Source organism: Acinetobacter sp. GRABPA_MV_2 (genome assembly GCF_056725885.1).
On the sequence record NZ_JBWZNA010000017.1, the window covers coordinates 1 to 89,418 of the forward strand.

Annotated in this window: 74 protein-coding genes and 2 pseudogenes; 38 read left to right on the forward strand and 38 right to left on the reverse strand. The window is 39.8% G+C overall.

What is annotated here, in order from left to right; translation table 11 throughout:
- From ACXM0J_RS14165 to ACXM0J_RS14175, 3 genes are all read left to right on the forward strand, one after another.
- The coding region (locus tag ACXM0J_RS14165; protein WP_304457300.1) for an aminotransferase class III-fold pyridoxal phosphate-dependent enzyme at positions 1-697 on the forward strand (697 nt) is incomplete at its 5' end.
- A complete protein-coding gene (gene astA, locus ACXM0J_RS14170; protein WP_086264368.1) occupies positions 694-1,788 on the forward strand; it encodes an arginine N-succinyltransferase in 1,095 nt (364 codons plus the stop codon). The genes ACXM0J_RS14165 and astA, both read left to right, overlap by 4 nt.
- Before the next feature lie 399 nt (positions 1,789-2,187).
- Positions 2,188-3,651 carry an amino acid permease gene (locus tag ACXM0J_RS14175; protein ID WP_213034366.1) on the forward strand — a complete coding sequence of 488 codons (1,464 nt, stop codon included), beginning with the start codon at positions 2,188-2,190 and terminating at the stop codon, positions 3,649-3,651.
- Positions 3,652-3,733: 82 nt separating this feature from the next.
- Here the strand turns inward: ACXM0J_RS14175 and ACXM0J_RS14180 are convergent, their stop codons facing one another.
- Positions 3,734-5,194, reverse strand: a complete 1,461-nt coding sequence (locus ACXM0J_RS14180; RefSeq protein WP_086264369.1) for a coniferyl aldehyde dehydrogenase — start codon at positions 5,192-5,194, stop codon at positions 3,734-3,736.
- Between the two features lie 129 nt (positions 5,195-5,323).
- On the opposite strand from ACXM0J_RS14180, the gene ACXM0J_RS14185 reads away from it, so the two are divergent.
- Positions 5,324-6,394 (forward strand): AraC family transcriptional regulator, encoded by a 1,071-nt coding sequence (locus ACXM0J_RS14185; RefSeq protein WP_086264370.1) that lies wholly within the window; start codon positions 5,324-5,326, stop codon positions 6,392-6,394.
- Between the two features lie 15 nt (positions 6,395-6,409).
- On the opposite strand, the gene ACXM0J_RS14190 is transcribed toward ACXM0J_RS14185, so the two are convergent.
- The 3 genes from ACXM0J_RS14190 to ACXM0J_RS14200 all read right to left on the reverse strand — a co-directional run bounded on the left by ACXM0J_RS14190 (position 6,410) and on the right by ACXM0J_RS14200 (position 10,408).
- Complete coding sequence (locus ACXM0J_RS14190; RefSeq protein ID WP_262470682.1) at positions 6,410-7,306, reverse strand: DMT family transporter; 897 nt, start codon at positions 7,304-7,306, stop codon at positions 6,410-6,412.
- A 125-nt stretch (positions 7,307-7,431) separates the two neighbouring features.
- Positions 7,432-8,979 (reverse strand): galactarate dehydratase, encoded by a 1,548-nt coding sequence (garD, locus tag ACXM0J_RS14195; protein WP_086264372.1) that lies wholly within the window; start codon positions 8,977-8,979, stop codon positions 7,432-7,434.
- A 70-nt stretch (positions 8,980-9,049) separates the two neighbouring features.
- Positions 9,050-10,408 (reverse strand): MFS transporter, encoded by a 1,359-nt coding sequence (locus ACXM0J_RS14200; RefSeq protein WP_047480210.1) that lies wholly within the window; start codon positions 10,406-10,408, stop codon positions 9,050-9,052.
- A 284-nt stretch (positions 10,409-10,692) separates the two neighbouring features.
- Here ACXM0J_RS14200 and gudD point away from each other — a divergent pair, with 284 nt between their 5' ends.
- The 4 genes from gudD to ACXM0J_RS14220 all read left to right on the forward strand — a co-directional run bounded on the left by gudD (position 10,693) and on the right by ACXM0J_RS14220 (position 15,672).
- Positions 10,693-12,027 (forward strand): glucarate dehydratase, encoded by a 1,335-nt coding sequence (gudD, locus tag ACXM0J_RS14205; RefSeq protein ID WP_086264373.1) that lies wholly within the window; start codon positions 10,693-10,695, stop codon positions 12,025-12,027.
- Positions 12,028-12,189: 162 nt separating this feature from the next.
- Positions 12,190-13,101, forward strand: a complete 912-nt coding sequence (kdgD, locus tag ACXM0J_RS14210) for a 5-dehydro-4-deoxyglucarate dehydratase (RefSeq protein WP_086264374.1) — start codon at positions 12,190-12,192, stop codon at positions 13,099-13,101.
- Positions 13,102-13,130: 29 nt separating this feature from the next.
- A complete protein-coding gene (locus tag ACXM0J_RS14215) occupies positions 13,131-14,717 on the forward strand; it encodes an aldehyde dehydrogenase (NADP(+)) (protein WP_086264375.1) in 1,587 nt (528 codons plus the stop codon).
- Positions 14,718-14,958: 241 nt separating this feature from the next.
- Entirely contained in the window at positions 14,959-15,672 is a 714-nt protein-coding gene (locus ACXM0J_RS14220) for a FadR/GntR family transcriptional regulator (protein ID WP_005042034.1), read from the forward strand.
- Between the two features lie 64 nt (positions 15,673-15,736).
- On the opposite strand, the gene ACXM0J_RS14225 is transcribed toward ACXM0J_RS14220, so the two are convergent.
- The 8 genes and pseudogenes from ACXM0J_RS14225 to ACXM0J_RS14260 all read right to left on the reverse strand — a co-directional run bounded on the left by ACXM0J_RS14225 (position 15,737) and on the right by ACXM0J_RS14260 (position 25,385).
- Positions 15,737-17,488 (reverse strand): tannase/feruloyl esterase family alpha/beta hydrolase, encoded by a 1,752-nt coding sequence (locus ACXM0J_RS14225; RefSeq protein WP_086264376.1) that lies wholly within the window; start codon positions 17,486-17,488, stop codon positions 15,737-15,739.
- Positions 17,489-17,521: 33 nt separating this feature from the next.
- Complete coding sequence (locus ACXM0J_RS14230) at positions 17,522-17,911, reverse strand: PaaI family thioesterase (RefSeq protein ID WP_086264377.1); 390 nt, start codon at positions 17,909-17,911, stop codon at positions 17,522-17,524.
- A 39-nt stretch (positions 17,912-17,950) separates the two neighbouring features.
- Positions 17,951-18,487 carry a DUF3237 domain-containing protein gene (locus ACXM0J_RS14235; protein WP_086264378.1) on the reverse strand — a complete coding sequence of 179 codons (537 nt, stop codon included), beginning with the start codon at positions 18,485-18,487 and terminating at the stop codon, positions 17,951-17,953.
- A gap of 57 nt (positions 18,488-18,544) precedes the next feature.
- Positions 18,545-19,795, reverse strand: coding sequence for an OprD family porin (locus tag ACXM0J_RS14240; RefSeq protein ID WP_213034367.1), 1,251 nt, complete (start codon positions 19,793-19,795; stop codon positions 18,545-18,547).
- 79 nt (positions 19,796-19,874) lie between these two features.
- Positions 19,875-21,014: an acyl-CoA dehydrogenase family protein gene (locus ACXM0J_RS14245; protein ID WP_086264379.1), complete on the reverse strand. Its 1,140-nt coding sequence runs from the start codon at positions 21,012-21,014 to the stop codon at positions 19,875-19,877.
- Positions 21,015-21,088: 74 nt separating this feature from the next.
- A pseudogene (locus ACXM0J_RS14250) lies at positions 21,089-22,975 on the reverse strand (feruloyl-CoA synthase).
- 81 nt (positions 22,976-23,056) lie between these two features.
- Positions 23,057-24,508 (reverse strand): aldehyde dehydrogenase, encoded by a 1,452-nt coding sequence (locus tag ACXM0J_RS14255; protein ID WP_086264380.1) that lies wholly within the window; start codon positions 24,506-24,508, stop codon positions 23,057-23,059.
- A 37-nt stretch (positions 24,509-24,545) separates the two neighbouring features.
- Positions 24,546-25,385 carry a p-hydroxycinnamoyl CoA hydratase/lyase gene (locus tag ACXM0J_RS14260; RefSeq protein WP_169538806.1) on the reverse strand — a complete coding sequence of 280 codons (840 nt, stop codon included), beginning with the start codon at positions 25,383-25,385 and terminating at the stop codon, positions 24,546-24,548.
- 248 nt (positions 25,386-25,633) lie between these two features.
- On the opposite strand from ACXM0J_RS14260, the gene mhpT reads away from it, so the two are divergent.
- From mhpT to ACXM0J_RS14275, 3 genes are all read left to right on the forward strand, one after another.
- Entirely contained in the window at positions 25,634-26,866 is a 1,233-nt protein-coding gene (gene mhpT / locus ACXM0J_RS14265) for a 3-(3-hydroxy-phenyl)propionate transporter MhpT (RefSeq protein WP_057068634.1), read from the forward strand.
- Between the two features lie 69 nt (positions 26,867-26,935).
- Complete coding sequence (locus tag ACXM0J_RS14270) at positions 26,936-27,391, forward strand: MarR family winged helix-turn-helix transcriptional regulator (protein ID WP_017386391.1); 456 nt, start codon at positions 26,936-26,938, stop codon at positions 27,389-27,391.
- 123 nt (positions 27,392-27,514) lie between these two features.
- Entirely contained in the window at positions 27,515-28,213 is a 699-nt protein-coding gene (locus ACXM0J_RS14275; protein ID WP_086264381.1) for a GntR family transcriptional regulator, read from the forward strand.
- A gap of 38 nt (positions 28,214-28,251) precedes the next feature.
- Here the strand turns inward: ACXM0J_RS14275 and ACXM0J_RS14280 are convergent, their stop codons facing one another.
- The 5 genes from ACXM0J_RS14280 to ACXM0J_RS14300 all read right to left on the reverse strand — a co-directional run bounded on the left by ACXM0J_RS14280 (position 28,252) and on the right by ACXM0J_RS14300 (position 34,382).
- The gene (locus ACXM0J_RS14280) at positions 28,252-29,196 is read right to left on the reverse strand and encodes a PDR/VanB family oxidoreductase (protein WP_086264382.1); all 945 of its coding nucleotides are present in this window, start codon (positions 29,194-29,196) and stop codon (positions 28,252-28,254) included.
- A gap of 12 nt (positions 29,197-29,208) precedes the next feature.
- Positions 29,209-30,285: an aromatic ring-hydroxylating dioxygenase subunit alpha gene (locus tag ACXM0J_RS14285; RefSeq protein ID WP_086264383.1), complete on the reverse strand. Its 1,077-nt coding sequence runs from the start codon at positions 30,283-30,285 to the stop codon at positions 29,209-29,211.
- A gap of 232 nt (positions 30,286-30,517) precedes the next feature.
- Positions 30,518-31,705 carry an OprD family outer membrane porin gene (locus tag ACXM0J_RS14290; protein ID WP_086264384.1) on the reverse strand — a complete coding sequence of 396 codons (1,188 nt, stop codon included), beginning with the start codon at positions 31,703-31,705 and terminating at the stop codon, positions 30,518-30,520.
- Between the two features lie 12 nt (positions 31,706-31,717).
- Entirely contained in the window at positions 31,718-32,671 is a 954-nt protein-coding gene (locus tag ACXM0J_RS14295; RefSeq protein ID WP_086264417.1) for a formylglycine-generating enzyme family protein, read from the reverse strand.
- A gap of 25 nt (positions 32,672-32,696) precedes the next feature.
- A complete protein-coding gene (locus ACXM0J_RS14300) occupies positions 32,697-34,382 on the reverse strand; it encodes an arylsulfatase (RefSeq protein WP_086264416.1) in 1,686 nt (561 codons plus the stop codon).
- 369 nt (positions 34,383-34,751) lie between these two features.
- Here ACXM0J_RS14300 and ACXM0J_RS14305 point away from each other — a divergent pair, with 369 nt between their 5' ends.
- The 3 genes from ACXM0J_RS14305 (at position 34,752) to ACXM0J_RS14315 (ending at position 39,860) form a co-directional block, all read left to right on the forward strand.
- A complete protein-coding gene (locus ACXM0J_RS14305; RefSeq protein WP_086264385.1) occupies positions 34,752-36,098 on the forward strand; it encodes an MFS transporter in 1,347 nt (448 codons plus the stop codon).
- Between the two features lie 31 nt (positions 36,099-36,129).
- Positions 36,130-37,410 (forward strand): OprD family outer membrane porin, encoded by a 1,281-nt coding sequence (locus ACXM0J_RS14310; protein WP_086264386.1) that lies wholly within the window; start codon positions 36,130-36,132, stop codon positions 37,408-37,410.
- Positions 37,411-37,661: 251 nt separating this feature from the next.
- Complete coding sequence (locus ACXM0J_RS14315) at positions 37,662-39,860, forward strand: OsmC domain/YcaO domain-containing protein (protein ID WP_086264387.1); 2,199 nt, start codon at positions 37,662-37,664, stop codon at positions 39,858-39,860.
- Positions 39,861-39,925: 65 nt separating this feature from the next.
- Here the strand turns inward: ACXM0J_RS14315 and ACXM0J_RS14320 are convergent, their stop codons facing one another.
- The 4 genes from ACXM0J_RS14320 to ACXM0J_RS14335 form a co-directional block, all read right to left on the reverse strand.
- Complete coding sequence (locus ACXM0J_RS14320; protein ID WP_086264388.1) at positions 39,926-41,596, reverse strand: GMC family oxidoreductase; 1,671 nt, start codon at positions 41,594-41,596, stop codon at positions 39,926-39,928.
- 27 nt (positions 41,597-41,623) lie between these two features.
- Entirely contained in the window at positions 41,624-42,517 is an 894-nt protein-coding gene (locus ACXM0J_RS14325; protein ID WP_086264389.1) for an alpha/beta hydrolase, read from the reverse strand.
- A 72-nt stretch (positions 42,518-42,589) separates the two neighbouring features.
- Positions 42,590-43,444 (reverse strand): SDR family NAD(P)-dependent oxidoreductase, encoded by an 855-nt coding sequence (locus ACXM0J_RS14330; protein ID WP_086264390.1) that lies wholly within the window; start codon positions 43,442-43,444, stop codon positions 42,590-42,592.
- Between the two features lie 44 nt (positions 43,445-43,488).
- On the reverse strand, positions 43,489-44,976 hold the full coding sequence (locus ACXM0J_RS14335) for a flavin-containing monooxygenase (protein WP_086264391.1): 1,488 nt from the start codon (positions 44,974-44,976) through the stop codon (positions 43,489-43,491).
- Between the two features lie 135 nt (positions 44,977-45,111).
- On the opposite strand from ACXM0J_RS14335, the gene ACXM0J_RS14340 reads away from it, so the two are divergent.
- A complete protein-coding gene (locus ACXM0J_RS14340; protein ID WP_086264392.1) occupies positions 45,112-46,125 on the forward strand; it encodes an AraC family transcriptional regulator in 1,014 nt (337 codons plus the stop codon).
- Between the two features lie 11 nt (positions 46,126-46,136).
- Here the strand turns inward: ACXM0J_RS14340 and ACXM0J_RS14345 are convergent, their stop codons facing one another.
- The 4 genes from ACXM0J_RS14345 to ACXM0J_RS14360 all read right to left on the reverse strand — a co-directional run bounded on the left by ACXM0J_RS14345 (position 46,137) and on the right by ACXM0J_RS14360 (position 50,530).
- Positions 46,137-47,012 (reverse strand): class I SAM-dependent methyltransferase, encoded by an 876-nt coding sequence (locus ACXM0J_RS14345; RefSeq protein ID WP_086264393.1) that lies wholly within the window; start codon positions 47,010-47,012, stop codon positions 46,137-46,139.
- A gap of 113 nt (positions 47,013-47,125) precedes the next feature.
- A complete protein-coding gene (locus tag ACXM0J_RS14350; RefSeq protein WP_086264394.1) occupies positions 47,126-48,649 on the reverse strand; it encodes a flavin-containing monooxygenase in 1,524 nt (507 codons plus the stop codon).
- Positions 48,650-48,671: 22 nt separating this feature from the next.
- Positions 48,672-49,505, reverse strand: coding sequence for an SDR family NAD(P)-dependent oxidoreductase (locus tag ACXM0J_RS14355; RefSeq protein WP_086264395.1), 834 nt, complete (start codon positions 49,503-49,505; stop codon positions 48,672-48,674).
- Positions 49,506-49,570: 65 nt separating this feature from the next.
- Complete coding sequence (locus ACXM0J_RS14360; protein WP_086264396.1) at positions 49,571-50,530, reverse strand: metal-dependent hydrolase; 960 nt, start codon at positions 50,528-50,530, stop codon at positions 49,571-49,573.
- 526 nt (positions 50,531-51,056) lie between these two features.
- On the opposite strand from ACXM0J_RS14360, the gene ACXM0J_RS14365 reads away from it, so the two are divergent.
- Positions 51,057-51,677, forward strand: a complete 621-nt coding sequence (locus ACXM0J_RS14365; RefSeq protein WP_002163161.1) for a TetR/AcrR family transcriptional regulator — start codon at positions 51,057-51,059, stop codon at positions 51,675-51,677.
- Between the two features lie 78 nt (positions 51,678-51,755).
- Here ACXM0J_RS14365 and ACXM0J_RS14370 read toward each other — a convergent pair whose 3' ends face one another.
- Entirely contained in the window at positions 51,756-52,478 is a 723-nt protein-coding gene (locus ACXM0J_RS14370; RefSeq protein WP_005070386.1) for a pirin family protein, read from the reverse strand.
- A 599-nt stretch (positions 52,479-53,077) separates the two neighbouring features.
- Here ACXM0J_RS14370 and ACXM0J_RS14375 point away from each other — a divergent pair.
- The 3 genes from ACXM0J_RS14375 to ACXM0J_RS14385 all read left to right on the forward strand — a co-directional run bounded on the left by ACXM0J_RS14375 (position 53,078) and on the right by ACXM0J_RS14385 (position 56,060).
- Positions 53,078-53,305, forward strand: coding sequence for a hypothetical protein (locus ACXM0J_RS14375; protein WP_171545296.1), 228 nt, complete (start codon positions 53,078-53,080; stop codon positions 53,303-53,305).
- 321 nt (positions 53,306-53,626) lie between these two features.
- Complete coding sequence (locus ACXM0J_RS14380; protein WP_005070381.1) at positions 53,627-54,946, forward strand: NCS2 family permease; 1,320 nt, start codon at positions 53,627-53,629, stop codon at positions 54,944-54,946.
- Between the two features lie 115 nt (positions 54,947-55,061).
- A complete protein-coding gene (locus tag ACXM0J_RS14385) occupies positions 55,062-56,060 on the forward strand; it encodes an adenosine deaminase (protein ID WP_086264397.1) in 999 nt (332 codons plus the stop codon).
- A 44-nt stretch (positions 56,061-56,104) separates the two neighbouring features.
- Here the strand turns inward: ACXM0J_RS14385 and ACXM0J_RS14390 are convergent, their stop codons facing one another.
- Entirely contained in the window at positions 56,105-56,662 is a 558-nt protein-coding gene (locus ACXM0J_RS14390; protein ID WP_078220412.1) for a cytochrome b, read from the reverse strand.
- Positions 56,663-56,901: 239 nt separating this feature from the next.
- Between ACXM0J_RS14390 and ACXM0J_RS14395 the strand changes: the two genes are divergently transcribed.
- Both ACXM0J_RS14395 and rnhB read left to right on the forward strand, forming a co-directional pair.
- Positions 56,902-57,288, forward strand: a complete 387-nt coding sequence (locus tag ACXM0J_RS14395; RefSeq protein WP_078220413.1) for a hypothetical protein — start codon at positions 56,902-56,904, stop codon at positions 57,286-57,288.
- A 68-nt stretch (positions 57,289-57,356) separates the two neighbouring features.
- Positions 57,357-57,923, forward strand: a complete 567-nt coding sequence (gene rnhB / locus ACXM0J_RS14400; protein ID WP_002163155.1) for a ribonuclease HII — start codon at positions 57,357-57,359, stop codon at positions 57,921-57,923.
- Positions 57,924-57,990: 67 nt separating this feature from the next.
- Here rnhB and csrA read toward each other — a convergent pair whose 3' ends face one another.
- The 3 genes from csrA to alaS form a co-directional block, all read right to left on the reverse strand.
- Complete coding sequence (gene csrA, locus ACXM0J_RS14405; protein ID WP_000906487.1) at positions 57,991-58,245, reverse strand: carbon storage regulator CsrA; 255 nt, start codon at positions 58,243-58,245, stop codon at positions 57,991-57,993.
- 246 nt (positions 58,246-58,491) lie between these two features.
- Entirely contained in the window at positions 58,492-59,772 is a 1,281-nt protein-coding gene (locus ACXM0J_RS14410) for an aspartate kinase (protein WP_002115333.1), read from the reverse strand.
- Positions 59,773-59,837: 65 nt separating this feature from the next.
- Positions 59,838-62,474, reverse strand: coding sequence for an alanine--tRNA ligase (alaS, locus tag ACXM0J_RS14415; protein ID WP_086264399.1), 2,637 nt, complete (start codon positions 62,472-62,474; stop codon positions 59,838-59,840).
- 269 nt (positions 62,475-62,743) lie between these two features.
- Between alaS and ACXM0J_RS14420 the strand changes: the two genes are divergently transcribed.
- The 5 genes from ACXM0J_RS14420 (at position 62,744) to ACXM0J_RS14440 (ending at position 67,928) form a co-directional block, all read left to right on the forward strand.
- Positions 62,744-63,769 (forward strand): type I glyceraldehyde-3-phosphate dehydrogenase, encoded by a 1,026-nt coding sequence (locus ACXM0J_RS14420; RefSeq protein WP_086264400.1) that lies wholly within the window; start codon positions 62,744-62,746, stop codon positions 63,767-63,769.
- Between the two features lie 275 nt (positions 63,770-64,044).
- The gene (locus ACXM0J_RS14425) at positions 64,045-65,211 is read left to right on the forward strand and encodes an ATP phosphoribosyltransferase regulatory subunit (RefSeq protein WP_086264401.1); all 1,167 of its coding nucleotides are present in this window, start codon (positions 64,045-64,047) and stop codon (positions 65,209-65,211) included.
- A gap of 63 nt (positions 65,212-65,274) precedes the next feature.
- Entirely contained in the window at positions 65,275-66,594 is a 1,320-nt protein-coding gene (locus ACXM0J_RS14430) for an adenylosuccinate synthase (protein WP_086264402.1), read from the forward strand.
- 121 nt (positions 66,595-66,715) lie between these two features.
- A complete protein-coding gene (locus ACXM0J_RS14435) occupies positions 66,716-67,033 on the forward strand; it encodes a hypothetical protein (protein ID WP_086264403.1) in 318 nt (105 codons plus the stop codon).
- A gap of 115 nt (positions 67,034-67,148) precedes the next feature.
- Positions 67,149-67,928 (forward strand): M48 family metallopeptidase, encoded by a 780-nt coding sequence (locus ACXM0J_RS14440; RefSeq protein ID WP_002121572.1) that lies wholly within the window; start codon positions 67,149-67,151, stop codon positions 67,926-67,928.
- Between the two features lie 54 nt (positions 67,929-67,982).
- Here ACXM0J_RS14440 and ACXM0J_RS14445 read toward each other — a convergent pair whose 3' ends face one another.
- Both ACXM0J_RS14445 and crp read right to left on the reverse strand, forming a co-directional pair.
- The gene (locus ACXM0J_RS14445) at positions 67,983-69,032 is read right to left on the reverse strand and encodes an NADP(H)-dependent aldo-keto reductase (protein ID WP_086264404.1); all 1,050 of its coding nucleotides are present in this window, start codon (positions 69,030-69,032) and stop codon (positions 67,983-67,985) included.
- A gap of 158 nt (positions 69,033-69,190) precedes the next feature.
- The gene (gene crp, locus ACXM0J_RS14450) at positions 69,191-69,898 is read right to left on the reverse strand and encodes a cAMP-activated global transcriptional regulator CRP (RefSeq protein WP_046812331.1); all 708 of its coding nucleotides are present in this window, start codon (positions 69,896-69,898) and stop codon (positions 69,191-69,193) included.
- Between the two features lie 249 nt (positions 69,899-70,147).
- Here crp and ACXM0J_RS14455 point away from each other — a divergent pair.
- The 3 genes and pseudogenes from ACXM0J_RS14455 to ACXM0J_RS14465 all read left to right on the forward strand — a co-directional run.
- A pseudogene (locus ACXM0J_RS14455) lies at positions 70,148-70,258 on the forward strand (hypothetical protein); the annotation flags it as partial.
- Between the two features lie 78 nt (positions 70,259-70,336).
- Positions 70,337-70,759: an OsmC family protein gene (locus ACXM0J_RS14460; protein WP_005041936.1), complete on the forward strand. Its 423-nt coding sequence runs from the start codon at positions 70,337-70,339 to the stop codon at positions 70,757-70,759.
- Positions 70,760-70,853: 94 nt separating this feature from the next.
- Complete coding sequence (locus tag ACXM0J_RS14465) at positions 70,854-71,279, forward strand: GNAT family N-acetyltransferase (protein WP_086264419.1); 426 nt, start codon at positions 70,854-70,856, stop codon at positions 71,277-71,279.
- On the opposite strand, the gene ACXM0J_RS14470 is transcribed toward ACXM0J_RS14465, so the two are convergent.
- A complete protein-coding gene (locus tag ACXM0J_RS14470; RefSeq protein WP_086264405.1) occupies positions 71,276-72,085 on the reverse strand; it encodes a M23 family metallopeptidase in 810 nt (269 codons plus the stop codon). The two genes, ACXM0J_RS14465 and ACXM0J_RS14470, sit on opposite strands and share 4 nt — an antisense overlap.
- 300 nt (positions 72,086-72,385) lie before the next feature.
- On the opposite strand from ACXM0J_RS14470, the gene clpB reads away from it, so the two are divergent.
- The gene (gene clpB / locus ACXM0J_RS14475; protein WP_086264406.1) at positions 72,386-74,965 is read left to right on the forward strand and encodes an ATP-dependent chaperone ClpB; all 2,580 of its coding nucleotides are present in this window, start codon (positions 72,386-72,388) and stop codon (positions 74,963-74,965) included.
- Between the two features lie 51 nt (positions 74,966-75,016).
- Here the strand turns inward: clpB and ACXM0J_RS14480 are convergent, their stop codons facing one another.
- The gene (locus tag ACXM0J_RS14480) at positions 75,017-75,511 is read right to left on the reverse strand and encodes a CinA family protein (RefSeq protein ID WP_086264407.1); all 495 of its coding nucleotides are present in this window, start codon (positions 75,509-75,511) and stop codon (positions 75,017-75,019) included.
- Between the two features lie 265 nt (positions 75,512-75,776).
- Here ACXM0J_RS14480 and ACXM0J_RS14485 point away from each other — a divergent pair, with 265 nt between their 5' ends.
- Positions 75,777-76,193, forward strand: a complete 417-nt coding sequence (locus ACXM0J_RS14485) for a hypothetical protein (RefSeq protein WP_086264408.1) — start codon at positions 75,777-75,779, stop codon at positions 76,191-76,193.
- A gap of 18 nt (positions 76,194-76,211) precedes the next feature.
- Here the strand turns inward: ACXM0J_RS14485 and rlmKL are convergent, their stop codons facing one another.
- On the reverse strand, positions 76,212-78,422 hold the full coding sequence (gene rlmKL, locus ACXM0J_RS14490) for a bifunctional 23S rRNA (guanine(2069)-N(7))-methyltransferase RlmK/23S rRNA (guanine(2445)-N(2))-methyltransferase RlmL (protein ID WP_199978422.1): 2,211 nt from the start codon (positions 78,420-78,422) through the stop codon (positions 76,212-76,214).
- A 240-nt stretch (positions 78,423-78,662) separates the two neighbouring features.
- Between rlmKL and ACXM0J_RS14495 the strand changes: the two genes are divergently transcribed.
- The 5 genes from ACXM0J_RS14495 (at position 78,663) to ACXM0J_RS14515 (ending at position 83,904) form a co-directional block, all read left to right on the forward strand.
- Positions 78,663-79,007, forward strand: a complete 345-nt coding sequence (locus ACXM0J_RS14495; RefSeq protein WP_014206195.1) for a hypothetical protein — start codon at positions 78,663-78,665, stop codon at positions 79,005-79,007.
- A 124-nt stretch (positions 79,008-79,131) separates the two neighbouring features.
- Complete coding sequence (locus ACXM0J_RS14500) at positions 79,132-80,148, forward strand: aspartate carbamoyltransferase catalytic subunit (protein ID WP_014206196.1); 1,017 nt, start codon at positions 79,132-79,134, stop codon at positions 80,146-80,148.
- A gap of 12 nt (positions 80,149-80,160) precedes the next feature.
- The gene (locus tag ACXM0J_RS14505; protein ID WP_005070303.1) at positions 80,161-81,396 is read left to right on the forward strand and encodes a dihydroorotase; all 1,236 of its coding nucleotides are present in this window, start codon (positions 80,161-80,163) and stop codon (positions 81,394-81,396) included.
- A gap of 213 nt (positions 81,397-81,609) precedes the next feature.
- Positions 81,610-83,031, forward strand: a complete 1,422-nt coding sequence (locus tag ACXM0J_RS14510) for an OmpA family protein (RefSeq protein WP_086264410.1) — start codon at positions 81,610-81,612, stop codon at positions 83,029-83,031.
- 93 nt (positions 83,032-83,124) lie between these two features.
- Positions 83,125-83,904: a Rossmann-like and DUF2520 domain-containing protein gene (locus ACXM0J_RS14515; protein WP_086264411.1), complete on the forward strand. Its 780-nt coding sequence runs from the start codon at positions 83,125-83,127 to the stop codon at positions 83,902-83,904.
- 13 nt (positions 83,905-83,917) lie between these two features.
- Here the strand turns inward: ACXM0J_RS14515 and ACXM0J_RS14520 are convergent, their stop codons facing one another.
- Positions 83,918-84,544 (reverse strand): glutathione S-transferase family protein, encoded by a 627-nt coding sequence (locus tag ACXM0J_RS14520; RefSeq protein WP_086264412.1) that lies wholly within the window; start codon positions 84,542-84,544, stop codon positions 83,918-83,920.
- 173 nt (positions 84,545-84,717) lie between these two features.
- Positions 84,718-85,434 (reverse strand): tRNA (guanosine(46)-N7)-methyltransferase TrmB, encoded by a 717-nt coding sequence (gene trmB / locus ACXM0J_RS14525; RefSeq protein WP_002121537.1) that lies wholly within the window; start codon positions 85,432-85,434, stop codon positions 84,718-84,720.
- A 145-nt stretch (positions 85,435-85,579) separates the two neighbouring features.
- On the opposite strand from trmB, the gene ACXM0J_RS14530 reads away from it, so the two are divergent.
- Positions 85,580-88,018, forward strand: coding sequence for an ExeM/NucH family extracellular endonuclease (locus ACXM0J_RS14530; RefSeq protein WP_086264413.1), 2,439 nt, complete (start codon positions 85,580-85,582; stop codon positions 88,016-88,018).
- A gap of 207 nt (positions 88,019-88,225) precedes the next feature.
- The gene (locus ACXM0J_RS14535; RefSeq protein WP_005303579.1) at positions 88,226-88,837 is read left to right on the forward strand and encodes a glutathione binding-like protein; all 612 of its coding nucleotides are present in this window, start codon (positions 88,226-88,228) and stop codon (positions 88,835-88,837) included.
- Between the two features lie 60 nt (positions 88,838-88,897).
- Here ACXM0J_RS14535 and ACXM0J_RS14540 read toward each other — a convergent pair whose 3' ends face one another.
- Positions 88,898-89,242 carry a hypothetical protein gene (locus ACXM0J_RS14540; RefSeq protein WP_060465558.1) on the reverse strand — a complete coding sequence of 115 codons (345 nt, stop codon included), beginning with the start codon at positions 89,240-89,242 and terminating at the stop codon, positions 88,898-88,900.
- Positions 89,243-89,418: the final 176 nt, after the last annotated feature.

Genomic DNA, 89,418 nt, shown 5'->3' on the forward strand with positions numbered 1-89,418 from the left:
TATTAATGAGCAAACTTGTGCCGTGATTGTTGAGCCAATCCAAGGTGAAGGCGGCGTTATTCCTGCTGATATTGAATTTTTAAAAGGTTTACGTGCACTGTGTGATGAGTTTGGTGCATTGCTGATTTTTGATGAAGTACAAACTGGTGTTGGCCGTACAGGTGCACTGTATGCCTACATGAACTCTGGTGTTATTCCAGATGTGTTAACGACTGCAAAAGCACTAGGTGGTGGTTTTCCAGTAGGTGCAATGCTAACAACTGATAAATTTGCACCGCATTTTTCTGTTGGTACACATGGTACGACTTATGGGGGTAACCCGTTAGCAAGTGCGGTTGCAGGGGCTGTATTTGAGTTTATTAATACACCTGAAGTGCTGAATGGCGTTAAAGAGCGTCATGACTACTATAAAAAAGCTTTAAATCAATTAAATGAAAAATATGAAGTCTTTAAAACGATTCGCGGTGAAGGCTTATTGATTGGTTGTGCCTTAAAAGATCAATTCGCTGGTAAAGCAAAAGACATTAATAACCTTGCGGGCGAAGAAGGTTTGTTGAGTCTTATTGCGGGTCCGAATGTTGTACGTTTTACGCCATCTTTAATTATTCCATTTGCTGATATTGATGAAGGTATAAAACGCTTTGAACGTGCGCTTGCTCGCTTTGTAGAAATGCAAAAGGATGAACAAGCAGCATGATGATTATTCGTTACATCGAACCTAAAGATGTTAATGACCTTTATCTCTTGGCTCAAAAAGCGGGTTTTGGTTTGACATCTTTGCAGCCAAATATGGAAAAGTTGGCTGCACGTATTGAACGGGCCTGTAAAACCGTAGCAGGTGAACTTCCAAAAGCAGATCAAGTTTACTTATTTGTTTTAGAAGATACTGAACTCAACAAAGTTGTCGGTGTTTGCGGAATTGAAGTTGCACTTGGTTTAAAAGAACCTTGGTATAACTTTCATGTAGGAACCCAAGTTCATGCATCTGAACCCTTAAGTGTTTATAACGCTTTACCTACTTTATATTTGAGTAATGACCATACCAACTGTAGTGAGCTTTGTACTTTATTTTTAGATCCTGACTATCGCTTAAATAAAAATGGCAAATTTTTATCTAAAGTCCGTTTCTTATTTCTCTCAGCATTCCGTCAATATTTTGAAGAAACGATTGTTGCTGAAATGCGTGGATACTCTGATGCAAATGGACAGTCACCATTTTGGAATGCGGTAGGTCATAAGTTTTTTAATATTGAATTTACCAAGGCCGATTATTTAAGTGGAGTTGGGCAAAAGGCTTTTATTGCTGAGCTGATGCCGAGACATCCACTCTATGTCGATATGTTGCCTGATGATGCGAAAGCTGCGATTGGCATTGTTCACCCAAATACTCGACCAGCCTACAACCTCTTGCTTGAAGAGGGACTACGCTATAAAGGCTATGTCGATATTTTTGATGGCGGTGCGACGCTGCAAGCAGATATAGAAAATTTACGGGCAATTAAAGAAAGTCAGTCTGTAGCGGTACAAATTGAACAACCTGAAAATATCGCTGTAGGTGATGAATCTTACATTGTAGCCAATGATGACTATGAAAATTATCGCGCCATTCTTGTGTATAGCAAACCGCACCAAAACATATTGCAGTTAACAAAAGAGCAGGCAAACCAATTGAATGTCGAAAATGGCTCTTTAGTTCGGGTGCTAAGTGTTCAAGTTAAACAAATTTCGAGTCCAGAAGTGGTCAATAAACTCAAAGCGACTGAACATTTTCGAATGGCTGTTAATTAAGCGGAAATTACTACACATTTCACCAAATTTAAGAAGGAATAATATATTATCGCTAGCGCAAGATGGGTATATGGATAAATACAATCTTGCTCGCTGAGCTGGAATTAATTAGCCTGTTTTTCTATATAAAAGGTAAATCAATAAAATATTTAATTAACTTATATATTTTAAATATTTATTGAAAATATATTGAGAAGAGCGGGCTAATATAATAACGAAGGAAAGGAATGATGAATAATTTTTATTGTTATAGGTGATAGCTTTTTAAAAGGAATTTATAAGGTCTTAAGTGATTTAATAATATCTTTAGAATGGTTTAATGGACTAAATTAATAATCATATAATTTATTTATTATTAAAGCATTTACGACGGTTGCTATAAATTGGAGTAAATATTACATGAGTAAGAATAACGGAAAGCAGTTCCTGGAAGGAGATCTTCTTGGTAGTCAACATATGACTGAGCAAGAAGAAGAGAAATTGCAGCGCTCATTAACCAATCGTCATATTCAAATGATCGCAATCGGTGGTGCAATTGGTACTGGATTATTTATGGGTTCTGGGAAAACATTAAGTGTTTCGGGTACTTCAATTGTTTTAACCTATTTAATTATTGGTTTCTTCTTTTTCTTCGTGATGCGGGCAATGGGTGAATTGTTGCTTGCGAATACCAATTTTAAAACCTTCGCCGATTTTGCAACAGCTTATCTCGGTCCATGGGCGGGGTTTTTCCTTGGTTGGTCGTATTGGTGTAACTGGATTATTACTGCGATTGCAGACGTGATTGTGATTGGAGGGTACATGCAGTTTTGGTATCCCGATTTACCCGTTTGGATTCCTGCATTTACATCCTTGGCCATCTTAACCATACTCAACTTTGTGGCCGTTCGGCTTTTTGGTGAACTTGAGTTTTGGTTCTCACTCATCAAAATTACTGCAATTATTCTATTTATTCTGGCTGGTATTTATTTAATTGGGACAGGGTTTACTTCTCCAAATGGGATTAAGGCCTCAATGAGCCATTTGTTTGAAACAGAGTCGATGTTTCCTTATGGTGTAACCGGTTTCTTGGCAGGCTTTCAAATTGCCATCTTTGCGTTTGTGGGTATTGAACTTGTTGGTACAACTGCTGCTGAAACTAAAGACCCGCACACTTCACTTCCGAAAGCAATTAACTCTATACCTTTACGCATTTTATTGTTCTATGTGGGCGCGTTGGTTTGTATTATTGCGGTCACATCTTGGGCAAAAGTTTCACCAGAAAAAAGTCCGTTTGTAGAAATGTTTACCTTGGTTGGATTACCAATTGCGGCAGGTTTAATCAACTTTGTTGTTGCGACTTCGGCTTTATCTTCTGCAAATAGTGGAATCTTTGCGACCAGTCGTATGTTATACGGTCTAGCATTAGATAATGATGCGCCTAAAAGCTTTAGTAAGCTGTCAAAAAGAAAAGTTCCAATTCGCGGACTCGTATTTTCAATGGCGTGCGTAACGGTTGGAACATCTATTTTATTTATTGTGCCTAATGTTATGACCGCATTTACGATTATTTCAGCGCTCACTTCAATTTTATGTATTTTTACGTTTATGTTGATTGTACTTTCATATATTTATTATCGTAAGAAAAGCCCTGAACTACACATCCAATCAAAATATAAAATGCCGGGTGGTTTATTTATGGCATGGATGACTATGTTATTTTTAGTGTTTACTATCGTAATTTTGGCTTTGGACCATGATACTTTAATTGCACTTGAGTGCTCACCAATCTGGTTTATTGGTTTATTTATTGCCTATAAATATAAAAAGAAAAAGATGTTGCAGCTTGATATCTTAAAAGCACAGAAGGTTGATTATATTTAAATAAATTTTAATGATTTTATTAGAAATCTTATTATTTAAAACCCAATAAAAAAGCCTCATTACGAGGCTTTTTTTATATTCTTTATTTAATATTCGGATCGCCTTTTTTCAAGAAAAAGCGAATCGCTAACTTTTGTAAAAATGTTCCATAAGGAGGGTGGAAAAGCTGAGTCGGGAAAAAGCGATGACGAATAAAAACAGTTTTTGCATGTGAAAGTTCACGGAAACCTTCTTCACCATGATATGACCCCATGCCCGAGTTGCCGATACCACCAAAAGGAGCATCATGGTTAACTACATGCCAACCCCAATCGTTGATGGTCACACCGCCCGAATGAGTTTCACGTAAAATACGATCACGTTCTACGGAACTATGCGTAAAGAAATAAAGCGCTAAAGGTCGTTCGTCCGATTTCACATAGGTAATCGCATCATCTAAAGAATCATAAGTCACCACAGGTAAAATAGGGCCAAAGAGTTCTTCTTTCATAATGCGCATATCTGGCGTGCAATTCAGCACAATCTGTACAGGCATCCTGCGACCTTGTTGGTCAAAGCTGTAAGTGTCACAAGGAACAATACGTGCACCTTTTTCTTGTGCATCGGTCAAAATATCTTGAATACGTTTTAAATGACGGTCATTTACAATCGATGTGTAATTTTCATTATTTTCAATGTTTTGACCAAACATTTTTATAAAGCTTGATTTTGCAGTTTCAACAAATTCATCAATACTTTCTTTTGGAACCAACGCATAGTCAGGCGCTACACAGATTTGACCACTATTAGTTGCTTTACCATGGGTAATACGTTTTGCAGCATCGGCAAGTGGATAATTGCGGCTCACAATGGCCGGTGATTTACCACCTAACTCAAGTGTAACAGGTGTTAGATTTTCAGCAGCAGCTCTCATGACGACTTTGCCAATGGTAGGAGAACCTGTAAATACAATATGGTTAAATGGCAAAGTGGTGAATCTAGCTGGATCTGTAATTTCTTCACCAAACACGGCCACTTCATCTTCATTAAAAACTTCGGCAAGCATGCGTCGAAGCATGGCATTAGTATTCGGTGTAATTTCAGGCAGCTTAATCATGACTCGATTGCCCGCAGCCAAAGCGGCAATGAGGGGGCCAAGTGCTAAATAAACGGGAAAGTTCCAAGGCACAATCACACCAACCACACCTTTAGGTTGGTATTGCACACTTAAACGGTTTGATAAAAATAAAAGCTCGGTACGGCGTTTACTTGGGCGCATCCAGCGGCGTAAATGATGAATGGCATGATCGGCTTCCAACACAGAGCCAAGCAAATCTAGTAGTTTAGATTCATCAAATGATCTAGAACTAAAATCGGAATTAATCGCAGCAGCTAAAGCATCTTGATAACGGATAATTTGTTTTTTGAGTTGATGCAGTTTGGTGCGGCGTGCTTCAAGGCTTGGGTAAGGATCTGCCTCAAAATTGGCACGTTGTTTGGAAAAAATAAGTTCCATATGTTCAGTGGCAGAGCCGCTATATTCTTTTAAGGTAGACTGTTCCATTATTATTCCTTCCATACTTTTGCTTATCATACTTTATGCTTGAAGCGTTGTATGGTCGATGTTAAATTGAGACAACAAGAGGTAGTTTAGTGCCATTATGCACGTCACTCTAGGGATGGTGTGAATTAAATGCCTAATAATGTTTATAAAAATACAAATGCGGTTATCGAAGGAAATTATGATAATACATCCTTAGGTGCCAATACATATTTGCTAGGTTTGACCAGTTTATTTGATGAAATGGGTTCGCAAGACCATTCAATATCAAATGTTCTATCTGGCACAAATATTTCACCAGATGCGATGAATCAATCCTCTTTATATATTTCCCAAGTCCAAAAAATTCAGCTATTTCAAAATATTCAAAAGCTATCTCATGATCCCTTGATCGGACTACGCGCAGGGCAAAAGCAGCGGTTGTCAGATTTTGGGGTGTATGGTTATGCGTTATATTCCTCACGTAATTTTAGACAAGCGGTAGAGCTTGGCATTCGACACATTAAGCTTGCAGGGCCTATTTTAAAGAAGTCTTTTTATATTCGAGATGATGTTGCCGTTTTTGAAGGGCAGGACATTATTGCACTTGGTAAGCTTTTGCCTTTAGTGTGTGAGTTTTGGTTTAGCTCAATGCAAACCTTAATTGAACGGGTGCTTGAAGGACCATTTCAAGCCAAGAAGCTTTTGTTGCCCTATCCAGCGCCTGATTATGCAGAAGAATATGAAAAAGTGTTTCGTTGCCCCGTTCAATTTAATGCTGGGGTGATGCAATGGCACTTTGATTTAAAGTGGCTCGATGTACCTTGCCCAAATGCCAACCCGATTACTGCGGACATGTGTAAGTCGTTTTGTGAGCGGATGCTAGGTGCTGCTGAACTTGAAGAACCTGAGCTTGTGAAAACGATTCGTTTAATACTATTGGATGGAACAGGGCTTTTTCCATCGGCTCAAGAAATGGCTGAACGTTTACATATCTCAAAGCGTACCTTACATCGGCGCTTGGCAGGTTTTAGTCTGACTTATCAAGAATTATTAGATGAAACTCGGCGCCGTCTTGCTGATGAATATTTGCGAGAGACGACTTTAACCGTAGATGAAATTGCTGAGAGAATTGGCTTTTCAGATACTTCTAATTTTAGAAAAGCCTATCGCCATTGGACAGGCATTTCACCAAATGAGTATCGAATACAGTACCTAAATTAGATTAAGGTTTGTTTGTTATTTAAATCGAGAGAGTAACTTTTTCTGCAAAAATGGATTACAGAGCAAAATCGCAAATAAAATAATAAATATGCCGATAATGCTGAATAGATCCGGTAATTCATGCCAAAAAACAAATCCCCAAACTCCTGCAAAAATAATAGCAATATAGTTCATTGGGCCAATTTGTCCTGCCGGTGCTAAGCTATAGGCATAAGACATAAATAGTTGGCTTATATTTGCTAAAAGTCCTGCGGCAATGAGTAGTGCTAGTTCATGCCAAGTGAAAATACGCCAATGCCAAAACATTGGAATAGAGGAAATTAAACTACCAAAAACACAGAAGTAAAAAACAATACGTTCAGGTGGTTCTGTACTGGTTAAAGCTCTTACAGTCACAAAGGCCATTGCTGATAAAAAGCATGCACCCAAGCCAATAAAAGATAATGCGTTAAATAGACCTTGGTCAGGTTTAGCGACAAATAAAACCCCAATGAGCCCAATCACAGCGGCAAAAATCATCGATTTGGTAATTTTTTCTTTTAAGAAAAGCCATGCAATCAGTGGAATAAAGATAGGAGATGAATAACTAAAAACCATGGCGTTCGATAGTTTTAAGTTCGCAATGGCATAGAAAAAACCATACATGGCGGCTAGCCCGACGATACTTCGCCAAGTATGCATCCAGAGTTTATCGGTTTTAATAAAGTCTAAACCCTGTTTAAAGAGCATCGGAATAAAAATAAATAAACCCACTGCATTTCTAAAAAAAACGACAGTCGCATTGTCCACCGTTTGTGAAGCAAAACGAATGCACACTCCCATAATGGAAAATAATAATGCCGATGTCATAAGACAAAGCAGTGCTTTTCCAAGTTGTGTAGAGGGGAGATTTGAAGCAGTCTGATTTTGCATAGAGAAATAGAGTTCTTAATTTTCGATGTTATTTTAGCAGCGCTGTTAAGTTTTAGTGAAATGTGTCGTAATTAATATGGGAAATAAGAAAGATGAGGTGATATAACCTCATCTTATAAACCTTATTAGGTCACGGGTGCTGGGTTAAATACAGCGAGTGAGTTATGAATACCCCAATGGTCTGACCACGTTTGCTGCTCACCACTAGCCACGCGTAAAATCATTTCAAAAAGCTCCCAGCCCACGTCTTCAATGGTTTTCTTCCCAATAGCTATATCGCCGGCACTGATATCAATCAGGTCATACCAACGGTTTGCAATATTATTTCGGCTTGCCATTTTAATGACAGGTACGGCTGCCAACCCATAGGGTGTACCGCGGCCTGTGGTAAAGACTTGGACCGTAATTCCAGATGCCATTTGCTGCGTACCACAGATAAAGTCACTTGATGGCGTTGCTGCAAAAATTAATCCTTTTTTAGTCGGTCTTTGACCCGGTGCGAGAACTTCTACAATCGGTGAGCGGCCCGATTTGGCGATCGATCCCATCGCTTTTTCTACAATGTTATTTAGTCCACCTTTTTTATTACCCGGTGTGGTATTGGCACTTCGGTCTACTTGGCCTGCTGCTAAGTAGTCATCGTACCATTTCATTTCTCGAATTAGATCTTTGGCAACTTGTTCATTTACTGCGCGTGGAGTAAGTAGGTGAATGCCATCGCGGACTTCTGTAACTTCCGAAAACATGACGGTGCCGCCACATTGCACAATTAGGTCAGCTGCGAAACCAACGGCAGGGTTAGAGGTGACTCCCGAAAATGCATCACTCCCACCACATTGCATGCCTACAACTAAATTAGAAGCTGGAACTTTTTCTCGAGTACGTTGATTAAGCTTTTCAAGGTGTTGTTCTGCCACGGTTAAAATATGGTTCACCATACTTTCAAAACCGTTGTGGCGTTCATCTTGCAACTGAATAATATCTTCGTTTGCTAGGGGAATATATTTGTTTTCTTTGGGAATATTTAAAAGTCGTTCGGGTTGCATTTTTTCGCAGCCCAGACTTATAACCATAATTTCTCCACCAAAATTAGGGTTGAGTGCAAGGTTATGTATGGTACGAATAGGAACAATTGCAGCGGGTGCATCAATTGCTACACCACAACCATATAAATGGTTTAATCCAACTACTCCATCTACATTTGGATATTTAGGAAGTAAATCGCGCTCAATAATTTTAACGACATAATCGACAATACCCTCTACACAGTTAACACTGGTCGTAATACCTAAAATATTCTTTGTGCCGACGCTACCATCCTTATTTTTATAACCTTTAAATGTATATCCGCTCAAGGCTGGAAGGTTTGGATCAGGACGAGTTGCTAACTCAAGATCATCTAGCTCAGGTGCCTCAGGCATTTGGGTAACGGCTTCATTTACCCATGAACCCGCGGGTAAATCTTTATTGGCATAGCCAATAATTTCCCCATAACGAACAATTGCTTCACCTTGCTTTAATGACTTTAATAAAACTTTATGTCCCTGTGGTACATGATCAACCAAGATGAGTTGGTATTCTTCAATATGTGTAGGAGGTGGTAAACCGCCGTCATTCACTACAATAGCTACATTATCGAGAGGACTAATTTTTATGAGGAGAGGCTTCAGCATGATCGTTCCTTGTATACATTTGAAGAGAGGTCATAACGCTTAAGTTAGTTAAGCGTTATGACTTAAAGTTCTAAGAGGTAGGTTTTAATTCGAAGCGCTGAATTTTGCCGACAATAACGGTATAGCAAATGACAGCTGCGATGGCATGTACACCGACATAAGTTAATGCAAGGTTGAAAGAGCCTGTACTTGCCAAGATATAGCCGATCACAATTGGGGTCACGATTCCTGCCGTATTACCAAATGCATTCATCATTCCACCTGATAAACCAACCATTTCTTTTGGTGCAACGTCAGACATCACTGCCCAGCCTAAAGAGCCGATTCCTTTACCGAAAAATGATAAGGACATAAAGAATACGATTGCTGCTTGAGAATCGACGTAATTACACATAATGATTGAGGTTGAAACCAAGAAGCCGACTACGATAGGGAGCTTTCTTGAAAAGCTTAAGCTGTAATTCATTCGAATTAACTTATCTGAAATTAAGCCACCTAAAATTCCGCCTACAAAGCCACAGAGTGCTGGTGCAACCGCCGCAAAACCCGCTTCTAAAATGCTGAGATGTCTTTCTTTGACAAGGTAAACAGGGAACCAAGTCAAGAAAAAATAGGTCAGTGTATTTACACAATATTGGCCAATAAAAATACCGAGCATCATACGTGAAGCAAGAAGTTGTTTAACTTTACTCCAAGTAATTTTCTCTTTTTTAGCGTTTTGGCTGTTTTCGCCCATATCGAGTAAAGCACCTTCTGAAGCAATGTATTTGACCTCTTCAGGATTTACTGTTGGATGATTCGTCGGGCTATAAATGACCTTGAGCCAGATAAAGGAAAGAATGATTCCTAAACCACCCATGACCCAGAAAATAGACTGCCAGTGGACGGTTGCAACAAGCCAGCCCATGAGGGGAGCGAAAAGTACGGTCGAGAAGTAAGAGGATGAGTTGAAAATGGCAGCTGCAGTACCACGTTCTTTGGTTGGAAACCATGCAGCAGCAATTTTACTGTTACCCGGAAAAGCAGGTGACTCAGACAAACCGACTAAAAATCTGAGTATAAAGAGTGAAGTAATAATGGTCGCAGTATCACCTAAAATGTCGGTAAAACCGATTAAAACAGTGAACAAAGACCACAAAAACAGACTCCAGAAATATACACGGCGAGCACCAAACTTATCGAGTAGCCAACCACCTGGAATTTGACCAATCACATAGGCCCATGCAAAGGCCGAGAAAATATAACCCATGGTGACTGAGTCGATTCCCAGCTCATGAGACATTGGCGTTGCAGCCATTGAAAGGGTTGCACGATCACCGTAATTAAAAGCCGTGACCAAAAAAATCATCGCAAGAATGTAGTAGCGAGTTTTTGTATGTTTGGCTCTTTGCTGAGTCACTACAGCAATATTTGTTTGCAGATTATCCATATACAAACTCTTTTAATAATCGACCTATTTGCATATCCGTGAAATAGGTGACGTCATGTCAAATTCATCGATAGAATAGATGAGAAAACGGAATTTTGTATCTACTCTATAGTCCTAGTTCTAAAACCGCGTCTTTAGATGTATGACATCATATGATTAAAAATATTATTTTGACAAGTAGGCTCAAAAAATAATTTTCATCTGGATTTATATTGACAAGTTGTCTGATGTCTTATAAGTTTTGGTAATGAAAAAATAGTATCAGAATGCCAAGGAGTATTTTAATGGCGACCTCTACACCTATCGTTAAATCAATTCGAGCAATTCCTGTTGCTGGACATGACAGCATGCTGCTCAATTTGAGTGGTGCTCATGGACCTTATTTCACTCGTAACATACTCATTATCGAAGATAACTCTGGAAATATTGGTGTAGGTGAAATTCCAGGCGGAGAGAAAATTTTAGCGACATTAAATGATGCTAAAGCCTTGGTAGAAGGGCAACCAATTGGCGAATATAAAAATCTACTTAAAAAAATTCAGCAAACTTTTGCTGATCGTGACAGTAGTGGCCGAGGTAATCAAACCTTTGATTTACGTACAACCATTCACGTTGTAACAGCCTATGAGTCAGCATTGCTTGATTTACTTGGTAAGCATTTAAATGTAAATGTTGCAAGTTTACTTGGTGAAGGGCAACAACGCAGTGAAGTTGAAGTATTAGGGTATTTATTCTTTATTGGTGACCGCAAACAGACTTCATTAGACTATGCGACTACACCTCAACATAACCATGATTGGTATAAAGTCCGTCATGAAAAAGCGTTAACACCTGAGGCTGTGCAGCGTTTAGCAGAAGCTTCTTATGACCGTTATGGTTTTAAAGACTTTAAATTAAAAGGTGGTGTATTACAGGGCGAACAAGAAGCCGAAGCTGTTACAGCTATCGCGCGCCGTTTTCCAGAAGCACGTGTGACGCTTGACCCAAACGGAGCATGGTTTTTAGATGAAGCAATTGCTTTGGGTAAACATCTTAAAGGCGTGTTGGCCTATGCAGAAGACCCGTGCGGTGCAGAACAAGGTTATTCAAGCCGTGAAATTATGGCTGAGTTTAAGCGAGCAACGGGGTTACCGACCGCCACGAATATGGTTGCTACTGACTGGCGGGAAATGTCGCATAGTATTCAATTGCAATCTGTTGATATTCCTTTAGCTGACCCGCATTTCTGGACGTTGGAAGGTTCGGTGCGTGTTTCTCAGTTATGTAAAATGTATAACTTAACGTGGGGATCGCATTCAAATAATCACTTTGATATTTCCCTTGCCATGTTTACTCATGTTGCAGCCGCTGCAGTAGGTAAGGTAACGGCAATTGATACGCACTGGATTTGGCAAGAAGGTACAGATCAACTGACTAAAGCACCGCTTGAAATTAAAGACGGTAAAATTCAGGTACCAACAGCACCGGGACTTGGTGTCGAACTTGATTGGGACCGAATTAATCAAGCCCATGAACTTTATAAATTAAAAGGTTTAGGAGCTCGTAATGATGCGGATGCGATGCAATTTCTAATTCCTAATTGGACTTTTAATAATAAAAAGCCATGTTTGGTTCGTTAATCTGACTCGATTTGTATTTAAATATTGAATTGATAGCTGTCCTTTGGGGCAGCTTTTTTATTGCTATAAAAAAATTAATTTTAAAAAGAAAAAAGATATTGATTAAAATAAAATTTATGATGTAAGATGTCTGACAACATAAACATGTATGGATATTTTCTAATGGATGCTCTTGAGTTAAAAAACATTGTTTCTGATGGCCTTCTTTCTTTTCCGGTTACTGACTTTGACCAAAATGGGGACTTTAATAAATCTTCTTATGCAAAACGTCTTGAATGGTTAGCACCTTATGGTGCAAGTGCATTATTTGCTGCGGGTGGTACAGGCGAGTTTTTTTCGTTAACTGGCAATGAATATTCTGAAGTAATTAAAACAGCGGTCGATACTTGTAAAGGTAGTGTACCGATTATTGCCGGGGCAGGTGGCCCGACACGTCAGGCGATTGCTCAAGCACAAGAAGCGGAACGTTTAGGGGCACACGGTATTTTGTTAATGCCGCATTACCTAACTGAAGCAAGCCAAGAAGGTTTAATTGAACACGTTAAGCAAGTATGTAACTCAGTAGACTTTGGCGTAATTTTTTATAACCGTAGCGTTTCAAGATTAAATCTCGATTCAATCCAAAAGTTAACTGAGATGTGCCCGAACTTAATCGGTTTTAAAGACAGCTCCGGTCAAATCGATATGATGACGGCCGTGACTCAGACTATGGGTGATCGGTTGTCGTATTTAGGTGGTTTACCAACAGCAGAAGTTTTTGCAGCGCCTTATAAAGCTTTAGGTTGCCCAGTTTACTCGTCAGCTGTGTTTAACTTTATTCCAAAGACTGCTATGGAGTTTTATAACGCACTTCGCAGTGATGACTTTGAAACAACCAATCGTTTGATTAAAGATTTCTTCTTGCCATTGATTAAAATTCGCGACCGTAAATCAGGTTATGCGGTAAGCATGATTAAAGCAGGTGTCAAAATTGTTGGCCACGATGCTGGTCCTGTGCGTCCACCATTAAGTGATTTAACTCAAGCAGACTATGAAGATTTGGCCGCGCTTATTGCGACACTCGGTCCGCAATAATTTAACTGTTTAGGTAGTGGAGCTTTAAAATGAGTAAAAATAACGGTCGGCAGTTTATTAATGGCCAACGCGTTGCTGCAAATGCACCAGCTTTAGAAAGTATAGGTGCAAAAGACTATCAGCCAACAGGTTATGTATTTAGTCAGGCAACACTTGAAGAAGTGGATCAAGCTGCTCAAGCTGCGCATAACGCTTTTTTAGTTTATAGCCAAACGACTCAAGAACAACGTGCATCTTTTCTTGAAGAGATTGCTTGCCAAATTGAAGCATTGGGTGCCAACTTGCAGGAGGTCGCTTCACTTGAAACAGGTTTGCCACTTGCTCGTCTTCAAGGTGAAACAGGTCGGGTTACTGGTCAGCTAAGACTATTTGCTGAACTTTTACGCCGTGGCGATTTTTATGGTGCCCGTATTGATGTGGCATTGCCAGAACGTAAGCCTTTACCGCGTGTCGATCTACGTCAGTATAAAGTTGGGGTAGGACCGATTGCTGTATTTGGCGCGAGTAATTTCCCACTTGCATTTTCAACTGCAGGCGGTGATACCGTAGCTGCTTTAGCAGCAGGATGTCCGGTTGTCTTTAAAGCACATTCTGGCCATATGGCGACTGCTGAGCTTGTTGCAGAAGCCATTGAAAAAGCAATCGAAGTTTGCGATATGCCTAAAGGCACATTCAATATGATTTTTGGTGGCCGTATTGGCGCAAACTTGGTAGAACATCCACTGATTCAGGCAGCTGGTTTTACGGGTTCTCTTGAAGGCGGAATGGCGCTTTATAACCTTGCGCAGAGCCGTCCTCAGCCAATTCCATTCTTTGCTGAAATGTCGAGTGTGAACCCAGTAGTGGTTTTATCTGAAGCGCTGAGTTCTCGTGGTGAACAAATTGCTCAGGATACGGTTGCTTCATTCAATATGGGATGTGGTCAGTTCTGTACAAAACCAGGGTTAATTTTAGGCGTACAAGGTCCTGAATTTGAGAGTTTCGTAGCAGCTTTAGCTGAAAGCACGCAAAAAGCTGTGCCTCAGGTTATGTTGAATGAAGGTACTTTAAAAAGTTACCGTCAAGGTATTGATGCTCTAAACAGCGAAGCTGGTTTTGAAGTTATTGCGACAGGTCAAGAGGCCGAGCTAGTTTCTCAAGCAAAAGCACATCTATTTAAAGCGGACCAATCTGTTTTACTGTCAGGCAACCCAAAACTACAACATGAAGTTTTCGGGCCAATGTCGATTGTGATTGGCGTAGAGGATGAAGCGACTTTATTAAAAGGAATAGAAGCTTTAGGTGGACAGCTCACGGCAACGATTATTGGTGATGAAAATGAGTTGTCCGAAGCAGGCGAACTTCTTCATTTGCTAACTGGTAAAGCTGGCCGTGTATTGTTTAACGGTTTCCCGACAGGAGTTGAAGTGTCTGATGCCATGGTGCATGGTGGCCCTTTCCCTGCAACCAGTGATGCACGCGGAACTTCGGTAGGTACGGGAGCAATTGAGCGCTTCTTGCGTCCGGTATGTTTCCAAAATACACCACAAGTTTTATTACCCGATGCATTAAAAGATAATAATCCACTACAGATTACTCGTCTGGTCAATGGGCAGTTAAGTCAGGCTCAACTTTAAAAGTTGTGCAGCTCAATCAACGCTATTGAGCTGCATATTTTTTAACTTATTCAACGCATTATTAAATATCAACAGAAGTACAAGTTGCTTACTTTTTAAATATATGTGAGAGCTTGATAAGGGAGATAAAATATTTTGATTTTAATAACTTAGAGGTATAAAAACCGAATATGACTATCGTCTAAGTTTATAGTAAAATGAATTTTCTAATTTTTTCAACATTTCATGAGTTCTTCAGATTATGTCTAGTGCAATTAAACCTAGATCAACAAAAAAACTAAGCCAGATTATTGTAGAACAACTGATCGAAAAAATTCAGTCTGGAGATTTCCAAGTCGGAGAGAAAATTCCGACCGAACTTGAATTAATTGAAACTTTTGAAGTAAGCCGTTCCGTTATTCGTGAAGCAATTACTGAATTGCGTTCTTTAGGGTTTGTCGAAACTCGTCACGGGATTGGTACTTTTGTAAAAGAGCAAACTGTTGAACAGAATTTTTTGCTGTCTAATGCCAGTTTAGAAACTATTAACGATATTGTTTCTTTACTTGAGCTTCGAATTAGCCTTGAGTCTGAAGCTGTTTTTTTAGCCTCTGAGCGCCGTAAGCAAATCCATATTGATAAAATGAAAGCTGCGCTTGAAGACTTTGAACGCCATATTTCATCAGATGCAAATGATGGCACGGTAAAAGCTGATTATGATTTCCATATTGCCATTGCTGAAGCTTCTGAAAACCAATATTTCGTTGATTTTCTAAAGTATCTCGGTGAAAAAATTATACCGCGTGCACGCTTAAAATCTATTGAGCAAAGCCCAGAAAACCGCGAAGAATATTTAAAAGCGGTTCATCATGATCATGTCAATATTTATAACGCAATTGTCGATCAGGACGGTTTATTGGCCCGACAAATGATGCGAGCTCATTTGTCTAAAAGTATTAAAAAGTTTAAGCAGTAAAGCTTGAGCTAAGACTAAGATAAAAAAGAGAGCTTATTTAAGCTCTCTTTTAATTTTTAGGGTGCTATTTACAGCTAAAGTTTTCAGCTTTTTCGCTATTACCTTGACCATTGTAACGGGCAATCAGTGGGTAAGGACAAAGTGGACGGGTGCGGTCTGGCGCCCAGTCTTGTGGAAGCTCAGTATTGATTTGACCACTTGGGTTACCTGCGCCGCGTGCGGTTGCAATGATTTTGTCAGGTGCTTGCCCATATTCGACCCAGTTGACTAAGGCAGTCAATGCATCGAATTGGTCGGTTGCAATGCCATCGCGGGTATGGTTCATACCTGGAACTCTAAAGAAACGTGCGAATTCAGGTGCTGTACTTTTTGCATCATTTTTATAGTGTTGTAGCAGTTGATCGTACCAATTTTGAGTGTCATCTACAGAGAAGACGCCGTCTGCTGTGCCTTGTACCACAATCATTTTTCCACCGTGATTACGGAGTTTATCTAGATTCAATTCATCAGGTGGTATCATGAATGACATCGAACTTTCGGTATACACATCATTGGTTGCCGATAGTTTTGGATAATCGGTATCGAAGTTAAAATTAAAGGCAAATTGTCTAGAATTTTGAGTCACAGTTGGGTCTGGTGGGACTTGAAAAAGAATGCCGACTGCAACTGGGTCACGCGCTGTTCCGACCGAAGATTCGAATTTCCAGCTTGCCCAGTTACTGCCGACTAAACCGGGGTCGAAAGGCTGAGTTGCATAGAGCGCTTGTCCAGTAGAGTTTACAGGGCCACGGTAAATGTTGGCTAATACATCAATTTGTTCGGTGCTTAAACAAGTACCATCTCTTGTGCTTGAGCAAACGGGTACATCTTTGTGAATATCAAAAGCTGTACGGCAAGCCTCGACATCTTGAACCAAGCCATCTGCAACACCGTCTAGAGCATCGCATCGATCTAAAATCGCTTTTGCTAAAACTTTACGCTCTGGAAGAGTAAGAGCGGTACTTAAGTCATTTTCATCTATTGCGACACGACGAAGCTGTTGAGCTGTGTAGAGTTGAGCCGCGGCTGCACGAGGTAGGTGAAAACCCGGTGTGCTTGCCAAAATTCCATCATATTGATCACCCAAACGAGTTGCGGCAATCATGGCATGACGCCCACCGTTCGATGTACCGCCTGCATAGGAACGGTCTGGCAATTTACCATATGCGGCTTTAATTAGGTTTTTTGCCATAGGTGTGAGTTTGGTAATCGCACCGTAGCCGTAGTTAATTCTGGCTTGAGGGTCTAAACCAAACATTGGATTTTGTGAAGCATTATGTCCTGCATCGGAAGAAATAACAGCAAAACCATTATGCAGGGCATTGGTCAGTGGACCACCGCTACCGACCTGACCCGTTGCAGGTACTAAATTACCATCGGTTCCACCATTGCCTTGATAGAGAAAACGGCCGTTCCAGTCTATCGGTAAGCGCATTTCAAAACCAATTTGATAAGTTTGTCCATCCACAGGGCTTACACGTTGATCCATATAACCTTTAACCAAACAATGAGCGCCAATCGGTTTATTGGCGACAGTTAATGTGCCTGCCTCTTGAAGAGTGGAGGAGCTAATGACCGTATTGTTGTATTGAAATCCGAGTAAGTCCGTACAGCTTCCTGTCATTTTTACGCCTACAGCAGGAGATAACTGCGGTGGTTTGTTTGTAGAAGGAACCGATGTGTCATCATTATCACTTTCACAGCCTGCCAAGGCACCAAGCATGGCAAGCACTAAAGCGGAGTGAGTCAAAATTCGCTTATTGTTGGTGTAATTCATTTATTCATATCCTTATTGAATGAATGGTTGTAATTAATCTAAAACCAGAAAATTAGCAGTGCTTCGTGCAATCATTTTGTTGTTTTGCCAAGCTTCACTTTCGAGATTCAGTACAGTTTTGCCTTGTTTAATGAATCGGCATTTCGTAATGACTTCTCCCACAACACAGGGCCTCAAAAAATCCATAGTTAAGTTGATAGTGGTAGCGGGTTTATGGTCATTGGCGAGAAAGGCAAAAAGTCCCATCACATCGTCAAGCATGGCGCAGATCATGCCGCCTTCAACGGTGCCGCGTGGATTGGTAAAGCTTTCTAGGGCTGTGTAATGGATGGTAAGTTCAGTGTTTTGGTCATTCCAATGGATATTATGTCCACCCAAATGGTGATGGATGGGCGGTAAGTGTTCTAAAGTTTTTTGATCCATAATGAAGGGTCCATCCTTTTGTAAGTGTTATAAAAATTATTATTTCAGGGTATAGGCATCATAAATAACCGCTTTGCCCAAACGCATTGCACTACCTACCGCAACGGTCTGGTTAAGCCATGAGTATTTAGGTGAGCTGGTTTCAAACTGCATGGTTATTTTGAAATAGTAATTTTTCGGGTCGACATCTTTGCCTTGGGCAAGCTGTTTTAGTGTTTCTTCCGAGCCATGGCGGTAACCTTTGGTTTGAAGATAAATAAGCGCACCGTCATCGGTTTCTAACAAATATCGCGTATCAATAATGGCTAGTCCTTTACTGTCGACAATTTGCCAATCTGCACCATTATTTAGAATGCGGCCTTTAAGTGATTTGCCTTCAAATGTCCCACCTGTAATGGGAATAATTCGGCGTTTACCTGCATCACTGGTGGTGCCTAACTCCCAAACAGGCGCATTTAGATCAACACTAAATTTTGCTAAAGGCTCAAGCTTAATAGGTGGAGGGCTATATTGCGTTTCGGCATGCGTCAGGCCAATGAGACAAATTCCGCAGAGTAGCGTTACAACTTTCTTCATGATGAATTTCCCGAAATAAAAAGAGGTTCTATGTGTGACAGAACCTCTTGTTTTGAATTATTTAAATTTCCATGTGTAGTCGATGTTGATACGGGTTTCGTTTACAGGTTTGATGTTGGCTGTAGAGAGCATGTTGTTGTCATAAATGGCGTAGCGCGCGCGTAACCCTAAATTTTTTAACCAGCCACTTTGAACGGTGTAACCTAAATCAAAGTCTGTTTCGCGTTCTTTTAAATTAGTTCCACCTAAGTTAGGTGCATAAATATTGTGACCTGTGGTGTAACGTGTCATAAAACGTAAACCCGGTACATAATCTTTAAAGTCATATTCATAACGGAAGCTATAGGCTTTTTCTTTTGGGTTTAAAAACTCGCCCGGCCATGTATCAATGAGTAGACCCGTTTCACCTCCCGTCAAATATGGAAAGGCGGTGTCGCCGTGATGTTGGAAGGTTCCAAAAATAAATTTATGGTTTTGATGTTTGAGTTCGAAATGCGCATGATAAAGGTCATTATCGACTAAGCCTGCTTTTGCTTGCCCGTCATCTCGGCTGCGGTAGTAACGTAATTGGGAGCTAAAGTTAGTGGTGTCATTAATTTTGTGTTGATGTAAAGCACCGACCATGGTTTGGTTATAAAGATCATCAACATCCATGTAAAAAGCGGTGAGTTTGAGTGCAGGATTAAACTGATAGTTTCCACCTAAATAATAGAGTCCATCAGTTTCAGCACTTTTAAATCGTCCATTTACGCCTGAAATTTTAATTTTTTCATAGTTGGTCGAATCACGATGATTCACTTTATCGAGGTAAGCTGCCTGTAAATCAAAATCTTTAATATCTTTACTAGTCAGTGAAATGCCTCGATAGGTTTGAGGAAGCAAACGGGCGGGTGAAGCTACTAAAACAGGGTTCATTGGCATGAGCGTACCAACGCGTAGCTCGGTTTGGCTCATTTTTGCTTTTGCTGTGACCCCAATTTCGCCATAAGAGTCAGCAGGTTCGTTGGTGCGCGTGTCTCTAGGTAAGTTTCCTGTACCTCCGTGCTCGGCATCGGCATCGAGTTTAAAGCCTGCCGTCGCAAGTACATCCAGCCCAAAACCGACAGTCCCTTCGGTATAACCTGAATTGGCTTTAAGAATAAACCCTTGTGTCCAGTCCTTGGCGGCAGGGTAAGCAGATTGCTCTTGGTAGTCGCGGTCAAAATAGAAATTTCGCGTGGTGAGTTCTACTGAACTGTTATCAATAAAACTGCCAGCCCACACTGAACCTGAGAGCATAAGAGTGGAGTACATCCATAATTTCGACATAGCATTTCTTCCTGAAATATCATTTTTTGTTTTCAACAAGGCATAGTTGTTGTGTGCCTTATTCGGCTTTTAAATCGAATTATTTTCCGAGCAGTTCTCGTGCGACGATTTCTTTCATAATTTCATTGGTTCCCCCATAAATTTTTTGTACCCGCGCATCCACAAAAAAGCGTGAAATCGGATATTCCTGCATGTAACCGTAGCCACCAAAAAGCTGAAGTAATTGGTCAATCACTTCACATTGGACATCGGTGATAAAGCATTTCAGTGCGGCAACTTGAGTCACGCTTAACTGGTGTTGTTGATACAGCGCTGCACATTGGTCTACAAAAGCTTGAGCGGCTTTGGCTTTGATTTGTGCGTTTGCTAGTACAAATCGCGTGTTTTGCATTTGGCTTAAAGGTTGTCCGAAAGCTTTACGTTCCAAAACATAGTCTTTGGTGATTTCGATGGCGCCTAAAATTGACCCCAAAGCCATCATGGAAATACTCAAACGTTCGCGAGGTAACTCTTGCATTAAATAAGCAAAACCTTGTCCTTCTTCACCCAAACGCTGAGTTGTAGGCACACAGACATCATCAAAAAATAGTTCGGCTGTATCTTGGGCATGCAGCCCGATTTTTTGCAAAGACCGACCTTTTTTAACGCCGTCTAAAGTGGCATCGACTAATAAAATTGAAATACCTTTTGCTTTGGCCTGTGGATTGGTTTTTGCTACCAGAACGATCAGGTCTGCATGCAAACCATTTGAGATAAACGTTTTTGAACCATTCACACGATATTGTTCATTTTCTAAAATGGCCTGAGTGCGTATAGCCTGTAGGTCTGAACCCGCATTGGCTTCGGTCATGGCAATTGCAGTGACGACTTCACCTGTCACCATTTTCGGTAACCAATAACGTTTTTGCTCTTCGGATCCGATATTTTGCAGATAAGGAGAGACCAGCTCATTTTGTCCGCCAATGGCAACTGCCAAAGAAGCAAAGCCCGCTTGAGCCGTTTCTTGAACCAGCATGAGGGAGTAATGAACAGGAGCACCATAGCCGCCATATTCCTCGGGTACATCGACGCACAAAAAGCCATTTTCCCCAAGACGAAGCCATAGATCACGTGGGATAAGGCCATCGTATTCCCACTGTTCATAATACGGGGCAACCTGTTCTTTTAAGAACCTGCGATAGCTATCCCGAAATAGTTCAAATTCTGTATCGTGTGGCATGTTGAACCTTTTTTAGGCAAAATTGAGGCTAAGGCCCAAACCGAAGTTTGAGCTTCCTTTTTTATTTCAATTGCTTATTGTTTTAAGGTGGGTACCCGAATAATCAGCGGGTTATCAGTCTGCTTTTGATAAAGCTCATCAATTAATGCTGCACGACGCTTGGTAATACTGCTTTGATTGAGGTTGCCTTTATCGGTCACTTCGCCTGCATCGAGTTGAGGTGGTTCGATCATTAAATAAAGCATTGAGACTGTATTTGAGCTGCCAGTCGCATCTTTATTAAAGGTCGTTTAAAATTGGCGGAACCATTGCTGGACTTTAGGATGCTGTAATATCTCTGTTGCAGAATGCTCACCAAGTTTAAGACCTGCATATTGAGCACACGCTTCTAATTTTGGAAAAATCAGGAAACTAACAGCATTCAAGTTTGAACCTGTAATACAAACATCTTGGATGAGTAAATTACCTTGAATGAGCACTTTGTTGCGTAGTGTGCCGACATTCACAAAAGTACCCGTATTGAGTTTAAAGTCTTCAGCAATTCGTCCGTCGTACATCAGTCCTTTGGTTGGATCATTGATGTCGACTAAACGAACGGCATCGCCTGTATGGAAAAAGCCTTCATCATCGAAAATAGTACTTTGTTGGTCCGCTTTTAAGCGCCAATAGCCTTTCATGACATGTTTGCCACGAACACAGAATTCAAGTTTGTCACCACATGGAACTAGCTTAATTTCGCATCCCGGAGCAGGGTAGCCAATAAAACCAGCCATCACACGTGGGCCAGTTGTAAAAGCACAAGAGGGAGCAGTTTCAGTCATGCCTAATCCGCTCATAATGCGAATTTTTTCTCCGCAATGTTGCTGAGCAATTTTATCGAGTCTGTTCCAGCCCGCTTCTGAAAGCGCTGCACCTGCAAAGAATAGAATTTTAACTTTGGCAAAAAAGCGGTCTCTTAATTCTTCATCTTTTTCTAACGCTTCGGTGAGTTCTTCCCAACCTTTTGGCACATTTAAATAAACTGTCGGAGAAATTTCTTTGAGATTACGAATAGTTTCGTCAAATTTTCCGGCAACGGGTTTGCCATCATCAATGTAAATCGTACCGCCGTTATAGAGTGCGATGCCGACATTGTGACTGCCGCCAAATGTGTGGTGCCAAGACAGCCAGTCGAGTAGGACAGGCGGCGTTTCTTCAAACTCAGGGAAAGTCTGCAATAGCATTTGCTGATTAACACACAACATTAAATGTGTGGTCGGTACAGCTTTAGGCAATTTGGTTGAACCTGATGTAAATAAGAATTTGGCAATCTGGTTCTCATCAAGGGTTTGGTAAAATTCTTGAACATTTGAAACTGGTGTATCTAACAGCGACTGAAAAGACGTGCAGATCTGATCACTTACAATTCCTTTATTGGTCACCACTTCAATGTCGGATGTAATACATTCTTGAATGGCTTTAGCAAAGGCTTGTCCATCGCTGGCATAGACCATGCCTGGGGTAAGTACTTCAAACACATGTTTGAGTTTGCCAAAGTCTTGAGAAATCAGAGAGTAGGCAGGGGAAATAGCAGAGAAAGGCACACCCGCCAGCATGGCACCCATAGAAAGTGTTAAATGTTCGAGATCATTACCACTTAAAATGACCAGTGGTCGTTCTTGGCTTAAATTACGGTCATGCAAAGCTTGAGCAATGTGCCATGCGCGTTGTAGAACTTCTGCATAACTCAGTTTGACCCATTCGCCTTGAGCATTGCGTTTTGCTGCAAAAATATGGTCGGGTTTGGTTTGTGCAAAATGAATTAACCGATCTGTCAGTTTTTGTGGATACGGTTTTAATTGCTCTTTGGGGCTGATATAGAGCGTGTCATCTTTATGGTGATAATGAATATCATGTTGCCCTAATTTTACGAACCGTTCGCGGTCTTGTGATTGAGTGGCATTCATTTGCATTTCTTTCACTCCATGGAAAGCGCATCACTGCGCTTTATTTTTTGCATCATGCAATTTTTATTTAATTTTTCGGTATTCGCATTAGCCTGACTAAATCGGGTAATGACGTGATTGGGTCTGAATGGTGATCCAGCGTAGTTCGGTAAATTCGGCAACAGAGACTTTACTACCAAATCGTCCATATCCACTCGATTTTGTTCCGCCAAATGGCATTTGAGCTTCGTCATGTACGGTTGCGCCGTTAATATGACAAATACCCGAATCAATCTGTTTAGCGACTTCTAATGCTTGTGAAATATTCTGGCTAAACACTGCCGAAGACAGACCAAACTCGCTGTCATTTGCCAGTGCTATGCCTTCTTCAATACTTGAAAAACGTTGAACTGTGCATACAGGTCCAAATGATTCTTCGCGGTAAAGCAGCATGTCAGGTTTAATATTGAGCACCAGTGTCGGTTGCATGGTGGTGTCTTCAATATGGATGCCTAAAGGTAAGTCAGCACCTTTGTTCTGGGCATCTTCTAGCAAATGCTGAATACGGCTTGCAGCACGGCGACTTTCTAAAACACCGAGTACATTGTCTTTTGAGGTTGGATTACCTGCCTGAATAGAGCGGGTTTTTTCAATCAGTTTTTCAATAAATTGGTCGGCAATATTGTCTTGAACCAAAACACGTTCGGTCGACATACAGATTTGCCCTTGATTAAAGAATGCTCCAAAAGCAACTGCATTTACGGCTTCATTAATGTCAGCTTCATTTAAAACCACAACAGGGGCTTTCCCACCGAGTTCGAGTAAAACTGGTTTTAAATATTTGGCAGCAGTCTCGGCAATAATTTTTCCGACTTTGGTTGAACCCGTAAAATTAATGCGTTTCACGGCTGAATGAGACACTAAGCGCTCCACGATTTGTGGTGCATCTTCGGCGGCATGCGTAATCACATTCACCACACCTTCACCCAGACCCGCTTCATGTAACACTTCACCAATGAGACGGTGTGTTGCTGGGCAGGCTTCTGAGGCTTTTAACACTACCGTGTTACCACAAGCCAAAGGCATGGCAAGCGCACGTGTTGCCAAAATCACAGGAGCGTTCCAAGGTGCAATCCCTACAATCACACCACAAGGAACCCGTACACCCATTGCAAGATTGCCTGGCACATCTGACGGAATCAGGCTTCCGTCAATTTGTGTAGTCATTGCTGCTGCTTCACGTAACATGTTGGCAGCAAGGTGAACGTTAAACCCATACCATGTCGCAGTTGAACCTGTTTCTTGCATTCCAGTTTGAATGAATTGCTCGGTTTTTTGGTCCATTAAATCGGCTGCTTTTAATAAGCGTAAGCGACGTTCGGTAGGCGAGAGTTTCGACCATACTTTAAAAGCTTGTTGTGCCGAATCGATTGCACGATCAACATCTTCCAACGTTGCAGCAGCAGCTTTAGTTGCCACCGATCCATCAATTGGACTGATACGCTCAAAAGTTGCCTGATTTGATGCATCAACAGATTGACCGTGAATTAGTAACTGTACATTTTGCATGGGTTGTGTCCTTACATTGCCATTAAAGAATCAAAAGTTAACCAGTACGTTTATAGCTCTGTAAACCCGGTTTAATTGATTTTTCATCTAAAAATTGTTTCAAACCTTCTTGGCGACCATTTTCTGTATCACGGTGGATACATTGATCGAGTTTGGCATATAAATAGTCTTCGTTTTGGTCCCATGTCAGTTCGCGGCAACGCTTAAAGCCATTTTTAGCGGTACGAAGAACCACAGGATTTTTCTCAAGTAAGCAATTTGCAAGTTCAGTCACTTCTGCTTTTAATTGAGCAAGCGGTACGCTTTTATTCACAAGGCCCATGGTTTCAGCTTCTTTACCACTAAAGGTTTTACCCGTCATGATGTAGTACAAAGATGCACGATGACCTACGGTATCTGCCATTGCTTTGCTTACAAGGTTACCCGGTGGGATCCCCCAGTTAATTTCAGATAAACCGAAAGTTGCTTCATCGGCTGCAATTGCGAGGTCACAAGCCACTAAAGGTGAGAAACCGCCTCCAAAGCACCAGCCGTTGACCATAGCAATAGTTGGTTTTGAATACATACGAAGAAGTTGCCACTGCCAGCGACATGAGTCGCGGCGAATACGTTCTTGGAAAATTTCAGGTTGAGTGTCGACTTCACGGAAATATTCCTTCAAATCCATACCCGCTGTCCAAGAATCACCTGCACCCGTCAACACTAAAACACGTGCATCTTGATCAAGCTCAAGAGTTTCTAGCACATCAATCATTTCGCGATTGAGTGTTGGGCTCATGGCATTTTTCTTTTCCGGACGGTTTAGGGTGACCCATGCAATTCCATCTTCAACTTTAACATCTACTGTTTCCCAGCGGTTTTCATAACTCATCTTCATACTCCTTGAATGATTTTTTGCTGTTCTGGGATTTAATCTAATATCAGTTAAACTTATATTCAAGTCTTTTTTATAAAATTTCATAAATATTTTTTAATTCATTGTATTTTAAATGTTAGTTATTTTTTAAATTAATTTAATATAAAAATATGTTGATTTTTTAGTAAGTTTAGCTGATATTTTTAGTGTGTTTAAACAACAATACACAAAGGGCTAAATGGAACGACTAGTCAATAAAGGACAACACAATGGAAAAAATATCAGGACAGCCTTCAAGGGCAAAAATAACGTTGCTACTGTGCTTTGCCATAGCAATTTTTGAAGGGTTTGATCTTCAATCAATGGGGGTAGCCGCTCCACGAATGCGGGCTGAGTTTATGTTAGACAATGCCCAGATGGCGTGGGCATTTAGTGCTGCAATTTTAGGGACGTTACCAGGTGCGATATTAGGCGGTCGGTTTGCTGATATTGTAGGGCGTAAGAAAATTCTGATTTTTAGTATTTTACTTTTTGGAATTATGTCTTTGCTAACGGCTTATGCAGCTAACTTCAGTTTGCTATTACTCATTCGTTTTTGTACAGGTTTAGGAATGGGTGGGGCATTACCAATGATGATTACACTTGCCTCTGAAGCTGTACCTGACCAGCACAAAGGCACCGCAGTGAGCATTATGTATAGTGGCATTCCTTTTGGCGGATTACTCACTTCTGTTGTTGCTATGTCATTGGCAGGTGATGCAGAGTGGCGTCATATTTTCTATATTGGTGGGATTGCACCTATTTTACTAATCCCACTGATTATGCGCTTTTTACCTGAGTCAAATGACTATCTGCAACGTAAAGTTCAAGCGCAAAAAACGACACCATTTTTTGAAGTTTTATTTGCCAAAGAACGTCGTATGTCAACCATTCAGCTTTGGATAAGCTTTTTCTGTACGCTGGTGGTACTGTATTTCTTGTTGAACTGGTTGCCATTGCTGATGGGTGCGCAAGGTCTATCAAAACTACAGGCAAACTATGTACAGATGGGCTACAATGTTGGCGGAATTTTAGGTTCAATCCTCATGGGCGTATTGCTTGATAAATTACGCATGAGCTTTGTGATTAAGCTGATTTATCTCGGCATTTTATTCTCACTGTGCTGTTTAGCAATTTCTCCAACAGTGGCTTTACTAGCACTTTCGGCAGTGGGTTGTGGCTTATTCATTGTGGGTGGACAATCGGCGTTGTATGGACTGGCAGCCATGTATTATCCAACCGAAATGCGTGGAACTGGAGTAGGTGCAGCAGTTGCAATCGGGCGTATTGGTTCTTTTGCAGGGCCTTTAATGGCTGGTTTTTTACTCTCGCTTGGACAAAGCTCGACCATCGTGATTGGCTCAAGCATACCAGTGATTTTAATTGCAGCGATCTCTGCATTACTTCTTGTCAAAAAACCTAAACAGCCTGTACATTTAGTACAAAGCTCAGGTGCTCGCTAAGTTTTAACGAAAGTATGGGGTAGATCCTCATACTTTCACTACAGTTTTTCTTATGATGATTGAAAGGTTATGGTACGTTCGAATTTAGTTCCAAAAAAAGTAGAAGATGAGCCTAAGTTAAGTTACATGATTGCTCGTGTTGACCGAATTATTAGTAAACATTTAACAGAACATTTAAAAGAGCTTGAAATTACCTTACCGCAATTTACTGCACTTTCTGTTTTAGCTTCAAAAAGTAATTTATCCAATGCCAAGCTTGCTGAGCGCTCTTTTATAAAGCCGCAATCTGCCAACAAAATTTTGCAAGATTTACTGGTGAATGGCTGGATTGAGAAAAAACCTGACCCAACACATGGCCGCCGTATTTTAATTACACTGACAGACAGTGGTATTGATAAGCTAAATAAATGTAATGAAGTGGTTTTGAAAGTTGAAGAAAAAATGCTTGAAGGCATTGATATTAACTTGGCTTATTTAATCCGTAATAACCTCGATATTATGGTCAATAATCTTAAAAATCTTTAATTGAATGTGGTTTGTAAATTAATTTTTTAAAATCTACAGAAATGCTTAAGCACTGATTCACACAGAAAATTTATTTCATTTTGCAAATGAACTTGCTAGCATCGAAGTGACGTTTTTGGTGATGTGTGGCAGCGAATGTCTTCAGGGCAACAAGTTTTACTTAAACTAAGAAAAATGATTATTTCAGGGGAACTTGAAGGCGGTGCCAGAATTGCCGAAATTCCGACTGCCGAGTTACTTGGCGTTTCAAGGCAGCCTGTTCGTATTGCCTTTAGGTTGCTCGAGCAAGAAGGCCTCCTCATTAAAAACCCAACTCGTGGTTACACGGTTCGTGAAATTTCAGAACAACTGGTTCATGATGCGCTTGAAGTACGCGGTGTGCTAGAAGGCTTGGCTGCGAAAACTTTGGCAGAACAAGGCTTAAGCGAAGAGCAGAAAAAGACGCTGCAACATTGTATTCAAGAAACTGAAAAACTTTTTAATGAAACAGACGAGTTTGGCGATGCTGAACTGGAACGTTATCACCATTTTAATGTCATTTTTCATGACACGATTATTGAGGGCGCGCAAAACGTTGCGCTCATACAAGCCTTGGCTAAAAATAATCAATTGCCGATGGCTTCTGCTCAAGCCATTACCTATGACCAGAATCAAGCTTTGTCGGAATATCGCCGTTTGCACTATGCACATTTGCAGCATTGTTCGATTTTCGATGCGTTGGTACATCGTCAGGCAGGGCGTGCTGAAACCTTAATGCGTGAACACAGTAGTGTGGTGATTTTGGGTGAAACACTAAAAAATGTTCTCAGCGCTTTAAGGTGAAAGAAGTTCCTTTATTTCTGAATAAAGGAACTTGAGTATTAAAGCTCAATCACAAGATGTTTAGTTTTTGCGCGAGAACAGCAGGGCGTAAACTGGTCATTCAATGCATGTTCCTCATCGGTCATAAACATATCTCGATGATCTGGAGTGCCTTCTACCACACGGGTAATGCACGTACCACAAATACCTTGTTCGCACGAAACAGGAATATCAAAACCATTTGCAATTAATGCTTCTGTTGCTGTCTGCTCTGGTAATACTTCAATTCGGCGGCCCGTACCTTTCACTTCAATAGTGAAAGCTTCATCGTTGGACGTATCTATCTTTTGAGCAACAAAATGCTCTTGATGTAACTGTTCGCTATGCCAACCCGCTTGTTCGGCCGAGCTCATGACAAACTGCATAAACCCTGTAGGTCCACATACATATAAGTGTTTATCAGGTGAAGCTTGGCCTAAAACCTCTGCCATATTACATTCGGTATCTGGCTGATCTTGAATGTGAAAATGGACTTGGTCACCAAAGTGCTCGGTTAAGTTGCCATAGAAGGCAATCATTTCATGACTACGAACGAAGTAGTGCAATTCGAAAGGAATATTGGCCGACTTAAGCCGATACGCCATCGACAAAATAGGGGTAATACCAATCCCGCCTGCAAATAAAACCGCCTGCTTTGTGTGAGGGTGAATTTCAAATAAATTACGCGGCTCACCAATTTTTAAATGATCGCCTTCACGATATTCGGTGTGGATGCAACGTGACCCACCGCGTGAATTGGCATCATGTAAAACACCAATCACATAACGATGCTTTTCAGTACAGCAGTTTGAAAGTGAATATTGACGGGTGAGGCCGTTTTTTAGGTGCACATCAATATGTGCACCTGCTTCAAAACTCGGCAGCGCTGTACCATTTGCTGCAACCAATTCAAAAGCACGAATAGTTGGGGTGAGCTGGTGAATTTTTTGAATGATAACGTCCATGTTCATGCTCCTTTAAATAATCCGAATGTTTGGAAACTTCTGTGTGGACGTTTCAGGAGGCGTTTTATTTTCTTCGGCAAGTAGTCGGTCAATGACCTTACGGGACTGGACACCGCCTGCGTCGATATTGAGCATCAGTAACTTGCGATGTGGATTGTTTAAAATGTTTTGCTGCTGTTGCTCCAGCATTTCTAAATCTTCAGTAAAGATTTTGCCTTGGCCCTCGCGAATTTGATCGGTGAGTTCAGCATTATCTGGCTGAAAGTTACGTGCCATTCCCCAGAAATACCAGTGAGAGGTTTCAGTTTCTGGTGTAATAAAATCAACCACAATTGAGGAAACTTTTTTGTCACTTGGTGCGTGATAACCACCATGTCTGGCATGCGCTACACCTACTTCAATATGAACATTACTTGGCGCAAAGAAGTGGCAACGTTGCCAACGGTCAACGGGTACATCGTCTGCCAAGTGATTACCGCGAAGAGCCATTTGCCAAAATGGAGGTGCGATCACATTTTCCATATAGCGTTCGGTAATCACATGATCACCGTCAACTTTAGTCACTGGCAGGGCTTCATCAATTTCTTTTTGTCCAATACTGCTGGAGTGAACATAGGTTTCGTGGGTTAAATCCATCAGATTATCGACCATCAAGCGATAGTCACACTGAATGTGAAACAGGCCTCCGCCATAGCTCCATTCAGGATGATCTGCCCATTCTAAAGTTGGCAGTTTTGCTTCATCTGCTAAAGCTTTCTCGCCTGGCCATATCCAAATAAAACCGAACTTTTCAATAACTGCATATGATTTATTGCAAGGGAAACCGTTTACACGTTGGGCTGGCATTGAAACGGTCTTTCCGTCACATCCCATCACTAGTCCATGATAACCACATACGAGGTTCCCATCTTCTACATAGCCAAGTGAAAGTGGGGCGCCGCGATGGGGACAAAAATCTTCAACGGCTGCAACTTGGTTTTCTTTGCCACGGTAAAAAACAATTTTTTCACCACAGATGGTGCGACCTAATGGCTTATCTTGGATTTCTTCTGGACGGCAGGCAACATACCATGCATTTTTAATAAACATTTGTGACGACTCCTTATCACTTATTGGATCCAATTTATAATAAATAAAAATATTGGTCAATTGATAAGCAGTATATTTTTTAAAAATATTGATCTTTAGATTTGGTTTTTTGTAGATTTTTAATTGCTATTAAAGACTTTTGTATTTACTTTGAATTTTAGAGTGAATTTTTTTATTCATCTTAATTTGGATCCATAATGACTGTAGTTAAGCCATTATGGAGAGTGAAAATTTAGAAATTAACAGTGTAGTGAAGCATCATGCGTTGTTCATCCAGACTTTTGCCGTGTTTGGTGTCGTAGTTAATATTTAAGAAAAGAAACTTAAGATTTTTAACCCAAGCATTTAGATCGTACTGAATCAATACATCACTTTCTTGCTCAAAATCATTTTGATTCATGGTTTGAAATGAATCGCCATAAATATATTTATAGGTCACTTTTAGACCCTTGATATAGTCTTTAAAGTCATACGAGGCAACGAAATGATACGACTTTTCGTCTGCTTTGGTAAACGCGCCTAAGGTCCAGTTCACCATATGCGGGATAGGCATATTGTCGAGTTTTGGAATACCATCTTTGCCAAAGTTTTCTTGGTAGCCAATTCCAGTTGTAAAGTTGCCATGTTTGATGAAATGCATGGCCCCTACAGATGTATTGTCATATTCGCCAAGCTTTGATTTGCCGACATCATCGTGGCGAAACACACGTAATTTTGTGGTGTGCTGCTTTGTCCATTGATAATCAAAAGCAAAGTAACTTTGATTGATGAGATCTGTTAAGTAACCATTATAAAATTTCCAGTGGTACCGAGGTGTATTGCCGTCCCATTGAAAGAAATAGAGTCCGTTAGATTCATGTTTTGATATGGCGAGTTTGTGGTAGTCCTCCTCATTTTTTGGTGAATAACGGTTAATCAAACCCAGCTCGAAATTTTGTTGCGGTGTCTTATATTTTAATTCTAAGCCTTTATAGTTCACGCGTAATTGATGTGTATCCACTTGTGGCGTAAGTGGTGAATCGGGAGTGATTTCACCTACATTCATGCGAAAGTTTTGATATTCAACACCAGCTCCTAAGCCATATTTAACTTGGTCTTGTGCTTGTTTCTTGGTGTTAGGGTCAAAGGGTATGACCATATCATTGGTGTGTTGGTCGTGACTTAGGCGATATGCATATTGGATGCTTGGATTGAGGTGGAGCTGAACCTCATTAAGCTTGGTGGTCCAGTCACCACGATAAATCAAGCCTTGACTCAAGCTATGAGTATCGGGGCTAGTACCATTTTCATATTGTCTGTCGAATTTGAAAGTTTTTAGTGTGAGTGTATTTTGAAAGTTAACATCTACTTCACTATGAGCTAAACAGCAGGCAAGGGTTGTCCCTGAGAAGAAAATCCCATAAATAAAAATATGCTTCATTTTTAAATCCGTTTAAAAGCGTTTTACTGTTCTAAATCCGACATGGCTAGTTGCAAGGTCGAGTTCCTGTGGATGCCTCGCGGCAGCGCGATAACGTGCGCAATAATTGGTTGCGCATAAATAAGATCCACCTTTAATCGTATATTGCAAAATCTGTTCGTGACTTTGCCGATATTTCGATGGATCTCCCATATGATGGTCTCGTGGTCCTGTATAGGGTGTTTGCGTCCATTCCCATACATTGCCAATCAAGTCATATAATCCAAATGGGTTTTTACTAAAACAACCCACAGGGGCAACATCCTTAAAACCATCTTCCTGAATGTTTTTATAAGGAAATTCGCCTTGCCAGAAATTGGCTACAATATGGCCTTCGTGGGTCGGGCCAATATCGGAATTTTGCTGAAAACCTTTGGCTGCATATTCCCACTCAAGCTCAGTCGGTAAGTCATGACCTAGCCAGTTTGCATAAGCGTAGGCATCATTCCATGTCACCATACGAACAGGCTCATGAGGCGCGGGTTGTTTAGGATTGTTTAAGCCCCATGGATGTTTCCAATTGGCCCCTTTTTCAAATTTCCACCATTGTAATTCTTCAACTAGATGATCTGGTTGTACAAACATAGCTGCGCCGCCTTGCTTCTCTGCATCGGTGACATAACCCGTTTGTTTAACAAACTCTTGAAATTGAGCATTAGTGACTTCAGTCGCATCAATTAAAAAAGCGGGAACGGAAGTTGCCTGTAAATTTAATGGGCGTTCATCTTCATAACCTTGTGTGGTGCCTAAAACAATTTTTCCTTGCGGAAGCTTGACCATGCCTGCTTCTTTATTTTTAGGCCAACCCGAAGGAAGGCCCGAATAAGAATTACATTTAGCTTTGCTGCCTAAGTCGGGCAAGGTGGTCTGTTCTAGTTGAGGCGTGGTTTTTTGGCATGCACAAAGTAAGAGGAACGATGAAAGCATCATGATCTGTTTCATCTGGTTTTCTCTACTTTTTGTTATATTGCTCAAAATCCACAACACCATTTTCGTCTGCATATCTTAAATATTTATCATTTAAGACTTTGACGATCTCAGGATGGGCTGTATAAACATTATGTTGCTCATTAAAATCTGTTTTTAAATTGTAGAGTTCCCAGCCATGGCTCTTAAATTTAGAAGGTGAGTTTTCAACAAGTTTCCATTCGTCAGTTTTAGCGTAGCGGCTGCCATGTAGTTCTTTAAAGTCATAATAATTAACAGGACGAATACGGGCAGTATTATCTTTAAACGCATGAATCAGACTAAAACCAGATGGTTTAATTTTGGTGCTTGAAGTTGGATAAACCTGATTATTTTGAATACCAGCTAGCTCCATCACAGTTGGGAATATGTCTCTTACTGTCGCAAAGTTATTGTTAATTCCATGTTGTTTAGAAATCTGAACAGGTGATTTAACAATAAATGGGACTCGTACTCCGCCTTCTGAAGCTGCTGACTTCCAGTGGGTAAATGGTGTGCTGCTCACTTCGGCCCAGCGTGGTCCCATGTAAACATATGAACTGGCGTTACCTATATTTTCATAGCGATTGTCGGCATCACCCATTGGGAAATTATGATCACCACCTTCAGCGCCGTTATCTGACATAAACACAATCAAAGTATTGTCATATAAATGATGCTTTTTAAGATATTGAATGACATCGCCTACGCGGTCGTCTAACTGGGTAACCATGCCCGCATAAACTTCCATTTTACGCGCTTCATATTTGCGCTCTTGTGGGGTGAGTTCATTCCAGCTTTTTGTGCCTAAAGTTTCGTTACCACGCTCGACTGGGTATTCTGCATTTGCAGGAATTAATCCTAATTGCTTTTGTCTCTCAAAGCGTTGTTTACGAATTGCATCGTAGCCTTGATCGTATTTACCTTTATATAGGTCTCTATAATGAGCAGGTGCTTGTAGTGGCCAGTGTGGAGCGGTATAGGCTAGGTAGGCAAAAAATGGTTTTTGCGCTTTATTTTTGTCTAAATATTCAAAAGCTTTTTGTGTAAAAAAGTCGGTCGAGTAGTAGTTGTCAGGCAAAGTGGTCTTTTGACCATTTTCAGTGTATTGGGTGTTACGCGGATAGTTTTTTGGTTGGTCTTTAAAATGTAAATCGAAGCCATCGAGCAGAGCAAAAGATTGATCAAAACCACGGGCTTTAGGGTTTTGTTCGGGAGCATAGCCTAAGTGCCATTTACCAACCATGAAGGTGTAATAATCTTTTGTCTTTAAAATCTCTGCGAGTGTATAAGCATTTTGCGTTAAATGACCTGAATAGCCATCAATTTTGAGGAGTGCACGCGGGCTATCGGCTCCAACCAGTTTTTCTTGTCTTTTTGAAGTTTCATACATGGCACCTAAACCCACCAAATGGTTATCTGCACCTGTCATAAGCTGTGCACGAGTAGGTGAACACATTGATGAAGCATGAAAATTAAAAAGCATTTTTCCTTGCTTTAACAGACTATCAATATGAGGGGTTTTAATTTCCCCACCATAAGCACCAATATCTGAAAATCCAAGATCATCGGCCAAAATAATCATGATATTAGGTGGTTGTTGATTTTTTGGAGGTGCTGCTTGCGCTGTGTAAAACAATTGGCTGGCAAAAAAAAGTCCCAATGTAAGCTGGCTTACTCTTTTGAGTTTCATAACAACAATCCTTTGAAGTTTTAAAAATGCATCTTGCATTCCATAAAAATGAACTGAGCTTTTTTGGCTAAAAAATGCTCTGGAATCGATCATAATAGATTTTTTAATATGGATCCATAAAAATATTCAAGCATTCTAATTTTATGTTTTTAATAATTTTATACTTATATAATTTATGTGTTTATATACTTTTTAATAATCCGTTTATAATTTTAGTTGATTTTTTGGATCCAAATATTCAGTATAGAAAAAGAGCAGGATGCTCAAAAAAATATTCCTCTAAGTCATTATGGATACGGATGTGCATAACCACCCAATCGCTCATATCAGCAATGTCGTGTGTATGTCTTATCCAAGGGAGATACACAAATGGAAAGAGACGTTCTAAGTGAGATCAATCAAAACAATATGAGCCGCTATCAATGGTTCGTCATTTTGATCTGTATTTGTCTCAATATTATTGATGGCTTTGACGTGATGGTAATGGCATTTACAGCTCCATCCGTGTCAGCAGAATGGTCACTTTCAGGCGCACAAATTGGTTTGTTGTTAAGTGCTGGCCTTTTTGGAATGGCTGCTGGTTCAATTTTTCTCGCGCCTTTAGCCGATAAAATCGGTCGCCGTTTACTCATCTTAGTTTGTCTTGTAATTGCAGGTCTTAGCATGCTGGGCTGTGCTTTTGTACAAAGCCATGGCATGTTAGCTGCACTTCGTTTTATTACCGGAATTGGGGTGGGCGGCATTCTTGCGAGTAGTAATGTCTTGGCAAGTGAATATGCCAATGCTCGTTGGCGTAGTCTCGCAGTGAGCTTAATGTCTACAGGTTATGGAATTGGTGCGACACTGGGCGGGGTACTATCACTGGCATTGATTGAGCATTTAGGTTGGCGCTCAATCTTTTTAGCAGGTGGGGTTACTACCATTGCAATGCTGCTAATTAGCGCGTGGTTATTACCAGAATCTTTAGATTACTTACTCGCGAAGCGACCAAAACAGGCACTAGAACGAATTAATGCAACTGTAAATCGTATGGGGCTAAACGAATTACCAGTTATGCCGCGTTATGAAAAAATCAGCACGCAAAATGGCAGTGAGCTGGGCAAATTATTTGCTGGACAACTTGGATTTCAAACGCTTTGTTTGTGGTTTGCATTCTTTTTAGTAATGTTTGGCTTTTACTTTGTCATGAGCTGGACACCAAAAATTCTTATTTCAATGGGAATGTCACCAGAGCAAGGTGTAAGTACCGGTATTTTAATTAGTATTGGTGGGATTTTCGGGGCAGCCATTATTGGTTTATTGGCATCACGTTTGAAAATCTTCTATGCCTTAAGCCTGTTTTTAGGACTAACCTCGGCATGTGTTTTCCTATTTGTCGCTGTCTCATCTCAAGTCAGCATTGCACTCATGGTGGGGTTATTACTTGGCACACTCATTAATGGCTGTGTGGCAGGTTTATATTCTATTTCTCCAACAATTTATGATGCTGAAATCCGTAGTCGCGGCGTGGGCTATGCAATTGGTTTTGGACGAATTGGGGCAATTTTATCGCCAACGGTTGCAGGCATCTTCCTGGATAAAGGTATAGCACCCGCAACGCTGTATGCCTATTACGGTGTGGTGTTTATTTTGGCTATTTTCCTCATTTTAAGTTTGGGTAGTGCTTTTTACCGAAGTAAGAAAGAGCAAAACTACTCGCTTAAAACAGCACCTTAATCCATTAAAAATTAAAGAGTTGAGATAAAAAATGAAAAAGACACCAGTATGGGTGGGGGTATGCTTGTGCCCATTATTTAGTCAAGTTGTGCATGCCGAATTTCTTGCAGACAGTAAAGCTGAGCTAACACTACGTAATTTTTACTTTGACCGAGACTATAAAAAGGACCCATATCCCTATACAGCATCCAGAGATTGGGCGCAGGGTTTAATTTTTAAAGGACAGTCTGGTTATACTGAAGGTGCGGTTGGGTTTGGTGTTGATGTACTGGCAATGGCAGGTTTTAACCTGATGGGAAGCCGTGCTGATGACTATGCGCGTAGTGGCTTATTACCAGTGAATACCGATAACTCGCGTGATGATTATTATGGAAAAATCGGCATTACAGGAAAGGCTAAATTTAGGAAAAATGAGCTTTTTGTGGGGGACTTAGTTCCACAATTACCGACCATTTTTTCATCGCCAGCGCGTTTGTTCCCTCAGACTTACCGTGGTATCCGTTTTGTTTCAAATGAAATTCCAAATCTTCAACTCGAAGGCTTTTATGTCGACGAAGTACGTCAGCGCGACTCAATTCGTTATACCGATGTTGGAACAGACAATATCAACCATCGCTTTGACAAAGCGGCAACTACTGATTCTTTTTATACATTAGGTGGAAGCTATCAGTTAAAGGATTATCGTCTACGGGCTTACCATGCTGAACTCAAAGACATTTACCAGCAACAATTTTTAGGTTTTAACGGCAAACAACCTTTAAATGATCAACTTAATTTTTTAAGCGACGTGCGTTTTTTTAATAGTGAAGAAACTGGAAGTAAAAAAATAGGAGAGGTCGATAACCGACATATTAGTGGCTTATTTGGTTTGAACTATCAAAACCATACGGTTTCTTTGGGCTACATGCAGTCATTTGGCTCGACTGGTTTACCATTTTTGTCAGGAACTGAAAGTCCGGTTGTGCTTGATTTTATGAGTTCTGACTACTCAAATAAAGATGAAAAAGTCTATTCGATTCGTTATGAATATGACTTTAAAAATGCACGACTAGGTGATGTTTCGTTAAACGGTCTGCGCTTTATGACTCGCTATGCAAAAGGCGAAGACATTGATTTGTTACAATATGGTGATCAGCGTTTTAAAGAAGAGTCGATGGAATTTGATTTAGGCTATAAAATTCCTGAAGGTAAGTTAAAAGGTTTGGGAGTGCGAGCTCGTTTTTCTCACTATCGCAACGATATGCCTACCAATATGACCTTTCATTCGACAAATGAAACGCGGTTGAATATTGATTACACTTTTAAGTTTTGACACTCAATATTTATTAAATTAAAGACAAGTTAAAACATTGTGAACAGCAATGTTTTAACTTTAGTTATCAACTTCACAAAATCCCTCTATAATACCGCCAATCTTATTAAAGCCACTTGAGTCGTTCATTAAACACATGGCTTTAATCTCTCATTTTTTTAAGTCAATTTCTTCGCTGTGATTCGGCTTATTTTTCAATATTTAGAATTTTATGTGTCTGTGCTGACACATAAAAATATTTAGGTGCCAGCATGGAAATCAAGGTTAATTATCTCGACAATCTTCGACAGGAAGCTAAGTTCGATGACTTTACGGTAATTGCCGATCAACCAATTCGCTACAAGGGTGACGGTTCGGCACCGGGCCCATTTGACTACTTTTTAGCATCGTCAGCATTGTGTGCCGCGTACTTTGTAAAAGTGTATTGTGCCGCTCGAGATATCCCAACCGATAATATTCGTTTATCGCAAAATAATATTGTTGATCCTGAGAACCGTTACAAGCAAACCTTTAAAATTCAAATTGAATTACCAGCCGATATTTCAGAGAAAGATCGCCAAGGGATTTTACGTTCGATTGACCGTTGTACTGTTAAAAAAGTGATTCAAACGGGTCCTGAATTTATTATTGAAGAAGTTGAAAGCATCGATGCAGATGCACAAGCATTGTTATTGCCAAGTCTAACTTCAGAAAGCCATACCTATATTCAAGGTAAAGACCTGCCATTAGAAAAAACCATTGCCAATATGTCATCTATTTTGGCAAATTTGGGCATGAAGATCGAAATCGCGTCTTGGCGTAATATTGTTCCAAATGTGTGGTCATTACACATTCGTGATGCCCAGTCTCCGATGTGTTTTACCAATGGTAAAGGCGCGACTAAAGAAAGTGCTTTAGCGTCTGCATTAGGCGAGTTTATTGAGCGTTTAAACTGTAACTTCTTCTATAACGACCAGTTCTGGGGTGAAGATATTGCCAATGCTGAATTTGTGCATTATCCAGATGAAAAATGGTTTAAACCGGGTCCAAATGGTGAATTACCTAAAGAAATCTTAGATGAATATTGTCTTGAGATTTATAACCCAGATGATGAGTTGCTTGGTACACATTTATATGACACCAACTCAGGTAATGTAGAGCGCGGCATTTGCTCGTTACCTTTTGTGCGCCAGTCTGACGGTGAAGTTGTCTATTTCCCATCAAATTTAATTGAAAACTTGTACTTAAGTAATGGTATGAGTGCGGGTAATACTTTGGCAGAAGCCCAAGTTCAATGCTTGTCAGAAATTTTTGAACGTGCTGTAAAACGTGAAATTTTAGAAGGTGAAATTGCACTTCCAGATGTTCCTGAAGAGGTATTAGCAAAATACCCAAGTATTGTTGCTGGTATTAAAGGTCTAGAAGAGCAAGGCTTCCCTGTATTAGTTAAAGATGCATCGCTAGGCGGTCAGTTCCCTGTAATGTGTGTGACTTTAATGAACCCGCGTACGGGTGGGGTGTTTGCGTCTTTCGGTGCGCATCCAAGTTTTGAAGTTGCTTTGGAACGTAGTCTGACCGAATTACTTCAAGGCCGTAGTTTTGAAGGCTTAAATGATTTACCTCAACCGACTTTCCAAAGTAATGCGGTTACTGAGCCAAACAACTTTGTTGAGCACTTTATTGACTCAAGCGGTTTGGTATCTTGGCGCTTCTTTAGTTCTAAATCTGACTATGACTTTGTTGAATGGGATTTTTCTGGCGAAGGCGAAGAGTCGAATGCAGAAGAAGCTGCAACATTGTTCGGTATTCTCGAAGAGATGGGTAAAGAAGTATATATGGCAGTATACGAGCACTTAGGTGCGACCGCTTGCCGTATTTTAGTACCGGATTACTCAGAAATTTATCTCGTTGAAGATTTGATTTGGGACAATACCAATAAGGCACTTTCATTCCGTGAAGATATTCTAAATCTGCATCGTTTGGATGATGAGCATCTTGAGGCATTGGTTGAGCGCTTAGAGGAATGCGAGTTAGACGATTACACTGAAATCACCACACTCATTGGTATCGAATTTGATGACAATACAGTTTGGGGTCAACTCACTATCTTAGAATTGAAATTGCTAATTTATGTTGCTTTACAACAATTTGAAGAAGCAAAAGAGCTCGTCGAAACTTACTTGCAATACAACACCAACACCGTTGAGCGTGGCTTGTTCTATCAGTGCATGAATGTGGTGCTGGAAGTAATGTTAGATGAAGAACTAGAGCTTGAAGACTACCTGACTAATTTCCGTCGTATGTTTGGTGATACACGAATGGATGCGGTATTAGGTTCTGTAGAGGGTAGTGTTCGTTTCTATGGTTTAACACCAACAAGCATGAAACTAGAAGGACTTGATCGCCATTTACGTCTGATCGAGAGCTATAAAAAGTTGCATGCAGCTCGTGCTAAAGCCGTAGCGATGTAATTTAAAAAAGTGAAAGAAAAAAGCCTATTTTTAAATAGGCTTTTTTTATAAAACAAATTTCTATTTTAGGCAGAAGCTTTAGTGATCTCTAAAGATTCTGTCACTGTTTGATCATCTTGCTGCTCACCCAAAGTATGTTTAGCCGGAATATAAGACATTGCGCGTTCTGCAAGAGCTGTAATGGTGAGACTTGGGTTAACGCCCAAATTTGCACCTAACATTGAACCATCTACAACATATAAGTTTTTATAGTTAAACACGCGGTTTTGTCCATCTACCACGCCGCGCTCTGGGCTTGAAGCAATTGCACAACCACCCATACAGTGGGCTGTAAAAGGTACGTTAAACAAAATTTCGGTAATAGTCGTCATGGGGTGGCCATTAAACATTTTGGCAACTTTTTCGGTAAAAGCATTGGCCTGCGGAATATACACAGGTAGCTTTTTACCTTCGCTCGATAACACCTTACCAAAAGGCCAGAACCAATTACGTTTCAAGCGCATATTAATTGAGGCATCAGCTGTTTGCATCACCAAGAAAATTAAAGTCTGACGTGCAAAACTGACCGGATTACTCATGCGAAGGAAAATAAATGGATGGCAAATAAGTGCCCATAACCAAAAGAAGATACGCGTCCAACCCGGTTTACCTTTCGCCATATAAGTACACATAAGACCCATGGCATCTGAACCAGTTTGGTAACGTGTTGCTTCAATGTGGGTGTCATGGTCAATGTAAATACTTGAACCAATGGCCACACCTTTACTCATGTCGACATCTTTACCAAAAAAGCGAACACCTAAAATCGACTCGGCATTAGTACGTACCCGATTACCCAAATCATCAGAAATATTTGGCAGAGAACCTGATTGTTTTAAACGGAACAGCATTTCTTGGGTTCCCAAAGAAGATGCTGAGAAAATCACATTACGAACACGCCATGTACGGCGTTGTTTGTTAAACCATGAGCTTGAACATTCAGTCGTAACTTCATAGCCATCGCTGCCATCGGCTTTACCATTAAGTGGTTTAACATCAACAACTTTGGTTTCTTCGTAAACCTTGGCACCATTTTTTTCGGCAAAATACAAATAGTTTTTATCTAATGTATTTTTTGCGTTGTGTTTGCAACCTGTCATACAGCCACCACATGCCGTACAAGTTCCGCGGTCTGGACCTTCGCCGTTAAAGTACGGGTCAGGGTAGGTCTTGCCACCTTGTTCACCTTCGGGGGGAAAGAAAGTTGCAACGCGCGTCGGTTTAAACGTATGTCCAACCCCAACTGCATCGCCCATTTTTTTGAGCATGTGGTCGGCAGGACCGAAAATTTTATTATCCGTCACCCCAAGCATACGTTCAGCTTCAGCATAGTGCTGTGGCATTTCATTTTTCCAGTCCGCTGCATCTGCCCACGTGCCTTCATCCCAAATATGTTCAGGTGGAACAAGTAGGGTATTGGCGTAGGTGATTGAACCGCCACCTACAGCATTACCGCAAATAATGGTGACATGGCGAAAAAAACGCATGTTGAAATAACCAAAAAGTTTCATGCCCGGGCGCCAAATCCAACGGCGGGTATTCCAGTTATTTTTAGCAAAATCTTTAGCTTCCCAGCGTCGCCCCATTTCCATTACAGCAACAGAGTAGCCTTTTTCGGTTAGACGGCAGGCAGAAACACTACCACCAAAGCCTGAACCAATAATGAGGTAATCATAGTCATAATTGTTTGTTGTCATGCCGAGGACTCCTCTCTGGCGATATTTTTATATTGACTGTGTATGTTTATCAATGAATTGCCCAATGCGCTCAATCGAGTCATTAGATTCATTTAGTATACCCGCGTGGAACTGAAAAACATGCCCGACTCGGTCATAAACCTTCAAGTTCGTCCGAATACCGTACTTTTCGGTTTGTTTAGTGAGACGTTTTGCATCGTCTAATAAGACCTCTTCGGTACCGACATGAATTAGAATATGAGGTAATCCAGTTAAGTCGGCATAGAGTGGGGAACAGGTTGGATCGGTTGCCGATTTTTGGCCGCAATAGTTTTTTGCACACCAAGCTAACCAGTCCTCTGACAACATCGCATCTTGAGCAGCATGAGTTTTTATTGTGCTTCCAGAGAGGCTTAAGTCAACCCAAGGTGAAAGTAAAACTAATGCTGCTGGTAACGGTAACCCTGCATCCCGTATCGCAATTGCAGTACTCAAACTCAGTCCGCCGCCAGCAGAATCCCCAGCGATTACAATTTTTTTCGGGTCTTGTCCTTGGACAAGTAAAGCTTTATAGACTGCAACTACATCTTCAATAGCAGCAGGGCTTGGGTGTTCTGGGGCTAGGCGATATTCAGGTAACCAGACTTGTGCTTGAGCTGCATGTCCGATTTGAGCAGCAAGCTTAGCGTGGCTTTTGCTACTGCCCACGACATAGCCACCACCATGTAAATACAAAATACCGAGACCTGACTTAATAGACCTAGGCAGGATATGAAGTGTAGGAACTTGAGCAATTATTTGCTTTTTTGTTTGATAACCACGAGGCCCAAGCACAATAGCACTGGCTGCATCACTACAAAAACGTTGTAGCCTTAGTGGTGTTTTAGGGGATAAAGCTGGACGTAGTGTGGTACGGATGGTCCATGCAAGAAGCTGCTTCATAATAAGGACTCATACTAAGCATGTTAGATTAATCAGCATCTCTTAAGATTAAGAGCATGCTGACCACTATTTTTATTTTGCTGATTTGTTGAGTAGGCGAGTTTGCCAAGCAGTCGCGGCTGCAAAGATCTTTTGGTAACCCTGTGGAAGAATACGCTGAATCACATCAACGGCTTTTGCATCGGCTCCAATAAGTAAACGGCGACGATTCTTGCGAACAGCTTCCAAAATTTGTTGAGCTGCATCATCAGCAGGGGTGCGAAGTAATTTATCGAAAGCATCCTGACTTTTTAGAGGGTCCATTCCCAAAGACTGGACGCTATTATTCATGCGGGCAGCTTTGGCAATATTGGTGCGAATACCACCCGGATGCACACAAGTCGCGCTCACACCAGCATTTTGCATATCAAGTTCTTGGCGTAATGATTCAGTAAAGCCACGAACAGCAAATTTACTGGCGTTATAAGCACTTTGGGTCGGTTGAGCTGTTAAGCCAAACATACTAGAAATATTAATAATATGCCCATCACCACTTTCCTTTAAGTAAGGCAAAAACTCTTTGGTGCCATAAACCACGCCCCAAAAATTAATACCAATCAGCCATTCAAGGTCTTCATAGCTCACACCTTCAGCCGTACTACCAATTGCGACACCAGCATTATTAAAAATCAGATTAACTTGGCCATGTTCATCTACTACTGCCTTTGCCCAAGTGGCAACTTCATCACGCTTAGCTACATCAACTTTTTGAGTGGTGACTTTGACAGAATAAGGTGCCAAAAGCTCGACTGTTTTAGCTAATCCGACTTCACTAATGTCAGAAAGTGCCAGATGGCAACCTTGTTTGGCTAATGCAATGGCAAGTGCTTGTCCAATACCAGAACCCGCACCTGTCACAGCTGCGACTTTATTTTTAAAAGACTTCATAAAATTCTCCGTTTATTTTTCTCATTTCCTATGGTGAAGCTTGTTTAAGAAATAGCCGAAACCTGAGTGTAGTTTTCAACATCGAAGCGACGAGTACGTTGACGATATTCAAGAGTAAAACCTGGCCAGTTATTGGTATTTTTACCCTCAGCAGTTTGATACCAACTGGTACAACCTTGAGCCCAGACAGTTTTTTTCATTTTTTCTTGAATGCTTTGATTAAACTCATGTTGAACTTCTGCACGAACATTGGTGAACAGAAGTTTGTTTTTTAGAGTTGTTTGAATGGCATCTAAAATATAATTCACTTGGCTTTCAATCATATACACAATTGAGTTGTGACCAAGGTTGGTATTTGGTCCATAGAGCATAAAGAAGTTTGGAAAGCCGCTTACAGTTAAGCCAAGGTATGCTTCTGCACCATCTTTCCATGTGTCTTTTAAGGTACGACCATCAAGACCTGTAATCTGCATTGGCGCCATAAATTCTGTTGCGGCAAAGCCCGTACCATAAATAATGGTATCGACTTCACGCAGATTTCCTTCCGTATCTAAAATTCCATTTTCAGTAATTTCTTGAATGCCCGTATTAATCACATCGACATGAGGCTGAGTCAGTGTTTGATACCAGTGGTTAGAAATTAGAATACGTTTACAACCAATTGGATAATCCGGCATTAAGCGGTGGCGCAGCTTCCCATCTTTAACGACTTTACGGATGTGACGCTGAAATAAATATTCCACCAAAGGCATTTCATTTAAAGAAGTTGTAAAAGCAAGTAGGCGAATTTCATGATGTCCATATTGCAAAGCACGGTCTAGACTTTGCAAAATCGGTAGTTTGCGGAAAGCTTTTTTCTCTAAAGGCTGGTAAACCCGATCTGGTTTAGGAATCACGTAAGGTGCCGAACGTTGATAAACGTCTAGATGTGCTACTTGTTTTGCAATTTCAGGGACGAACTGAATTGCACTTGCACCTGTACCGATTACTGCAACACGTTTGCCAGTTAAATCATAATCATGGTCCCAACGCGCTGAGTGAAATGCCTTACCCTTAAAGTTTTCAATACCTTTAAGTTTTGGATAAGCAGGGCGGTTGAGTTGGCCTACCGCACCGACTAGAAACTCAGCTTCAAACTGTTCACCAGTCGTACTTTGAATGTGCCATACACCTTGCAGTGCATCAAATTCAGCACTGGCAATTTCAGTATTAAATTGAACATGTGGACGAATGTCATATTTATCGGCACAGTGGCGTAAATATTGATAAATCTCTTGAGATGTTCCGTAGCGATTTTTCCAGCCTAGCTCTTGCTCAAAAGAAAAGGAATATAGATGAGAAGGCACATCACATGCAGCACCCGGATAAGTATTGTCACGCCAGACACCACCGACATCAGCAGCCTTTTCAAATAGAGTAAATTGTTCAAAACCTGCTTGTTTGAGACGAATGGCAAGTCCTAGACCACCAAAACCAGTGCCAATAATGGCGATGCGTACATTTTTATTTGAATTAGACGACGAATTAAACATGGGCTGCTCTAAATCCTTAAAAACAGTGAGCGAAAAAATCGCAATTTCCTGTCTGCAGAATAGACGTTTATTAACTTGATTTAGAGGATGGATGAGGACAAAATATTGTGATTCGAGGACATTCTGAGCAATACAGTGAAGTATGCATGGGCATTTGAACGCAGTGTACATAGTGTTCGGTTAATGGCTGATTTCGCGATGGAATCAGGCATCTCTTATCAGACAATTTTGCAAGGGACTGGGCTTAGCCAACAACAATTACTTGACCCTAATATGGTGGTGACAGGCCATCAGGAATTACAGTTGATTCATAACTTGGTTGAGCAACTAGGAGACAGACCCACATTAGGCTTAGAGGTCGGCACACGCTATCATTTCACCACATTTGGGCCATTAGGCATGGCTCTGATGAGTAGTGCGAGCATTCGCGAAGCATTAGATTTGGCCTTGACCTATTTTACCTTAACCTTTGCTTTTACCCGCTTTGATGTGTCGGATACATCCCAGGGAATTCGCATTGAAATTGATGAGCAAGATATTCCATCTTCAGTACGTCAATTCATTATTGAACGCGATGCCGCTGCACTCATTACGGTACAGCGAGATTTGGTGCAAGACAATTTTTGCCAGTATTTGGCTTTTTCTTTCCAACTCAAAGGTGATGCCGAGCCTTATCAGGACTTATTTGGCGTGATGCCAGAATTTGGTGTAGCTAAAAGCTTTGTAATTCTGGATCCGCAAAAAGTAGACCAAAAGTTGCTTATGGCAAATGAATTGGTTTTACATACAGCTGAAGAACAGTGCCGACAAATATTAGAGAAACGCCAATCACAAAATAAATTTACAACCTTAGTGCAACAGCAACTTATGAATGTGCGAGGGGAAATGCCTTCTATGGAAATAGTCGCTGACCGATTGCATTTAAATGCGCGGACCCTACGCCGTCATTTGGCATTAGAGGGAATGACTTTTATTCAAATTCGTGAAGAAGTTAGACAGGTTTTAGCTGAGCAATATTTGGCATTACCAAAAGTTTCGGTTGAGCAGATTGCCGAGTGGTTAGGTTATGCAGAACCTGCCAGTTTTATTCATGCTTATAAAAGATGGCATGGGAAAACACCTCATGCCATGCGGCTTAACAACCAATAATCAAATTATCTTTATTTCTTTAAACGCAAATGCAGCAAACGCGTTGCTGATGTGTGGCGAATTTCATCAATCCTTCCATTAAAATATCGTTCAGTAATGGCTTCACCTGAAAGATCTTCGACTACTTCAAATCCCATCTGCTCCACTGCATGATGTAAGTCTATTGATTTAAATTGACCTAATAAAGGCTCTTTCAACAAATGGGTAAACTGCGCAACCCCCATACTTCCAAGTCGCTCAATACCGTTTAATTCCTGAAAATCGGTCGAATAGTCGAGTACCACTTCGCTACCGTTTGCAGCAAATTCAGCAATACTTTTTAAGGTTTGCAAGGTCGTTTGCGGGTTTAAATAGTGCGTTGTGCCTAACCATGAAAAAAATGCAGGAGCAGATGAATCATAGATACTTCTGGTGAGAGCTTCTGAAATAGACTCTTTCTCAAAGTTAATCGCAACAAATTCAACGGTAGCAGGAATATTACCTAGCTTTTTTAGTTTGGCTTGTTTGGCCGCTTGAGTATCAGGATGATCAACTTCAAAAATTTTCAAAGTAGGGTAATGGTGTGATTCACGTAGTACAAAAGAGTCTAGGCCAGCACCCACTAATACATATTGTTCAGTGTTCTGTTGAACTGCTAGATCAAGTAAATCTTCGGCATAACGGGAGCGCCCGACCACTTGCCCAGTAAGTAAACCTAAAGTGCGGTTTAACACCGCAGAATTCATGAGTTTAACAATCAGTGTGTTAGATAGAAGTTTTTTCCAGCCTTTACTCGTTAGTTCAAAAGCATAAGGGTCTGAAAATACAGGGTTCTGTGTATTTTGAAAATGATTGGCTCGTAATGCAGCAGCGGCTTCAGCAGTACGACTAGATTGACCTTCTTTCATCTTTATCCTGTTTTTTTATTTCTTGAAGATATTCAACGAAGAAGGCAGTGTATTTCATGAAAACTTAAAATACACTGCCTCTTTCTTACAACGGATTTGATCGAAATTACAAATTAGTGAGTTTTTGTCGTTTGATACGTCACTTCATAATCTTTCAAATCTACTTTTTTCAAACGCTGTTTAAGTTTTTTCAATGACCAAGGCCATGCGGCAAAGTTACGACCGTTGGCATCAAGGTAATAACTCTTACATCCGCCACTATTAAATACAGTTGTTTGCAGGTGTTTTTGAACCAAGTCATTGTGCTTTTTAATCACATCAGATTTAACATTTAACTTGCTAATTCCTTTGTGTTTAATTTTCAATAAGCCATCTACGATATAGTCGAGTTGTGCTTCTGCTAACCCAATGAAAGAATCATAGACCAATACGTTTGGACCCAAAACTAAAAATGCATTCGGTACATTCTCAATATTGGTTCCTAAGTAAGCCTCTGGTGAAGTGTTTTTCCATAAATCATTTAAACGTTGTCCTTTTTCATTAAACACACGTTTACCGATTGGTGGGTGAGATACTTCAAAGCCTGTACCCCAAATAATCACATCAACTTCGTGGCGTTCACCATTGGCAGCAACCACCGTATTGCCTTCTACTTTCACTAAACCATGTGGAATAAGTGTGGTATTCGGTGCTTGTAGAGCAGGGTAATAGTTGTTAGCAAACAAGATACGTTTACAGCCAATATCAAAGTTCGGCGTTACGTTTTTACGTAGCACTGGGTCATTAATTTGCAATTTAAGTAATTGCTTGCCGAGCACATTTACTGGTTTGAGCGCAAGTGGATTACGTAAACCAAAGTTAATTGCATTCAGCGTTAACGCGACACTTTTACGCCAGCTCGCCTGAATAGCTGGATATTTCGCAATGACTGATTTACTAAACTCTCCCAAGTCTGTATCTGGTTTTGGTAATACCCAAGGTGCTGTACGTTGGAACACAAACAGTTCTTTCGCTTTTGGTTGGATTTGTGGCACAAACTGAATAGCAGATGCACCAGTACCAATCACGGCAATGCGTTTACCTGTGAGGTCATAATCATGATTCCATTTCGCTGAATGGAACATTTCGCCTTTAAATGTTTCTAAGCCTTCAAGACGTGGAATTTGAGCTTCGGTAATTGGACCTGTGGCAAAAATAACCGTTTTAGACAAATATTGCCCAGTAGTGGTATCAAGCACCCACACATGCCGTGAGTCATCCCACGCTGCGTTAAGCAACTCGTTGTTAAACTCGATTTTAGAAGTAACATTAAATTCGTTACTCACATCTTCCAGATAACTCAAGATTTCTGGTTGGCGCGCAAATAAATGGCTCCATTTTGCACTTGGTGCAAATGAGTAAGAATAAAGAGCAGAAGGTACATCGCAGCCACAGCCTGGGTAGGTGTTTTCACGCCATGTTCCACCAACACGACTAGCTTTTTCAATAATTTTATAATTGGTATAACCAACTTGATCTAGGCGAATGGCAGCAGCGATCCCTGAAATGCCCGCACCCACAATAAAAGTATCGAAAATATGGCTTGGTGATTTGACAGCTTTTTTTGCTGATGCATTTGTTTTCATTTGAGCAGTCATATGTGTACTACCTATAAATTTCTTATTTAAATAATTTGTACGATGTACCAAGGAACTTGGTATACAAGCTTGGGGATGCACGTTTCATGAGCCAGAATAACTTCGCATCAATTTGAGGAATGGTATACATCTCATCCTGATCAAGGCGATTAAGGGTTAATCTTGCAACATCGTCACTTGTGGTGAGCGCATAGTTCATCAGTGCATGGTCTGCAAGCTTTGAATAACGTCCTGGAATTCGACCATTTTTAATGATATTGGTGGGTACCAGCGTCGGGCAGAGCACATTCACTTTAATATTAAACTTACGCAGTTCGGCAGAAAGCGTTTCTGAAAGCGCACGCACACCCGCTTTAGTCACGTTATAAGCAGTCATTTCTGGTGCAGCCGTGTAAGATGCCGCAGATGCCACATTAATAATCGCGCCGTAACCTAACTTTTTAAACTTGGGAACAAATGCATGACAACCATGAATAACACCCCAAAGGTTAATATTCATGACCCAGTTCCAGTCTTCTAGGGTTAGCTCGTCAAACTTGCCACCCAAACCCACACCAGCATTATTAATGACAAGAGTTACAGGGTGCCCAAGCAAAATTTCAGCAGTTTCAGCGAGATGGTTCACTTGTTCAGCATTACCCACATCACAACGCATAGCAAAAGCTTTTCCGCCTTCTTGTTCAAGAAATTTTACTGTTCCTTCAGCAGCTTCGAGATTAATATCTGCACACACTACGCTACCACCACGTTTCGCAAGTTCAATTGCAAAACTTCGACCAATCCCACTGCCTGCACCCGTCACTACGGCATAAGCTTTTTGGCTTGGTTTAACTTTCTTTTTGCCAAATAAAATCATGATTCATCCATAAATAGCTTGAAGAGATACCAGCTACCTATTCGATAGCTGGAAATGCAGGACGATTAAGACATGCGTACGGGTGGGGTAAATTCTTTAACAAAGTAAGGAGCAATTGCGCCGCCTTCTGTCAGCAATTTCTTTTTGTAATACTCAAGATATTCAGTCGTATCATGATCATTTGGATGAAAGTCTGGGCGTAAGTAGTCAAGAATTTGACAAATCGTACTGCCGAAAACTCCGTCTTTTGGACCAAAGATTAAGCCTACACCACGACGAGCGTCCTTCCAGAATTTCAAGGTCAGCATCTCTTGTGGCTTTCTTAAAACAGGGACAAATAATGTAGTCGCAGGGATTAAACCTAAAATGGTAAATAGCGCGAGGAAGAAACCAGACGCACGTAGTGCATAACTACCATTTAACAGTTGATAGACATCATAGGCAATATCTTTATGCTCAGATTCTTCAAGCATATGCCACATCCAAAGTGCGCGGCTTTTTTCGTCATTTGAATAATAGAAGTTCTTTTCATGCTTCATCATGTATTCTGCAAGTACCGCAGTAAAATGCTCAATACCCGCCATCATTGATAATTTGAGTGGCTGTGGAAACTTTAAGAAAACATATTTAAAGAAGTTTGAGCCAAGAAAACGATATAGAGCGACAGGATATTCAGCATCTTGAAGGGCATCGTTATATTCATTGTGCAATTTTGAGTGAATTGCTTCTTGGCCAATCAACGAAGTTACTCGCTGCTTTAATATTGGATCTTTGATAAATTCACGGTGATGGCGAGCGGTTTCAATAACCAGATCTTCACCGTAAGTTAAAAACACCGAAAGTGTGGCAAAAAACAAAGTAGCAAATTGATTGTCCATATAGAATCTGACATCAATTTCTTTACCATCAAAACCAATATTTAAATGTCTGATTGGAATTGAGCTTTTGCTAGCAAAATCTGGTAGCTCAATTTCACGCTGAAATTTAAGTTTGTTGAATGATTTTTTAACTGCGGTCGAGATCATGGCGACACCCTGAAGCAAAGTAGTGGTGCATTTTGATGAAAATTAATAAACTCAATGATCAACAAAGCACTGTAAAATTCCATTTTCAAAAACAGATAATTCTCTGTATTGACTACGGTGTTGTTGCTCCGTTATTTGTTTGATTATTTGGCTGAATAACGGAAGAAGAACCGAGGCAGACAAAAGAGCTGCTTAAAGAGTCTTCTTTAATTTTTTCATATTAATCTGACATTATGTTCGGATTCAATTCGGGTAAATTTTTAAATATATAAAAGTATTTTATAGACATTCTTTGTAATAATAATTTTAAATAAATTTGATTTATATTTTTGAAATATAACAAATTAAATTTATTCCTGATCTCGGAAAATAGTAAATAAAAGCATCGATTGATTGATAAGTTGAGATCTGTTTTTCTCAGTTTTTCTGATTAAGTTTGACAACTATTCGGATTTTGTTTTTTTATTTCTACCGAGTTAGATTACATGCTAATCTGACTTTATGTTCGGATTATTGATTAGATCGTATGACTACGCGTAAACCTCGTCAAACTCGAGCCAAAGTCACTGTCGACACGATTATTGAAGCAGGTTTTATTGCGGTGGCACTTCATGGACCGAGTGGAACCACGACACGTCATATTGCAGAAATTGCAGGAGTGAGTGTCGGGTCTTTATACGAATATTTTAAAAATAAAGAAGAAATTTATGATGCGATGAATCACTTTTTTGTTCGGGAAATTCTGGACATGATTACAGAGCTTACACCGACGATTTTACAGTTGGAGTTAGAGCCTGTCATTGAAATGATTTTTTATACTTTTAGTGATTTATTAAAGAAAAATAATGACCGCTATTTGACTGTTTTGCGCTATGCAGGGGAATTGCAGTACGACAAATACATTCCCAAAATTGAACAGGCTTTAATGGAAGTCATCATGAAATATATGATGCATAATCCCAAATACCTAAAAATTAATAATTTACCCGTAATTACCTATATATGTATCAATAGTGGAATTTTTAATGTCGCACGGCATCTTATTTTGCCAAACCCTTATATTAGTTTTGATGAAATGGTACAGGGACTAACCACGATGATCATGAGTTATATCAACACAGAGATGGCGCGTTCAGAAGAGCATTGAGCAGAGATAGCATTTTCATAAGTCGACTAAACGATATAAAAAGCCCTCACATAAAGTTTATGTGAGGGCTTAGTTGCATTATGGCATGGTTGGAACTTCTTCAGGACGCATATCGAAAATCAAAATTTCGGCGTTATCACCATTGGTAAACGATAAGCTTCCACCGTCACGAATACGTGCTGCGTCGCCAGTATTAAAAGTTTTACCATTTACATCAACACGACCTTTGGCAACGTGTAGGTACACATAACGACCCTCAGGAATTACGAATTCAGCAGTTTCTTCACCATCAAAAAGACCTGAGTAAATATTAATGTCTTGTTTGATCGATAAAGTTTTCTCACCACCTTTTGGTGAGATGATCAAATGCAATTTACCGCGTTTGTCTGCTTCATCAATATGAACTTGTTGATAGCCTGGCTCTGTATTCACTTCATTTGGAACAACCCAAATTTGCAAGAAATGAACACCTTCTTGAGCTGAATGGTTAAATTCACTATGAGCAACACCACGACCTGCACTCATCAGCTGAATATCGCCTGGTACAATTACAGAACCTGTACCCATCGAGTCTTTATGCTCTAATGCGCCTTCAAGCACATAGGAAATAATTTCCATATTGCGGTGAGGGTGAGTACCAAAGCCTTTAGATGGAGCAACGTTATCATCGTTAATTACAAGGAGGTCCGAAAAACCGACTTGTTTAGGATCCCAATAGTTAGCAAATGAAAAGCTATGTTTTGATTGTAACCAACCATGATGTGCTGCACCACGCTCGTGAGATAAACGCATATCAAACATGATGTATTCTCCTCATTTAATTTTTTATCTGAGTGCATTTTATCGTAGCGTTTATGGGAATAAAGCTCTGAAAATAGAAAGCTTGGTGTGATTTATGGAACAATGAAACTTGAACGTAATATTGCTAATCGAAAGATAGTAATAAAAGCTATTTCTTAAATAAGATGAAGATTACGTAGAATAGAATTTTCTTTGTAAGCTGGAGGAGAAACACGGAAATTAGTAGCTAAAGAAACAATTTTAAAGAAAACTGTATAAACAAAAATAGCTCCTTTTTATTTCATTTGAAGCTCGGTAAATAAAAAAGAAATTTTAAGCCCTATACACATTTGTCTATACCTTGTCTTTAAAATAACTTAATAATTAAATGTGATAAAAAAATAATATTAAAAAATAACTAAAATAAGTTCTAATAAAATAAAGGTACTTTTCAATGGAAAAGTTTAATAATTATTGGTAATTTTATGAATATTTTAAAAATCACATTTATTTTCAATTGCTTGAGTGGTAATGTGTTATTGTAAATAAATGTGAAAATATTCACAAAGCTATAATTTTTTGTTAAGATCATTAACATTAAAAACATAGAGATAATAATAATGATCAATAAAGTATTAATAGTGTTGTGTGTGGGTATCGTCTTTGTATTAGGGTATTGGGTGTATTTAGATACTCAAAATAAAAGGCATCAAGAGCTAATGCGGATCATACAAGAAGCTGAAAAAAATTTACAAAGTATCGAGCGAAATCCTAATCATGCTCATCATAGCAATCTAGCCTCTTATAATATGCAACAATATATAGGCGAGAAAAAAATTATTTTTTAGCAATGTTGAGCTATAAATTTCTAATTTTTACAGTGCCATTGGTCATATCTTTTCATAAATTTTGATCATGTTTCTCTTGAATCTGTTAAACTTATTGAACGTATAGTAAAAAAGCTGCATAGGGGTTATGCAGCTTTTTTGTGTTTCAAGAGGGGCTGTGGTTATTTTCTACGTATACAGCTAGAAACCAAATGAGTGGCATATTTGTTGCTTCTTAAATTTGAGATTCTTGTTTATAGGACTGAACAGAAAAACAATATTGTTCAGAGACCTACATAGACGTAAATATTCCACAGTTCAGATTTTGCATAGAGGCTACTTATGGCGGCGCCCAATTCTTCGGCAGGCTGGTTAGAGCGTTTATTTAAGCTAAGCGACAATAAAACCACTTTCCGAACTGAAGTTCTTGCTGGTGTAACTACATTCCTAACGATGTGTTACATCATTATTGTCAATCCACTCATTTTATCTGAAACCGGCATGGATCATGGTGCCGTATTCGTTGCGACCTGTTTGGCAGCAGCAATCGGATGTTTAGTAATGGGGATCATTGCTAATTATCCAATCGCACTGGCCCCTGGTATGGGTTTAAACGCTTACTTTACCTATTCGGTTTGTATGGGAATGGGCGTGCCATGGCAAACAGCTTTAGCCGCTGTTTTTGTTTCAGGCCTTGTCTTTCTTGCAATTAGCTTCTTTAAAATTCGTGAAGCGATTGTTAATGCGATTCCAATGTCACTTAAATTTGCAATCGGTGGTGGTATTGGTTTGTTCCTAGCACTGATTGCACTAAAAAATGCTGGAATCATTGTTGATAACCAAGCGACCTTAGTTGGTTTGGGTGATATCAAACAGCCTACAGTATTATTAGCGTTATTCGGATTTTTAATGATTGTGGTTTTACACCAATTAAAAGTTCGTGGCGCAATCATTATTAGTATTTTAGTTGTTACGGCCATCGCTACTGCTTTAGGTTTAAATGAGTTTAAGGGTGTAGTGGGTCAAATTCCTTCAATTGCACCAACATTCATGCAAATGGACTTTGAAGGTCTATTTACTGCAAGTATGGTCGGCGTCATTTTCGTATTCTTTATTGTCGACTTGTTTGACAGTACTGGTACTTTGGTTGGTGTTTCACACCGTGCAGGTCTTTTACAAGACGGTAAATTACCTCGTTTGAAGAAAGCATTATTTGCAGACTCTACTGCAATCGTTGCAGGTGCCGCATTAGGTACATCTTCAACTACACCATATATTGAATCAGCTTCAGGTGTGGCAGCAGGCGGACGTACTGGTTTAACTGCTGTTGTAGTTGCAGTCTTATTTATCTGCTGTTTATTTTTAGCACCTCTCGCTCAATCTGTACCAGGTTTTGCAACGGCGCCAGCTTTATTGTTTATTGGTGTATTGATGATCCAAGGGATCACTCACATTGATTGGGATGATATTACTGAAGCTGTTCCAGCATTTTTAACCATTGTATTTATGCCATTCACCTATTCAATTGCTGATGGTATTGCAATGGGCTTTATTAGCTATGCATTAGTTAAATTATTCACGGGTAAGGCAAAAACTGTACCGTACATGGTATGGATTATTGCTGCACTTTGGGTATTTAAATTTATCGCGTTTGGCGGTTAATATGATTTTTTATAATTTTCTTCTTGAGCTATCTTAGACATAGTTTTCAATAAGAAGAAAATTATAAAAGGGTGTGATTTTGACCACACCCTTTTTCTTTAGACGTGGAGTTAATATGAATCAAGTCGAGCTGATTCGCGCCTTACCAAAAGCCGAATTGCATGTACATATTGAAGGGACTTTCGAACCTGAATTAATGTTTGCAATTGCCCAGCGCAATCAGATTCAGATTCCTTACAAATCTGTTGAAGAAGTAAAGCAAGCTTATAACTTTCATAATCTTCAATCATTCTTAGATATTTACTATGCTGGGGCGAATGTTCTTGTACATGAACAAGACTTTTATGATTTAGCATGGGCTTATTTTGAGAAATGTGCCGAAGATCATGTCGTTCACACAGAAATGTTCTTTGACCCGCAAACCCACACTGACCGTGGTATTGCATTCTCAACAGTGATTAATGGTTTAAAACGCGCTTGTGCAGATGCCAAAGCTAAGTTTGGTATTAGCTCTCAACTGATTATGTGTTTCTTACGTCATTTAAGTGAAGAAGCTGCATTTGAAACACTTGAGCAGGCTTTACCATTTAAACAAGACATTATTGCAGTTGGCCTTGATTCAAGTGAAGTAGGGCATCCGCCAGCTAAATTTGAACGTGTTTTTGCTAAGGCGCGTGAAGAAGGTTTCTTAATCGTTGCACACGCTGGCGAAGAAGGCCCGCCTGAATATGTATGGGAAGCTTTAGATCTACTTAAAGTGAATCGTATTGATCATGGTGTGCGTTCTGAAGAAGACGAACAATTAATGGCGCGTTTAATTAATGAAAAAATGCCATTAACAGTTTGTCCTTTAAGTAACTTAAAGCTATGTGTTGTTAAGGATATGAAAGATCATAATATCCGCCGTCTTTTACAAAAAGGCGTACATGTGACGGTTAACTCAGATGATCCTTCATATTTCGGTGGGTATATGAATGATAATTTCTTTGCCATCCAGCAAGCATTAGACTTAAACAATGATGAGTTGAAGCAACTCGCAATTAACTCTTTTGAAGCCTCTTTCATTTCAGATGAAGAGAAACAAAAGTGGATTGCAGAAATCCAAAAAATCTAAATAAAAAAACCGCCTATCTCGGGCGGTTTTTTTATACATCAGGTTTATTTAGGTTGTTTGGTCATACTATTTAAAATATTGTCTTTATCAATAAAGTGATGTTTCAAAGCTGCAAGTACATGCCCAACAATGAGAAAACCGGCAAACCAAGAAATATAAATATGTAATGGTTTAACAACAGCTAAAAGCTCTGGGTTATCTTGCACTAAACGCGGAATTTCAAATAAATATAAAACAGGGGCAGGGTGACCAGCACTCCAACTAAACAAGCAACCAGTGACAGGTAAAGCAACCAAAATCACATAAAGGAGTAGATGACCAACATGTGCCAAAGTTTTCATCATCGGTGACATGGTGTCAGGTAGTTTTGGAGCTGGATGGGTATAGCGCCATAAAATCCGGATAATTACCAAAAAGATAATTGTGGTTGCAATATTCTTGTGCAACGTAATCACATCACCTTTAAAGCTGCCATCAACGTCATAGCTTAAAAAATTTCCACTATAAAAGCCAATAACCCATGCGACGATGAAAATAATTGCCATCACCCAATGCAAAATTTGTGCGGTACGGGTGTAATACTGAGAGGAAGCAGCAGGCATAAAAGACCCTTTTTTTGTCGTTTTGATTCGTGATTTTAGGTGAAAGCACAGATTTTGAGAAATGTTTTAAATGTAACAGAGCGTGCTAAAAACAGAACGTTTTTCCCCAAAAGAAACATTTGATGAGTTGAGTTTAACCCGTGAAAATAGTTTGCATAAATGCATCAAATTATTTGTTTCTTCTAAAGTCGAGTTTAGGCACAATACGCGCTGCCAACGTTCAATCAAAGGAAAAAATGATGAAAAAATTGATGCTTGCTCTAGCACCAGTTGTTTTAGCTTTAACAGCATGTGCAACGACTACAGGCACTGACACGGGCGCTCCTGCACAAACTACAACTCAACAATTGGGAGTTGCTGCGTTAAAGGTTGCTGTAAATGCAAAATGTATTACAGAGATTAATAATGTTGCGGCTTGGAAAACAGCAACAAAATATATGACTGCTGAGCAGCGTGATAGCATTCAAACAAATGTATGTGGTTGTGTGAGTGAAAAGGCTCCAAACAGTGTGACAGCTGTAGAATTAGCGGCTGCTGCACTTGATGTAAATACACGTGCTACAATCGTAAACCAAGTGGTTTCTAAAACTGTAAATGCTTGTGTGGCAGAAGCTTTACAAAAGTAATTAATGATTTTGTATTAAAGAAGGCTGATTATATTGATCAGCCTCTTTTATTTAAAGGTAGTGAGTCGATGTTTATTGCTGGTGTAGATGAGGCGGGACGGGGGCCTTTAGTAGGTTCGGTTGTGGCAGCGGCCGTTATTTTAGATCCGAATAATCCAATTTTAGGATTAAATGATTCTAAAAAATTAACTGAAAAGAAACGTGAAAAGTTGTTTATTGAAATACAAGAAAAAGCCTTAGCTTGGTCAATTGCTGAAGCAACACATGCTGAAATTGATGAGCTAAATATTTTACAGGCAACTTTTTTGGCTATGCAGCGCGCTGTTGATGGCTTAAAAACTCAACCTCAAAAAGTGATTGTCGATGGTAATCAAATTCCTAAAGGAATTATTATTCCTTGTGAAGCCATTGTTGGTGGGGACGCAAGCCATGCTGAAATTAGTGCAGCAAGTATCTTGGCAAAAGTGACACGAGATCGACAAATGGCGGAATTAGATCAGCAATATCCGTTATTTGGCTTTGCCAAACATAAAGGATATCCAACCAAAGCACATTTTGAAGCGATTGCCGTGCATGGTGTGATTGATCAGCATCGTCGTAGTTATGCACCTGTTAAACGTGCGTTAGGTTTATAAATACAACCACTTAAAAAATTTAAAGCGACTATAAAGTCGCTTTAATTAGGGAGAGAACAACTTCATACTAACGATTGAAGTTTTTCTGTGCATAATTATCATCTTCATAAGAAACTTGATAATCTTGATCAAGATGTTGAAGGTGTTCATGCATTGCACGTTCATGTTGAATACGTTGATAAATTTCTTCGCGATGAACAGAAACCTCTTTTGGTGCATTCACACCAATACGAACTTGGTTTCCTTTGACGCCAAGCACAGTAACACTGACTTGATCCCCAATCATTAATGTTTCCCCGACACGGCGGGTCAGAATCAGCATGTTTATCTCCTTGCTAAACGCTTAAAACTGCAATATTGGTACCCAAATAAAAAGCTCAACCTCAGTTTTCAGTCAGATTCTAACAGAAATATGAGAACAAAGTCATATTTTGATAATCTCTGCCAAAAAACTTTCCGTTTAATATAACAGAGCCGCTATAAAAAAAACTATAGCGGCTCTGTGTTTTCTTTGATTATTGTCGGACAAGTAAACATTTTTTAATGAATTCTTGACCGGTTGGTAAAATTAAGCGCGAGCGCTGCTTTCACCATGTTCACGATCCAAACCAAAAGCGGTATGTAAGCAGCGAACAGCAAGTTCAAGATATTTCTCGTCGATAATCACAGAAACTTTAATTTCAGAAGTTGAAATCATAAGAATATTGATACCTTCATCAGCAAGGGCAGTGAACATTTTGCTCGCTACACCTGCGTGTGAACGCATACCTACACCAACGATAGACACTTTAACGATATCATCACGTGTTGAAACTTCACGTGCGCCAATATTTTTAGCAGTTTCGTTTAAGATTTTTTCAGCTTTCGCTAAATCAACACGGTTTACAGTGAAAGTGAAATCTGTTGTGCCATCTTCTTCAACATTTTGCACTATCATATCGACTTCGATATTGGCATCACTTACTGGTGATAAGATTTTAGAAGCAATGCCTGGTTCATCAGGTACACCTAAAATCGTTAATTTTGCTTCGTCACGGTTAAAAGCAATACCTGCAATAATTGGCTGTTCCATAGTATCTTCTGCCTCAGTAGTAATGAGTGTACCAACATTTTCTTTAAATTCGTCGTCAAAAACGCCGTCGTCGTCATTATCAAAGCTTGATAATACACGTAAAGGAACTTGATATTTCCCGGCAAACTCTACTGAGCGAATTTGTAAAACTTTAGAACCTAATGATGCCATTTCTAGCATTTCTTCAAAAGAAATACGGTCGATTTTTTTGGCTTTAGGAGCAACGCGAGGGTCAGTGGTGTAAACACCATCTACATCAGTGTAAATCTGGCATTCGTCAGCTTTTAAAGCAGCAGCAAGAGCAACACCAGAAGTATCTGAACCACCTCGACCTAGTGTTGTCGTATTTCCATTAGCATCAAAGCCTTGGAAACCAGCAACCACAATAACACGGCCTGCATCTAGGTCATTGGTCATGACATCTGTATCAATAGACTCGATACGCGCTTTGGTAAATGCACTGTCAGTTTTAATACCGACTTGACGTCCGGTATAGGATTTAGCTTCCACACCAATCGAATTAAGTGCCATAGCTAACATGGAAATCGTCACCTGTTCACCGGTTGAAACCATTTGGTCTAACTCACGTGGGTCAGGTGTTTCGGTAATGGCTTTAGCGAGAGCAAGTAGGCGGTTTGTTTCACCACTCATTGCAGATACGACCACAACAACCTTGTGACCGTGATCATGCCAACGCTTCACACGACGAGCAACATTTAAAATGCGCTCGGGGGTACCCATAGAAGTACCGCCATATTTTTGAACGATTAATGCCATAGTTGTTCCATATAAGCCATGACCCTGAGAGGCTTTTCAGGGTCAGTTACACAAAAAGTGAAGTCTTATTTTTGTTCAAGCCATGCAGGTAATGCTGCGATAACTTGTCCAAACTTCTCGTTAAGTGGCGCGCCACCTTGTGCTAAGTCAGGTTTACCACCACCTTTACCACCTAACTCTGTTGCTAGATGTTTGATGATGTCACCTGCTTTTAGAGTTGCAGTGTATTGTGATGCAACTGAAGCAAGTAGGCTAACTTTGTCACCCTCTACACCAGCTAAAACAATAACTGCATTCTCTAATTTCGATTTAACACTGTCATGTAAGTTGCGAAGTGATTTTGCATCTACACCTTGAACAGTGGTAATAAGCGTTTGACGACCAGCAATGGTTTGTACCTGATCAATCAATTCTGACGCTTGGAAGTTTGCCAATTTCTGATTGAGCTGTTCAATCTGCTTTTGTAATGCAGAAACCAATTCAACATTGGCTTGTACACGCTCAACAGTTTGGTCTTTCTGTGCTTTTAATAAGCCATTAATGTGCTGGATATCAGCATCAGTTTTTTGTACTACATCTAGCGCTTTAGTACCTGTAACAGCTTCAATACGACGTACACCAGCAGCTACACCACCTTCTGAAGTGATTTTGAATAAACCAATATCACCTGTACGTTTAACGTGGATACCACCACATAGTTCAATTGAGAAGTTTTTCTCATCAATAATTGAACCCATAGAAAGTACACGTACTTCATCACCGTATTTTTCACCAAACAACATCATGGCACCTTTAGCTTTTGCAGCTTCGATATCAAGAAGTTCGGTTGTTACAGCACTGTTTGCAATAATTTCTGCATTCACTAAACGCTCAACTTGTTGTAACTGTTCAAAAGTTACAGGTTGGTCATTAGCAAAGTCGAAACGTAAGATATCGCTTGCAACTAGAGAACCTTTTTGTTGTACATGTGAACCTAAGATTTGACGAAGGGCAGCATGTAATAGGTGAGTTGCAGAGTGGTTACGTGCAGTTGCTTCACGAATGTCTGCTTTAACAATCGCTTCAACATTTTGATCTGCTTTAAGACTACCAACGGTCACAATACCTTGATGAACAAAGGCACCACCTGACTTTTTAGTATCTTGAACTTCAAAAATACCAGTTTCATTTTTGAAGATACCAGTGTCGCCAATCTGACCACCACTTTCAGCATAGAAAGGAGTTTGGTTTAAAACGATAAGCGCTTCATCACCTTCAGAAACTTCATCAACTTGTACACCATCTTTATAGATCGCTACAATTTGACCTTGACCAGTGGTGTTGATGTAACCATCAAACTGAGTTTCGCCTTCAACTTTTACAATGTTATTGTAATCAACTGCAAACTTACCAGCATCACGAGCACGTTGACGCTGTGCTGCCATTTCTACTTCAAAACCAGCTTCATCAATAATAAAGTCACGTTCACGTGCAATATCAGCAGTTAAGTCTGTCGGGAAACCATAGGTGTCGTAAAGTTTAAATACAGTCGCACCAGGAATCGTTTTATCTTTTAATTGAGCAAGTTCGCCTTCAAGTAGTTTCAAGCCTTGCTCAAGTGTTTTAGCAAACTGTTCTTCTTCACGAATTAAGGTTGCTTCAATCACGTCTTTACGCGCTGCAAGCTCTGGATATGCATCACCCATAACTTCAATTAAAGGTTGCAACATTTTGTAGAAGAACGTACCAGTTGCACCAAGTTTATTTCCGTGACGAACAGCACGGCGGATAATACGGCGAAGTACATAACCACGACCTTCATTGCTTGGGTTCACACCATCAGCAATGAGGAAACAGCATGAGCGCGCATGGTCTGCAACAACACGTAAAGAAGGCTGACCTTGGTCTTCAATATCAATAATATTTGCAGCAGCTTTTAATAAGTGTTGGAACAGGTCAATGTCGTAGTTTGAATTAACATGTTGCAATACAGCAGAGATACGCTCTAAGCCCATACCTGTATCAACAGATGGAGCAGGAAGAGGGTGAAGCACGCCATCAGCAGTACGGTTAAACTGCATGAAAACGTTGTTCCAGATTTCAATGAAACGGTCACCGTCTTCTTCAGGTGTGCCTGGTAATCCACCCCAAATGTGATCACCATGGTCAAAGAAAATCTCAGAACATGGACCACATGGGCCAGTATCACCCATTGCCCAGAAGTTATCAGATGCGTATTTTTCGCCCTTATTATCACCAATACGGATAATACGTTCTGGTGCTAAACCGATTTCTTTGTTCCAGATGTCGTAAGCTTCGTCATCGGTGTGGTAAACCGTGGCATAAAGTTTATCTTTTGGTAAAGCAAGCCATTGTTCGCTGGTTAAAAATTCCCATGCGAATTTAAGTGCATCACGTTTGAAGTAATCACCGAATGAGAAGTTACCTAACATTTCAAAGAATGTATGGTGACGTGCAGTGTAGCCAACGTTATCTAAGTCATTGTGTTTACCGCCAGCGCGTACACATTTTTGTGATGTGGTCGCACGCACATAGTCACGTTTCTCGAGACCTAAAAAGCAGTCTTTAAACTGGTTCATCCCAGCATTTGTAAATAATAAAGTTGGGTCGTTGGCAGGAACAAGAGAACTCGACGCGACACGTGTATGCCCTTGCGTTTCAAAGTAGCGCAAAAATGCTTCACGAATTTCAGCAGATGTCATTAAACGAGTACTCACAACCAAGTCACTCCATATTTTCGAATTTGGCTAAATGTATCAATGCCTGTTTGTTTTATGCCAAACCTTGCATGTGATACGGGGCTTATTTTTTAAAAACGCTAAATTGTAGCGGAAAAACCCCACCGAACCAACGATTTTAAAAGGAATATCTTACAAAACTGTGATTTGGCTAAAAATCTATATTCAACTAGCCTTGAGGTGCTTTACTATATGCCTTCTTTAATTTGTAGTTTTGTTGATAAGGATAGGTCATGCAACGTATCGCCATTAATGGGTTTGGTCGGATTGGACGTAATGTTTTACGCGCCTGGTTCGAAAGCCCAAAGCAATTTCATTTTGAAATCGTGGCGATTAACGATATAGCAGATGTCCAGACATTAGTGCATTTATTTAAATATGATTCTACGCACGGCCGCTTCAATGGAAATGTAGATATATTGATTGAAAATGAAAAAGTTTTTTTGAATATTCAGTCAAATCAACGAACGCTAAAAGTTGAGGTTTTAAAGCAGAAACAACCTGAACTTTTACCATGGTCTAGTTTAGATATTGATGTGGTACTTGAGTGTACAGGACTGTTTCGTTCTCATGCGGATGCAACACGTCATCTACAAGCAGGGGCGAAGCGGGTCATTATTGGGGCAGCACCTTTTGATCATGTCGATGCAGCCATTGTTTATGGTGTGAACCACAATGAAGTCAAAGTGACTGATCAAATCATTTCGAGTGTGTCGTGTACTACTCAAGCTTTGGTTCCATTAGTCAAAATCATTGATGATGCTTTTGGTATTGAAACCGCACTTATGACAGAAATTCATGCGGTAACGGCAGATCAATCTGTTCTTGACCACGCACATCGTGATTTACGACGTGCTAGGGCTTCAGGGCAAAATATTATTCCGACCACGTCTAGTGCGCTTGGTGCATTAAAACGTGTTATGCCTAAAATGGAAGACCGTATTGATGGTTATTCAATTCGTGTACCGACTATTAATGTAGCGGCAATTGACTTAACTTTTATCGCACAATCTCCAATTACAGTGCATCACCTTAATGAAATACTAGTTAAAGCCTCCCAAACAGATTATGTAGAAATTATGGCGGTAACAGATGAGCCTTTAGTTTCGAGTGATTTCAATCATTCACCTTATTCACTCATCGTTGATTTAACTCAGACGATGGTTGTTGGCCATCAAGCTAAAGTATTCGCTTGGTATGATAATGAATGGGGCTATGCAAACCGATTATTGGATTTGTGTGATTCTTTCAAAAGTTAAGTTTGGTTAACTGGCAACAAGGGGATAGCTCAGATATTGGCCCATTCTTTAGTCGAAGAACTTTTGTCTATGATATGAGTGAATGATAATAAAGTGTTGAATATTATTATTAATTCATGAAATCTTCTTTTTGACTTTAGAGTTTATTAACGAAGATTTATGCAAATTGTCAGGTGCATGGCACAAAGTATCATGCTACACTAAGAGAAATCGGGTGTGTTCCCGATTTTTTTATGTGGGGTCGTTCCACGTTGATCAGATTTTAGGCTTGAAATATGACCATTTCAGAGACATGGTTGCTGCCTGACGGGGTAGCAGATGTATTGCCGGAACAGGCGCAAGTCATTGAAAAACTTCGCCGTGAAGCTTTAGATTTCCTCGCGGTACGAGGTTATCAATTGGTATATACACCATTTATCGAATACATCGAATCGTTGTCTTCATTATCAGAATCAAATCAAGACTTAGATTTAGTAACTTTTAAGGTCATTGATCAGCTCTCAGGCCGTTTACTCGGTGTTCGTGCTGATATGACGCCACAAGTTGCACGTATTGATGCACATGTAAGACCAGTTGAAGGCGTTGCACGTTACTGTTATTCAGGGACTGTATTACATACTAAACCACAAAATTTCAATGCCACACGTGCACCTCTACAATTAGGTGCAGAGTTATACGGACACGACAGTATCGAAGCTGATGTCGAAATGGTCGATGTCATGCTGGGGTTGATCGAGAACATTTATACTTTACAAGGCGCGCATTTAGATTTGGGTCATGTAGGGTTGTTTCGCAGTTTAGTAAAGTATGCTGGACTGTCAAAAAATGAAGAGCATGAGCTTTCAGATCTTTATCAAAGAAAAGCGTTACCAGAGTTAGCCGAGTTTACACAAAACCTGAATATGGGTTCTGATTTCTATGCGCTTGGTCGCTATTCTAGTGATCTAGAAGCATTACAGGCGAATTTAAGTGCAAACATCTTACAAGATGCTGAATTTAAGTCAGCATTAGATGCACTTAAAACGACACATGCGCAAATTAAAGGCCGTTGGCCAAATCTCAATATCGGTATTGATGTTGTAGAGCTACGTAGTTATCACTATCACACTGGTTTGATGTATGCGGTCTATGCACCGAATCGTGCTGCGCCTTTAGCACAGGGTGGTCGTTATGATGGTATTGGTGAGCACTTTGGCCGCGCACGTCCTGCTACTGGCTTTAGTTGTGATTTATATGCCTTAGGTGCAAACCAGTTCGCCGAAATCGAAACTGTTGTTGCTCCAAAAGGCTCAGAACAGGATTTACTCTCAGCAATTTCGAATGCGCGCGCTCAAGGTTTACGTGTCGTTCAATTGTTAGGTAATGATGATTTAAGTTCTATTCCATATGCGACCCATCAATTCGTGTCGCAAAATGGACAATGGAATATTGAAAAGATTTAATCGCCAGCGGTAAATTTTTACTGGTGGTTTCCAATTTTAACAGCATGATGTAATGAGGCTATTATGGGCAAAAATGTTGTGGTACTTGGTACCCAATGGGGCGACGAAGGTAAAGGTAAAATCGTCGACCTGCTCACAGATCAAGCGGCTGCGGTAGTACGTTATCAAGGCGGACATAACGCAGGTCATACTCTTGTCGTAGGTGGTAAAAAGACTGTATTGCACCTCATTCCATCAGGCATTTTACGTGAAAACGTATTGTGCTTAATTGGTAATGGTGTAGTACTTTCACCAGCCGCGTTAATTGAAGAAATGGGAATTTTGGAAGCGGAAGGTGTTCCTGTTAAAGAACGTCTACGTATTTCTCCAAACTGTCCACTCATTTTGCCTAACCACATTGCACTTGATCAGGCACGTGAGAAGAAACGTGGTAATGCTAAAATCGGTACTACAGGTCGTGGTATTGGTCCTGCATACGAAGATAAAGTGGCTCGCCGTGCAGTGCGTGTTGCTGACCTTGTTCGTGGTGGTGCAGCGCTTGAAGAAAAACTCCAAGAAATGCTTGAGTTGCATAACTTCCAGTTAACTCAGTTCTACGGTGTAGAAGCTGTTAAATTTGAAGATGTATTGGCTCTTTGCAACCAATGGCGTGAAGTGCTTGCTCCATTAGTGATTGATGTTACTAAAGTGTTGCATGACTATCGCAAAGAAGGTAAGGCGGTAATGTTTGAAGGAGCTCAAGGCTCACTTCTTGATATCGATCACGGTACTTATCCGTATGTTACAAGTTCAAATACAACTGCTGGTGGCGTAAGCTCTGGTTCAGGTATGGGACCTTTACATCTTGATTATGTATTGGGTATTACTAAGGCTTATACAACACGTGTAGGTGCTGGTCCATTCCCAACTGAATTGGTTTACGATGCAGCGACTGATTCTGGTGACCCAATTGGTAAACACTTAGGCACAGTTGGTCATGAATTTGGTGCTTCTACTGGCCGTCAACGTCGTTGTGGTTGGTTTGATGCTGAAATTCTTCGCCGTTCTGTAGATGTAAACTCACTTTCAGGTATTTGCTTAACTAAACTTGACGTTTTAGATGGTTTGGAAGAAGTAAAAATCTGTGTGGGTTATGAAAATACAGATTCAGGTTGTGTAGGTTCTTCAGATGCAGTTTCTTTCGAATGCTTGAAGCCAATCTATGAAACTATGCCTGGTTGGAGCGAGTCGACTGTTGGTTTAACTAGTATCGATCAATTACCAGCAAATGCTTTAGCTTATGTTAAGCGTATTGAACAATTAATCGAATGTCCGATTGATATTGTTTCAACTGGTCCAGACCGTGCAGAAACAATTGTTTTACGTCATCCATTCTCTGCTTAATTAGCAAAGATTAAAAAGGCCTCCTAAAAGGGGGCTTTTTTATACCCGACTAAAGTGCAGTTTTCGTTTTATTAGATCCAGATTAAAACGTTATATATAGATCAGGAAGGATGGGCTCAGGATGAAGCTGCAACCAACTATTTCAAAAACAATTTTTTATTCTTTTTTATTTGCTGTTGGTGGTTCACCCACGCTGGCAATGTTGATTATTTATGGACAGGAATATCATGAAGACTTCTTTATGACTGCGTTTATGAGCTTGTCGGTTTTGTTCGCATGTGTGTTAATTCCTGTCGTATTCATACAAAATAGTTATTTACTCTGGAAAAAGGAAAGTCCTAATCTTGAAGAGAAAGTTAAGACCTTAAGTCATGTTTATCTGGGTTTAAATGTAATCTGTTTGATTTTCTGGATTTATTTGATGACTTTATCTGCTTGATCGTTACATAAATACTATGATCATGGAGAAATGAGACATTCAAAGCGTGACTGGTATTTCTTATAATAAGTGCAAAAGAATAAACAGCTTTTTATCGATTTAGGTGATCCGTGTTATGAATAAAAAACTCTTTTTAAGCTTGTGTGCAGCAAGCGTGATGACCATTTCTGGCTGTGCAACCGTAGCGGACATGGCAGGTGCAGATACTGCAACCTTGAATGCTCAATCTGCTCAAGGTTTTAATAAGATGGTGCAGGAAGCACGTGGTAAGGGTGCTCTCGATACAAGTTCTAGTACATATAACCGTATTAATGCTGTATTCAACCGTTTAAAACCATATGCGAACCAGATGAATCAGACTGGTCAACCATTTAGCTGGCAGTTAGCGGTGTTGAAATCAGATACGATTAATGCTTACGTTGCACCTGGTGGCAAGGTAGTGTTCTATACAGGTATTGTGAATAAATTGAATCTGACAGATGCTGAAATTGCAGCTGTTATGGGACATGAAATGACACATGCTTTAGAAGAGCATGCAAAAAGTAAAATCGGTGCACAAGCTTTAACTGATTTAGCTCTAGGCATTGGTTTAAGCTATGCGGGTAATAATGTAGGCCAGCTTGGTACTGCTGCTGCTCAGTTAGGTACACAAGTGGGTGTGGGCTTACCATATTCTCGTAGCTTGGAAAGTCGTGCTGACCAAGGTGGTTTAATGTTGATGGCGCGTGCAGGCTATAATCCAAATGCAGCGATTACACTTTGGGAAAAAATGAATAAGCTTGAAGGTGGTGGTGGTTCATCATTCTTGTCTACTCACCCATCTAACTCACAACGTATTGGTGATATGCGTAAAAACTTACCTGCGGCAATGGCAGTTTATAATAGCCGCAAATAAGATGTAAATTTTATATAGATAAAGAAAACGGATGCTTAAGCATCCGTTTTTTATTTAAGGAGCTGGGTTGGGCTGCTGAGTATGGATGGCTTCAATACCTTGTAGGACTTCACTAGATAACTCAATCTCAAATGCCTGAATATTCTCTTTGAGTTGGTCTAAATTAGTGGCACCAATAATTGTGCTTGTTACAAAGAACTGTTGTTTAATAAAAGCTAAGGCCATTTGAGTTAAGCTTAGCCCATGTTTTTCTGCTAGCTGTGCATATTGTTCAGTTGCCCATTCGCTTTGAGGGTTACTGTAGCGGCTAAACCGAGGAAATAATGTTACACGGGCATTAGCTGGACGAGCACCATTTCTAAACTTGCCGGTTAAGTATCCAAAAGCCAGAGGAGAGTAGGCGAGCAAACCGACATCTTCATATTTGGCAATCTCAGACATACCTATTTCATAAGTACGGTTGAGAAGACTATATGGGTTTTGAACACTTACAAATTTACTGACACCTAGCTTTTCAGCCAAATGTAAAAATTTCATAGTGCCCCAAGGCGTTTCATTTGATAAACCAATATAGCGAATGCGTCCACGGTTAATTTCTTCTTGTAGAGCGAGTAAAGTTTCTTCTAGAGGTGTTGTGTCGTAATCATTTTCAGCTTGCTGATTGCCATAAGCGAGCGTACCAAAAAAGTTGGTATGACGTTCAGGCCAATGTAGTTGATAAAGATCGATATAGTCCGTTTGGAGACGTTTAAGTGAACCATCTAGTGCTTTGGCAATATGGTCGCTGTTAAAGCGGGTATGGCCTTCTCTGATGTGCGTTCCTCCAAAGCCTGGACCTGCAATTTTAGATGCGAGAAAAACTTTGTCACGTTGTCCATTTTGGGCAAACCAATTGCCAATAATAGTTTCAGTTGCACCGTAAGTTTCTGGTTTTGGTGGAACAGAATACATCTCTGCTGTATCCCAAAAATATAAACCATGTGCCAAGGCATAATTGAGTTGTTCAAAAGCTTCTTGTTGGGAGTTTTGCTCACCAAATGTCATGGTACCTAAACAAATTTCTGGAAGTTTAATGCCTGTGCGACTAAGTGAATTAAATTGCATACAGTGAAATCCTTGGAAATTTTGAGTTAGCCTAACGGAGAATATGTATTCAACTTAAATCATAAATTTAGAATAGTTTGTAATTTTTATGTATTAACTCATTGTTGCATATAAAAAAAGCAAACCGAAGTTTGCTTTTTATTAAAATTTAATGAATGTTACTCTTCATCGTCGTAGTCTTCATCAGAAACAGAGTTTTCTTCTAATGAAGTATCAAAAATAAGAATAGCTTTACCATCTGTCTGGATCATACCTTGATCTTCTAAGGTTTTGAGTACACGACCAACCATCTCGCGTGAGCATCCAACAATACGGCCAATTTCTTGACGAGTAATGCGAATTTGACGTCCATTTGGCAAAATCATTGCTTCAGGTTGAGAAGATAGATCGATTAAGCAACGTGCAATACGACCAGACACATCAATGAACGCAAGATCTGTCATTTTACGGGTCGTATTTTTTAGACGGCGAACTAATTGTGCAAAAACAGCATAGCTTAAGTCTGGATATTGTTTGCTAAGTTCGTGAAAGTTGTCATATGAAATTTCTGCAATTTCACAGACATCGCGCGTACGAACTTCGGCTGTACGTTGAGGGTTCGGTTCGAAAAGCCCCATTTCCCCAAAGAAATCTCCCGGATTTAAATATGCAACAACAATTTCACGTTCATCATCTTCACGTAAAATAATTGAAACTGAGCCTTTTAAAATTAAATATAAAGATTTTGACTCTGTTCCGGCATCAACAATTGTGGTTCGTTTTGGATATCTGTTGATGTGAGCACGTTTTAACAATGCTTTAACGGATTCAGGTAGTTGCCCCGGGGATAAAGCATCTGTGCTGAGTTGTGAAAAATTTGAAGTCATGCTTAATATGTTCCGAATAGGGTAAACAATTCACACAAGCCCGAGATGAGCTATTACACAGAAGAGATGAAATTCCTTATCAACTCATTTTATGTTAGTGTACAAAACAAGGGCCTGTTGACATTTCACAGATGGTTGCGACATAAGACAATTCTTTTAGACGTACCTAATAAGAACTATGAAATTTAGTCATTCTAAATAAATAGATCTTAACAACGGAACGTACAAAATAACTTGGTCTTGCGCTAAGCCTGCGCTGCTTTTACTGCAACTCAGATTATGGCTGAAATTTCACAAACTTTATTACAAAACTGGACAAAGGATTGCCATTGTCTGGGTTTTGCGTCTTATTTGGATTAATTTTTAGCTATAACGCAATCCATAGATGAAATGTCAAAAGACCCTACTTAAATTTATAATTTTTTTTAGGTAGTTGCAATGCAAACAAGTGTACATTGGCTAGAGAATGTTGCTTTTGAAGCGAAATCAGATAGTGGGCATAGTGTCATTATGGATGGCTCACCTGAGTATGGTGGTGAAAACCGTGGTCCACGTCCTATGGAGCTGTTATTAATGGGACTTGGTGGATGTGCTTCGTTTGATATTGTGACCATTTTAAAGAAATCTCGCCAAGATGTGACGAATGTTGTATGTAACTTAAAAGCTGAGCGTGCTGACACAATTCCGGCTGTCTTTACTAAAATTCACCTACATTTTGTGGTAACGGGTAAAGCTGTGAAAGAAAAGCAAGTTGCAAAAGCAGTTGAGTTGTCTGCCGAGAAATATTGTTCAGCAAGTAAAATGCTTTCTGATGGTGGTGTAGAAATTACACATGACTTTGAAATTATTGAAGCTGAATAAGGCACTTGTTTGATAGCTAAAAATTAAAAGAAGCTGACATAGAGTTGGCTTTTTTATTATCAAAAATAACTAAAAAATAAGAGGAACAATGAAATTGCATATTCGTTCTGCTAAATCGGAAGATATTCAAGCAATATGTGATCTACTCAAACAGATGGGATACTCACAACCTCTCGCTCTTATTCAAGAAAAATTTGAATTATTAAATCACGACTCTAAGTCACAAATTTTAGTTGCTGAAGAAGAAGGTGAAATTTGTGGTTTTTTATCCCTCTACTTTATTCCACAAATAGCCTTACAAGGCGACTTTGCCAAAATATGTTATTTGTGCGTTAACGAGAATATGCGTAGTAAAGGTGTAGGACATTTACTCGTACAAGAAGCAGAACAATTAGCCAAGCGTCATGGTTGCGATCGAATGGAACTGCATTCAGGAGTGCAAAGACCTTTGGCACATCAATTTTACCTCAGAGAAGGTTATGTCGAGGCACCAAAGTATTTTCGTAAAGCTTTAAATTAACGAGCTGTATTTAGGAAAAGCTGAGGATCTACCCGAGCATTATTAAGGCTCATCCCCCAATGAAGGTGAGGGCCTGTCACTCGTCCAGTTTTGCCTACTAAACCTAATGTTTCTCCTTGGCGGATATGCTGGCCTTTCTCAACTTTAATTGCACTTAAATGGCAGAACATGCTGATGAGGCCTTGACCATGATCAATCAACACTGTTTGACCATTAAAAAAATAAGATCCAGTTTGCACAACGACACCATCTGCGGGCGCAACTACTTTTTGTCCTACTGGCGCAGGAATATCTAAGCCTGAGTGGGGTGCTCGTTCTTCACCATTAAAGAAACGTTTTCTCCCGAAAGAGTTGCTAAATTTTCCTGAAGTTGGACGTATAAATGTTGGGAGGGTTTGCCATGAGCTCTGTCTAAATGAACTATATACATCATTTTGTTCTTTCGCTTCTTGAGCGTAGCGGTCTAATTGACTTTGGTTAGGGTTCACGTAATCTTGATTAGTGACTTTAATCCGTTGTTCTGCGTAAGGATAAGACTTAACTTCTATTTGGATCGGGGCTTTATTTGTGTCGAGTTGAATACTGCCGATTGGAGTAGATAATGGAATACCAAGCACAGCATAACGCTGCTGACCTTCTTGACTAATTAAAACAGGCTTTTGTTGAAAAGTGACCTGAGTAATATCAGTAGTTAGAGGAATAACTGCAATTCCACCAGGTCGTCTAGAGTCTTGGGGGAGCTGAGCGATTGCCAGTGCCGAAGTAAAAAGACAAGTTGTTGTTAATATAATATGTTTAAAGTGCATTTTTCATTTCAAAACGAGTAGGAAACTAGCAAGATAAACTAAAGCTTAATTACTAAATTCTCAATGAAGACTTTGTGAAAAGCGTAGTAAGAATAAGCATAAATCTAAATATTCAAGCATTTTAATAAAATGTAGCTGAACTGTACTTGAAATATATACAAAACAATCCCATATTATAATGGAGTTTTACTCATTGTTATTTTTATAACATTATGAAAAATATATAAAAATTTATTTGAAATTCGAAGAAGTGTTCCCATCTATTAGACAAGTACAAATTTGTTGTGAGGAATAACAAGAATGCGTTTTGAAAAATTTACAAACCGCTTGCAGCAAGCCCTCTCAGATGCTCAATCTTTAGCGATGGGTAAGGACCATACCGCTATCGCAGGTATTCATATTTTGTCTACCTTGTTAGAAGAGCCATCAAATATTAGCTTGTTGCAACAAGCAGGTGCACGGTTACCTGAACTTAAACAGAAACTTGAACAGGCTATAAAAGATGCACCGACAATTGCCAATCCAACGGGTGATGTCAACTTAAACCCAGAAGCTGTAAAAGCACTTAATTTGGCAGACAGATATGCACAGAAAGCAGGTGATGAATTTTTATCAACTGACTGGGTGTTGTTGGGTTTGGCAGAGACCGGCGAAACTAAAAGTATTTTAAGTGCGGTAGGCGTAACTCCTGACAGTTTACGCAAAGTAATTGAACATATTCGAGGTAATGACAAAGTCATGAGTAATAATCACGAAGACCAACGTGACTCACTTAATAAATATACGATTGATTTAACAGAGCGTGCTTTATCTGGAAAACTTGATCCTGTCATTGGGCGTGATGATGAAATTCGACGCACGATTCAGGTGTTATCGCGTCGTACCAAAAACAATCCTGTTCTTATTGGTGAGCCGGGCGTAGGTAAAACCGCTATTGTTGAAGGTTTGGCACAGCGTATTGTGAATGGCGAAGTGCCAGAGGGGTTAAAGAATAAACGTGTTTTATCCCTCGACTTGGGTTCATTACTGGCTGGTGCTAAATATCGTGGTGAGTTTGAAGAACGCTTAAAAGCAGTTTTAAAAGATTTGGCGAAACACGAAGGCGAAATCATCCTGTTTATTGATGAGTTACATACGCTTGTAGGCGCTGGTAAAGGCGATGGCGCAATGGATGCAGGGAATATGTTAAAACCTGCATTAGCACGTGGTGAATTGCGCTGTGTGGGTGCGACAACATTAGATGAATATCGCCAATACATTGAAAAAGATGCTGCTTTAGAGCGTCGTTTCCAGAAAGTATTGGTTGATGAACCAAGTGTTGAAGATACGATTGCGATTTTGCGTGGACTCAAAGAAAAATATGCTACTCACCATGGTGTGCAAATTTTAGACTCTGCGATTATTGCTGCGGCGAAAATGTCTCATCGTTACATCACCGATCGTCAATTACCAGACAAGGCAATTGATTTGATTGATGAAGCAGCTTCTCGTATCAAAATGGAGATTGACTCTAAACCTGAAGCACTTGATAAGCTTGATCGCCGTTTAATCCAGTTGAAAATGCAATTGGAAGCTGTGAAAAAAGATGAAGATGTCGGCAGTAAAGCTGAAGTCACTCATCTTGAAAAACAGATTGCTGAAGTCGAGAAAGAATACAACGATCTTGAAGAAATCTGGAAGTCTGAAAAAACTTTAGTAGAAGGTACTAAACAGGCTCAGGTGGAACTTGATAAAGCGCGTATTGCTTTTGAGAAAGCTCAGCGTGAAGGTGATTTGGCTGAGGCAGCACGTTTACAGTATGGCGTAATTCCAGAGTTGCAAAAACAACTCGAGCAAGACGAGGTTGCAGAAGAAAACGAAGAGCCAAAACTGATTCGTACTAAAGTGACTGAAAATGAAATTGCTGAAGTTGTTAGTGCTGCAACAGGTATTCCGGTTGCTAAAATGATGCAAGGCGAGCGTGAAAAACTCCTTCATATGGAAGAGTTTTTACATGACCGTGTTGTAGGGCAAGATGAAGCTGTTGTTGCGGTGTCGAATGCAGTACGTCGTTCACGTGCCGGTTTGTCTGACCCGAATCGTCCTAGTGGTTCGTTCTTGTTCTTGGGTCCAACAGGTGTTGGTAAAACTGAGTTGACTAAAGCGCTGGCTAACTTCTTGTTTGACAGTGATGATGCCATGATTCGTATCGACATGAGTGAATTCATGGAGAAACATTCGGTTAGCCGTTTGGTTGGTGCACCTCCAGGATATGTCGGTTATGAAGAAGGCGGTGTTTTAACTGAAGCTGTTCGCCGTAAGCCATATAGCGTAGTGTTGTTTGATGAGGTTGAAAAAGCGCATCCAGATGTATTCAATATCTTGCTCCAAGTATTGGACGATGGCCGCTTAACAGACTCACAAGGTCGAGTAGTAGACTTTAAAAATACGGTAATTGTGATGACTTCGAACTTAGGTTCACAAGATGTACGTGAGCTAGGCGAGGGTGCAACAGACGATGAAGTGCGTACCATTGTAATGAATGCGGTAAGTCAGCATTTCCGTCCGGAATTTATTAACCGGATTGATGAGCTTGTGATTTTCCATTCACTCAAAAAAGCACAAATTCGTGGCATTGCCGATATTCAGTTGGATCGATTACGTTCGCGTCTTGTTGATCGTGACATGAGTTTAACTGTAGATGACACTGCTTTTGATTTATTGATTGATGCTGGTTTCGATCCTGTATATGGTGCGCGTCCATTAAAACGTGCGATTCAACAACAGATTGAAAACACATTAGCACAAAAAATCTTGTCGGGTGATTTTGTCGCAGGTGATACTATTCTAGTCAAAGGCGAAAATGGGCATTTAGTCTTCGATAAAATGAAACTCAGCTAAGCTTTGTCTGCTAAAACCGAAAAGAGAATATGGAAACATATTCTCTTTTTTTTATGGTGAATCACTTTTTATGGTTGAAGTGAGTAAAGCAATTATGGCATCTGAAACTTTCTGAGTTAATGTCTTTAACTTTTGTTCTGAGTGACCAGATAAAAAATAACGATAATGGTAAATATGCTGTTGGTAAGAAATGCAAATAAAAAAGGTGCCCACAGGTTTTTCTGGGGTTTCACTTCCGCCAGATTTTAATAGCCCAGTACAACTGACAATAATATCAGCTTGTTGAAATAAGCTTTGACCCAGCCTACACATTTCCTCCGTGACTTGCGGTGACTCTGCTGTGTAAGTCTCTATTAACTTTGGATCGATATTTAAAATACTAATTTTAATGCTTGGGTCGTAGCTAACTAAGCCACCCAGTAAAATATCTGCACCACTGTTTTTGTGAATAGAAAATTGACTGGTTAAATAACCGGAACTGGCGCTTTCAATAAAGGCGATTTTGAGTTGGCGATCTTCTAATAGTTGGCAGCAGTACTGAAGCATTATTTCACCTCGAATGGTGTTTATTTATAACTAAAATCAATTATAGAAAATTATAAAATCACAGTAAGTGATTTAAAGGTGTGATTCAAGTCGAAGATAAAAATCTATAAAAAGGCTTAATATTTGAAAAATGCTTGGGAAATATTTCTGGTTTTAAATTGATCAATGTTAATTGTCGGGAAATCTATTCATAACATTGCGACATGTTTAAAAAATTGTTAATTTTGTTCGATATAACAAACAATAACAATTTAGGATAAATGCAATGAACAATAAACAAGGACCTGCGCTGTGTATTTTAGGTTGTATTTCAATGATACCAATTAATGTATGGGCTGCGCAGCCTCTAAGTGAAGGGGCTTTGGCAACGCAAACAGGGGCGGTAAATGCAGCTTTGCCTGTAATTATTGCGAAAGCTCAAGACGATGCTAAGAAACCAATGACAGAACAGCAACAGGCACGTCAGGCATTAGGGGATAATTATTTACAACAAGTTCGATGGGATGCACTTAGAACAAGTGTACTTTCACCTTATCAAGAACAAAAACAAAACCATGTTATCGATAGTAAGGAAAAGAAGAAACTGGAAATGATGGCATTACCGGAAAGAGCAGACCGCTTTACCAAATATGATTTTGAATCAAAGAATGTTCATGGTGAGGTTATTATTACCGTGAAGTAATAATAACCTCTAGTCTTATTAATATTGATCTAGGCCAGGATGCTGGATTTTCCATGCACGGTGGATTTTTTGATTACGTTTAAAATCAGGGCCAATGGTCTCAGAAGTAATTTCTTCAACCTGAAAAATAGCTTCGATCTCTTCGTCCATTTCAAAACCACGATAGTTGTTTGAGAAATAGAGTGTTCCTTCACTATGTAAACGGTTCATTGCACGTTTAATGAGTGAAACATGGTCACGTTGGACGTCGAAAGTACCGTAGAACTTTTTAGAGTTTGAGAATGTCGGTGGATCGATAAAAATAAGGTCGTATTGTTCATGACCTTCTTTTAACCATTCAAAACAGTCGCTCGCAAAGAACATGTGCTGTTCATCTGCATGATCTACAGTCAGGCCATTTAAAACGAAGTTTTCTTTTGACCAGCTTAAGTAAGTATTAGATAAGTCTACACTTGTCGTGCTTGCGGCACCGCCTAAAGCAGCATGTAAGCTTGCTGTAGAGGTGTAGCTATATAAATTCAAGAAGTGTTTGCCACGCGCTTCTTGAGCGATACGTAAACGCATTTGACGATGGTCAAGGAATAAACCTGTATCTAGGTAATCTGTCAGGTTAACTAAAATTTTAGCTTTACCTTCCTGAACGATAAAACGTTTTGAGGCAGTACTTTGTTTTGTATATTGATTTGTACCTGTTTGGCGCGCACGTGTCTTAATAAAGATGGCATCGCGGTTTAAACCAGTAACAGCACGAATTGCAGCGAGTGCTAAATTAAAACGTTTCTTTGCTTTTTCAGGATCAATTGTCTTTGGTGGTGCATATTCCTGAACGTGTAAGCGATCGCCATATAAATCTACAGCGACATTAAAGTCAGGTAAGTCTGCATCATACAAACGTAAGCAATAGACATTTTCTTTCGTTGCCCATTTTTTCAAGGCAGTCATATTTTTTTGCAAACGGTTAGCAAAATCTTGAGCTTCTTCCATTTCAATAGGTTGAGCTTGCCAAGTTGCTAAGAATGGTTGTGTAACTTTTTCCGGCTTAATTGAACCAAAGCGAATGTAAATCGGCAATTTACCATTCATTAAGCGTAAAGTTTCAGGTGCTTCAAACGCTAAAACATCTGCTTGTTCAATTTGCGCTGCAATAATTGCTGCATATTGATTTGGGAAATGTTTTTGTAAAAGCGCAGATAAACCTAGGTAAAGAGAGCGGTTAGATGCTTTATCACCTAAACGTTCACCATAGGGAGGGTTTGTCACAATAAATGCAGTTTTGCCTTCAGCTGAAAAATCAGGCCAATCCGCTAAAGTACGTTCTTCAATCTGAATTTGACCTAATACTTTTTCAAAGCCAGCCGCAATAATATTTTCACGGGTTGCTTTTACAGCTTCCCAGTCTGCATCGTAGGCATAAAATTTAGGTAAAGGTAATTCAAGTGCTTTTTCATGACGTTCTGCTGCTTCAGCTTTAATTGAAAGCCAAAGTTCGCGGTCATGACCATGCCAACCATTAAATCCAAAACGGCGAACAAGTCCTGGCGCACGGTCAGTCAAAATCATTAATGCTTCAATAATAAATGTACCTGAACCACACATTGGGTCGAGCACAATCTCTGGCTTACGTTGCTGAAGCTGAGCTTTTTGTAAGATTGCCGCCGCAAGGTTTTCTTTGATTGGTGCATCCGTCATATAACGACGGTAACCACGTTTATGTAATGAATCACCAGATAAATCTAAGCAGTAAGTATGTTCGGTTTTACCTGCTAAAACATATAACGTAATTTCTGGTTGTTTAGTGTCAATGCTCGGACGACGACCTACAGCTTCCATAAAAGAATCGACAACACCATCTTTTGCTCGAAGTGTTGCAAATTGAGTATTAACCTTAATTTCACGTTCTGCATGTAAGCGAATTGCGAAGGTACTTTGTGGTGCAAAAATAAGTGACCAGTCAAAGCTAATCGCACCTTCATAAAGCTCTTCAGCTACATCACGTGCATCGTGTGTATGTTCGAGTTCATAAGTATGAATTGGAAGTAAAACACGTGAAGCAAGACGCGACCACATACAGATGCGATAAGCATGTTCAAGCGTCCCTTCAATGATTAAACGTCCTGCTTTACGTTCTGTCACTTTGGTGCCAAGCTGTTCTATTTCTTCTTGTAAGAGGGCTTCTAAACCATCAGCACAAGTAATCCAATAGTGGTTTAAACGTAAAGAGGTATTCATAAACTCGATTGACCAAAACATATAAATATTAACGATGCAAAGTTTAACTTATTTTGATGTGTAAAGGTTTTTAAATTATTGCAACCTATCATAATCCAACCAATAAACTGATTTTTAAAGATTAATACAGTAAAAGTGGTATGTATTTTGCTAAGTCAATCCTATCAATGGTTATTTATTTAACAAACACAGCTATTTTTTAACCATTTTTATTATTTTAGATTAATGGGGTAATTATAAATGAAAGACATGATGGGGAATGGTTTTGTTTCTAATGCAGATGCTTTCTCAGTAGCTACACAAATATATGTACGCATGCGTAGGGTGACAGGGCGGGTAATAGATGCCCTGTATGTGGTTCAAAATAAAGATTATGCAAAATATGTTATTGGGCTTGCACTAGAGTCGGACGACGACGAATTAAAACGATGCGTTGAACGATTAAAATCGTTGGTTGACACAATACCGGAGCTTTCTCAAAAAGAAAAAATTACTGTTGTTAACGATGATGAAGATTCAGAAATCAGTGCCGAAGACATTTATCGAGCACAAGTTCCACATCATTATATTGGTGCCTTGAGATAATCTAGATCAAGGTCCTAAATTTTCTGGTTAATTTAGGGCCTTATTCTGTAAAGTTCTTCTGCGAAAAGAGCGGAATTCAGCTACACTATGCACGTTTTCGCGATTCGACCCATAGGAATCCATTATGCATATTGCAGCGTTGCATCAACCGAGCCAGGTTCAGCTCAATCAAGACGGAAATTTAAAACATTTTTTAACCATTGAGGGGCTTTCAAAAGAAAACCTCACTAAGATTTTAGATACCGCACAAAGCTTTTTAGATGATAATAATAATTTAATTAACCGTCCGCTCTTAGAGGGATTGACGGTTATGAATCTCTTCTTTGAAAACTCCACCCGTACCCGTACTACTTTTGAAGCAGCAGCAAAACGTTTGTCTGCCAATGTACTGAACATTGATATTGCACGTTCAAGCACTTCAAAAGGTGAAACTCTACGCGATACGCTCTGGAACCTTGAAGCAATGGCTGCAGACATTTTTGTTGTTCGCCATTCATCTTCGGGTGCTGCACATTTTATTGCTAAAGATGTATGTCCTAAGGTCGCGATTATTAATGCAGGGGATGGACGTCATGCGCATCCAACGCAAGCGATGCTTGATATGCTGACCATTCGCCGTGAAACTAAAAAACCATTTGAAGATTTAAGCGTTGCCATTATCGGGGACATTAAACACTCTCGCGTTGCACGTTCGGATGTGGCTGCATTACAAACTCTAGGTTGTAAAGATATTCGTGTGATTGCACCGAATACATTATTGCCAGTGGGCTTTTCGGAATATGGCGAGCACGTTCGCTTATTCAACAAGATGGATGAAGGCATTACTGGTTGTGATGTGATTATTGCTTTACGTATTCAAAACGAGCGTATTGACTCTCCAGCATTATCTTCACAGTCTGAATTCTACAGAATGTATGGCTTAAACAAAGAACGTCTTGGTTTAGCTAAACCAGACTGCATTGTGATGCATCCGGGACCAATGAATCGTGGTGTAGAAATTGATTCAAGTGTTGCTGATGGAGATCAGTCGGTTATTTTGAAACAAGTAACCAATGGCATTGCAGTTCGTATGGCCGTATTGGCGTTATCGATGCAAGGCCAACTCCAAGAGCAAGGTTTAATTGAAGCGATTACGTTGTAAGGAATGGATCACATGAGTATTGTAAAAATTGAAAATGTACGTGTGTTAGACCCAATCCAAAAAACAGACAGCGTACAAACTGTATATATTGAAAATGGCAAGTTGGTTGCTCCAGTAGAGCAAGTGGAGCAAACCATTGACGGCCAAGGCAAATGGTTAATGCCAACTATGGTTGATTTATGCGCGCGTTTGCGTGAACCGGGTCAACAGCAACATGGGACATTGAAATCGGAAGGTAAGGCAGCACGCGGCAATGGTATTTTGCATGTTATTACACCACCTGATTCAAAGCCGATTGTACAAGACAACGGTGCTCTCATTCATGGCTTGATTGAAAAGGCATGGCATGATGGGGGCATTCACATGCATATCATTGGTGCTCAGACCCAAGGTTTAAATGGTAAGCAACCAGCAAACATGGCGGGCCTGAAAAAAGGTGGTTGTACTGCTGTTTCTAATGCGAATGCTGCTTTTGAAAATGACGATGTAGTTATTCGTACCTTGGAATATGCAGCGGGTCTTGGTTTAACGGTTGTGTTTTATGCTGAAGAGCCACAGATTGCTAAAGACGGATGTGCACACGAAGGCTTTATTGCTTCTCGCCAAGGTTTGCCAATGATTCCGGCAATTGCTGAAACTGTGGCGATTGCGAAATATTTGCTTATGATTGAAGCAACTGGCGTAAAAGCTCACTTTGGTTTGTTATCTTGTGGTGCATCGGTTGAATTAATCCGCGCAGCAAAAGCAAAAGGTTTACCTGTGACTGCCGATGTAGCAATGCATCAGTTGCATTTAACTGAACACTTAACTGATGGTTTCAATTCTCTAGCACATGTTCGTCCACCATTGCGTTCTGAGCAAGATAAAGAACTTTTACGTCAAGGTTTAAAAGAGGGCGTGATTGATGCAATTTGTACGCATCACGAACCTTTAAGCAGCTCCGCAAAAATGGCACCATTTGCTGAAACTCAACCGGGCATTACTGCTTTTGATACTTATGTATCTTTAGGCATTCAACTCATTAATGAAGGCTTATTTGAACCTTTAGAGTGGGTGGAGAAAGTGACTAGCGTACCTGCGCAGGTTGCCAATATGACTACGCGTTGGAAAGATGAAGCAGGATGGGTGTTAGTCGATCCTGAATTAAGCTGGACAGTAAGCAAAGACACGATTTTATCGCAAGGGAAAAATACTCCATTGTTGGGCCAAAACCTTAGCGGTAAAGTACTTCAAACTTTTGCTAACTGATAAAGCGGTTATTTAAAGTAAATTTAAAATATAAACAGGTAGATCAATAAGATCTGCCTGTTTTGTAAAGACTAGATGCAAATTTGTATATAAATTATTTAAAAAACAATAAAAGATCGAACGCAGATTAGAATAAAAAACTATCAGCAAAGAGAAGTATTTGAATAATCAAAAGTTGCTGGTTACGACGTATAAAATTCGGGAGAATAACCAATGTCGATAAACCCTATAGAACTGCTTAAAGAAAAAGTATCATCAACTATATTAAATAATCAGGACGGATACCTAGGCGAAAAATCGAATGCTTTATCTAAGTTTTATCCAATTTTACTTTCATTGTTAGCTGCTAAACCTGATCTTATTGGACAATTAAAAAATAGTTTGACTCCTTCATTATCAGACCTCTTTTCTCATAATGACCAAATCAAGAATACGGTACTTACTCATTTAAGCGGTACGGCACCAAATAATGAAATCGAAAGTACACTCAATAGTGCAATTAAACCCAGCCTTAATGCAATTTCGGATGTTGCCGGAAATGATCAACAAAGTATTGTGAATTATTTACGTCAGCATGCCGAAACAATTCGTTCACATTTACCGGGATGGGCTGTTGGCCTATTAGCGCCACTAGGGCTTGGTGCAGGCTTGTCTTCTGTTACACCGTCAACAGCACCACCACTTGCCGCTGCGACTGAAAATACAGGCAAATCTCGTGGATTCTTGCCTATTATTGCACTCATTATTCTGGGTCTTATCATTGCTTGGTTATGGCGTTCTTGCCAACATAAGGAGGTTGTGCCAGCACCAGAACCAACGGGTGCAAGTGGTGTTGAAGCTACTACCGCAGCTGCACCCGCGAGTTTAACATTAAGCACAGATGATAAAGGTGCTGTGAGCCAGTGTCAGGCAGGTATTGGAGATCAAGGACTCTTAGCAACACTACAAACTCAAGTTAAACAGGTTTTCTCATCAACCCAAGATTGTAACGTTGATACCAGTCAAACATATGCAGCTGGATTTACAGATAAAGATGCTCTTGCTGGCGTACTTGGTGCATTGAAAGGTGTGCCAAATGCATCTTTAGAATGGATAGGTGACAAAATTACTTTGAAAGCAGGTGATGCAGCAGCGTTAGCAGCATTAACTGCTAAAGTAAAAGCGCTTGTTCCTCACACTGAAGTTGTTTCTACAGCCCCACAAACAGCTGAGCAATCCGTAAGTAATAGTTTAAGTGCCTCGCAAACAGCTTTAAGCTCAATTGACCCGAACAATGTCGATGTAAATGCATTAGTAAAAGCACTCAACTTACAAATCATTAACTTTGCGAGTGGCTCAAGTGATATTCCTGCAGATAACAAAGCCATTCTTGATCAAGCTGCAGCACTCTTAAGTAAAGTGACTAATGTAAAATTAAATGTGGGTGGTCATACCGACTCGACGGGTAATGCTGCAGCAAATAAAGCTTTATCACAACGCCGTGCTCAAGCAGTAGTCGACTATTTAACATCTAAAGGTGTAGATGGATCTAAATTAGTTGCACAAGGTCATGGCTCTGATCAGCCTGTTGCAGAGAATACAACAGAAGAAGGACGTTTTAAAAACCGTCGTATCGAGTTTTCTGTAGCTCAATAATGTTCTGATTTATGAAAAATTAGTTATTTAAATTTGAAAAAAGCTTCTCATTTTGAGAAGCTTTTTTGTTGGAACAAATAGTGTTGGATTGATATGAAAATCAGTTTGGTTGGAAGTGGGAGAGTTGCCTTTCATTTAGCAAAGGTACTGTTGGCTCAAGGACATCACATCGTACAAGTCTATGCGCGTGATTTTGAGAAGACCCAAAAGTTTGCAGAGCAATTTCATGCAAAAGCATGTCAGTCTCTTCGCGAATTTCAACTGACCGATCTTATTATTTTATCAGTTTCAGATAGTGCTATTGCTGACCTTGCAAACCAGATTCATGAATTATTTCCTGAAACACTTATGGTTCACACCTCTGGTAGCACAGATATTGAAGTCATCAGTCATGTGCACAAAAAAGCAGGGGTATTTTATCCATTACAAACATTTAGCCTTGAAAGAGACGTTGACTGGTCTGCAACACCATTATTTGTTGAAGCGGTAACAGATATTGATCAAGAACTACTTTCAGATTTAGCAAATAGCCTAAGTAAACGAGTATATCAATACACCTCAAAACAGCGTTTAACTTTGCATTTGGCAGCTGTGTTTGCTTGTAACTTTAGTAACTATTGTTTTGATATGGCAAAGCAGGTTGTAGATAAAGAGCAGGTTGACTTTAGCTTGCTCTATCCTTTAATTATAGAAACAGCAAAAAAAGCGACTGAAAATGATCCAAAGCAAATGCAAACAGGGCCTGCGGTAAGGGGAGATCAGAACATCTTGGCAATGCATCAAGACTTATTAGCTCAAGCAAATCAAAATGATTTAAAACAGGTTTATCAACTTTTAAGTGATGGCATCGTGAAACGCCATCACTCGGACTAAAGCTTGCTCAAAATTAAGGTTCGCCATTATTGCCCCATTTTAAGAAACCCGCACGTTGATTTAAACGTTCAAAATATTGGTCGACATGCTTAAGCGTTGGATGGTCAAAAGGAGTGGCCTTCCAGCGTTGTACAGACAGACCAATTGGAATATCGGCCAAGCTAAATTGTGAACCAGCAACATAGGCCTGAGTTTTTTCAAGTTGTTGATCGAGAATCTGCATATGATGATTCCAGTCATCAATACCTTGTTGTAATAAGTTTGGATCTTGATGATCTGGAGAATGTCTCAAGAGAGACATAATGGTATAAGTCCAGCTGTTATTCAGCTCGATGGCTTGCCAATCAATCCACTGATCAACAAAGAATCTTTCTTTCGCTTGAGTAGGGTAAAGCTGATGTTCTTTATCGTAAGCATTTGCCAAATAACGGATAATACTGTTGGACTGCCAAAGGACTAAATCGCCATCTAAAACAACAGGAATTTGACCATTTGGATTTAATTGTAAATATTCAGGTGATTGAGCGGAGCGAAAGCCTCGTCCCCAATCTTCTCTTTCATATTCAAGATTTAATTCTTCGCACAACCATAAGACTTTGCGAACATTAATGGAGTTATCGCGCCCTAAAATTTTTAACATGTGGTGTCCTTAGTATTTTTAGTGTGGCAAGTACCAGTTTCTATAAATAGCTAGATTCGCTTAGATTGGCAATTATTAATTAGAAAGAAGAAATACTATAGATCAGATATATATTTAATTTCTTTTTATATAAAAAAGAAAAGGCCTAGTTTATTACTAAGCCTTTTTATTATTTACTTAATCTTTTTAAAGATAAAGTCATTAATTTTATGGCCTGACTCAATACCACGGCGTTCAAACTTAGTCACTGGGCGCCATTCTGGACGTGGGTAACTGTTGCCTTTACCTGCCAAGTTTTCAAGGTCTGGACGGTTGTCTAAAATATCAAGCATCCATTCAGCATACGGTTCCCAGTCTGTTGCTGCGTGGAATGTACCACCAAGCTCAAGTTTCTGTTCAACCAATTGCATACGCTCATGAATAACAAAACGGCGTTTGAAATGACGTTTCTTTTGCCAAGGGTCTGGGAAGTAAAGTTGTACGCAGTTAATGCTGTTGTCTGGCATTTCACGTAAAACCTGAATCGCATCTGCATCAAGTACACGTAAGTTTTTAAGTTCTGCCATACCTGCTTCATAAAGACACTGAGCAATACCAGGTACGTGGACTTCAATACCCACATAGTTGCGTTCAGGGTTGGCTTTTGCCATAAGTACTAATGAACGACCCATACCAAAACCGATTTCAACAGTTAAAGGACGTTCTGGATGTTCGAAGTGTTGGCGTAAGTCACCAACAGGATATTCCAAAATTAAATCGCGATGTTGTTCTAATGCCGTGCGTTGAGACGTATTAAGGGGTGCTGAACGACGCATAAACGTCACAATTTCACGGTGTTCAGGCAAATTGTCTAAGTCTGCAATTTGCGTTTCTAACTGATCGATCGACATAACCTTGGCAATATTGAAATTCAAATGCGGTATTTTAAGTCTTCATGTGGTCAAGTCAAATGTTTCGGTGTTTTTCTTCATGTAGATGTCATGTTCAATATTTAATCTAAGAATCTATATAAATTTCAAATGAACATATTTAATCATGAAAAACTTTCAATTACGCACACTTTCTGTGCTGTTAGGGGCACTTGGTGCTTTTACATATAGTCCTTGGGCACAAGCACAGCTCATGTTTAGTCAATATGTTGACGGCAGTAGTAACCGCAAAGGTTTGGAAATTTATAATCCAGATGGGACTACAGTTAATTTAGCCGACTATGAGATTCAACAATTTAATAATGGTGGTACAGCAAAAACAGCGGCTTTCCGTTTACAAGGGTCATTAACCAGTAAGCAGAAGTTTTTAGTAGGTCGTTCTGAGTTACAGGCTGAACTTGGTAGTAAAGTAAATCAGGTCGCTGCATTATCTTTTAACGGTGATGATGCCGTTGTACTTGTTTATAAAGGCACACCTGTAGACCGTTTTGGGCGTATTGGTGAGCGACCAGAAGCAGGATGGGGAACAGCCGTTTCGAGCTTGGGAAATAGTTTTAAGCGTATTGAAACTGAGAACCCAGCTTTAAGTATTGATGCAACCGCAGCATTTGATTTGGACCGTTCATGGTCGGCTTGGGCAAATCGAAATGACTTTTCAAATTTATCAGGTTCTACAACTCAGCCTCCTGTTGAAACAGTAAGTTGTTCAAGCTTAGATACACCAATTGCTGATTTAGCTACATCAACTCAAGACCAGACTTATACAGTGCGTGGGGTGATTACAGCTGACTATCGTTATGCCAATGGTTTCTCTGGTTTCTATATTCAGACACCAGATACGAAAGCACGTGCGAATGTTAGCAATGCTATTTTTGTTTATATTCCAAATAGCAGTGCTGTAAAAGGTGGACAAATTGGTGATGACGTTATTTTGCGTGGTCGTTTAACAACTTATCAAAACCAATTACAATTAGATCAATTACAACAAGATATTCAAACTTGTAATAGCAATATGGCAAATCAAGTTCAGCCGATTAGCCTTGAACTCCCATTTGCTAGCTTAACGGGTGGTTCAACCCATTCTCCGCAGCGTTATCAAGGTATGTTGGTCAAATTACCTCAGACTTTAACGGTAAGCGAGAACTACAATTATGGTCGCTATGGTGAATTATCTCTAAGTTTAGGCCGCTTATATATTCCGACTAATTTATATCCTGCACTATCTCCTGAAGCTAAAGCTCTTGCTCAGAAAAATTTATTGTCGAAAATTATTTTTGATGATGGCTATAACAATCAAAACCGTACTCCGTGGTTACCGACAAATTTTAGCGCTGCCAATACGCTACGTTCGGGTTATCAACTTAAAAATGCTGAAGGTATTTTAGAATATCGTTTTAATGGTTGGCGTGTGCAACCAGTGCTTGGACGTAATCAACCTGAAGTGATCACTCAAACAAACCCGCGTCAAAGTGTCATTACCAAAAATGCCAATCACATTCGTGTAGCTTCATTTAACGTTTTGAACTATGACAATGGCGCAACTGGTTTTCCAACAGAACGTGGTGCAACGACGCAAGCTGAGTTTGATAAACAGCACCGTAAAATTGTGAGTGCACTCAAAGCAATTGATGCTGATGTGTACGGTTTAATGGAAATTGCGAACAATGGTTATGGCCCAAACAGTGCAATTGCTCATTTAACCAGTGCTTTAGGTAGTGATTGGAAATACGTTGTTCCTGAAAACTTAGACCGATTAGGTGGTGATGTAATTGCTGTTGCTATTATTTATAACAGCAAGCGTGTTAAGCCTTTGAATAAACCTGTTGTGCTTGATTTGGGCGACAAGAACCGAACAACATTGGCGCAAAGTTTCCAAGCAGTTCGTGGCAATAAAACGTTTACTGTTATTCCAAACCATTTGAAATCGAAAAGCTGTAGCGGGGTGGATGCTAGCTCTACTGATGCAGACCAAAAAGATGGTCAAGGTTGTTGGAATTCGACTCGTGTGAAAGCAGTAGATCAAATTGTGCAGTGGTTGGCGAAAAATCCAACTCAAGTGCCTAAGCAAAATGCTTTACTTGTAGGGGACATGAACAGCTATGCAAAAGAAGAACCTATTTTGTCATTTGAAAAAGCAAACTACAAAGTTTTGCTGAATGACGCTAAGGTAGGACAGGGTGCTCAGGCATATAGCTATGTATTTGGTGTTGCGAGTGATGCCAATGGAAATGGTGGAGCAGGTAACTTAGACCATGCAATTGCCGATGCGACTTTATATCCAAAAGTGGTTAGAACCTTTGCATGGCATATCAATGCAGATGAGCCAACGGTTCTAGATTACAACGAAGAATATAAAACTGATGAGCAAAAGGCACTGTTTTATGGTGAAGATGCTTATCGTTCTTCGGACCATGACCCTGTAATTGTCGATCTGGATTTAAATGGAAAAGACTCAAGCCATCCTGACGATGATAAGAAAAATGGGATCTTTGATTTCTTAAATGAATTAATGAATTGGCTTAGTCAGCTGTTTAAGCGTAATTAACGGAAAAATTGCGTGACGCAAATGTGTTTTATCATATTTTAAACAATCGTCACGCAAGACAACTTGCAAGGAATAACTTTTTCAAGAATATTAGATGGTGTAAGTATTTTATAAGTTTACGCTTTTTTACAATTAAGGAATTGTGCAAACCTTGCAGGTTTTCTAGAAGCAATTTAAAACGTTAATATGAGATAACAAGGATCAGATATGAAATTATATTATTCGCCAGGCGCATGTTCTTTAGCTGCACATATTATTTTAAATGAAATTAATGTTGATTTTGATTTAGAACGAGTAAATTTAAAAACACATAAAACAGAAAAAGGCGCAGATTATTACGAGATTAATCCAAAGGGATATGTACCAGCTTTAGAAATTAACCCTGGCTTAATGTTAACCGAAAACGTTGCGATTTTACCGTTTCTTGCTCAGCATGATCCTAAGCAGGATTTAATTCCGCCATCAGGGATGGGCCGTGCGAAAGTATTGGAGTGGTTGGGGTATTTGAACTCTGAGTTACATGATGCCTATGCAGTATTCTTTGGGGCACCGTTAACGACTGATGAAAAAAATAAAGCTTATGCAGAAATTGATCGCCTTTTAAAATATATCGATAATTATTTGGCTGAATCTGATTATGATTATTTAGTAAATGATAATTTCGGCCCAGCAGATGCTTATCTATTTGTTTTAACAAATTGGTCAAACTCAATTGAGCACGATTTAACACCATATAAACACATTATTGCATTACGTAATAAAGTTGCAGAACGTCAATCTGTACAAATTGCGATGCGTGATGAAGGTTTAATTTCATAAAAGATTTTAAAAGCCAAAAAAAGCCCCTAATCAATAGGGGCTTTTTTATACTAAAGAAGATTAGTGTTGAGCATCTTTTTTCACATCAGCAGCTGCATTTTCAACAGCTTGAGCTGTATCGGCAGTTGCTTTACGTGCAGTCGCTTCAGTTTTTGCAGCAGCTTCAGCGGTTGCGTCAGCAGCATGATCAGTTGCAGCATCAATCTTCTCAGCAGCATTATCAGTCGCAGTTGCAATATCTTCTGCAGCTTTGTCACCAGCAGATTTGATATCCGCGCTTGCTTGTTGAGCAGCATTTTCTAAGTGTTCACCTGTAGTCGCGCCAGTTTCTGGAGCTTTATCTTTATTACAACCAACAAGGGCAACAGTCGCAGCAAGACCTAAAGCAACAAGTAATTTATTCATTGTGTTTTTCCTTCTAATTCATGGCATCCAAATATGGATGTCTAAAATATAAACATAAAGTAAATGATTAATAAAGATCGAAAATTGTTAAGAAGTTGTAACTCTAGTATTAAAAAAGCCTAGCATTTTGTAATGCTAGGCTTGAAATAAATAATAATGATTTTGACCGATTTTAC

Excerpts from the sequence above, each read along its gene's own strand:
- ACXM0J_RS14285 (WP_086264383.1), bottom strand. The coding sequence starts at position 30,285 with ATGTTTATTAAAAATGCATGGTATGTTGCCTGCCGTCCAGAAGAAATC.
- ACXM0J_RS14445 (WP_086264404.1), bottom strand. The coding sequence starts at position 69,032 with ATGCAATTTAATTCACTTAGTCGCACAGGCATTAAACTTCCAGAAATT.
- ACXM0J_RS14260 (WP_169538806.1), bottom strand. The coding sequence starts at position 25,385 with ATGAAGATGAGTTATGAAAACCGCTGGGAAACAGTAGATGTTAAAGTT.
- ACXM0J_RS14175 (WP_213034366.1), top strand. The coding sequence starts at position 2,188 with ATGAGTAAGAATAACGGAAAGCAGTTCCTGGAAGGAGATCTTCTTGGT.
- ACXM0J_RS14320 (WP_086264388.1), bottom strand. The coding sequence starts at position 41,596 with ATGACAACAAACAATTATGACTATGATTACCTCATTATTGGTTCAGGC.
- ACXM0J_RS14235 (WP_086264378.1), bottom strand. The coding sequence starts at position 18,487 with ATGAAGAAAGTTGTAACGCTACTCTGCGGAATTTGTCTCATTGGCCTG.
- ACXM0J_RS14290 (WP_086264384.1), bottom strand. The coding sequence starts at position 31,705 with ATGAAGCATATTTTTATTTATGGGATTTTCTTCTCAGGGACAACCCTT.
- ACXM0J_RS14395 (WP_078220413.1), top strand. The coding sequence starts at position 56,902 with ATGAAAAAATTGATGCTTGCTCTAGCACCAGTTGTTTTAGCTTTAACA.
- ACXM0J_RS14375 (WP_171545296.1), top strand. The coding sequence starts at position 53,078 with ATGATCAATAAAGTATTAATAGTGTTGTGTGTGGGTATCGTCTTTGTA.
- ACXM0J_RS14225 (WP_086264376.1), bottom strand. The coding sequence starts at position 17,488 with ATGAATTACACCAACAATAAGCGAATTTTGACTCACTCCGCTTTAGTG.
- ACXM0J_RS14365 (WP_002163161.1), top strand. The coding sequence starts at position 51,057 with ATGACTACGCGTAAACCTCGTCAAACTCGAGCCAAAGTCACTGTCGAC.
- ACXM0J_RS14460 (WP_005041936.1), top strand. The coding sequence starts at position 70,337 with ATGCAAACAAGTGTACATTGGCTAGAGAATGTTGCTTTTGAAGCGAAA.
- ACXM0J_RS14485 (WP_086264408.1), top strand. The coding sequence starts at position 75,777 with ATGAACAATAAACAAGGACCTGCGCTGTGTATTTTAGGTTGTATTTCA.
- ACXM0J_RS14300 (WP_086264416.1), bottom strand. The coding sequence starts at position 34,382 with ATGAAACTCAAAAGAGTAAGCCAGCTTACATTGGGACTTTTTTTTGCC.
- ACXM0J_RS14500 (WP_014206196.1), top strand. The coding sequence starts at position 79,132 with ATGCATATTGCAGCGTTGCATCAACCGAGCCAGGTTCAGCTCAATCAA.
- ACXM0J_RS14180 (WP_086264369.1), bottom strand. The coding sequence starts at position 5,194 with ATGGAACAGTCTACCTTAAAAGAATATAGCGGCTCTGCCACTGAACAT.
- ACXM0J_RS14515 (WP_086264411.1), top strand. The coding sequence starts at position 83,125 with ATGAAAATCAGTTTGGTTGGAAGTGGGAGAGTTGCCTTTCATTTAGCA.
- ACXM0J_RS14495 (WP_014206195.1), top strand. The coding sequence starts at position 78,663 with ATGAAAGACATGATGGGGAATGGTTTTGTTTCTAATGCAGATGCTTTC.
- ACXM0J_RS14530 (WP_086264413.1), top strand. The coding sequence starts at position 85,580 with ATGAAAAACTTTCAATTACGCACACTTTCTGTGCTGTTAGGGGCACTT.
- ACXM0J_RS14380 (WP_005070381.1), top strand. The coding sequence starts at position 53,627 with ATGGCGGCGCCCAATTCTTCGGCAGGCTGGTTAGAGCGTTTATTTAAG.
- ACXM0J_RS14295 (WP_086264417.1), bottom strand. The coding sequence starts at position 32,671 with ATGCTTTCATCGTTCCTCTTACTTTGTGCATGCCAAAAAACCACGCCT.
- ACXM0J_RS14255 (WP_086264380.1), bottom strand. The coding sequence starts at position 24,508 with ATGCAAAATGTACAGTTACTAATTCACGGTCAATCTGTTGATGCATCA.
- crp (WP_046812331.1), bottom strand. The coding sequence starts at position 69,898 with ATGACTTCAAATTTTTCACAACTCAGCACAGATGCTTTATCCCCGGGG.
- ACXM0J_RS14200 (WP_047480210.1), bottom strand. The coding sequence starts at position 10,408 with ATGGATAATCTGCAAACAAATATTGCTGTAGTGACTCAGCAAAGAGCC.
- ACXM0J_RS14435 (WP_086264403.1), top strand. The coding sequence starts at position 66,716 with ATGAAGCTGCAACCAACTATTTCAAAAACAATTTTTTATTCTTTTTTA.
- csrA (WP_000906487.1), bottom strand. The coding sequence starts at position 58,245 with ATGCTGATTCTGACCCGCCGTGTCGGGGAAACATTAATGATTGGGGAT.
- astA (WP_086264368.1), top strand. The coding sequence starts at position 694 with ATGATGATTATTCGTTACATCGAACCTAAAGATGTTAATGACCTTTAT.
- ACXM0J_RS14220 (WP_005042034.1), top strand. The coding sequence starts at position 14,959 with ATGTCTAGTGCAATTAAACCTAGATCAACAAAAAAACTAAGCCAGATT.
- ACXM0J_RS14280 (WP_086264382.1), bottom strand. The coding sequence starts at position 29,196 with ATGGACGTTATCATTCAAAAAATTCACCAGCTCACCCCAACTATTCGT.
- ACXM0J_RS14330 (WP_086264390.1), bottom strand. The coding sequence starts at position 43,444 with ATGAAGTCTTTTAAAAATAAAGTCGCAGCTGTGACAGGTGCGGGTTCT.
- alaS (WP_086264399.1), bottom strand. The coding sequence starts at position 62,474 with ATGACATCTGCTGAAATTCGTGAAGCATTTTTGCGCTACTTTGAAACG.
- trmB (WP_002121537.1), bottom strand. The coding sequence starts at position 85,434 with ATGTCGATCGATCAGTTAGAAACGCAAATTGCAGACTTAGACAATTTG.
- ACXM0J_RS14185 (WP_086264370.1), top strand. The coding sequence starts at position 5,324 with ATGCCTAATAATGTTTATAAAAATACAAATGCGGTTATCGAAGGAAAT.
- ACXM0J_RS14480 (WP_086264407.1), bottom strand. The coding sequence starts at position 75,511 with ATGCTTCAGTACTGCTGCCAACTATTAGAAGATCGCCAACTCAAAATC.
- ACXM0J_RS14430 (WP_086264402.1), top strand. The coding sequence starts at position 65,275 with ATGGGCAAAAATGTTGTGGTACTTGGTACCCAATGGGGCGACGAAGGT.
- ACXM0J_RS14360 (WP_086264396.1), bottom strand. The coding sequence starts at position 50,530 with ATGATCTCGACCGCAGTTAAAAAATCATTCAACAAACTTAAATTTCAG.
- ACXM0J_RS14325 (WP_086264389.1), bottom strand. The coding sequence starts at position 42,517 with ATGAAGCAGCTTCTTGCATGGACCATCCGTACCACACTACGTCCAGCT.
- ACXM0J_RS14510 (WP_086264410.1), top strand. The coding sequence starts at position 81,610 with ATGTCGATAAACCCTATAGAACTGCTTAAAGAAAAAGTATCATCAACT.
- clpB (WP_086264406.1), top strand. The coding sequence starts at position 72,386 with ATGCGTTTTGAAAAATTTACAAACCGCTTGCAGCAAGCCCTCTCAGAT.
- ACXM0J_RS14230 (WP_086264377.1), bottom strand. The coding sequence starts at position 17,911 with ATGGATCAAAAAACTTTAGAACACTTACCGCCCATCCATCACCATTTG.
- ACXM0J_RS14370 (WP_005070386.1), bottom strand. The coding sequence starts at position 52,478 with ATGTTTGATATGCGTTTATCTCACGAGCGTGGTGCAGCACATCATGGT.
- ACXM0J_RS14305 (WP_086264385.1), top strand. The coding sequence starts at position 34,752 with ATGGAAAGAGACGTTCTAAGTGAGATCAATCAAAACAATATGAGCCGC.
- ACXM0J_RS14190 (WP_262470682.1), bottom strand. The coding sequence starts at position 7,306 with ATGCAAAATCAGACTGCTTCAAATCTCCCCTCTACACAACTTGGAAAA.
- ACXM0J_RS14355 (WP_086264395.1), bottom strand. The coding sequence starts at position 49,505 with ATGATTTTATTTGGCAAAAAGAAAGTTAAACCAAGCCAAAAAGCTTAT.
- ACXM0J_RS14315 (WP_086264387.1), top strand. The coding sequence starts at position 37,662 with ATGGAAATCAAGGTTAATTATCTCGACAATCTTCGACAGGAAGCTAAG.
- ACXM0J_RS14535 (WP_005303579.1), top strand. The coding sequence starts at position 88,226 with ATGAAATTATATTATTCGCCAGGCGCATGTTCTTTAGCTGCACATATT.
- rnhB (WP_002163155.1), top strand. The coding sequence starts at position 57,357 with ATGTTTATTGCTGGTGTAGATGAGGCGGGACGGGGGCCTTTAGTAGGT.
- ACXM0J_RS14240 (WP_213034367.1), bottom strand. The coding sequence starts at position 19,795 with ATGTCGAAATTATGGATGTACTCCACTCTTATGCTCTCAGGTTCAGTG.
- mhpT (WP_057068634.1), top strand. The coding sequence starts at position 25,634 with ATGGAAAAAATATCAGGACAGCCTTCAAGGGCAAAAATAACGTTGCTA.
- gudD (WP_086264373.1), top strand. The coding sequence starts at position 10,693 with ATGGCGACCTCTACACCTATCGTTAAATCAATTCGAGCAATTCCTGTT.
- ACXM0J_RS14410 (WP_002115333.1), bottom strand. The coding sequence starts at position 59,772 with ATGGCATTAATCGTTCAAAAATATGGCGGTACTTCTATGGGTACCCCC.
- ACXM0J_RS14215 (WP_086264375.1), top strand. The coding sequence starts at position 13,131 with ATGAGTAAAAATAACGGTCGGCAGTTTATTAATGGCCAACGCGTTGCT.
- ACXM0J_RS14440 (WP_002121572.1), top strand. The coding sequence starts at position 67,149 with ATGAATAAAAAACTCTTTTTAAGCTTGTGTGCAGCAAGCGTGATGACC.
- ACXM0J_RS14335 (WP_086264391.1), bottom strand. The coding sequence starts at position 44,976 with ATGTTTAATTCGTCGTCTAATTCAAATAAAAATGTACGCATCGCCATT.
- ACXM0J_RS14310 (WP_086264386.1), top strand. The coding sequence starts at position 36,130 with ATGAAAAAGACACCAGTATGGGTGGGGGTATGCTTGTGCCCATTATTT.
- ACXM0J_RS14385 (WP_086264397.1), top strand. The coding sequence starts at position 55,062 with ATGAATCAAGTCGAGCTGATTCGCGCCTTACCAAAAGCCGAATTGCAT.
- ACXM0J_RS14540 (WP_060465558.1), bottom strand. The coding sequence starts at position 89,242 with ATGAATAAATTACTTGTTGCTTTAGGTCTTGCTGCGACTGTTGCCCTT.
- kdgD (WP_086264374.1), top strand. The coding sequence starts at position 12,190 with ATGGATGCTCTTGAGTTAAAAAACATTGTTTCTGATGGCCTTCTTTCT.
- ACXM0J_RS14425 (WP_086264401.1), top strand. The coding sequence starts at position 64,045 with ATGACCATTTCAGAGACATGGTTGCTGCCTGACGGGGTAGCAGATGTA.
- ACXM0J_RS14270 (WP_017386391.1), top strand. The coding sequence starts at position 26,936 with ATGGTACGTTCGAATTTAGTTCCAAAAAAAGTAGAAGATGAGCCTAAG.
- ACXM0J_RS14245 (WP_086264379.1), bottom strand. The coding sequence starts at position 21,014 with ATGCCACACGATACAGAATTTGAACTATTTCGGGATAGCTATCGCAGG.
- ACXM0J_RS14520 (WP_086264412.1), bottom strand. The coding sequence starts at position 84,544 with ATGTTAAAAATTTTAGGGCGCGATAACTCCATTAATGTTCGCAAAGTC.
- ACXM0J_RS14390 (WP_078220412.1), bottom strand. The coding sequence starts at position 56,662 with ATGCCTGCTGCTTCCTCTCAGTATTACACCCGTACCGCACAAATTTTG.
- rlmKL (WP_199978422.1), bottom strand. The coding sequence starts at position 78,422 with ATGAATACCTCTTTACGTTTAAACCACTATTGGATTACTTGTGCTGAT.
- ACXM0J_RS14470 (WP_086264405.1), bottom strand. The coding sequence starts at position 72,085 with ATGCACTTTAAACATATTATATTAACAACAACTTGTCTTTTTACTTCG.
- ACXM0J_RS14350 (WP_086264394.1), bottom strand. The coding sequence starts at position 48,649 with ATGACTGCTCAAATGAAAACAAATGCATCAGCAAAAAAAGCTGTCAAA.
- ACXM0J_RS14505 (WP_005070303.1), top strand. The coding sequence starts at position 80,161 with ATGAGTATTGTAAAAATTGAAAATGTACGTGTGTTAGACCCAATCCAA.
- ACXM0J_RS14345 (WP_086264393.1), bottom strand. The coding sequence starts at position 47,012 with ATGAAAGAAGGTCAATCTAGTCGTACTGCTGAAGCCGCTGCTGCATTA.
- garD (WP_086264372.1), bottom strand. The coding sequence starts at position 8,979 with ATGCTGAAGCCTCTCCTCATAAAAATTAGTCCTCTCGATAATGTAGCT.
- ACXM0J_RS14420 (WP_086264400.1), top strand. The coding sequence starts at position 62,744 with ATGCAACGTATCGCCATTAATGGGTTTGGTCGGATTGGACGTAATGTT.